Below are 113,787 nucleotides of genomic sequence, written 5' to 3' on the forward strand. Positions count from 1 at the left end.
CTGCGAAGCCTCATGGCTCGCGCGTTGTGGCCAACGCTGGGTGATCGCCTTGCGGCGAGTATAGAAACGCACGCCATCCGGGCCGTAGGCATGCAGGTCACCGAACAGCGAGCGCTTCCAGCCACCGAAGCTGTGGTAAGCCACCGGTACTGGCAGCGGCACGTTGACGCCGACCATGCCCACTTCGATCTCGTCGCAGAACAGACGCGCCGCTTCACCATCGCGGGTGAAGATGCAGGTACCGTTGCCGTACTCATGCTCGTTGATCAGTTGCATCGCCTCTTCCAGGCTGTTCACGCGCACCACGCACAGCACCGGCCCGAAGATCTCTTCCTTATAGATGCGCATCTGGGTGGTGACGCGGTCGAACAGGGTGCCACCGACGAAGTAGCCATCTTCGTTGCCGGCCACGCGATAGCCACGACCGTCCACTACCAGCTCGGCACCGGCAGCGACGCCGTCGTCGATGTAACCCACAACCTTGTCACGGGCCGCCGCGGTAACCAGCGGGCCCATGTCCAAGCCGCAGGAAGTACCGGCACCGATCTTCAAACCCTTGATCTGCGGAACCAGCTTGGCCACCAGCGCATCGGCCACCTGGTCGCCGACGCACACGGCTACGGAGATCGCCATGCAGCGCTCGCCGCAGGAACCGTAGGCAGCGCCCATCAACGCGCTGACCGCGTTGTCCAGGTCGGCATCCGGCATCAGTACCGCGTGGTTCTTCGCACCGCCCAGAGCCTGGACGCGCTTGCCGCGCTTGGTGCCTTCGGCATAGATGTACTCGGCGATCGGGGTCGAGCCGACGAAGCTCAGGGCCTTGACTTCCGGCGCCTCGATCAGCGCATCCACCGCTTCTTTGTCACCGTGCACCACGTTCAGCACGCCCTTCGGCAGGCCGGCCTCGTGCAGCAGTTGGGCAATCAGCAGGGTGGAGCTAGGATCACGCTCGGACGGCTTGAGGATGAAGCAGTTGCCACAGGCGATGGCCAGTGGGTACATCCACAGCGGCACCATGGCCGGGAAATTGAACGGGGTGATACCGGCCACCACGCCCAGCGGCTGGAAGTCCGACCAGGCATCGATGTTCGGGCCGACGTTGCGGCTGTATTCGCCCTTCAGCACTTCCGGAGCCGCGCAGGCGAACTCGACGTTCTCGATGCCGCGCTTCAGTTCACCGGCAGCGTCTTCCAGGGTCTTGCCGTGCTCTTCGCTGATCAGTTGGGAAATACGCGCTTCGTTCTGCTCCAGCAGTTGCTTGAAGCGGAACATCACCTGGGCACGCTTGGCCGGCGGGGTGTTGCGCCAGGCCGGGAACGCCGCCTTGGCCGAGTCGATGGCCTGCTGCACGGTGGCACGGCTGGCCAGGGCGACCTTGTGGATCGCTTGCCCGGTGGATGGGTTGAAGACGTCGGCGCTGCGGTCGTTGCCGGTAACCAGCTCGCCATGGATCAGATGTGCAACGGTGCTCATGCAATAACTCCAGGAATTCAAGTGCGGGCAGGCGCACGGGCCTGCCCGGTGAAAAGGAATCGATCAGTCAGTGGCGTTCAGGGCTTCGCCGACCGCATCGAACAGGCGGTCCAGCTCCTGCGGCTTGGTATTGAAGGTGGGGCCGAACTGCAGGGTGTCGCCGCCGAAGCGTACGTAGAAGCCGGCTTGCCACAGCTTCATCGCGGCCTCGTATGGACGGACGATGGCATCACCATCGCGCGCGGCGATCTGGATGGCACCGGCCAAGCCGTAGTTACGGATGTCGATGACGTTCTTGGTGCCCTTGATGCCGTGCAGCACGTTCTCGAAGTGCGGCGCCAGTTCGGCGGCGGACTGCACCAGGTTTTCCTTCTGCAGCAGGTCGAGGGCGGCGATACCGGCCGCGCACGCCACCGGGTGCGCCGAGTAAGTGTAGCCGTGGGGGAATTCCACCGCGTACTCGGGAGTCGGCTGGTTCATGAAGGTCTGGTAGATCTCGGTGCTGGCGATCACCGCGCCCATCGGGATGGCGCCATTGGTGACCTGCTTGGCGATGCACATCAGGTCCGGGGTCACGCCGAAGGCGTCGGCACCGAACATCGCGCCCATGCGGCCGAAGCCGGTGATGACTTCGTCGAAGATCAGCAGGATGTTGTGCTGATCGCAGATTTCTCGCAGGCGTTTCAGATAACCCTTAGGCGGCGGCAGGACACCGGCGGAACCGGCTAGCGGCTCGACGATCAGCGCGGCGATGTTCGACGCGTCGTGCAGCTCGATCAGCTTGAGCATTTCATCGGCCAGGGCGATGCCGCCCTCTTCCGGCATGCCCTTGGTGAAAGCGTTGCCCGGCAGCACGGTGTGCGGAATGTGGTCCACGTCCATCAACTGGCCGAACAGCTTGCGGTTGCCATTGACGCCACCCAGGCTGGTACCGGCGACGTTAACGCCATGGTAGCCACGGGCACGACCGATCAGCTTGGTCTTGGTGGCCTGGCCCTTCAGGCGCCAGTAGGCACGCACCATCTTCACCGCGGTGTCGCAGCACTCGGAACCGGAGTTGGTATAGAAGACGTGGTTCAGGTTGCCCGGGGTCAGCTCGGTAATCTTTTCGGCCAGCTGGAACGACAGCGGGTGACCGAACTGGAACGCCGGCGAATAGTCCAGCACGCCCAGTTGGCGTGCCGCGGCTTCCTGGATTTCCTTGCGGGTGTGGCCGGCGCCGCAGGTCCACAGGCCGGACAGAGCGTCGAAGATCCTGCGACCCTTGTCGTCGACCAGGTAGTTGCCTTCTGCGGCAACGATCAGACGCGGATCACGCTGGAAATTGCGGTTGGCGGTGTAGGGCATCCAGTGAGCATCCAGCTTCAGCTGGCTGGCCAGACCGACAGGAGCGTTTTCAGGCAGGTTCATCGTCGCGACCTCGCAAGGCAGGTTGAACAGCATTCGGAAGAATGCGGTGTGTTGCCGATAACTTGTCACGGCTATAAAGTCTGGAAAACTCTACTTTTCTAATCCTCAGTTCACCGGACACTAAACTATGAGCCGCCGCCCCGAACCGCTTTCCCAGGTCAGCGATTTCGATATCCGCCTGCTGAAGATTTTCCGCAGCGTGGTCGAATGCGGTGGCTTCTCGGCGGCGGAAAACGTACTGGGCATCGGCCGTTCGGCGATCAGCCAGCAAATGGGCGACCTGGAGCAGCGCCTCGGCCTGCGCCTGTGTCAACGCGGGCGCGCCGGCTTCTCGCTGACCGAGGAAGGTCGCGAGGTCTATCAATCAGCACTGCAACTGCTCAGCGCCCTGGAAAGTTTCCGCACCGAGGTCAACGGCTTGCACCAGCATCTGCGCGGCGAACTGAACATCGGCCTGACCGACAACCTGGTGACCATGCCGCACATGCGCATCACCCATGCGCTGGCGCAGCTCAAGGACCGAGGCCCGGACGTACGCATTCGTATCCGCATGATTCCTCCTAGTCAGGTGGAACAGGGTGTACTCGATGGCAGTCTGCACGTTGGCGTGGTGCCCCAGGCCAGCCCGCTGTCCGGCCTCGAATACCAACCGCTGTACAGCGAGCGCTCGCTGCTCTATTGCGCGGTCGGCCACCCGCTGTTCTACGTCGATGACCGGCAACTGGACGACGACCGCCTCAACGCCCAGGACGCCATCGCCCCAACCTTCCGCCTTCCCGCGGAGATCCAGGCGGCCTACCAGGCACTGAACTGCACCGCCAGCGCCTCCGACCGCGAAGGCATGGCCTTCCTGATCCTCACCGGCCGCTACATCGGCTATCTACCGGATCACTACGCGACCTTCTGGGTCCAGCAGGGCCGACTGCGCGCGCTCAAGCCCGGCGAGCGGTTCTATGACCTGAGCCTGGCCTGGGTCACGCGCAAGGGTCGCCGTCCGCATCTGGTCCTGGAAAGCTTCCTGGAAAGCCTGGCTGCGACACGTTAGGACGCAATTGCGATATTCTCGCGTATCACGCTTGTGTGCCCGCCTTGCCTGGGGTATCAGTGCATGTGCCTCTATTTCCCTGCTCTTGCCGGAATCGCCCATGACCCTCGAAGTGCCCGCCCATCGTACCCTCGCCGCCAAGCCCGCCGGGCGCATCCGCCAGAAGAACGAGCAGGCCATCATCCAGGCCGCCGAGGACGAGTTCGCCCGCCACGGGTTCAAGGGCACCAGCATGAACACCATCGCCCAGAACGCGGGGCTGCCCAAGGCCAACCTGCATTACTACTTCACCAACAAGCTGGGCCTGTACATCGCGGTACTGAGCAACATCATCGAGCTGTGGGACAGCACCTTCAACGCCCTCGATGTCGACGACGACCCGGCCCTGGCCCTGGCCCAGTACATCCGCGCAAAAATGGAATTCTCCCGGCGCAATCCGCAGGCCTCGCGGATCTTCGCCATGGAAATCATCAGCGGCGGCAACTGCCTGACCGATTACTTCAGCCAGGACTACCGCGAGTGGTTCAAGGGCCGTGCCGCGGTATTCCAGAGCTGGATCGACGCCGGCAAAATGGACCCCGTGGAGCCTGTGCACCTGATCTTCCTGCTGTGGAGCAGCACCCAGCACTACGCTGACTTCGCCACGCAGATCTGCCAGGTCACCGGCCGCAGCCGCCTGACCAAGCAGGACATGGAAGAGGCCGGCAACAACCTTATCCACATCATTCTCAAAGGCTGTGGTCTGACCCCGCCGAACTGAACACCCGCTTATGCCTTCTACCCTGCTGGACACCTGCGAATACCGCGAAGAGATTCGTAAAAGCCGTTTCATCACCCTCGCCGCGCCAATCAGCACACCCGCCGACGCCCAGGCATTCCTCGAACGCCATAGCGACCTGACCGCCACCCACAACTGCTGGGCCTGGAAACTCGGCGACCAGTACCGCAGCAGCGACGACGGTGAACCCGGCGGCACGGCTGGACGACCGATCCTAGCGGCCATCGAGGCGCAGGACTGCGACCAGGTCGTGGTGCTGGTGATCCGCTGGTACGGCGGCATTCAACTGGGCACCGGTGGCCTGGCCCGGGCCTATGGCGGCGGTGCCAACAAATGCCTGCAGCAGGCACCGAAACGCCTGCTGGTCAGCCGTATCGAACTGAAATGCAGTTGCTCGTTCAGCGAACTGGCCCTGCTCAAGCTGCGTGTGGCCGAGGCCGACGGGATCATCCTCGATGAGGCCTTCACCGCCAACGGCGTCGATGTACGCCTGGCACTGGGCGACGCACAGATCGACACCGTGCAACGGCAACTGGCCGACCTCAGCCGCGGCCGCATCCTTCTGGAAAAAGACTGAACAGTTGCCCACATCCACTGTGGGCCCGATTGTGGATAACCTCTGGGCAGCCGCCTGGAGGCCTTTGCCAGCAAGGCTTTCAGGCGAAAGATCATATTTTGATCAAAATATGATGACAGCCTTCGTTCCGTCGAAAAATCAGCCGCTTAACCTTGATTATTGCCTTTCGAAGGCTGGCGGGTGGGGCTTATGCCCAGCTCAACGCCTTGCTCACAGATACTGTGGAGCAAGCTGTGGATAAACCGTGCACGCCTGCGCCAATCGCCTGTCTGGCCGTCACGCCAGCGAGCTGATCGTTTTTTGATCAAGTTCACGTACCGGCCATAATTGCAGTACTGCCCAGACCAGCTCCAGCACTAGAGTGCCCCAAAGCAACTGGCTCGCACCGTGCGCCAGCGCATAACCATGCCACGTAGCGAACAGCAAGCGCCCCACTGCGTCATAGCGTCCGAACTGCGCTTGCGGATCACGGATCCGCAACACCGACCAGACACACACGATCGACCCCATGAGATTGGCCATAAAAACATGCAGCGGGGCAAACTCTGGCAGGTCACCCGCCAGCCCCCAGTAAGTGCTCAATTGCCGCAACAGCCCGTGCAACGCCATCAGGCTCCACGGCGTGACGAATACCGCCGAGACCAGCAGATCGTACCAACCGCTGGCCCGCACCAGACTCCGATAACCGCTCTGACTCCACATGTTCCGCTCCTTGTTGGAAAGTGAGAGCGGCAGGCTAAAGCCTGGAGTATGCTCCAAGGTCAACCCCTTCCCCAGGAATTGCCCGTGCGTATCGGCGAACTGGCGCAGACCTGTGGCGTCAGCCGCGACACCCTGCGTTTCTACGAAGAACGTGGCCTGATTCGCGCCCAGCGCAGCGCCAACGGCTATCGTGATTATCCGGCAGAAACTGTGCAGTTGGTCCTGCTGATCAAGACGGCACAGAAGCTCGGTTTCAGCCTCGGCGAAATCAGCCAGAGCGTAGCCGAGCTGTGGCAGGCGCAAGATCCCGAAGCGCTGGTGACGCGCTTCATCGAAGACAAGCTGGCACTGGTCGAGTCGCGCATCGATGCACTCGTCGAGTTGCGCCAGGCGTTGCGTCAGCGCCTGGCCGATCGCTGTCCCCTTACATTGAAAGGAGCTCCCGCATGACTACGAAAACCGCCCTGATCATCGGCGCCTCCCGCGGCTTGGGCCTAGGCCTCGTCGAACGGCTGAGCGAAGACGGCTGGAAGGTCGTCGCCACCGTGCGCGATACCGCCAAGGCTGGCGCCCTCGAGGCCCTGCCGGGCGTTCAGGTGCAATCCCTGGAAATGAACAGCGCCAGCCAGCTCGATGCCCTGCAGACGCAGCTCGAAGGCCAGGTCTTCGACCTGCTGTTCGTCAACGCCGGGGTCAAGGGCCCGGACAACCAGGACGCCGAGGTGGCGCAACTGGCCGATATCGGCGACCTGTTCATGACCAACAGTGTGGCACCGATCCGCGTGGCCCAGCGCTTCGCCGGGCAGTTGCGCGAAGGTAGCGGAGTGATCGCCTTCATGAGTTCGGTACTTGGCAGCGTGGGCATTCCCGATGCGCCGGACCTGGCGCTGTACAAGGCGAGCAAGGCGGCCCTGAACTCGATGATCAACAGCTTCGTGGTGCGCCTGGGCGAGACCCGCCTGAGCGTGCTGGCCATGCACCCGGGCTGGGTCAAGACCGACATGGGCGGCGAAGGTGCCGACATCGACGTGGCCACCAGCACACGCGGCATGGTCGAGCAGGTCAAGGCCCACAGCGGCAAGCCGGGGCTGCACTACATCAACTACAAAGGCGAAAGCCTGATCTGGTGATTTCCCGCGCGGTGGGTGTAGACTCGACGCCTCGCCCACCGCGGCGGACCTGGATCAGCAGACAGGGCAACACTGAGCTGGCTAACCCTGAACCCACTTTCAGAGGAGCCGGCGCCCATGCCAGCGACCCGCATCTGGTTGAAAAACCCACTCGCCATCTTCACCGCCAACGACCTCGACGCCCGTGGTGGCCTGGTCATCGAAGGCGGCGTCATCCGTGAAGTCCTCGGCCTCGGCCAATCCCCTTCCAGCCCCTGCGCGCAGACCTTCGACGCCCGCGAGCACGTGGTCCTGCCGGGCCTGATCAACACCCACCATCACTTCTACCAGACCCTCACCCGCGCCTGGGCGCCGGTGGTCAACCAGCCGCTGTTCCCCTGGCTGAAGACCCTGTATCCGGTGTGGGCGCGTCTGACCCCGGCCAAGCTGGAACTGGCAACCCAGGTGGCCCTGGCCGAGCTGTTGCTGTCCGGTTGCACCACTGCCGCCGACCATCACTATCTGTTCCCCGACGGTCTGGAAAACGCCATCGACGTGCAAGTGGAGACGGTACGCAAGCTGGGCATGCGGGCCATGCTGACCCGTGGCTCGATGAGCCTGGGTGAAGCCGACGGCGGCCTGCCACCGCAGCAGACGGTGCAGCAGGGTGAAGTGATCCTGGCCGACAGCCAGCGACTTATCCACAGCTACCACGAGCGCGATGCCGGCGCCCGCATCCAGATCGCCCTGGCGCCCTGCTCGCCGTTCTCGGTCACCCCGGAAATCATGCGCGCCAGTGCCGAGCTGGCCGAAGAACTGGATGTGCGCCTGCATACCCACCTGGCGGAAACCCTGGATGAAGAGGACTTCTGCCTGCAACGCTTCGGCCTGCGCACCGTCGACTACCTGGACAGCGTCGGCTGGCTCGGCCCGCGCACCTGGCTGGCCCACGGTATTCACTTCAATGCCGATGAAATCGCCCGCCTGGGCGCCGCCGGCACCGGCATCTGCCATTGCCCGAGCTCGAACATGCGCCTGGCCTCGGGTATCTGCCCGACCATCGAACTGACCGACGCCGGCGCCCCGGTCGGCCTCGGCGTGGACGGCTCGGCCTCCAACGACGCCTCCAACATGATCCTCGAAGCGCGCCAGGCCTTGTACCTGCAGCGCCTGCGCTACGGCGCCGAGCTGATCACTCCGGAACGCGCGCTAGGCTGGGCCACCCGTGGTTCGGCACGACTACTGGGCCGCGACGATATTGGCGAACTGGCTGTAGGCAAACAGGCCGACCTGGCGCTGTTCAAACTCGACGAGCTGCGATTCTCCGGCAGCCACGACCCGCTTTCCGCCCTTTTGCTGTGCGGCGCCGATCGCGCCGACCGGGTCATGGTCGGTGGTGAGTGGCGGGTAATCGACGGCCAGGTCGAGGGACTGGATATCCAGGCGCTGATCGCCAACCACCGCCAGGCCGCCGCGCAACTGATCGCCGGCTGACGAGCAACACCGGCCAGATCACCAGCTCCCCCTGACACCTGGCCACCTCGCCGGTCCGGCGCTGCTATCGTTGAACCTGCCGGTCAGGTTTAACCGCGTCGGACCGGCAACCTCTGTAGAATATGCCGATTGCACCTGATGAGAACCCACCATGTACGACTGGCTTAACGCGCTGCCCAAGGCGGAACTGCACCTTCACCTGGAAGGATCGCTGGAGCCCGAATTGCTGTTCGCCCTCGCCGAACGCAACAAGATCGCCCTGCCCTGGAATGATGTCGAAACCCTGCGCGCGGCATATGCCTTCAACAACCTGCAGGAGTTCCTCGACCTGTATTACCAGGGCGCCGATGTCCTGCGCACCGAGCAGGACTTCTACGACCTGACCTGGGCCTACCTGCAACGCTGCAAGGCGCAGAACGTCATCCACACCGAGCCGTTCTTCGACCCACAGACCCACACCGACCGCGGCATCCCCTTCGAGGTGGTGCTGGACGGCATCACCCGTGCGCTCAAGGACGGCCGCGAACAACTGGGCATCGGCAGTGGCCTGATCCTCAGCTTCCTGCGTCACCTCAGCGAGGAAGAAGCGCACAAGACCCTCGACCAGGCCCTGCCCTTCCGTGAGGCGTTCGTCGCCGTCGGCCTCGACAGTTCGGAAATGGGCCACCCGCCGAGCAAGTTCCAGCGCGTCTTCGACCGAGCCCGCAGCGAAGGCTTCCTCACCGTCGCCCATGCTGGCGAGGAAGGCCCGCCCGAGTACATCTGGGAAGCCCTCGACTTGCTGAAGATCCAGCGCATCGACCACGGCGTGCGTGCCATCGAGGATGAACGCCTGATGCAGCGCATCATCGACGAGCAGATCCCGCTGACCGTCTGCCCGCTGTCCAACACCAAGCTGTGCGTGTTCGACCACATGAGTCAGCACAACATCCTCGACATGCTCGAACGTGGCGTGAAGGTCACGGTGAACTCGGATGACCCGGCCTACTTCGGCGGCTATGTCACCGAGAACTTCCATGCCCTGCACACTCACCTGGGCATGACCGAGGACCAGGCCCGCCGTCTGGCCCAGAACAGCCTCGACGCGCGTCTGATCAAGGCCTGATAGCACTTTTGCGCGGTGATCGGCTCACCGCGCAACGCCCCTCATCCAAACGACAGCGGCGCCGGCAACCGCGCAATCTGCTCGATTCCACGCAATCCCGCCGCCGTCACCTGTACCGCCCGCGAATCATCGCTGACCCGGACCCAACCGGACTGCACGAACAACTTGAGCAGGCTGCAGCCGAGCGCGCCGCCCAGGTGCGCGCGACGATCGTGCATTTCACTGCAGCAGTTGCACGGACTGCACAAGCGCCCCTCCCGGGGTGCCAGTGCATCAATGAAGATGCCCTGCTCGGCAAAATGCGTGCGCCCGACCAGTGTGATCTCCAGTTGTTGCTCGCTCTGTTGCAGCCATTGCGCGTCAAGCAGCCGTTGCAGCAGCTCCGCCGCCACTTCCCCGCCAAGATGGTCCCGGCAGAGTCGTGCCTTGCGCATGGCCAGGGACACCGCCATTACCGGTTCCTCGGTACGTGGCTGGCGCTTGGTTTCCCGGATGCCGACACTGGCCAGGGCCTCCACCGCCGTACCGATCTCCGGCGCGGCCAAGCGAAAGTAACGCTTGCGTCCGCGTGCCTCGCGCTTGAGCAGCCCGCCGGCCGACAGCCGGGCCAGATGCGCGCAGGCCGACGAAGGGGTCAGGCCGGCCATCATGGCCAGCTCCTCCGAAGGACGCGCCATTCCATCGATCAGTGCCCAAAGCATGGCACTGCGTTTCGGGTCGGCCATCAAACTGGCGATCTGGCTGATACTGGCTATCGGTTGCATCTGTCCACTCCCTGCGTGATTGTCATTGGCGAGTAAAGTTCCCCATATATCCAGGGCAGGCCCAAGTTGGCCAGTTGCCAAGATGGGGAAGTTTCTCCCCCTGTCATTCATGATGAGTTGATGAGCGAGCAGGGCATCCGGCCCGGCTTCAACCCAGGAAACATTATCCTGATGGCGGCAATTGCCCGGTCCAGTATAAGCCTGCTTACCCCGGCAATCGCGACTGTTTTGCGACAGATCGGCGTAGCTTTGCCAACCCTCGAACGCTTGGCACCTCATCACTCGCGGCGCCTGGCGGCCCCAAACTCCGGCAAATGCCGCTGATTCAACTATCGACCAGCAATGGGAAATATACGCAGTCAACCTATATCCAGTAATACGCCTACATTGAAAGTAATCATGCCTTTCAAGCAAATGCGCCGAGGATGTAAGACCGTACTAACAATCAAACACCTCGCGTTTAAAGTTCATCGAGCAATGTAAGACAACGCGACTTGAGTAATGCACTCAACAGCTGTACCGGTTTGCTCAATTGCGCGCGATGAGTGCACAGCAAGTTGAGCGGAGCCGGCTCGCCGCGATACTGCCCGAGCAGCACCCGCAGGCGTCCGGCGCGTACGTCGGCGGCCACATCCAGCCAGGACTTGTAGGCGACTCCCGTCCCAGCCAGGGCCCAGCGCCGCACCACATCGGCGTCGTCGCAGAAACGGTCGCCACCGACCAGTACGCCTTCTTCCTGCCCGTCCAACTGAAAACGCCAGTGGTCATGCACGCCGCTGCCCAGTTGATACAGCAGGCAATTGTGCTCGCTCAGTTGCGCGACCGTACGCGGCTCGCCATGTCGTGCCAGGTACTCCGGCGCGGCACATAGCACGCGGCGGTTATCCACACACAGCGGCACCGCCACCAGGCTGGAGTCCTCCGGCTTGCCATAGCGCAGGGCGATATCCACAGGCTGGCGGAACAGATCGGCGTTACGGTCGCCCAGCAGCAGGCGCACGTTGAGCAGCGGATGTTCCCGTTGCAGTTCATCCAACCAGGGCAACAGGACGTTACGCCCAAAGTCCGAGGGCGCCGAGAGCTGCAAGACCCCACTGACTTCATCCTGCTCGCGCGCCAGCAAGCGCCGCCCCTCATCAAGGCTGGCCAACGCCGCCCGCGCGTGGGCGAGAAAGCCCTCACCCTCGGCCGTCAGACGCAGACTGCGGGTAGAGCGTGCCAACAGACGCGCGCCGAGTTGCGCTTCCAGGCGCTTCAGAGCGGCACTTGCCACTGCCGGCGACAAATCCAGTAACCGCGCCGCCGCCGACAGACTGCCGTGCTCGGCGGCACGCACGAAGAGTTGCAGGTCATCGAAACGCAGCACGACGGCGCTCTCCATCTTCAATATTTTTTTGAAAGTTTCTGCGGTTTTAGCGGCTTTTAACCAGAAACGAAAGGATCAATCATGGGCACCATCACTTATCTACACGGAATCGCGCCCATGAAAGCCATCGCCTACTACCAGTCGCTGCCGATCGACGATGTCGCCGCCCTGCAGGACATCGAACTGCCCGCCCCAACCCCCGGTCCGCGCGACCTGCTGGTGGAAGTCCGGGCCATCTCGGTCAACCCGGTGGACACCAAAGTGCGGCGCAACGTCCAGCCCGAGAACGGCGCCGCCAAGGTGCTGGGCTGGGACGTGGCCGGGGTAGTCAAGACGGTGGGTAGCGAGGTCAGCCTGTTCCAGCCCGGCGACAAGGTCTGGTACGCCGGCTCCATCGCCCGCGCCGGCGGCAACAGCGAGTTGCATGTGGTCGATGAGCGTATCGTCGGGCGCATGCCCACGTCGCTGGGCTTCGCCGAGGCCGCCGCGCTGCCACTGACCGCCATCACCGCCTGGGAACTGCTGTTCGACCGCCTGCAGATTGCCGAGGGCAAGGAAGACCAGGGCCAGAGCCTGCTGATCGTCGGTGCCGCTGGCGGGGTCGGCTCGATCCTTACCCAACTGGCCAGCCAGCTCACCGGCCTCACGGTCATCGGCACCGCGTCACGCCCCGAGACCCAGCAATGGGTGCGCGAACTGGGCGCCGATCATGTCATCGACCATAGCCAGCCGCTGGCCGAGGCCCTTCGCGCCGCCGGCATCGAGCAGGTGACCCATGTCGCCAGCCTGACCCAGACCGACCAGCACCTTGATCAACTGGTGGAAGCTCTGGCCCCGCAGGGAAAGCTGGCGCTGATCGACGATCCGAAGCAACTCGACGTGACCAAGCTCAAGCGCAAGAGCCTGTCGCTGCATTGGGAGTTCATGTACACCCGCTCGCTGTTCGAGACCCCGGATATGCTCGAACAGCACAAGTTGCTCAACCGCGTCGCCGAACTGATCGACGCCGGTACCCTGAAGACCACCCTTGGCGAGCATTTCGGCACCATCAACGCAGAAAACCTGCGGCGTGCCCACCAGTTGCTGGAGAGCGGCGCGGCGAAGGGGAAAATTGTCTTGGAAGGTTTCTGAAGATCCGACGCATGGCATGACCGCCAGTCCGTCCCTTGCTCCAGGTCATGCCTTGTTGTCGAAAGAGGCGCCTACAATCCAGCGACCTTTGCCAACCGGAGGTAGCCGCGATGAAAGTTGTACTCGATGCGACAGGCAAGAAACCGGACCGCCCTTGGGAAGTCCGGCTTGATCAGCATGTGGTGAGTTTTCGTAGCGAGGCCGAGGCCCGGGCCTTCATGAACACCTTGCAGGCCCGCATCCAGGCGCCCCACTCCTTGCTCAGGCAGGCCGGCTGAGCCGCAGGCGACGGGTCAGCAGCGATGTGCTCACCGCCGCCGCTCCGCACAGCGTGATGACCGTGGCCATGGGCATCGCGCTGCCATCATGCAGTACCCCCACCAGTGCCGCCGCACCCGCGGCGACACTGAATTGCAGGCATCCCAGCAACGCAGAGGCACTGCCCGCCCGCGCGCCCTGACCGTTCATGGCGCAGGCCGAAGCGTTGGGAATGATGCAGCCGAGGCTGGCGATGCAGACAAACAGTGGAATCAGCAGCGGCCATAGCGCTTGGGTGTGCAGCGCGCTGACGCCGAGCAACACCGCTCCCGCCGCCAGATACAGCCAGACCATCCGTGCCAGCAGGAACGCCGGACCACGCTTGGCCAGCAGGCGCGCGTTGACCTGCGCCACCAGGATGAACCCCGCCGCATTGGCGCCGAACAACCAGCCATAGTGCTCGGCCGGCACGCCATAGAGCTTGATGAAAACGAAGGGCGAACCGGCGATGTAGGCGAACATCCCGGCCATCGAGATACCGCCGGTCAAGGCATAGCCGAGGAACAGCGGATCCTTGAGCAGGCGCCAGTACTGGCCCAGTGCACCGGATAGCGGTGGCCGCGGGCGATCGGCGGGCAGGCTTTCCGGCAGACCACGGTAGACGGCCAGGGCACACAGGGCGCTGAACAGCGTCAGGGCGAGGAAGATCGACTGCCAGCCATACAGGTTGACCATCAGGCCGCCCAGCATCGGCGCGAGGATCGGCGCCAGGCCCATCACAAGCATCAGTTGCGAGAACACCTTGGCCGAGCCGACGGCGTCGCACTTGTCGCTGACGATGGCACGGGACAGGACCATGCCCGCGCAGCCGCCGAGGGCCTGGACGAAACGCGCCACGACCAGCGTGTCAAGGGTCGGCGCGTAGGCGCAAGCCAGCGAAGCGAAGGTGAACAGAATGACCCCACCCAGCAGCGGGATACGCCGGCCGAAGCGGTCGGCGATCGGCCCGTAGGCCAGCTGGCCGATGGACAGACCAAGGAAATAGGCGGCCAGGGTGGCCTGGACATGTTTCTCGTCGGTGCCGAAGGCCTGTGCCATGGCGGGGAAGCCAGGCAGATAGAAGTCGATCGCCAACGGCCCGAACGCACTGAGGGCGCCGAGGATCAGGATGGTTCGCAGGTTCATGGGAATCCGTAGCTAGCTAAGCAAGTTGCCTAGTCTACCGGGGCCCTGCCTGGAAGATGTGAAAATTCGAGAGACTATACACAGACCCTGTGGGAGCGGGTTTACCCGCGATTACGGTAGTGGATTCACCGACGCAATCGCGGGTGACCCCGCTCCCACAGGGTCCGCGATCGACTCAGACTCAGATCGCCCGCGCCTCGTAACCCTCGTCACGAATCAGTTGCAGGATCTGCTCCGACCCCAGCTCACTCTTCACCGACACCTGCTTCTGCGCCAGATCCACCTTCACCTCCGCTGCCGCGTCCTGACTCTGCACCGCACTGGTCACAGCCTTGACGCAGTGGCCGCAGGTCATCCCTTCAACGTTGAATACTTGCATCGTCACTGACTCCTGGTTGGATTTGGCCACAGTCTCAAGCTTGCCACCGGGGCAAGGTCAAGTTTGCCGTGACGCTGCCGGGCTGGAAATCCTTGCCCGGGTCGGCCAAGCTGCGTGCTTGTCGATTTATCAGCAGGAGTATTCATCCATGGGCAAGGTAGCAATCGGCCTCTTCGGTCTGCTGGGGCTGTTCAGCAACGTCCCCCTGGCCAGCGCCGAAGGGCAGTCGACGGATGCCGTGCTGATCGTTTCCCGTGAGCGTCTGGAAGTCTCCACCTCCTGCGAAATCGGGATCTACCTCAACGATCAGTTGGCCAACCGGCTGTTCCAGGAACAATCCACGTCCTTCAATCTCCCGGCAGGCAGCGTCGACGTTCGCCTGCGCCTGTTGCCCGGCCAGGCGCCTGGCTGCGAGGATGGCATCCGCGACCAGAGGTCCCAACGCATTTCACTCAGGGCAGGTGAAATCGCCAAATACCGCATTGCCCGGAGCGCTGAAGGTCTCTACCTGAGGAAAGCCGACCTCAACTATTGACCTTGCCCGCATGTCAAGGTTGATGCTGGTGGCCAGTCCACGGAGGAGAGCCCCATGCCCGAGTCAATCACCTTCGACCTGCCGATCGCCGGCATGACCTGCGCCAGTTGCGCGGGTCGGGTGGAACGGGCGCTGCGAAAAGTCGCCGGCGCCGAGCAGGTCAACGTCAACCTCGCCACTGAACAGGCCCGCGTCCAGGCGCCGGCCGATCGCCTGCCAGCCTTGGTCGAGGCGGTCAGCCAGGCCGGCTACAGCGTCCCCAGCCACAGCATCGAACTGAATATCGGTGGCATGACCTGCGCGTCCTGCGCCGGTCGCGTCGAGCGAGCGCTGAGCAAGCTGCCCGGTGTGCAGTCGGTCAGCGTCAACCTCGCCAGCGAACGCGCCCATGTCGAACTGCTCGGCCAGGTCGACAGCGCTACCCTGATCGAGGCGGTCGAACGCGCCGGCTACAACGCCAGCCTGCCGCAAGCCGAGCAGGCCACCGGCGACGACGGCGAACGCCGCCTGCGCCAGGAGCGGTGGGCCGTGGCCCTGGCGGTGCTGCTGGCCTTGCCGCTGGTTCTGCCGATGCTCCTGCAGCCGTTCGGCATTTCCTGGATGCTGCCTGCCTGGGCCCAGTTCGCCTTGGCCACCCCGGTTCAATTCATCCTGGGCGCGCGCTTCTATGTCGCCGCCTGGAAAGCCGTGCGCGCGGGTGCCGGCAACATGGATCTGCTGGTCGCCCTCGGCACCAGCGCCGGCTATGGCCTGAGCCTCTACGAGTGGTCGCAGGCCATGTCGGGCATGATGCCGCACCTGTACTTCGAAGCCTCGGCGGTGGTGATCGCGCTGGTACTGCTGGGCAAGTACCTGGAAAGTCGTGCCAAGCGCCAGACCGCCAGCGCCATCCGTGCCCTCGAAGCGCTGCGCCCGGAGCGGGCCTTGCAGGTGGTGGACGGAGTCGAGCGCGACGTGCCGATCAGCGCCCTGCGCCTCGATGACCTGGTCCTGGTCAAGCCAGGCGAGCGCTTCCCGGTGGATGGCGAGGTGGTCGAAGGCCAGAGCCATGCCGACGAAGCGCTGATCAGCGGTGAAAGCCTGCCCGTGCCGAAACAGCCTGGCGACCGCGTCACCGGCGGTGCCATCAACGGCGAAGGCCGCCTGCTGGTACGCACCCTGGCGCTGGGCACGGAAACCGTGCTGGCGCGCATCATCCGCCTGGTGGAAGACGCCCAGGCGGCCAAGGCGCCGATCCAGAAGCTGGTGGACCGGGTCAGTCAGGTGTTCGTCCCCGCCGTGCTAGTGCTCGCCCTGCTGACCCTGGTCGGCTGGTGGCTGGCCGGTGCCGCGCTGGAAGTGGCGCTGATCAATGCCGTCGCCGTGCTGGTGATCGCCTGTCCCTGCGCCCTCGGCCTGGCCACTCCCACCGCGATCATGGCCGGCACCGGCGTAGCCGCACGCCACGGCATCCTGATCAAGGACGCCGAAGCCCTGGAACGCGCCCATGCGGTGAACCGCGTGGTCTTCGACAAGACCGGCACCCTCACCTCCGGCAGCCCGCGCATTGTCCACCAGCACGCGCTGGACGGGGATGACGCGCAACTCCTGCAACAGGCCGGGGCCCTGCAGCGCGGCAGCGAGCACCCGCTGGCCAAGGCCGTGCTCGATGCCTGCGCGGAGCAAAGCCTGACGGTACCCGATATCCGCGATAGCCAGTCGCTGACCGGACGCGGCATCGCCGGAAGCCTCGACGGCCGCGACCTGGCCCTGGGCAACCGGCGTCTGCTCGATGAAAGCGGCCTGCAACCCGGCGAACTGGCCGACAGCGCCAAGGCCTGGGAGGCCGAAGGCCGCACCCTGTCCTGGCTCATCGAACGCAGCCCGCAGCCCCGTGTGCTGGGCCTGTTCGCCTTCGGCGACAGCCTCAAGCCCGGTGCCGAGCAAGCAGTACGCCAACTGGCCGAACGCAATATCAGCAGCCATCTGCTGACCGGCGACAACCGCGGCAGCGCCACGGTGGTGGCCCAGGCCCTGGGCATCAACGACGTGCATGCCGAAGTGCTGCCAGCGGACAAGGCCGCCGAAGTCGCCTCACTGAAGAAATCCGGCGTGGTGGCGATGGTCGGCGACGGTATCAACGACGCCCCGGCCCTGGCCGCCGCGGATATCGGCATCGCTATGGGCGGCGGCACCGACGTGGCCATGCAGGCCGCCGGCATCACCCTGATGCGCGGCGATCCGCGCCTGGTCCCGGCAGCGCTGGAGATCAGCCGCAAGACCTACGCGAAGATCCGCCAGAACCTGTTCTGGGCTTTCATCTACAACCTGATCGGTATTCCACTGGCAGCCTTCGGCCTGCTCAATCCGGTGCTGGCGGGCGCGGCCATGGCCCTGTCCAGCGTCAGTGTGGTGAGCAACGCCCTGCTGCTGAAGACCTGGAAACCCGAGACGTCCACGGAGGAACACAAGGTATGAACATCGGTCAGGCAGCCCGGCGCACAGGCCTGAGCGCGAAGATGATCCGTTACTACGAGTCTATCGGCCTGCTCAAGCCGGCAACCCGCAGCGAAAGCGGCTACCGACTCTACGGTCAGGACGACCTGCATAGCCTGACCTTCATCAAGCGCTCGCGGGACCTGGGCTTTTCGCTGGAAGAAGTGGCGAAGCTGCTGACCCTGTGGCAGGACCGCCAGCGTGCCAGCGCCGACGTAAAGGCGCTGGCCAGCGAGCATATCGCCGACCTGAACCGGCGTATCGAGGAACTGGTGAGCCTGCGCGACACCCTCAGCGAGCTGGTCGCCCACTGCCACGGCGACGACCGCCCCGACTGCCCGATCCTCAAGGACCTGGCCGCCGGCTGCTGTCACTGAGCGCTTACTGCGCCCACGGCGGCGGCGGCTCCTCGCCCTTCACCGGACCGCGTTCGGCTTCCTCTCGGCCAGCGCGGCGCCGGGCATCTTCGAACTTGGCCGCCTCGATCTCGCGCATCACGCCACCCACGTCGGCGATGTGCTCGTCGTCTTTCCAGGCCCCGCTCAGGACGCTTTCCGGCAGCAACTTGCCCTCCTGGTACAACGCCCACATTTCCTTCGCATAACGGGTCTGCTTCAACTCCGGGGCGAAACGCCCGAAATAGTGGGCCATGTTCGCCACGTCCCGTTCGAGCATGCTGAAGGCGTGGTTGTTGGCCGCCGCGTCCACCGCCTGCGGCAGGTCGATGATCACCGGGCCCTCCGGACCGAGCAGCACGTTGAACTCGGAAAGGTCGCCGTGCACCAGACCGGCGCAGAGCATCAGCACGATCTGGCGAATGATGAACGCGTGATATTCACGGGCCTGATCGGCTTCCAGGTGCACATCGTTGAGGCGCGGCGCGGCCTGGCCGTCTTCATCGGTGACCAGTTCCATCAGCAGCACGCCGTCGAGGAAATCGTAGGGCTTGGGCACCCGTACCCCGGCACCGGCGAGGCGGAACAGCGCCGCCACTTCGGCGTTCTGCCAGGCGTCCTCGGCTTCCTTGCGGCCATACTTCGAGCCCTTGGCCATGGCCCTGGCCTGACGGCTGTTACGGACCTTGCGGCCTTCCTGGTACTCGGCGGCCTGGCGGAAGCTGCGCTTGTCGGCTTCCTTGTAGACCTTGGCACAGCGCAGCTGGCGGCCGCAGCGCACCACGTACACCGCCGCTTCCTTGCCACTCATGAGGGGACGCAGCACTTCGTCGACCAATCCGTCTTCGATCAGCGGTTCAATCCGTTTGGGAGTCTTCATCGGCTTTTGTTCTGGCTCCTGTCTGCCACTGCTGGAAGTGCCTCTTCGGCGAGGCGCACACGATAGCTCAAGCGCCCTGTCCATATCGGACCCGAATCAAAGGCGACTTGGTTTCAATTTACGTCAGTTCAGTCACGGAACAGTTCCCCGGGGGTGGCACCAAACAATCCCTTGAACGCAGCAATGTACGCCGAAGTGGAATCGTAACCGCACCCCAATGCCGCCTGCGTGACACTCTGGCCCTGCTCCAGGGCATCGAGGGACGACAGCAGGCGCATGCGCTGGCGCCAGGCGCGGAAGCTCAGGCCGGTCTCGCGCTGGAACAGGCGTATCAGGGTCTTTTCCGAACGCCCCAAACGCTGCGCCCAATGCTCCAGGGTGTGGCCCTGCTCCGGGTTCGCCAGCAAGGTGTTGCACACCTCCAGCAAACCCGGGTGCTGCGGCAGCGGCAGGGAAAACCCGACCTCCGGCAAGGTCCGCAACTGGTCCAGCAAGACCCGCACCAGATGGGCCTCGTCACTATCGCCTTCGGGATACTCCACCGGGTACTGGCAGAACTGCTTGATCAGCTCCCGCGCCAACGGCGTCACCTCCAGTACCCGGCAATGCCCCGGTGCCCAGTCCGAATCACTGCTGCGCACATAGAGGCTGCGCATTTCCGCGCGGGTCGAGGTGATCACCTCGTGCTCGACCCCGGCCGGCACCCACACGCCCCACTGCGGCGGGGCGAAGTAACTGCCCTCGGCGGTATACACACCAAGCACGCCACTGATGGCATAGGAAAACTGCACCCAGTCATGTCGGTGGGGGGTGGTCCATGAACCGGCACCAAGACTTTCCGCCCGCGCATACAGCGGCCGCGGCAGGGCGCTGAGGTCGGGAATCCGACGAGGCGAGAGGTTTTGTCCGTTAGTCGGCATCGCTTGGCCTTATGTCGCAAGACGGAAACAGACGTGCAGGTTAACGCCACAGGCGATTATTACAAGATGATTCGAAGATCCGCCTATGCAAGGCGTGATCACCGACGGGTTCCTCTGCGGCCTGTTCCTCGCCCCGCTGCTGCTGGGCCAGGCGCTGCGTCCCCGGAGCTGGGCCTGATCCTGCTGCCGATCATGATCTGCCACCCGCGGCAATTGATCGTCTGTTCGATCATGGCCGAGGCCTGGTCAGCGCTCGATAATCGCCGTCACCCCCTGACCGCCTGCGGCGCAGATGGAAATCAGCCCCCGGCCCTGGCCGGCCTGGTCGAGCAGCTTGGCCAGGTTGGCGAGGATGCGCCCGCCGGTGGCGGCGAAGGGGTGACCGGCAGCCAGCGAGCTGCCCTTCACGTTCAGTTTGCTGCGATCGATAGCGCCCAACGGCTGGTCCAGGCCGAGGCGATCGCGGCAGTACTCCGGATCTTCCCAGGCCTTCAAGGTGCACAGCACCTGGGCAGCGAAGGCCTCATGGATTTCGTAGTAATCGAAGTCCTGCAGGTTCAGGCCATGCCGTGCCAGCAGACGCGGTACCGCATAGGCCGGCGCCATCAACAGGCCCTCGTGGCCTTTGACGAAATCCACCGCCGCAGTCTCGCCATCCAGCAGATAGGCCAGCACCGGCAGGCCACGCGCTTTCGCCCACTCCTCGCTCGCCAGCAGCACCACCGACGCGCCATCGGTCAGCGGTGTGGAGTTGCCGGCGGTCAGCGTGCCCTTGTCGCTGCGCTCGAACGCCGTTTTCAGGCTGGCGAGCTTCTCCAGGGTCAGGTCCGGGCGCAGGTTGTTGTCGCGGGTCAGGCCCTGGAACGGTGTGAGCAGGTCGTTGTGCCAGCCTTCCTGGTAGGCCGCAGCCATGTGTTGGTGGCTGAGCAAGGCCAGTTCGTCCTGTTCCTGGCGACCGATTCCCCAATGCTGAGCCATCAGTTCGCAGTGTTGCCCCATCGACAATCCGGTACGCGGCTCGCCGTTGCGCGGGAATTCCGGTTTCAGGTCACCCGGGCGCAACTTGAGCAGGGCCTTGAGCTTGTCGCCGGTAGTCTTGCCACGATTGGCCTCCAGCAGTACCCGGCGCAGCCCCTCGCCGACGGAGATGGGCGCATCGGAAGTGGTGTCGACGCCACCGGCGATACCGCAGTCGATCTGCCCCAGCGCGATCTTGTTCGCTACCAGCAGCGCTGCTTCCAGCCCGGTGCCGCAGGCCTGCTGGATGTCATAGGCCGGGGTCTGCGGCGACAGCCGTGAGCCGAGCACGCATTCGCGGGTCAGGTTGAGGTCGCGGGGGAGCTTGAGCACCGCGCCCGCCGCCACTTCGCCCAGGCGCTGGCCGTGCAGGCCGAAGCGCTCGATCAGCCCCTCCAGCGCGGCGGTCAGCATCATCTGGTTGCTGGCCTTGGCATAAGGCCCATTGGAACGGGCGAAGGGGATTCGATTGCCGCCGATGATCGCGACCCGTCGCAAAACTCGCATCAAGACATTCCTTTTTTCGCGAAATAGACGCCTACAGAGTAGGACTTTTTTCCCGCTTCGAACGACCAACGGCCGATCATGGTCCACACTTTGGAGCTTATTTCACGGAGAAGACCTTATGAGCGACCGCTATATCAACTTCGCCAACTCCGATTTCGGCCGGCGTGTGGTGGGTGCTGTCGGCCTGCCGGCGCCCGCCCGTCTGGAGCGTTGGGAAGCCGGGCGGCTGCGGCCGGTGGAGGGTGCCCTGCTGCTCGGCGGCGGCCCGCTGGCGGCGAAGGTGGCGGGGTTTTCCAGCCGGCTCACCAGCGAGGTCTATAGCTTCGCCGACGAGGCCCTGGGCCTGCCGGCCTGGGTCGCCGGGCTGGGTAGCAAGCTCAAGGCGGTGGTCTTCGATGCCAGCGCGCTGGCCGATATCGACCAGCTCAAGCAACTGCGCGAGTTCTTCCAGCCGTTGCTGCGCAGCCTCGACCGCTGTGCCCATGTGGTAATCCTCGGCCGCGCGCCAGAGCACCTTGACGACATCCTCGCGCGGGTCGCCCAGCGTGCCTTGGAAGGCTTCGCCCGTTCGCTGGCCAAGGAGTTGCGCAGCGGCGGCACCCTGCAACTGCTGTACGTGGCGCCTGAGGCAGAAGACCAGCTGGAAGGAGCACTGCGCTTCTTCCTTTCGCCGAAAAGCGCCTTCATCAGTGGCCAGGCCCTGCGCCTGGAAGCCTGCCCGTCCCAGGTGCAGGACTGGACCCGACCGCTGGCCGGGCGCAAGGCCCTGGTGACCGGTGCCGCCCGCGGCATCGGCGCGGCCATCGCCGAAACCCTGGCCCGTGACGGCGCCGAAATCGTCCTGCTCGACGTGCCGCAAGCCGCCGACGACCTCAAGGCCCTGGCCGAGCGTCTTGGCGGGCGCGCGCTGCCGCTGGACATCTGCGCCAGCGACGCCGCCGCGCAACTGCTGGAAGGCCTGCCGGGCGGTATCGACATCGTCATACACAACGCCGGCATCACCCGCGACAAGACCCTGGCCAACATGACCCCGGAATACTGGGACTCGGTGCTGGCGGTGAACCTCAAGGCCCCGGCAGTGCTGACCCAAGCCCTGATCGACGGCGGCGCCCTGCACGACCACGGACGCATCGTGCTGATGGCCTCCATCAGCGGCATCGCCGGCAATCGTGGCCAGTCCAACTACGCGGCGAGCAAGGCCGGGCTGATTGGCCTGGCGCAGGCCTGGGCGCCGCTGCTGGCCGAGCGTGGCGCCAGCATCAACGCGGTGGCGCCCGGCTTTATCGAAACCCGCATGACTGCGGCCATTCCCTTCACCCTGCGCGAGGCCGGGCGGCGCATGAGTTCGCTGGGGCAGGGTGGCCTGCCCCAGGATGTCGCCGAGGCCGTGGCCTGGCTGGCGCAGCCGGGCAGCGGTGCGGTCAATGGCCAGGTGCTGCGCGTCTGCGGCCAGGCGGTGATGGGAGCCTGACGATGACCCAGACCTGGCACGACCTCGGGACTACCGCCGGCCTTTCCGGGCTGTACCTGAAGGCGGCGAGCAAACGCAGGATCAGCGGCAACAGCCTGCCCGGCTACGGTTTGCGTTGCGGGATCAATGTCGACGAACGCAACCTCGACGCCTACCGCAAGCTCTGCCTGTTCACCCATGACGGGCGCCTGCCGCCGACTTATCCACATGTGATGGCCTTCGCCTTGCAGATGCAGTTGCTTACGGCGAAGGATTTTCCCTTCCCGTTGCTGGGGCTGGTGCATCTGGGCAATCGCATCCGCGTGCTGCGGCCGCTGGGCGGGATTTCGCGGCTGCGCTTCGCGGTGTCTGTGGATAACCTGCAGCCCCATGAGAAAGGCGCGACCTTCGACCTGCGCACCGATGCCGAGGATGGCCTGGGGCTGATCTGGTCGGAGAGCAGCCGCATGTTGTGTCGCGGGATGAAGCTGGAAGGCTCGGTAGCCGAGGTGACGCTGGACGAGCCACTGGCGATGAGCGAGCTGACGCGCTGGTATGCCGACACGGATATTGGCCGGCATTACGCGAAGGTATGCGGCGACTACAACCCGATCCACCTGAGTGCAATGAGCGCGAAGCTGTTCGGTTTCCCCCAGGCCATCGCCCATGGCATGTGGAGCAAGGCCATGGCCATGGCCCATCTGCGCGGGCACCTGCCGCGCAGCGGGTATGAGGTGGCGGTGGAATTCCACAAGCCGGTGCGGTTGCCCAGCGAGGTGATCCTCGATTGCAGCGCCGAGGCGCCGAGCGGGCAGTTCCGCTTGAGTGGGCATGGGGGGTTGGTGCATATGAGTGGTGGATGGCAGCCGGTGTAGTACGGCTCAAAGGGCCTCATCGCTGACTTGCCAGCGATGAGGCCCTGAAACGCTACATCAAGCCCCCTTGCCAGCCCTGCCCTTCCCCCTGAAGCTATACCGCCTCAGGAGACCCCACATGAATCTGCACGAACTCACCCAACGCCTGCACACCATCCGCGACAACAACGACTGGCGCGGTTTCCACAGCCCGAAGAACCTGGCCATGGCCGCCAGCGTGGAAATGGCCGAGCTGGTGGAGATCTTCCAGTGGCTCAGCGAAGACCAGTCACGGCAACTGCCCGCCGATCAGTTGGCACACGCCGGCCAGGAAGTCGGCGATATCGTGCTGTATCTGCTCCTGCTGTGCAGCGAACTGGGCCTGGACATGGAACAGGTTGTGCGGGCCAAACTGGCCGACAGCGAGAGGCGCTTCGCCAAATGAACGACCGTCATTTCGACGCCCTGGCGACCCGTTTCGCCGAGAAAATCTACGGCGGCGCCAAGGGCGCGATACGCCTCGCGGTGCTCCAGGCCGACCTCGCCGAATGCCTGCCGGATCGCCCGCTGCGCATCCTCGATATCGGCGCAGGCCTGGGCCACATGGCCCTGTGGCTGGCTCAACGCGGCCACCAGCTAACCCTCGCCGAACCCGCCGCCCCCATGCTCGACGGCGCCCGCGAGCGCTTCGCCGCTGCCGGCCAGACCGCCACCTTCATCCAGGCGCCCTGGCAGGACCTGCTCGGCGAACTCACCGAACCCTACGACGTGGTGCTGTGCCACGCGGTGCTGGAGTGGCTCGCCGAACCCGAGTCGATCCTGCCGGTGCTGCACCAGTTGACCCGCGCCGACGGCCTGCTCTCCCTGGCCTTCTACAACCGCGACGCACTGGTCTACCGCAACCTGCTCAAGGGCCATTTCCGCAAGCTGCGCCGCGACACCCTCGCCGGCGAAAAGCAGAGCCTGACCCCGCAGAAACCCCTTGATCCGCGCGAACTGAAGGCGCAAGTTGAAGGTCTATGGCTAGTAGAAGCCGAGAGCGGCGTAAGGGTGTTCCACGACTACATGCCGACGGAATTCCAGGCCCGCGCTGAACTGATCGACCTGCTGGAAATGGAACTCGCGCACCGTCGCCACCCGGCCTTCGCCGGACTCGGCCGCTACCTGCACTGGATATGTCGTCCCCGTTAGGGAGAGCTGCATGCCGTACCGCGTCGTTCTTGCCTTCACCTGCCTGACCCTGGCCGCCTGCCAGGGCAGCAATCCCTACGTGGCCAGCTCGCGCCCGCTGCCACCGGCGCCGCCTCAGGCCGCGACCACCTTCGACGCCAGTGCCTACCCGGCACCGGCCCGCGATTATGGGCGCTATCGCAACTGGAGCTGGCGCAACGGCCAGTTGCCCGCCGGCAGCGCCAGTGCCGATCCGGCGCAACTCGCCGAAGCCGTGAGCAACGCCCTCGACCAGCGCGGTCTGCGCCCGGCACGCAATGCCCGCGGCGACCTGCTGGTGAGCGCCGACCTGCGCCTCGAACGCCGCCTGCGCCAGTACCGCGACGATGATTACTCCCCCTATGGCGGCGTGGGCTATGGCCGCGGCTACTACGGCAACAGCTATGGGGCCTATGCCAGCGTGCCGGTCATCCGCACCTACGAAGTCGAGGTGCTGGTGGTGCGCGTCGATCTGTTCGATGCCGGCAGCGGCCAGCCGGTGTGGAGCGCCAGTGCCGAGACCGACAGCCGGGGTTCCCTGGCCGATCGCGCCGACGCCATGCGCGAGGCCGTCGAGAAGGCCATGAGCGGCTATCCTCCCAGCTAGTCCTTGGAACCCGGAGAACACATCATGCTGCGCCGTCTGGTTTTATTTTCCCTGCTGGCCGTGCTCGCCGCCTGCCAGAGCAACAACGTGACCCAGGACTTCGACGCCAGCCGCGACTTCGCCGCCTATCGCAGCTGGACCTGGCAGGAGCCAGCCTTGCAGTACCGCCCGGATGACCCGCGGATCAAGAGCGACCTCACCGAGCAACGTATCCGTCAGGCCGTCAGCGAACAGCTCGATCAGCGCGGCCTGCGCCCGGCCCAGACCGGCACCCGCGGCGACCTCAAGGTGCAGGCCTACCTGATCGTGGAAAATCGTCACCAGCAGATCACTACCCAGTACGGTGGCGGCTGGGGTGGTTACTGGGGCGGCTACTGGGGCGGTCCGTCCATGGCCGAGACGCGTACCATCGAGTACAAGGTGGCGACCATCCAGCTCGACCTGTTCGACGGGCGTGACGGCAAGCTGGTCTGGCGCGGCAGTGCCGAGCAGGTGATGAACCACTACCCGCCGACCCCGGAAGAGCGTAATGCGGCGATCCAGAAAACCGTTGCCCAGGTGCTCTCCAACTACCCGCCTCGCTGATCCGGCAGATCCTGCTGCAGGCAACTGGCCATATCCTTGACTACACTGGATGCACGCACGCGACGTGCACGGCATGTGCCGGCAAAGGAGTGCTCGTGTCTCCACCCTTCGCGAAACGGCAGCGCGGCGCCATTGGCCTGGTGACCGTCCTGACCCTGGCCCTGGCGTTAGTCTTCGGCATCCTGGCGGTCGATAGCGGGCGCCTGTACATGGAACAGCGCAAGTTGCAGCGGGTAGCCGACATGGCGGCTCTCGAAGCCGCCGGACAAAGCGCCACGTGCAACGGCGTCGGCCCCCAGGCAGCCGCACTCGCCGCCGCCGCTGCGGCGCGCAACGGCTTCAGCAGCGGCAGCGGCAAGACCCTGACCACCACCTGCGGCAGCGTTACCACAGGCGCTGCCAGCCGACGCAGCTTCACCGCCGACGCCACCCGCGCCGAGGCAATCAAGGTGGTCGCCAGCAACACCGTGCCCAGCAGCCTGATCGCCGGGGTACGCGACCTGGTGGCCGGCCAGACGCTGTCCAACTCCACCCGGCTCCAGGCCCAGGCCGTCGCCGCCGCGCCCTTGCCGCCCAAGGCCATGCTGCGCCTGCGCTCGACCCTGGCGACCATGGACTCCAGCAAATCAGCACTGCTCAATGCCCTGATCGACCCACTGGGCGGACGTATCACGCTGGATGCGGTCGGCTGGCAAGGCATCGCCAACACCGATATCAAGCTGCTCGATTTTCTCGATCAGTTGGCGATCAACGTCAATGTCGGCGCTGGTCGCTATGACGAGCTACTGAGCAAGAACCTTCATGCCACCGACCTGATCCAGGCTGCCGCCACCGTACTGGCCCGCAGCGGCGCGGCGGCCACGGTGGTAACCAACCTCGGCAAGGTCGTCGTCGGTGCCGACAACAGTACGCTGGTCAAGCTGGGCGATATCCTCGACCTGCAGAACGGCACTGCCGCCGCCGGCCTGGATGCGTCATTGAAAGTCATCGACCTGGTCCAGGCGGCAGTGATGCTGGCGGCAAAGAACAGTGCAGCGGTGGCGCAGATCCCGCTGAACCTGCTCGGACTGGTGACAGGCAACGTTCAACTTAAAGTGATCGAGCCAGAGCAACTGTCTGCCGTCGGCAATCCGGCGAAAGACGTGATCAAGGTCCACACCGCACAGGTACGGCTGCTGGTATCGCTCGACCTGCCCGTGCTCAGCAGCATCACCGGTCTGGTCAACGCAGTACTCAACCTCGCCACGCCATTGACCAACATCATCAACCCCTTGCTCAGCCTGAACCTGCAGGGCACCTTGCAGTCCGTAGGCTGCCTGATCCTGGTGCCGTGCAAGGTCAGCGACATCGAACTGCTGCCGGGCGTGCAGCAAATCAATATCGGCGTTGAAGTGGCCTCCGCGACCAGCCAGGTCACCGGATACAGCTGCACCCCCACCAAGCAGTTGAACACCAGTACCCAATCAGCAGCGGCGAAGGTCGCGGTCGGCAAGTTCAACACACCGAACGACTTCTTCACCTCGGGCAACGCCGTGGTCCAACCCATTCCGCTGATCGATTTCGGCACCAATGTCTGTACCAAGCTGACGATCCTGACCCTCGGCTGCGGAACACGAGTGCCCTTCGTTGGTGGCGGCGTCGGCATCAAGGTCGCCACCACGGTTTTGGGTACGCCACCGGGTGCTCCTACTCCGCTGCTGTTCAGTGGCACCAGCGCACCGCCCAACCTCAACCAGCCCCCGGTGTACCTGCAGGCGACCGGCAGCTCCAGCGATGTGGTCAGCAGTCTTGACAACACCCTCAACGGAGTTCAGTTGCAGGTCTATCAACCCCAGGGCAGCAACCCGCTGGGACAGCTCGTGACCACCGCCGCCAGCTTGCTGAACAACGTGAAGACCCTGCTCCTGCCACCGATCATCACGCTGCTCGGCCGCATCACGGACCCACTGATCAACTCGCTGCTCAAAGTGCTCGGCATCGACCTGATGGTGGTCGATGTCGGGGCCAACCTCGATTGCAGCAGCAACCGCGCTCAGCTGGTGCTCTGAAGCGGCAGCTCGATCAGGAACCGTGCGCCCTGGGCAGTGTTGCCGACGCTCAGCACGCCACCCATGCTCTCGACGATGCGATAGCTCACCGACAGCCCCAGGCCGGTGCCGACACCGGCCGGCTTGGTGGTGAAGAACGGCTCGAAGATGCGTTCCAGCAACCGTGGCTCGATGCCCCCGCCGCTGTCTTCCACCCACAGGCGCACATGCTGTGCGTCGCTTTCGCCATGCAGGGCGATCCAGGCCTGCGCCGGTTTCTTCTCCAGCAGCACGTCGCGGGCATTGACCATCAGATTGATCAGGACCTGCTCCAACTGGTCCTGATGGCCTAACACCGCACCCGTCACCGGATCGCCCAGGCGCACTTCGACACCCTTGGCCGCGAGGCCATCGGCCAGCAGCGACAAGGCGCCTTCCACCGCCATCCACGGCTCGAACAACGCCCGTTCGACCTCGGAGCGACGACCAAACACGCGCATGTGGTCCACCACCTTGGACGCCCGCACCACCTGGGCGTCGATGCGTTTCAGTTTCTCCTGCAGGTAGTCCGTGTCCAGCTCGCCGTTTTCCAGGCGCTTGAGCACGTTGACCATGGCCATGCGCATGACGTTGAGCGGCTGGTTGATCTCATGCGCCAGGCCGGTGGACATCTCGCCGAGGGTGGCCATCTTGGCGCTCTGCAGCAGCAGTTGCTGGCTGCGGCGCACCTCGGTGTTGTCGCGGCCCACCGCCTGGATTTCCAGCAAACGGCCCTGGTCGTCGAACAGGGCGCGATCAGACCAGATCCACCAGGCGTGCTCGCGCCCCGGCAGTTGCAGGCACACTTCGTCGCTGCTGACCGGCGCATCCGGGCTAAGCCGGGCGATACGCTGGCGAAACAGGTCGAGTTGCCCCGCCGACATCCATTCGCCCAGGTTCATCCCCGGCAACTGCGCCGGGGTGCATTCCAGGTAGTCGGCCAGGGGCCGGTTGCCGTACAGCAACTCGAGATCGGGACGGTAGCGGCAAATCATCGCCGGTGAATCCTCCACCAGCACCCGATAGCGTTCCTCGCTCTGGCGCACACGTTCGGCGGCCTGGGTGGCCTCGGTGACATCGAGCCAGAGGCCTACCGCTTCCACGGGAATACCCAGATCGTTGCGCAACAGGCGCGCTTCGTCGAGCACCCAGTGCCAGCCGCCCTCGCGGTCGCGCAGACGGTAACGGCTGCGTACCTGACCTTCACGAAGCAAGGTGCGGGTGCGTTCCAGCCATAACAGCTGGTCTTCGGGATGCACCCAATGGGCCGGTTGCAGGTGCTGACCGGGCTCGGCCTGCCAACCCAGCAGGGGTTGCAGACTGGCACTGAAGAATTCGGCATGCAGCGCGCCGGCGTCGTAGCGCTGGATGTAGATCACCGCCGGCGAACTGGCGATCAGGTTGTCCAGCCGCGCGTGGGCGGCGCTGGCCTGTTGCTCCTGCTGCTTGATGTCGCTGATATCGAGCATGAAGCCGTGCAGGCGGCGGGACTCACCCTGCCCTTCGATTTCGCCGCACAGGCGGTACCAGCGTGGTGCTTCGCCGAACAGGCGCAGGGACAGTTGCAGGCTGTCGCCTTCGCGCTGCAAGGCGGTGAAGGCCAACAGCGCCGCCTCGCGGTCGGCCGGGTGCACCCGGGTCAGCCAGTCACTGAGGCTGACCCGCGGCGGTACGTCGAAACTGCTGGCCAGGCCGGGGGACAGGTGCAGCGAAGCGTCGTGGGGCAACCATTCCCACCAGCCGGCGCCGAGCAGGCCCTGGACATGCTCCAGCCGCTGCTGGCTGGCTTGCAGGCGATCGCCGGCCAGACGCGCCAGCAGCGGCTCGATCAGGGCATCGGCGAGCAGCAGCGCCTCATCGCCCAAGCGTTTCTCGCCGCTGTCTTCGCAGAGCAGCCAGGCCTGCACTTCGTGCTCCTGGGTATGCGGCATCAAGTAGAAGGGCAGCCCCAAGGCATCCAGCTGTGGCTGGCTGGAGCTGTGCACCAGGTGCCCGGGGGGAACGCCGTTTAGCAGCACGCCCAGGCGAACATCGCTCAGCGGCAGGCTGTCGCCGCTGTGGATAAAGGCTTTCCAGGTTCCCGCAGCGGGCAGCAGCAGGACTGCCCAGCCCGCCCGCCAGTGCCCGGCCAGGCGCCGCAGTTGTTCGCCGGCTTCATCTGGCAGCCGTTGCAGGCTGCAAGCGCGCAGCACCGTGGCGATCTCACCGGCAAGCTTCTGGCCCTGGCGCGCGAGAAAGCCCTGGTGCTGCTCGCGGACCAGGTTGCCGATATCGAACAGCTGCAACAACCAGCCTTCGGGCTGGGCCAGCAGCCAGCCACGGGTATGCAAGGTGGTACCGGAGGCGACACGGAAATCCAGGTCGAGCGGGTGTGCCTGCCAGTCCGCCGGCTCGCCTTCCAGGGCCAAAAGGCTCTGCGGCTGCACGTAGTCATGCAAGTGCGCCGGCACCTGCGCCGGCAGCGCCAGTGCGGTGCGCAGCGGGCCGCTCAGGCGCAGTACACGGCCCTGGTTGTCCAGCCAGACCTGCAAACCGACCGCCGGCGGCGCCGACGCCTGCGCCCAATCGCGGGGCTCTCCGGCACGGGTCCGCCAGCGGTCGAACAGCCCCGAACCGCCGTTCAAAGCTGCAGGCTCGTCTGCGTGCCGAGGGTCGTCGGCAACCTGGGCACCTCGCCGATGCCCGGCAATACCAGCACCGGCAAGGTCGAGGTCAGCTTGCTCTTGCTGTAGTGGATGGTCACCGTGAGCAGGTGACCCGAACTCAGGGTCACTGTGGCGTCACTGGCGAACTGAAAGCCCAGCGAACCCGGCAGCCACGACAGTTGCTGTTCCAGGGTCTGCCGGGCCAGGTTGTTGACGTCGGTGGCGTAGGTCGCGCTGCTCGGGTCCAGCGCCACGCAGCGGCGCACCGCTTCGCTGCTGGCCTGGTTGAACGATTGCATCATCAGCATCGGCAGGCTGTAGCTGATCAGCCCGTAGAACACCGCGAAGAACATCAGAAAAACGATGGCGAACTCGATGGCCACCGCACCTTTTTGCCGTCCAGCGAGGCTTGCTTTCATGATCGCGTCTACCCTGACAGTGATCCTCTCAGACAAGCATAGAATCATTCAGACCAAGGGATGGCATTTCGCCAATGCAAAGTCTCGTCCTGCTGTTGTGGCTTGCCCTCTGTGCCGAACAGGATGTCCGTGAACGGCAGATCGCCAACACCCTGACGCTCGGTGCCGCTACCTTCGCCCTCGCCTACCTGTTCCTTACCGGCCACACCTGGATCGGCGCCGAACCGGCCGATGCAGCCGTCGCACTGGCACTGGTGATGGTGCTAACGCTTCCCGGCTATATCCTTGGTCGTCTGGGGGCGGGTGACGTGAAGTTGCTCGGTGCCCTGGCCCTGGCAACCGACCAGTGGTACCTGCTCGGCACTTTCATCGGTGCCGGGGTTGCCCTGCTCGCCTGGTTGGCGGCCCGCCGCTGGATGTGGTCCCTGTTGAATCAAAAGCTTAAGAAGCGTCTGCGCGAATGGCAGGAGCAGATGTCCGACAAACAACCCTTCGCGCCCTTCCTTCTCAGCGGCTTTTTGCTCGCGATCATATGGATCCATTAGTCGCCTGGGGCCTCTAACTCCGGTGTCACTCCTTGTAAATAGTCAAAAGGAGCGACTACTTTTTAGTGAGTGCCCCACCGTGACCCGGGACCGCTCCTTGGCAGCATTCAGGGAGGGCACGTCAGCATGGAGTCGCGATTCAAAATGCCAACCAGCCCAGTGAAAGTCCTGGTCGTCGATGACCAGCCATTGATCGTCGAAGAGCTTTGCGAGTTTCTTGAAAGCAGTGGTTATCGCTGCGTCCCGTGTCATTCCAGTGTCAACGCCATCGACCGCTTCATCGCCGACCCGACGATCGGCCTGGTGGTCTGTGATCTGAACATGCCCGAGTACGACGGCATCGAGCTGGTCAAGGCGCTGAAAAGCATGGCCGGGCCGGAGCGCATCTTCGAAGCCATCATGCTCACCGGTCGCGCCGACAAGCAGGACGTGATCAAAGCCCTGCGCGAAGGCTTCGCCGATTACTACCAGAAGCCGGTGGACCTGGAAGAGCTGCTCGAAGGCCTGAAGCGCCAGGAAAACGTACTGCTGGCGCGGCATAAGGATTTCCAGCAGTTGGGTCATCTGAACCAGAAGCTGAAGTACCTGGCGGAGTCCATCGACGACCTCTACCAGGACCTCGACAAGGCCCGCACCCAGGCGCCGACCAGGCAGGAGGCGAGCGAGGCAGGCGAGTCGCAAAGCGACGCGGTACCAACCATCTTCGCCCCGCTGTCGCCACGTCAGCTGGATGTGGCGCGGCTGGTGGGCCAGGGCAAGACCAACTACCAGATCGCCTGCGAGCTGGGCATCACCGAGAACACGGTGAAGCTGTACGTGTCCCAGGTGCTGCGCCTGACCCACATGCACAACCGAACGCAACTGGCGCTGGCGTTGTCGCCGAGCGGTTCGGCGTTGCGCCAGCGGGTGACGGAGCATTGAGAAAGAGGCGTGAGGAGAATCGCTACAGACGGTACCCTCCTCCTGGCTCACCTTCATGCATTGCGCTTTGGATGACTCCGTACAACTGATTCGCCTCCTCGGTGGTGATGGACCGCGAAGCGTCACGTAACACGATGTGCAGGAGCACGTTTTCCTGACCGGGGATCAAACCCAGACGCTGAATAGCCTGCTCAGGAAGATCACCATAGGCCCAGCGTCCCTTGATCTGCATTTCCTCGATCCAGCAGGCATGCTCTCCAGCTGCATTCAGCATTTTCTCCGTCAGCGCTTCCTCACTTAGGCCTGGCGAAACAGCAAGCGAAATGTCCCTGCTCGTCGACGGCAGGCGCGAAACAGGTCGCCATTGCGACAAGTCGTGCATCTGCGCTTGCACCCGAGGATGTGCATCCCGCAGCAAGCGAATGTCAGGTAGTCCCTTGCGCAACATGGTCAGGCGGTCCAGGCCCATGCCCAGTGCGAGTCCACCGTGTTGCTCTGGATCGATGCCAAGACGTTCGAGGAGGCTGCGAGCGATGCAACCACACTCCAGTACCTCGATGGCTTTCTCGTCAGCCAACAGATTTACCTCGATGCCCTCATCGGTGTAATGATGCGGGCTGTCGCTGAACACCCAGCCCAGGCTGGGAGTTGCTGCCTCCAGAATGTCCCGTACAAGTCTCAGGAGATCTTTTCGATTGGAAAGCGCTGGCTCCCCCAAGACCCAGACATCCATCTGATGTGGTTCGGCGCAGTGCCAGCGGTCACGAGTGTCCCGGCGAAATGTAATCCCGGGAGCAGCGATCAACCTCATCTCACCAGGCTTTCTCGCCGTGGCGGCAGCCTGCAATGCTGCCGGAATCTGACTGGTCGTCTGCGTGCGCAGCAGCCGTTCTTGATCCACCCAGCGAGTGTGTTCGCTACCCAGGGTTACTTCGTCGGGGGAGTACCCCAAGAGTGCATAGTTTTCCCTGGCGTGCACTACCCTTGGGCCAGTAACGACTTCGGCTGTTGGCCAGCCTCGCTCACGCAGCCCCTCCAGGACTTCGCTTGCCATCAGGTGCACCGCGTGTGAATTGGACGACCAGAGCGTCAGGTCTTTCAGCGCTAGAGCATGTTCCAGTTGAGTCGGCGTAATACAGGTTTTTGTAGCCATTTCTTGTAATCCCCATATATGCAATACACATAACCACATGAACAAAAGACCACGACAAAAGCTAATTCTTCAGTATTGGGAAATGCAAGACGCTTTATAACAATCAGAAACCCCTCTCAGAAAAATCTTCAAAACCTTAAACACCTTTACTCAGCAGGCCATATAAATATTTCAAGGATTTAACAAAAAAATTCTTGCCATCCGGCAGCTCATAGTAAAAAAATCCGACGACCCTCAATTTCGAGGGCATATAACAAGGACAAACTCATGAATGATCCTATGGACTTCAAAGATCTTGCACGCACTGCCTCCGGGCCAGGAAACTTTGGTTGGTCTCCACTGGTATGGGCCCACTCTGACGAATAACTGTCGGTAAAACCCCAAGGTGTAGAGGCTCTCTCTACACCTTGCAAGGAGAACTTCATGCCTAATAAAAACCACTCAGTAGGCTGGATAAACGCAGAGCACGCCTTGATCCTTTCTGACAGCGAAGCTTTTCTCGCCGCCTCCGCCCAAAAAGGATTCCGCACTCAGTCGCTGATGCAGACTCACGCCCTACCGCCTCGCAGCCTGGTTTTTTCTTTCAGCCACGACGCTGCAAGACATACCTTTGAAGCTGCAGAGAGAGCAAGCAACAAGCAATCTGTTTTTTGTGCTCTACATGTATTCAAAGCAACGGTAATGCATGCCGAGTACACGCTGGACCTGATCATGAAAAGCGACTTTGACATGGCGCTGCGCACGCAGAGACAAGCCCTTAAAACATTTAATAACTTTCGCAACCTGAGGGTGAGCGGCAATAACTCTCGAGGAGCGGTCAGGGTACTCGAAAAGGCCACACCCTACGCTCTGATCGCGGAAGACCTAGATAACGGCTATATCCACTCGCTGGCAGAGTTCTTCGAGGTGCACTACGCACATATGAACCCGAAACACCATTGTCCTTTCAACTTTACAGGGAGTCTTCACATATCAGGCATCCTGATCGTCCTGAGGAAGAACACTCTCCCTCAAGCGGCTGCACTGAATGCTGACTTGGAGAACCTTGCCAGCCTGCTGGCCAAACATGGAGGAATTCTTCATGTCACCGAAAACATTGTCACTTCCTTCATGTGTAGTGAAGTTGACTACGTTGCCCTTCTCCAAAAAGCTGCAGGCCCACGAGGCCTGGCACTTACCGAGTTCGCCATCGGTGTCAATACCTCGTTAAACGGCATCATCGACTACGCGATCAACTCTCAAATCAACGAAGGCATCGAGGGTTTGCATGTCGCGCTCGGCGATGGCTCAAGCGGTTTTCATATCGATTTCCTGAGCCCACAGACCCGAGTAGATCCCGTCAGCCCAGTTTGAGCCGAGACTACAGGAGGCAGCTCAATTGCCTCCTGCCCCCCCCGAACTCCCCGAACTCATCTTCTCCCACTTGAAGACCTCGGGAATCTTGTAGTCATACACCTTCAGCCAGCGCTCCATGCTCTTGTCGTATTCCCGCGGCGTGCTGTTCTGCACCTTGGCGGAGGCTTTCTGCCCACTGGGCTGAAGTTGCAGCCAGGCTTCGGTAACCGCTTGCGGCGGGGACGAGGGTCCCGGTGGTATGGCCGAGGCGGCCAGCGGCAGGCCGGCGAGCAGCACCAATGCGAAGCGTCGAGTCTTCATGAAGGCCTCCGTGGCGGTTGCTCACCGCCGGGTTTGAGTTGCTCGGCACGGGCCTGGGCTTCACTGAACTGAGCCGCGCTCAGGCCCAGGCGGCTGACCAGGTCGGCGGCCTGCTGCCATTTGTCCTGGTACAGCAACAGGCTCACCAGGTTCACGGCCGCCAGCCGGTCGCTGTCCTTCAATTCGATGGCGGTGAGGAATTCGAAACGGGCCTTTTCCAGCTCACCCAGATTGAGATAGACCACGCCCAGGTCGTTGCGGATCTTCTCGTCGGTGGGCGCCAGGCGCATCGCCCGCATCAGGTGCTGGCGCGCCTGGACATTGTCACCGCGCGCCGATGCCAGCTGGCCGAGGCCATGTTCCGCCTCGGCGCCCATGCAGCCGCCCAGCAAGCTGCGATACAGCGGCTCGGCCTCACTGCTGCCGAGAATGCGCAGTACCTTGGCCTTGCGCACCCGCACCTCGGCTAGATCGCCCGGCATCTCTTCCAGGTGCGCCAGGCTGGCATGGGGACGACCGTCAGCCAGCATCTCGTCGGCGAGGTTCAGCGCCAGTTGTTGTGTCGCATCCACCTTGGTGCATTGCGCCGTACCGCCCTGCAAGGCCAGCCACGGCGCGCCGTTCTGCCCGGCACAACCAGCGAGCAGCAGCGCAGCACACATCATCCCGACGACTCTCATCCACCTCTCCTTTTTCAGGAAGCGAAGGCCCGGGCCAGTGCGGTCAGCCCAGGTCCTGCCAGCACGATCAACAGGGCCGGGAACAGGAAGACCATCATGACGATGGACATCTTCCCGGACATCTTCGAAATCCGTTCCTGCAAGCGCGTCAGGCGCCGCTCGTCGAGCAACTGCTTGAGCGCCAGCAGCGACTTCATCGCGCCACCGCCTTGGGTCAGCAATTGCTGGAGAATCACGCAGGTATCGTTGAACTCATCCACCGACAGCAGCCTGGCCGTCTGCTCCAGTTCCGGGGCAAGGGCCAGGCCGGAATCGACCCGCACCAGGATCAGCCGCAACTCCTCGCTCAACACCGGTAGCAACTGCCGTCCCTCGATGCTGAGGATGCGCAGGCTCTGCTCCACCGCCAGGCCGGAGTCGAAGAGGATGCGCAGCAACGGAATGAAGCTGGAGACCTCCTCGGCGATCTGTCGCTGCCGTCGCGCCGCCGACCAGGCGAGGATGCGCTTGGGCAGCAGGTAGCCGAGGCCGAGGGCGAACATCGGCAGCAACCACGGCGTATCGCTGTCCGGATAGAGCACCTCAACCGTCAGCAAAGCCACACCCAGCGCCAGCAGCGGCACGCCGATCTGCAACGCAGCGAACAGCGTGCGCTGGCGCGAGCGGCGCCAGCCGATGCGGTCCAGAAGCACGCGTGTCTCGCCATCCAGGGTTTGCGCATGCCGGGCGAGCGCGCTGTTGCCCAGACGCTGCAGCCAGCCATCCTCCTCAGGCGCCTGTGTCTCCTGACCTTGCAGACGCAGGGCGACCAGGCGCTCGCGACGATGCTGGCGGGCAAGCAGCCCGACCAGCAGCAGGAAGGTGACGAAGAACAGCACGGCACTGATCAGCAAGGCCATCTCAGATACTCCGCAACATGCGCCAGAGCGCCACGCAGCCCAGGGCCTGCAGGATGAAGGCCGCCAGCAGCATCATCTGCCCGCTTTGGTTGTGCCACATCGACAACAGGTAGCTGGGGTTCGCCACCATGAAGTAGCCGACCATGCACACCGGCAACGAGGCCAGGACTATCGCCGTCATGCGGGTTTCACCGGTCATCGCACGCAGTTGCCGGGCGCCCTGTTCGCGCTCGCGGATCAGCTTGATCAGGTTCTCCAACAGTTCGCTGGCATTGCCACCGTAGCGGTGGTTGATGCGCAGGCCGAGGGCGAAGACGCGGAACTCATCCTGGTCATAGAGTTCCGCCAGGTCGTGCAACGCCTCGTCGAGGCTGGCGCCCATCTGCACGTTGCGCTGCACCCGTTGCATCGCGCTCTTCAACGGATCGGAGGAAATCTCCACCGCGCCCAACACTGCATCACTCAGGGTCCGACCGGCTTTCAGGCTGCGCACGGCGTGGTCAAGCAGCGCCGGCAGTTGTTCGATCATGCGCCGCAAACGCCGGCGGTAACGCCAGCTCATGTAAAGGCGCCAGAGCAGCGGCCCGAGCACCAGCATCATGGCTGCCCCGAACCAGCCGGCAACACTGCCGGCAACCACGATCAGCAGCAGCCACGCCGCACCCCAGAGCATGAAGCGATCGGCGCGACGGTCAAAACCGGCGCGCAGCAGCAACAGGTCCAGGGAACCCCGCGCCGGTGCCTCGATCAACACCGGCTCGGGCAACTGGCCGAGGCGCTGCAACGTACGCTCCTCTGCGGACTTGCGCACGCCGTTGTAGAACAGGCCGACCGAGGCCGCCAGCAGCGCCAGGCCAAACAGTCCCAGCACCATGGCAATCACGGCGCCACCTCCAGCGGGTCGCGGCGCAGCTTGTCACCGGCCGGATTGACCGCTTCGCGCACGAATCCGCCCGTACCGCGCCGATCGAAGCGGAACAGCGTGTTAGTGACATACACGTCGTCACGCAAGCCGACCACCTCCAGCACCTCGCTGATGCAGCGTCGGCCATCGGGCAGGCGGGCCAGCTGGATGACCACGTCGAGGGCCGCGCAGACCATCTGGCGCAAGGTCTTCTCGGCAATCTGCCGACCGGTCAGGCCGACCAGGGTTTCCAGGCGCAGCAAGGCGTCCTGGGCGGTGTTGGCGTGCACGGTGCTCATCGAGCCGTCGTGACCGGTGTTCATCGCGGTGAGCACGTCGATCACTTCGACCCCGCGGATCTCGCCGAGAATGATGCGGTCCGGACGCATGCGCAGGGCATTGCGGATCAACTCGCTGGCCTTGATTTCGCCGTGGCCCTCGGCGTTCGGCGGCCGGGTTTCCAGGCGCACCACGTGGGGATGGTCCAGTTGCAGCTCGGCCACGTCCTCGATGGTTACCAGGCGCTCATGGGGACTGATGAGTTGGCTGAGGATGTTCAGCAGGGTGGTCTTGCCGGTACCGGTACCACCGCTGACCAGGATGTTGCAGCGCTTGCCCACCGCATTCTCGAAAAACTCGAGGATCCCCGGATCGATGGCCCGCGTTGCCAGCAGGTCGGCACTCTTGAGCATGTCCTTGCGGAACTTGCGGATCGACAGACACGGCCCGTCCAGCGCCACCGGCGGGATGATCGCGTTGACCCGGCTGCCATCCGGCATGCGCGCGTCGACCATCGGCGACGACTCGTCCAGGCGCCGTCCCAGCGGCGCAAGGATGCGTTGCATGACCCGCTCGACATGGTGCGAATCGATGAAGCGCAGGTCGGTCTGGTGCAGCACCCCGGCGCGTTCGACGAATACCCGGAACGGCCCGTTGACCAGGATCTCGGTGACGCTGGTGTCACGCAGCAGCACTTCCAGCGGACCGAAACCGGTGAGCTCGTCCACCAGTTCCTCGGCCATGCGCTCCATTTCATAACGGGACAAAGCCAGATGCAGGCGGGCGATGTATTCGCCGACCTGCTCGACGACGAACTGGGTCAGCGCCGGACGCGCGCCCTCCAGCAGGTTGCGCCCGGAGTCCTCGATGGCGTCGATGATGTAGCGGTGCAGCGCACGTTTGAGTGCCTGCGGGTCGGACCCCAGGTTGTGCCGGGGGCCGCCGAACAGGTCGTCACTGCTCATGCTTGCCGCTCCACAGCCGGCTCAGCCAGTTGTCGGCTTTGGGCTTGAGGTTTTCCGAGCGCCGCGCCAGGCGCTCGCCAAGCGCCTTGAGGGCTTGGGTCAGGTTGTCCCGCGGCGCCAGTTCGAACAGGCTCAGGCCCTGGTTGCGCGAATTCAGGCGCACCTCGGCGCTGGCCGGCAGCTCGGTCAGCACCGGCAGGGCAAAGCGCTTGCCGAGCGCTTCGGCGTCGGGAATCACGCTACGCAGATAGCGGTCCACCAAGAGCTTGGCATGCTCCAGGTTCATGCCTTTCTCGCGCCAGGTGTTCAGCACCTCCAGATTGCGCCGGCACTCGATGACGTTCTGGTCGGTGTACCAGATCAGCTTGTCGCAGTGACTGACGAACGTGCGCAGGGCCTCGCAGTCGACCTGCCCGGTGAGGTTGACGATGATGTGCTGGAAATGCTGGCGCAAGGCGCTGAGCAACATGTACAGCTCGGCGGCGCTGGTGCGCTCCAGTGGTTCGTCGCCAGGGGCGTAGACCAACAGGCGCAGGCCGCTGGCCTCGCGGGCGAAAGCGCTATCGATCAAGGTGCTGTCGAGGCGGCGCAGGTGGCGCAGGGCGTCGCCGAAATGAAACGAGGCTTCCAGCCCAAGCAAGGCCAGGCTGTCACCCCGGGGCAGGCCGAGGTCCAGCAGCAGGGTCTGCTGGCCACTCTTCTGCACCACCTGGCCAAGGTGCACACTGAGGAGCGCCCCATCGGAGCCGCACTGGGTGCCATACAGCACGGTGAGGCCGCCCAGGTGCGGGTTGGCAGTCACCGGCGGCAGGCGCTTGCTCAGGCGCCGGACCAATCCGGCCACCTCGCTGGCGCGCGAGCCGTAGGCAACGAAATCCCGCGCGCCAGCACGCATGGCGTTGAGCACCAACTGGTTGTCCATACCATCGCCGAGGGCGACGATCGCCAGCATCGGCTTGGCCTCCAGCACGCCTTCGATCAACGCGCACTGGTTGACCAGGTGCTCGCGATCCAGGCCGATGAACACCAGGTTGGCGAAGGTCACGTCGATCAGCGCCAGCAACTCGTCGAGGCTGCCACTGCCAGCGCCGACGACCTGGCCCAGTGGCGTCAGTGCGGTCTGCAGCCACTGCAGGTCGCCTTCGTTGCGGGTGATGGCGAGGAAGGTCTGGCTCAGGCTTTCACTCATCGGGATAACCCACTGCGACTATCGAAGTCGCCTTTTTCCAGGAAGAACAGACGCCCCCAGCTCGGGTCGTAATTGCGCAGCCCTTCACCCGGCAGTTCGGGCAGTTGCGCATTGGCCGCCAGCGGCCGGACCAGGTGCGGCGTGACCACCATCAGCAGCTCGGTTTCCTCGCGCTGCACCGTCGATTGGCGGAACAACGCGCCGATCACCGGCAGGTTGCCCAGGCCGGGAAACTTGTCGACGCCGGAACGGTTGGAGGTGTTGATCAGGCCGCTGATCACGAAGCTTTCGCCATCGGCGAGGGAAATGCTGGTGTCGGTTCGGCGTACCTTCAAGGCCGGTACCGTCACCCCGGCAATCGCCACACCGTTGGTGTAGTCCAGCTCGCTGACCTCGGGCGCCACCTTGAGGTTGATGCGGTCGCGGCTGACCACCGTGGGCGATAGCGCCAGGCGCACGCCGAACTCCTTGTACTCGATCGACAGGCTGTCACTGCCGCTGCTGGGTACCGGGATGGGGATCTCGCCACCGGCGAGGAAGCTTGCGGTCATGCCGCTGAGCACCGTCAGGCTGGGGCGCGCCAGGGTGTAGGCGAAGCCGGTGGTTTCCAGGGCGTTGATGGCGGCGAGGAAGCGGCTGCTGCCACCGCCCCAGACGATGTTGAACGCACCGTTGTCCAGTGGGATAGACGGTTTTGTCACTGGCACGCTGCCGGGAGTGACCACGGTGTTGGGCACCGTGCCGGGCGAGCCGATCAGAGAATTGTTCGAGCCCTTGAAGAACAACCGGGCGCCAGCTTCCTTGAGCTTGGTCCGGCTGACTTCGACGAAGCGGATGTCGGCCTGGACCTGGCTGGGCAACTCGCCATCCATCGATGGCGGCACGTAGGTCGAGGCCATGTCCGCCGCCGCACGTCCGCGCACGAAAACCATGGTCTGGCGCGGCGTGGTCGAGCAACTGGTCCACAGGCTCAGGCTCGTGGCGCCGGGGCCGATGGCGGTCAGCAGCAAGGCATCGCTGCCGACGGCATGCACGTCGGCGACCCGGGGATCGCCCACTGCCGCGCGGCTGATGCTCACCGGCAGGCGCAGTTCCTGTTGCAGGCCCTGGTCGATCTCAAGGGTTGCCGGGACCCGTGGCAACGCCGCGCAACCGCTGACCGCGCCATGCGCATGGGACAGTGGTAAAAGGCCCGACAAGGCGAGCAACAGCGACAGGGAGGAAATCCGCGAGGAACGAAGGTTCATCGATGGGGCATCCTTGCATGATTCATTGGGTTTGCTCGGCCTGGGAGCCGCGAATGATCTCGATCCCGCGCCTCGCCACCGGGCCGGCGACCCGGACTGGTGCCGCAGGCGTCATGGCCAGCTGGTTGAAGCGGTAGAGCTGGCGATTGGTGTCCTCGACCACACGGGCGCTGGCCTTCGGATCGGCCCAGTAACGGGACAACAGCTTCTCTTCGGCACTGCGCACGGCAAGGCGCAGGCTGCCGGCCTGGGCGGCCAGGGTCAGGCGGCTGGCCAAGGCCTCGGGCACCGCCAGCACCACGGTGCGCACCGGGTTGCGACGGCGCTCCTCGCGCACTTTGGGATCCGGGTCTTCTGGCTCGGCGGGCAGGCCATCACTGGCCAGTCCCATCAACTGGCCGACACTCAGCAGGCGCAATGCAGGGACGATGACCTGGGCGCTGGCGAGAGGGTTGTCCTGTTCACCGCGCAGGTAAACCAGCACGTCGACGTAGTCGCCAGGGCGGATATGACCACCGGCACTGCTCACCTCGTCCACCGCCAGGGTCAGGGCGCGTTCGCCGGGCTGGATCATCCGCGCCAGCGGCCCGCCAGCGGAAAAGCTGCCTTCTTCCAGCCAGGTGCCGGCCTGCAGGTCACGCCAGGGCGTACGCCCGGCGACCTGATCGATGCTCTGGAAACTGCCGGTCGGTGCCACCAGCAGGCGCTCGATGGCGAGGTCTTCGTTCTTCAGCGGCTGGTTGGCGGGCGCATCGCGGCGCAACACCACCACCGCCGTGCGCAATTCGTCCTGGGCATGTTCCACCGCCTGGGCCACCGGCTGGGCCACCGGAGCCGGAGCAGGCGTTTCCGGTTGCTTGCTGAGGACCAGTCCCCAGTAGCCGGCAATGATGGCACCCAACAAAAACAGTCCCGCCAGAATCAACGTGATGCGACTGCTCATGCTCGGCCCCTCCTTGCCTTCATCGTCGCAGCCCGTTGACGTCTTGCTAACAGGCCCACAAATACACACTTGGAAGTAACTATTTCGCTATTTGACGGTAGTCCAGCTAGGACAAAACGCCATTACCCGTTGGTGAAAATTTCCGCGTGACGGCCGTCACAGTTTCAAAACAAGGATTTACCGCTCGCGATGGGGGATTAACACTTTCGGGTTAATGCTTTCTTACATTTGATGAGGGGTTAACTCTTGACGATGCTCTGATGGCGAAGGGGAATCAAAAGGCCCTCGCTAGACCGCGTTCTGCGCAAGGAGCAAGACCATGTCCTTTACCAAAGTGATTTCTTCCATCCGGAAATTCTGCAAGCGCACGGACGGCGCGTCAGGTATTGAATACGCACTGGTCGCGGCCATGGTGGCCGTTGCGCTGGTGGCTTTCGTGACGCCGATCTCCACCGGCGTGAAAAACATCTTCACCACCGTCCAAAGTGCGATGACCACCGGTACCGGCACGGGTAGTGGCACGGGTAGCGGCACTGGCAGCAACTGATGAACCATTAGCGAGGCCCACACGGGCCTCGCGTCATGAGATCAAAGCCACCGCGTCAAAGGAATACCCCATGCCAGCTTCCCACCCACGTCAACAGTTGCTGCTGGTGGATGATGAAGAGGAAGCGTTGCTGGAACTGGCTGAACTGCTGGAAGGTGAAGGCTTTCGTTGCCACACGGCGACGTCGGTGAAAATCGCCCTTCAGCAGCTGACCCGCCATCCGGATATCGCCCTGGTCATTACCGACCTGAACATGCCGGAAGAATCCGGTATCTCCCTGATCAAACGTCTGCGCGAACATACCGCGCGCCAGCACCTGCCGGTGATCGTCACCACCGGGCATGCCGACCTCGAAGCGGTCAGCCAGTTGTTACGCCTGGAAGTGCTGGACCTGTTCCGCAAGCCCATCTACCACATCCGCCTGCTGGAAACCCTCGGTAATCTGTTTCCGCTGGAGGCCTCCCACGGCAGGCAAGCGGCGCGCTGAAGAACAAAATCAGCCGACGTAAAACCAACATAACGCGAACCTTGTGGGAGCGAGCTTGCTCGCTCCCACAAGGTTCAGGTCAATATCCGGCGATATCACAGCTGATAGCTGAAACTCACGGTAAACCGAGGCCGCCGGTTGAAGCTGTCCAGCGCGATGTCAGACATCGGCTTGGCCACCTCCAGGGAGATGTTGTAATAGTGCGCGTCACCGAAGCGCAGACCCAGCGCCGCCGAAGACATCTTCGAGTCCTGGATCGTCAGCTCATTGAACCAGGTCCGCGCCGCATCCAGCACCACATAGGGCTGCAGCAGCTTCACCCAGTCGCCATCGCGCTTGAAGCTGTAGTTGACCTCATAGGCCGCACCCCAGCCCTTGTCACCCGACGCCTGATCCACCGGGTAGCCACGCCCGAAGTTCTGCCCGCCGAACACCGCACGCTCACTGTCGGGCAGGCTGTCGTCGGTCCAGTACAGCGCGGCGGAGACCACGCCTTGCCAGTTCTCGAAGAAACGGTCGCTCTGCAAGCCGGACAGGCGCAAGCGGAAGAAATCGAGGTCGTAGCCAGCGTTGGTGTTGGCACCGAAATGGTCCATGCCCTGATATACACCGGCGCTGACGATGCGCAAGCGGGTGTCGGTCGCCTTGCGCCAGTCGCCCTCGAACGCGAGAGCGCGGATATCGGTACTGGTGCTGACCTTCAGGGGGAACCCGATCACCCGGTAATCCGTGGTGTCATCGACCGCATAGAAACGTGCGGCAAGGCTCAACCATTCGTTGGGCGACGCGATCAATGGATAGCTCAGGCCAATGGAGTAGCGATCATTCTCACGATGCTGCTTGAGGTCGACGTTGTTTTCCAGGCGCACCACGGCGCTTGGGTCGCTGCGATAGCGGGAGGCCGACAGCAACAGCTGGGTGCCCTCTGTGTCGAGGTTCTGCGAGTAGTCGACGCGGAAATAGTGTTCCTTGTCATCCCCGGGGGGAAACAGTGCGCTGACGCTGAGCTGCTCGGCCCAGGCGGTCTGCGCGTTGCTGTTGGCGCCGAACAGCGCCTGGATCTGGTCGCGGCTGCCATCGGTGAGGTTCATGGAGGTGGTGAACGGCTTGCGCGATGCCTGCACCACCATTTTGCTCGCACCGTCGGTGGTGCCTGGCGGCGGTACCTGAGCCTGCAGGGTAATGCCCGGAACCCTGCTCATCAGCGAGGTGTAGCGCTCGAACGTCTTGCGGGTCAGGGGACGCTCGGCCTTGAGCTTGGCCACCAGCTTGTCCAGGTAGCCTGAGACGCGGCCGATATCGCCCTGCAGTTCATAGTCGCGGATATACCCCTCGACCAGCACCACCCGCAGCAGGCCGTTGGCGAAATCCTGCACAGGCATGAACGCGTAGGACAACAGGTAGCCATCCTGCTGGTAGCGCTGGGTGACCTGTCGCGTCGCTTCGATCAGGTCGCCAAGAGTCACTTCCCGATCGATCAGTCCCTGGTAGTTTTCCCGTAACTCGCTCAGCGGATAGATGCTGCCACCCTCGATGCGGACCTTGCGGATCAGCACCCGGGTGCTCATCGTCAGTTGTTCCTGCTGGGTTGCGGCGGGCACCGGCACTTGCAGCTTCGGCGTCACGGGCCGGAAAGCGTCGGTCGGAAGGTTCGGCGCCGGGAGGTTGCGTTCGGTTTCGTTGCTGTTCAGATAACTTGGGAGTGGCTCGGCGGATAGCGCACTGACCCAGGAAAGACTCACTAGCGCGATTGCCATCGATCGCATAGGGCACTCCATGTCCTGAAAAGTACGAGGGAACCAAGGTGGTTCCCTCGTCAGACTCAAGCGTAGGTGTTGCCCGTAAAATCGTCTAACAACCCTGTTGGCTTTTTACTTCTTGGTGCCCAGCAGGCCACCGACACCGTTGAGCAGGCCACCCACTCCCGCATTGGCACCCGCCCCGGCCCCGGCGTTGGCGCTGCCAGTACTGGCCCCGGCACCAGCGCCGACACTGACGGTACCAAGAGCGCCGGTCACAGTGTTGACCACACCACCCACCGCGCCACCGACACCACCGACACCACCGACACCACCGGTCGCGCCGCCCAAGGCGCCCGTCACGGTGTTGACCACGCCGCCTACCGCACCACCGACACCGCTGGCTCCGCCAGTCGCGCCACCCAGGGCACCCGTCACGGTGTTGACCACACCGCCAAGGCCCGCCCCGACACTGCCACCGGCTTGACCATTGACCAGGCCACCCGCCTGGGCCACGGTTGCGCCAACCGAGCTGACAGTCGCGCCCAGTTGACCGGCCACCGGATTGTTCGTGGCACTACCCAGCTGGCCACCCAATCCGCTGACCGCGCCGCCGACCTGGTTGAGCAGACCGCTCACCGGAGCGCCCAGGCCCGTCGTCGCACCCACTTGCTGGGTCACGCTGGCAACGCCATTCACCACTGGGGTAACCGCTGCGCTGACGTTGCCAGCCAGCGCTGCCGCCGGTGCCGCCGCACCGCTGCTGGCGACGCCATTGCCGCCCAGTACGGTACCGAGTGATGCCACGGTGTTGCCCAGGCCGTTGGTGCTGCTGCCTGCGGCGCTGACCACGCCATTGTTGCTACCGGCATCAAGTCCGCTACCCACGCCGGCAACCACGCCACCGACGGTTTCCAGCAGTCCCGTGGAGCCACCGGCAGTCCCGTTGCCCAGCAAGCCGCCTGCGGTGCTGGTGCCGCCGCCGATATTGCTGACCAGACCGCCCACTGCGTTGGTCAGAGGATTGCCATTACCCGCACTGGTGACGGTACTGCCGACCTTGGTCAGCACCCCGCCCACATTCTGTACGGCCGAATCGAGCGGTGCCCCCAGACCGGTCTTGCTACCGAGGTTGTTGGTAGTGTTTTCCACCAGCGAGACCACCGGAACGACCGCGTTGCTCAGTTGCTGACCGACATTGCCAAGGGCACCGGTCGTGCTTTGGGTACTCAGGGTATTGCCGATCATGGTGACCGCCTGGCCAACCTGGCCGACCACACCACCGACCACAGGGATCTGCTCGATGGCCTGGCTGCCGGCAACGGCCTGGACGCCAGTGCCCAGCGAAGCGACACCCTTGCCGACCCCGGACAACGTGATACCGATTGCATTGCCACCGGTACCCAGTTCGCCAAGACCGTCACTCAAGCCAGTACCAACGTTGGTCACGGCCTGACCTGCAGAGTTCACCAGACCGCCGGCGTTGGTAGCCCCGATGACCGGGATCGAATTGACCACGGTACCCAGACTGCTGACCCCCGTACCCAGCCCGGAAACACCGGTACCCAACTGATCGACGACCTGTGCGACCACCAACGGCGTGGTGGTGCCACCGGCGTTGCCGCCGCCAGTGCCGCCAGTACCTCCGCCGGTACCACCCGTTCCGCCACCGGTACCGCCGGTACCGCCGCCAGTGCCACCTGTTCCGCCACCAGTACCGCCGGTGCCGCCGCCAGTACCGCCTGTTCCGCCACCGGTGCCGCCAGTGCCTCCGCCAGTGCCACCTGTTCCGCCATCGGTGCCGCCGGTGCCTCCGCCAGTGCCACCTGTTCCGCCATCAGTGCCGCCGGTGCCTCCGCCAGTACCACCTGTTCCGCCATCGGTACCGCCGGTGCCTCCGCCCGTACCGCCATCAGTACCGCCGCCAGTACCGCCATCGGTCTGGGACGAACCATCCACCGAACTGTGATGACCGCCACCGCCGCTGCTGCATCCCGCCGAAAGGGATACAGCCAGAACCAGTGCCAGTGCCGTACTTGCTTTGATCCACGCTTGAGTTTTCATGGCGACTCCATTGCTTTCGCTGCCGCTGCTTTTATGGATGCGGAGGCTTCGTGGTGAATCCTCCACCTCGGTGCAGCTATCTCAGTCCGGCGTGGGCGGTGTAACAATTCTGAGATTGGTATTAACCCGATCTATACGTTGGTGATGGCAAAAAAAGTCGCGCTTATTCAACGAGTTGTAGGAGTGATACGGCGCTGGTAATGGCACTTCGACTTTCGCGCTATAACCATTTGACGGGTATCTGACGCCAACCCGCCGTATACTCCGCGCCCTTTTTCCAGGAGAAACCTATGACCTCCCCCGCCTGGTGGCTGCTCTGCCTGCCCTTCATCGCTGGTGCGTTCCTGCCCTTGCAGGCCGGTATCAATGGCCAGTTGGCCAAGCAGGTATCCAGCGTGCTGGCTGCCGCGCTGATTTCCTTTGCCGTAGGCACCGTCGCGTTGTTGGCGCTGGTCCTGAGCCAGCGGGAAATGCCTGGCCTGACCGCGCTCAAGGGCCTGACCTGGTGGCACTGGAGTGGTGGCTTGCTGGGTGCCTTTTTCATCACCGTCGCCGCCTTCGCCGGGCCGCGGATCGGCGCGATGCTGTTCATGGCGCTGGTGCTCGCCGGGCAACTGGCGATGGCCATGACCCTCGATCACTTCGGCTGGGCCGGCTTCAAGGAAGCCCCGGCGACCCTGGGCAAGATCGCCGGCCTTCTGCTGATCCTCGCCGGCGTGTGGATGATCCGCCGCTTCTGATCTCAGTCGCTGACCTGGAAGGTGATCCGCGCGGTCTGCCCGCTGGCGTCAAGCACGCTCAACTCGTAGCGGCCGGCCGCGTCGAAGCGCGCCTTTAGCGCCTCCTGGCCGCTGGTCTCGCCCAGCGGCGCACCGTTGAGGAACCACCAGCGCTGCCCACCGCCACCCAGCGCCGAGACGTCCAGTTGCAGCACATCGCGGCTGGTGGCCGGGCGGCGCAGTTGATCACCCTCGCGCACCCCGACGATGGACAACGGCGGCGCGGTGGCCGGGACCTGCGGCGGACAGTCCGCAGCCGGCGCCGGCAAGCGCGCATCACGCCGCTCGGCCCGTGGCAGCCAGGGCTCCAGCGGTGCTGGCCACAGGGCGATGTCCCGCGCCCGGGCGCCAGGGCACGCGGCATCGACCCGCAGCCCTTGCTCATTGACCCAGGCCCGCTCCAGCAAACCGACGCCCAAAGGCTGATCCTGCGCCAGCAGGGTCGGTGGCGTGGTGCCTTCCAGGGTCCAGGCGAAGCGTTGGCGCCGGCAGTTGGGATCGTTGCGCGCCAGCGGCTGGCCCAACGGCCAACAGATCGCCGCGACGCCAACGCTGGCCGGCACCGGCGGTACCGGCGTGCTGATCCCGCGCTGGCTGTCGCGATTGCTCAGCACATCGTGGACCTGCAGCATCAGCGGCGCCGCCGAGGCCAGGCCGAACTGCCCCGGCACCGGCGTGCCGTCGGGGCGACCGATCCACACGCCGATCAGGTAGCGCGGCCCGACACCGATCGACCAGGCATCACGGAAGCCATAGCTGGTGCCGGTCTTCCAGGCCAGTTGCGGGCGCTGCACCAGTTCGGCATGGGGATCGCGATCCGGGCGGGCCTGCCCGCTGAGGATACGGCGGATGATCCAGGCCGCACCGGGCGACAGCATGCGCCGCTCCAGCAGCGGTGCGTCCGGTTGCAGGCGCAGGTGGGCGCTCATGCCGTCGCGGGCGAAGGCGCTGTAGCCGCTGACCAGGTCTTCCAGGCGACTGCCACCGCCGCCGAGGATCAGCGACAGGTTTGGCTCGGCAAGTGCCGGCAGACTCACCGGTATGCCGCCAGCGCGCAACTGCGCAGCGAAGCGCTTCGGCCCGTAGGCTTCCAGCAGTTGTACCGCCGGCAGGTTGAGCGACAGCGACAATGCCGAGCTGGCCGCCACCGGGCCGCTGAAGCCCATGGAGAAGTTGCCGGGACGGTAGTCGCCATAACGCCGCGGTACGTCCTGCAGCAACGATTCGGAGTGGATCAGGCCATCGTCCATGGCCATACCGTAGAGGAACGGCTTGAGGGTCGAGCCTGGCGAACGCAGGGCACTGATCATGTCGACATGGCCGAAGCGGCGCTCATCGTTGAGGTCCACCGAGCCGAGGTAGGCGCGTACCGCCATGCTCTGCGACTCCACCACCAGGATCGCCGCCGAGGTACGTTCGGGCAGGCGCGCGCGCCAGCCGGTCAGCAGGTCTTCGAGGCGGCGTTGCAGGGCGGCGTCGACGGTGGTGCGGATCAGCGGCGGGCTGTCGGCACGGTTCAGGCGCCGGGCCAGCAGCGGCGCCAGCGCCGGTTCCTGGCGCGGGGCCAGGAGCAACGGTTCCTCCATGGCTTCGCGAACCTGCTGTTCGGACCACACCGCGTACTCGCCGAGGCGCTGCAGGACCTTGTCGCGGGCGGCGGTGGCACGTTGTGGATGGCGGTCCGGGCGCAGCCGGCTGGGGGCCTGTGGCAATACCGCGAGCAACGCCGCTTCGGCGGGGGTCAGTTGCGTCGGCGGCTTGCCGAGGTAGGCCCAGCTCGCCGCCGCCACGCCTTGCAGGGTGCCGCCGAAAGGCGCGCGGTTAAGGTAGATCTCGAGGATCTCGCGCTTGGACAGGTGCCATTCCAGTTGCAGGGTGCGCCACAACTGCCGCAGCTTGCCGGGCAGGGTCCGCGAATGCGGATCGAGCAGGCGCGCCACCTGCATCGACAGGGTACTGCCACCGGACAGCACGCGACCGCCACTGAGGTTTTGCCAGGCTGCGCGGCCGAGTGCCAGCGGGTTGACCCCGGGATGGCTGTAGAACCAACGGTCCTCGTAGGTCAGCAGGGCTTGCAGGTACAGCGGCGAGACCTCGTCCACCGACACCGGGTAGCGCCATACGCCGTCGGCATCGGCGAAGCGCCACAGCGGCGTGCCGTCCTCGGCGAGGACCACCCGGGCCAGGTCGTCGGTGGGCATGGGTAGCGGCCAAAGGCGGTCGGCCAGCCACAGCAAGGCGATCACGCCGAGCGCAGCCAGTGCAGTGATCGTCACCAGGCGGGCCCGGCGTCCGCGCGGCAGGGCTACGCTGAACATGGACGGGAACCGAAGCGGCCCAATGATGGCCAAAGTGCAGTAACGATCATCAGGACACGACCATGCGGGTAGAAGGTTTTTTCGAGTGGCTGGGGCAGGCGCTGGGCGCGGCGATAAAGTTCGTGGTGGATGCCCTCAGCGGGCTGTTCGCCCTGCTGGCCAATGCCGGCGGGAATTTCATCGACGGGCTGGCCAGGACGCTGGGGATGGATACGTCGATCGTCAGCATCCTGATCCTGCTCATCGGCCTGTTGCTGCTGTACTCGGCGGTGCGGGCGTTCATGCGGGCTTCGGTGATTGCAGGGATCATCTGGGCACTGCTGGGGTTGTGGGTGTTGAGTTGGGTGGTGCACTGACCAGAGGCTGGCGGGGACCTTGTGGGAGCGGGTTCACCCGCGATAGCGATGGTGGATTCACTACCGTAATCGCGGGTGAAACCGCTCCCATAGGGGACGATGTCGCCCCTACCGGCCCTTGATGACCATCTCTCCAGCGGTGTCACCCACAGCCTGCCATTCCGGCCGGTACATCGACTCCACCTGCGGCGGCGGAATCCGGTAGCTGCCCGGGGTCACCGCCCGCGCCAGGTACAGCAGGTGGGTGGTGCCGTAGCCATCCAGGTTCAACGCCGCCACATAGCGGTCATCACGATATTCCTGATGCACCACGTTGGCGTTCTCCATCGCCTCGCGCCACTGCTTCACCGCGCTGCTGGCGTTCTCCAGGCTGGCGGCGCTCTGGGCGAGGTTCTGGTTTTCCAGCTCCAGGCCCGCCGGCAGCAAATCCACCACCAGCGCATCCGGTACCCGCGACTTGGCCTGGATCGCCAGATGCACCAGCACCAGGTCTCCACTTTCCAGCGATTTCAGGTCCAGCGCCTGGCCATTCATGCCCAGGTACTCGCGACGGATGCTCATGTTGTTGCCACTGGCCGGCGGCGCCTGGCGCGGATAGCCGGACAGGGTCAGGCGCTGGTACAGGGTCTTGTCGCCTTCGTTGCGCACGCTCAGCGGCGAGGCCAGCAACGGCCCCTCCAGATGCAGCCCGGATTGCGCCTGACTCAGCTCGCGGGTGATCCCGGCGCTGTCCAGCTGCGCAGCCCAGTCGCCTTCCGGCTGCTGCATCAGGCCACGACCAGCGAGGAACAGCGCGTTGCGCTCCTGGGTCGACAGCCACGGCTTGGCCGCCAGTTCGTCGGAGAGCTTGAACAGGCGATCCGGTACCGCCTTGCTGGCCAGCTTGTACTCGTCGAGCAAGGCCAGGATCAGCGCCTGGTCACGCAGGGGGCTGCCGTAGTCGGCCATCCATTTGTTGTCGCGGGTGATCGCCAGGCCGGCCTGCAGGGCCTGCTCGGCCTTCGGCTTGTCGCCCATGGCGTCGAGGGCGATCGCCAGTTGCACCAGTGGCAGGCCGGAACGGGCGTCGGCACGGCGTTCGAACAGACTGCGCAGGGCACCGAGTGGCGCCTGCTGGCTGCGCGACAACACCAGCGCGGCGTAGGCCTGCACGGCGAAGCGGCTGTGCTCGGCGTTCTCGCTGTAGTTCACCTCGATCAGGTTGCGTTCCTGCACGTAGCGCAGCAGGCGCTCGCTGGCCTTCTTCAGCGCCTCGGCCGGTACCGCAAAGCCCTGGTCGCGGGCACGCAGGAGGAAGTCGGTGACATAGGCGGTCAGCCAGTACTCCTCCTCGCCGTCGCTGCTCCACAGGCCGAAGCTGCCGTTGTAGCGCTGCATGCCAAGCAGGTGCTCGATGCCCATCTCGATCTTGCGCTGGCGATCGGCAGCCGGCTCGCCGGTGATGCCGAGGCGCTTGAGGGTCGCGGCGTCGGCGTAGAGCGACGGGTACAGGCCGCTGGTGGTCTGCTCCAGGCAGCCATACGGATAGGCCTTAAGCGCACGGATCTGCTCGGCCAGGTTCAGCGGCGGCCGGCTCGACAGCACCAGGGTGCCTTCCAGGCCCTGCGGCTCGAAGGTCGCCAGGTCCTGTTCCGGCAAGGTCCAGGGCTCGCCACTCAAGGCCACGCGGTAGTGCTTGAGCTGCGCCGGATAGGCCGGACGCACGCCCAGGGTCCATTCACGGGAGAAGCCGGTATCAGTCTCGCCCGGCAGCACCAGGCCATCGACCCGCACCGTGACCTTGCCCTGGCCGTAGCCGCCGGTGGCCTGCACCGGGATCTTGAGGGTGACGCGCTGGCCCTGCTTGAGTTTCAGCGACTGATGGGACGAGCCCTGCAGGTCCAGTTGGCCCTCGGTGGCCACAGCCACGGCGAGGGTCTGCTCCTGCCCGGACAGGTTGGAAAGGTCCAGCGCCAGGCTGGTACGGTCGCCGCCGGCGAGGAAACGCGGGGCCGAAAGTTCGGCGATCAGCGGCGCGGCGACCACGGTCTTGCCTTCGGCGACACCAAAGCGATCCTCGCTCCAGGCCTGGGCCATCAGGCGCAGCTCGCCGTTGAAGTCGGGGATGTCCACCGTGGCCTGGCCCTTGCCCTCGGCATCCAGGGTCACCGGCGCGCTCTGCAGGGCGACGATGGTCACGCTGGTGTCCGGACGCTTGCCGCCCTTGGCCATGCCGGCGTCACCACCAAAGGCCAGGCTGGCCAGGCGGCCCTGCCCGGCTTCGATCAGTTGTCCGTAGATATCCAGCTGGTCGGCACCATAGGCCTTGCGGCCGAACATGCCGGTGAACGGGTCGGGGGTGACGTAGCTGGTGATATTGAGGATGCCCACGTCCACCGCGGCCAGCAGCACCTGCGCCTGTTTCGGCACGCTGCCGTCGGCGTTGCGCGCCTGGATATTCACCGTCAGCGGGTGTTTCGGACGCATCTTCTCCGGCGCTTCGAGGGTCACCGCCAGCTTGCGCTGGGCGCGGTCCAGCGGCAGGTGCAGCACGCCCACGGCGCGTTTCGGCGTGACATTGGCCTTGCGCTCGCCCGGACGGATCACCAGGGCACTGATGTACAGGTCATGCCGCGCCCATTTCGGGTCGAGCTTGACGTCGAAGGCCTTGCCCTCGGCGGGCACGTCGATTTCCTGCCACCACAGCGGGCCGTCGCCGCCTTCCACCATCAGGTAGCCCTTGCCGGCAGCCGGCGGGGTGACGGTGACCTTGGCGGTATCGCCATCGTTGTAGGCCGGCTTGTCCAGGGCCAGGCGCACCTGATCCGGGCGCACGGCGCCGCCGTCGGCGTTGTCCTGGGCACGGTAGCCGGCCCAGAAGCGCAGGCTGCTGGTGATGCCGGTGTCCGGGTCTTCCACTTCGACGCGGTACGGACCCCACTCCACCGGGAAGCTCAGCCTGGTGGTGCTGCCCGCCGGAACGCTGACGGTCTGCTCGCTCTCGGTGAGCATCTTTTCGTTGAAGTTGTAGCTCCAGCCGTCGCTCTGCGAGTAGTTCCAGTAGTAGTCGCGACGCTCGCGGACCAGACGCACACGCAGGTTGTCGGCGGCCAGCTTGTTGCCGTCGCGGTCGGCCATCAGCAGCTCGACTTCCACCGGCGCATCGCCGTCGGTTTCCTCGCCATCGAACAGGCCGCGCAGGCCCGGCAGGTGGTCCGCCGGCCAGATCGGCTGTTCCAGGCGCCGGGTGATCGGGCGGCCGCCGGATTCCTGCAAGCTGGCCTGCACGGTGAGTTGCAGCGGCGAGCGGGCCTCGGCCCATTCGCTGGCGATGCTGAGGGTGGCTTCGCCGTTGGCGTCAAGGACCGATTCTTCCAGGTCCATATCGTGGCTCAGATCGCCTTCGGTAACCGAGCCGAACTGGTAGCCGGGCAGTGCCGGCACCGCTTCGCGCAGCGGACGCACGTAGACCTGGCCGCTGAGGCGGTTGCCCGCTGCCGGGGCGCCGTAGAGGTAGCGACCGTTGACGCTGATTTCCGCGGTTTCATCCGGGCTCAGCGGGGTGTCGCTGCCCTTGAGTTCCAGGGCCAGGCGCTCGGGAAGGAAGTCCTCGACGAGGAATTCGTGGACCTGGCGCTTGCCGCCGCCGAGGTCGAAGAGCAACTGCCAGCGGCCGGTGGGTGCCTCGCCAGCCAGTTGCAGCTGGTATTGATAGAAGCCGTTGGCGTCCGCCTCCCAGACAAACTTGCGGCTGACCTGTTCATCCGGCCGGCGCACCTCGACGTTGATCGGCTGGCTGTTCACCGGCTTGCCGTCCTGGTCGCGCAGCAGGCCATTGAGCAGTACGGTTTCACCCGGGCGATAGAGATCACGCGGGCCGAAGACGAAGAACTGCAGCGGATTGGCCTGGGGGCCGGTGACGGTGAATTCGGAGAGGTCGAGGGCCGCGCTGTTCAGGCGCAGCATCGTGGTGTTCGGCCCTTGGCGCGCCAGCAGCACATCGGCTTTCGGTGGCAGCGGCAGTTGCGCGTGGCCGCCGCCATCGGTCTTGCCCTGGGCGAGGACCTTGCCGTCGCCGTCGAGCAGGTCCAGTTCGATATCGCCCAGCGCCTTGCCGCCTTCCAGCGCCTGGGTGAACACGTCCAGGCGATTGCTGTAGCGGTGCACCGAAAGGCCGATGTCGCTGAGGGTGAACAGGGTCGCCGGCTGCGAATAGTTGTAGGTGCCCGCCTCGCGCATCACCGCCAGGTAGACGCCCGCCTCTTGCAGCGGCTTGATCCCGGCCATGGGCAGGAGCAGGGTTTCGCGGGTGTTGGCCGCGGGGTTGAGGTCGAAGCGACCGGCGTAGACCAGATCGGCCATGGGCAGCAGGTCGCGGGCTTCATAGCTCTGCAGGGAACTGTTGCGACCCCAGGCGCCGAGGAAGGTGGGCAGCGACTCGGGCTTGATGCGGAAGAACTCCACGTTGACCTTGGCCACGTTCAGTGCGATTACCGGCAGGCCCTCGGCGAGACGGGTCGGCAGCAGCGAGCCGCGGCTGGCGAAGCCGATGCTCGGCTCCATGTCGCGGGTTTCCAGGCGGCTGACGTACTCGTTGGCCAACTGATTGCCGTTGACGCTGCGCAGGCCGGCGTCGATGGTCAGGACCAGCTTGCGCTTGGGCTCGAGATGACGCAGGCGCAGTTCCATGCGGTTATCGGAGAGTTCCCAGGCGCCGTCCACCTTGCCCTTGGTGGTATCGACCAGGTGCAGGCGCTCGGCGAAGCGCTGGTCGGCCTGCAGCGGTGCGGAGAAAGTCACCGACAGGGCGCTGGCGCCGTCGACCTGGACTTCCGAGACGTCCACCACGTTCAGCTCACGGCCGGCGTAGCGCTGGGCCAGGGTGGCTTCGTCGACCACGGGCCTGGAGGCAGCGGGCGCGGTGGCCGCGGCTTTTTCCGCAGGGGCGGGTTTGTCGACGGAGGACGAATCACACGCACTGAGCAGCGCCAGGGCGCAGGCCAGCCACAATCCTTTGTTCAGCATGGGGAGGGAACTCTTTCGGCAGCAGGGGCAGACGGGAAACTATATATCAACGTCCGCGGTTTCACCGGGAAGCGGTGCCGAGGTGAGACAGGGTTCACCCGGCAAAGTGCCGTAGTGCGGGTAGAATGAGCGGTTTACGTCATGTGGGACCCCAGCATGCCCTCACTCCTCACCGACTGGCGCGACCGCCCCACCCATCACAAGGTATGGGCCCTGGCCGCACCGATGATCCTGTCCAATATCTCGGTGCCTCTGGTGGCCCTGGTGGACAGCACGGTGGTCGGTCACCTGCCCCATGCCCACCAGCTCGGCTCGGTAGCGGTGGGTGCAAGCTTCTACACACTGCTGGTCGGCGTGCTGGGTTTCCTGCGCATGGGCTCCACCGGCTTCGCTGCCCAGGCCGCCGGCCGCGCCGATGGCAACGGGCTGCGCCAGGTGCTGCTTCAGGGCCTGATCCTCGCCCTGCTGTTCGCCCTGCTCGTCGGCCTGCTGGCGATCCCCTTCAGCCATCTGGCGCTGAACCTGATCCAGCCCGGCGCAGCACTGGAACAGGGCACCCACGACTTCTTCACCACCCGCCTGTTCGGATTGCCGGCGGCACTGGCCACCTACGCCCTGGTCGGCTGGTTCCTCGGCACGCAGAACGCCCGGGCGCCGCTGGTGATCCTGCTCACCACCAACCTGCTGAACATCGTCCTCAACCTATGGTTCGTGCTGGGCCTGGAGTGGGGCGTGGTCGGCGCGGCGCGGGGCTCGGTGATCGCCGAATGGGTCGCCGCCCTGCTCGGCCTGGCCTTGACCCGCCCGTCGCTGCGCGCCTATCCCGGCCGGGTGATCTGGTCGCTTCTGGCACGCTGGCAGAGCTGGCGGCCAATGCTCGGGGTCAACCGCGACATCTTCATCCGCAGCCTGGCCTTGCAAGGGGTGTTCTTCCTGATCACCGTACAGGGCGCGCGGATGGGCGAGGCCACGGTGGCGGCCAATGCCCTGCTGCTCAATGGTCTGCTGGTGACCGCCTATGCCCTGGATGGCCTGGCCCACGCCGTGGAAGCGCTGTGCGGACATGCGATTGGTGCGGGGGACCGACCTGCGTTGCGGCGCTCGCTTGTGGTGGCCGGAGGATGGTCGCTGATCGCCAGCCTGGGCTTTGCGGGGCTGTTCCTGCTGGGCGGGCACCTGTTCATCCAGATGCAGACCGATATCGCCAGCGTGCGCGAAACCGCCTTCGAGTACCTGCCGTACCTGGCGGCGCTGCCGCTGATCGCGGTGTGGAGCTACCTGCTCGACGGCCTGTTCATCGGCGCTACCCGAGCGCGGGAAATGCGCGACGGCATGCTGCTCAGCGTACTGATCGCCCTGCCCTTCGCCTGGCTGGCCCGGGATATGGGCAACCATGGGTTATGGACGGCGTTCCTGTTGTTCATGGCGTTGCGCGGGGTGACGCTGGGGGTGATGGGGTGGCGGTTGCAGCGGCAGGGTGGGTGGTTTGGGCATCAGCCTTGAAAGCATTGACTGTGTTTTCAGATCAGGCATGGATATCTACACAACTCTGAACGCCTGACATGAGACTGCAGTTGACCGCCTTGTTTGTTCGACTCGGTATCGAGTCGAACCCAAAAGCCTCCCCGTGATGCATCGTCGAAAAGACAAAGGCGGGCAACTCGAATCCAACAGGCCATGGCACGTTGCAACAAATGTGGGAGCGGGCGTTGCCCGCGATGCGCCGCGCGGGCGGCGCTCGATCTCAAGAACGATGCATCGATCAAGGCAGGCACCTGGTAGCCCTCATACGGTTTCCTGTCAGGCGTTGTCGATCCCCAGGGGCTCATAAGCTGTTGCATTTGCGAAATGAGCTTCATGCATTTCCGGCTTTTTTGTAGGCAAATTCCCAAGCATACTTTCCGGCCGTTCCAGCCGTTGCGCGCTATGGAAATGCTGCCTAGTCTGCGTCGGTCGTTGCACTTTGACGACCGGCTTTGACAGGCCGTTTCATAGGCGCCGGCTGCTATGGCAGCTGTGCGTGGGGCGTCTTCGTGCGCGCCGGGGTGCCTATGACTCGGTCTGTCAACCCACGTACAGTTGCCACCCTTCTGTTTGACAGCAGGCTGGTGGTAATCCATTGACTCATAGGATTACGCCAATGAAGAAAATCGTCCCCGCCCCCCCTCACCACCACCCATACCCACTTCGCCACCACCCATCGCAGCCATGCACCACTGTTCGCCGTGCGTGCCGGCATCGCCGTGGATGACGCCTTGATGCATGTGGCCTCCGCCTTGAAGTCGGCGATCGAGACCAACCTGCAGTTGTGCGATCTGGACGATCGCAAACACGGCGACCTGATGTGGGCGACGCAGCAGTCGCTGGAGATTGCCCAGGCAGTGGTGGGTTCATTGCTGGCTGCGGCCGAGATGCGCCGGGCAGGCACGCTGAAGTAACCGGGCGGCCGCAATCGCGGGCAACGCCCGCTCCCACAAGGATCTCCGCCAGTCACAAGACCCAGGCTCGCCGCGAACCCTGTGGGAGCTGCGCTCGATCTGGAGAGCGCAGCAGTGCTCAAGACAGGCTCCGCCCAAACGAAAACGGCCCGCAAAGCGGGCCGTTTCCATTTACAGCGTCTTACGACGACAGGTACGAAGAGCGCGTCAAACCAAGGCGCAACGCATCGAGGAACTGCGTCCGCTCACGATCGCTGATCCGCGCACTCGCCACCTTGTCGCGGTAGTGAGTCATCAACTCCTCCGGCGACAGGTGCACGTAGCGCAGCATGTCCTCGATGGTGTCGTGGGTCTCGATGCCGGCGTGGTACACGCTGCCGTTCGGGTTCTGGTAGATGTTCACCGAGTCGGTGTCGCCGAACAGGTTGTGCATGTCACCGAGGATCTCCTGGTACGCACCGACCAGGAACACGCCCAGCAGATAATCCTCGCCTTCCTTCACCGCATGCACCGGCATGCTGGTCTCGATGCTCTGCTCGTCGACGTACTGGTTGATCTTGCCGTCGGAGTCGCAGGTCAGGTCCTGCAGCACGGCACGACGCAGCGGTTCTTCGTCGAGGCGATGCAGCGGGATGATCGGCAGCACCTGGCCGATGGCCCAGGTGTCCGGCAGGCTCTGGAACACCGAGAAGTTGCAGATGTACTTGTCGGCCAGCTTGTCGTTGAGCTCGTCGAGCACCTGGCGGTGCGAGCGCTGGCGCGCCTTCAGCGAGTTGTGCAGGCGACGGCACACGGCGAAGTAGCACTGTTCGGCCAGCGCCTTCTCGGCCAGGGTGATCTTGCCGTCAGCGTATTGCGCAGCCACGTCGCCCATGTAGTGGGTGGCGCGCCAGTAGGTCTCGGTGACCATCTCCAGGTCGGTCGGACCGAGCAGGTCGGCCAGCCATTGCACGGTTTCCGGCAGGGCTTCCTTGTTCTCGATGGTCGGCACGTCGTCGTTGTGCTTCTCGACGTCGGTCACCTGGACCACCAGCACCGCGTGGTGCGCAGTCAGCGAGCGGCCGCTTTCCGAGAAGATATGCGGATGCGGCAGGCCTTGGGCGTCGCAGAATTCCTTGAGCATGCCGACCACGACACCGGCGTAATCGTCCATGTCGTAGTTGATCGAGCTGGCATTGCGCGAGTGGGTACCGTCGTAGTCGACGCCCAGGCCGCCACCGACGTCGATGTGGTCCACCGGCAGGCCCAGCGCACGCAGCTCGCCGTAATAACGGATGGCTTCCTTGAAGCCGTGCTGGTAGTCGGCCAGGTTGGCGATCTGCGAGCCCATGTGGAAGTGCAGCAGACGGATGCCCTGGTCCAAACCGGCGTCACGGAAACGCTGGACCACGGAAATCAGCTGCGCCGCCGACAGGCCGAACTTGGACTTCTCGCCACCGGTGTCCGCCCACTTGCTCGACGCCAGCGAGGACAGGCGCACGCGCAGGCCGACCTGCGGCTTGACCTTGAGCTCGGCCGCCTCTTCGATCACCAGGGCCACTTCCGACTCTTTCTCGATGACGATGAACACGTTGTGGCCGAGCTTCTGGCCCATCAGCGCCAGGCGGATGAACTCGCGGTCCTTGTAGCCGTTGCAGACGATGGTGCCGCCCTTCGGCGCCAGCGCCAGCACCGCCAGCAGCTCAGGCTTGGAGCCGGCTTCGAGGCCGATGGAGACGTTCTGCGTGGCGATGATGTTTTCCACCACCGCTTCCTGCTGGTTGACCTTGATCGGGTACAGGGCGGTGTACTGGCTCTGGTATTCCAGGCGCGCGATGTTGGCATCGAAGGCGCCTGTCAGCTGGCGCACGCGGTCTTGCAGGATGTCGGGAAAGCGCACCAGCAGCGGCAGCGACAGGCCGCTCTTGCGCAGTTCGTCGACTTGCTCGTACAGATCGATCGGCGCGCTGCCCGGGCCGTTCGGGCGCACTTCGACACGCCCGGCTTCATTGATCGCGAAATAGCCCGCGCCCCAATGGCGAATCCCATAAACACTGCGGCTGTCGGCCACGGTCCATTGGCTGCCATCGTCTTTGCGTGTGCGTCGTACGGACATCGAAGTCCCCTATAAAGAAAGTCAGATAACACCGGCCATGCGGGAGGGCGCAGTGTAGAAAATGAAAATGACGATTTCCCCTGTTCGGGCTTGGACCCTTCACAAGGCAACGAGTTTAGACGCTGGGCGAAAAGCCCCGGGTGCTGCCACCCCTCACCCGGCCTGTACAGGCGCCGGACGAACGGTGCGCAAGCAGGCGATCAGCCGCCGGATTTCTTCGCTTTGAAGCCCTGTTTGACCAGTTCGCCGAGCAGCAGCTCGACATGGTCGCCCTGGATCTCGATGACGCCGTCTTTCAACGCGCCACCGGTGCCACAACGCCGTTTCAGCGTGCTGGCGAGGTCCTTGAGCTGCTCCAGAGGCAAGGGTACGCCCGTGATGGTGGTCACCGTCTTGCCGCCGCGACCTTTGCTTTCGCGACGGACACGAGCGATGCCATCCCCTTCCGGGATGAGCGTCTGCTTGCAGGTGCAGGCATCGATGGGTTGGCTGCAGTCCGGACAATGCCGTCCTGCATCGGTGGAGAACACCAGGCCGCCAAGGGCGGAAAATGACGAGGCTTTCTTGGCCACTTTTGATCCTCGGGTTTGAGGACAAAAAACTGGTCGTGGACCCGGGCGGGACGACGACCGCGAAGCCCCACTCTGGCAGGGGCAGCGCACCTGCCGCGATTGGCTACGCGGCAGGGTGAAAAGGCCGCGCAGTGTAACGGCAAATGTCTCGCTTGCTAAGTACAGAACTGCGCCATTTCGGGCAATTTTGCGACATCAGGCTTGACGGCCAAATGCCCGGGAAAGTGCCGCCAGGGAGTCGGGGCAATACGGCAGTGTCTGCGACTCTTCCCAGACCACTTCCGGGTTGACGAAACGCGCCTCGCTGACCTCTTCGGGCTGCAGGCGCAGAGGCCCGTCCCAGACCGCCGAGAACACCGCGCACCAGAGGCGGTTGCCGGGCAGGTCGAAGAAGAAGCGGTCGTGGGCGCGCAGCTCGACACCGCCCACGCCCAACTCTTCTTCCAGTTCCCGCGCCGCCGACGCGGCATATGCTTCGCCCGCCGCGACCATGCCGCCGGCAGCCACATCCCAGTAGCCCGGGTACAGCGCCTTGCTCTGGGTGCGCTTGTGGACGCACAACTGGCCGGCGCCGTTGAACAGCAGGATGAAGGTGCAGCGCCCGATCAGGCCGCGCTCACGCAGCTCGGCGCGAGGCAGCGCGCCGAGCAGGTTGTCGTCTTCGTCGACCCAGGCGACCTGCTCACGGTCCGAGGCGGCCCGGTGCGCCGCCTCCGCTTCGCTGATGCTCATCAGCCTTGCGACAGCAACTGGCGCAGGTCGATGACCGCAGCGTTGGCGCGGGAGATGTAGTTGGCCATGACCAGCGAATGGTTGGCCCACATGCCGAAGCCACTGCCGTTCAGTACCATCGGACTCCACAGCGGCTCCTGAGAGGCTTCCAGCTCACGGATGATCTGGCGCACGCTGACCGTGGCGTTCTTCTTCGCCAGCACATCGGCGAAGTCGACCTCGATGGCGCGCAGCAGGTGCGACAGGGCCCAGGCCTGGCCACGGGCTTCATAGAAGACGTTGTCGATCTGCATCCACGGGGTTTCCACCAGTTCCTCGTCAACCTGCGGTGCCTGGCCCGGGACCACGGTCTCGGTCTTCAGGGTGCTGTTCAGCTTGACCCGGCCGACGCTGGCCGACAGACGCTGGGACAGCGAACCCAGGCGGGTGGCGACGTCACCCAGCCAGTTGTTCAGGTTGTCTGCACGGGTATAGAAGATGGCGCCGGAATCACCCGAGGCCAGGCGCGCCTGGTAGCGGCTGAGGGACTTGATGCCTTCCTCGAACTCGGACTCGCTCGACGGCAGGATCCAGCTCTTGTTGTCGAAGTTGAAGCGCGGCTCGGCCTTGGCCAGATCGGCGTCTTCGGTGGACTGCGACTGGGAACGGGCGAAGTCCTTGCGCAGGGCGCGGGACAGGTCGCGGACCTGGACCAGCACGCCGTACTCCCAGCTCGGCATGTTGTCCATCCACAGGCCCGGCGGGAAGCGGTCGTTGGAGATGTAGCCGCCCGGCTTGTTGAGCAGCGTGCCGGCGACGGTCTTGAGGGTTTCGATGGTGGTGTAGCCGACCACCATCTGCTGGCCGTTGCGCTCGGCGGCGGCCTGGGCGTTCTGTTGCACCGGGAACAGGGCCGGCTCTTCGCTCCAGTACCAGCCGAGGGCGATGGTCACCACCAGGTACAGGCCGATCACCGCGCCCAGCGAGCGGCTGAGCAGGCCGCGCAAGTAACTGCCGCTCGCGGTGACGCGGCCGGCCTTGCGCTCCTCGCGCGGCTCGGTGCCGCCTGTACGGTTTTTCCAGTCCAGCATGGCAGGGTCCTTTTTCAGTCAGTGCATGTGCAGGGTTCGACCGCAGCGGCCGGGCATTGGTGCCGAGCCTTGATAAATGTCGGCGGATGCTGGCGGCGGGGCGACCGGGGTGCTCGCAACTATAAAGCAAGGGCAGCCTATCGCCCAACCGACCCGAGGGTCACGAACTGAATGATTCTCCGGCGTCAATAAATTGATGCAGGGCACTCGTATGCGCCAAAAGTGGTGCTAGCATAGAGCCATCACTCGAACTGCCTCATTTCTAATAAGTAGTCAGGACATGACCGAGCCAGAAGACCCCAATCGCGAGCGACTGAAGCAACACTTTGCCCAGCGGGTCATTCACCAGGCCCGGCAGATCCTGGAAATCTGGCAGCGCCTGCAGCGCAGTGAATGGTCCCTGGGCGACCTTGGCGAGCTGAGCGAGGCCAACCTGCGCCTACAACGCTACGCCGAGCGCTTCGAGCAACCGGAGCATACCCAACTGGCCGAAGCCATCGGCCAGACCCTGGCCGCTGTCGAAGCCAACAGCGCGCGCCTGAGCAGCAGCCTGATCAGCGAACTCAACCGCCTGATGCAGCGTCTTTCACGCACCGGCCTGCGCCAGGGCGACCGCCTCGAACAGACTACCTTGCCGCCGTTGCGCAAGCCGGTCTACGTGATGCTGCAGGACCATGAGCGTGCCGAGCGTCTGGCCAAGCAACTGGAGTTCTTCGGTCTCGGCGTGGAAGCGCTGCAGTCCGCGGACGCTTTCCGCGCCTCGATGAACGAACGCCTGCCTGCCGCCATCGTCATGGATGTGGACTTCGGCGGCACCGGCCTTGGCCTGGGTCTGGCGGAGCAAGCCCAGCAGGGCCTGGAGCAGCGCGTGCCGCTGCTGTTCTTCAGCCTCCACGAAACCGACACCCCGACTCGCCTGGCCGCCGTGCGCGCCGGCGGCCAGGAGTTCCTCACCGGTACTCTGGAAGCATCGAGCCTGCTGGAAAAGGTCGAACTGCTGACCAGCGTCACCCAGTACGAACCGTTCCGCGTGCTGATCATCGACGATTCGCGAGCCCAGGCCCTGCACACCGAGCGCCTGCTGAACAACGCCGGGATCGTCACCCGCACCCTCACCGACCCGATCCAGACCATGGCCGAGCTGGCCGATTTCCAGCCCGACCTGATCATCCTCGACATGTACATGCCGGCCTGCACCGGCACCGAGCTGGCCAAGGTGATCCGCCACAACGACCGCTATGTCAGCGTGCCGATCATCTACCTGTCCGCCGAGGACGACCTGGACAAGCAACTGGACGCCATGAGCGAGGGCGGCGACGACTTCCTGACCAAGCCTATCCGCGCACGCCATCTGATCACCACGGTGCGCAACCGCGCCGCCCGCGCGCGCAACCTCAAGGCGCGAATGGTCCGCGACAGCCTGACCGGCCTGTACAACCACACCCATATCCTGCAACTGCTGGAGGACTGCAGCTTCCGCGCCCGCCGCGAGAGCCGGCCGCTGAGCTTCGCCATGCTGGATATCGATCACTTCAAGCGGGTCAACGACAGCCACGGCCACCCCATGGGCGACCGGGTGATCAAGAGCCTGGCGCTGTTCCTCAAGCAGCGCCTGCGCAAGACCGACTTCATCGGCCGCTATGGCGGCGAGGAATTCGCCATCGTCATGCCCAACACCGGCCTCGACGCCGCGCACAAGGTGCTCGACGAGATCCGCCAGCGCTTCGCCGAGATCCATTACCCGGCCCAACCCCAGGACTTGTTCTGCACGTTCAGCGCCGGCGTGGTGGAACTGAACGACGACCTCGACGCCCTGAGCATGGCCACCGCCGCCGACGAAGCGCTGTACCGGGCCAAGGGTGCCGGACGCAATCGGGTGCAGCGCGTCGGCCAGTGAAGTCAAATGGCCACTTTTTTTGACCGAAGCGCCGGGTTCGTCATAACCATGTAATAAAAACGCAATAGTTTCAGTGCCTTGCCTCCAGCCGTCGGTAGTCAAGCACATGCGCCTGAAGCTGCTCACCAACCTCAATACCCTGTTACTGGTCCTGGTCTGCCTCGCCCTTGGCGCCACCCTGTGGTGGTCGCAAAAGGCCCTGGAGCGCCCGTATCTGCTGATGGAACGCTACCTGGGCCTGTCCCAGCAGTTCCAGAACCAGGTCGCGCGCAACATCCAGACCTACCTCGGCAGCGGCGATGCCCTGCAACACGCCACCGCGCTGCAGGCCACCCAGAGTCTCCAGGAAGAGCTCAAGCAACTGCCGCAAGACCTGGCGCAGAGCGTGCGTCCTAGCCTGGACAGCCTGGCCACCTTCACCAGCAACGAACTGCTGGCCGCCGGCAAGCTGGCCGGCGATCCCCAGGCCCTGCTGCTGCAGGCCGAGCGCGAACTGGGCGCCAACCTGGAACAGTGGCTGCGCTATGCCCAGGACAGCAACAACCCGGAAGGCAACCGCTATTCCCCGGCGCTGATGCAGGCCAGCCTGCACCTGGGCCGCCTGTCCCTGGCCCGCGACAAGCTGGTCAGCAGCGGCCGCAGCGAACTGGCCGAGGAAGTCGAGCGGGAACTCAACCTGATGGCCGAGCAGGCCAAGGTTCTCGATGGCCTGCCGCTGCTCGGGGTCAAGGCCGCCAGCGCCTCCGGCTCCGACGATTTCGCCGCCATGATGGGCCTGGCCAGCGAGAGCAAGAGCGAGGCCGAAGACACCGCCATCGGCCTGCGCCGTGAGTTGAACAGCCTGATCAGCCGCTACCCGGCCGAACTCAAGCGCACCCGCGAGCAGATCGAACGGCGCAGCGAGCTGGCGGCCACCACCCAGTCGCGGATCGCCGCCGTGCAGCAGGCGATCGCCGACCTGGAACCGAGCGTGCGTAGCCAGCATGGGCAGATCCAGAGCGAAGTGCGCCTGATGCAGGGTGTGATGATCGCCCTGATTCTGCTGATCGCGCTGGTCATCGACCGCCTGCAACGGCGTCTTGCGCGGGTCCTTACCGCCCTCGACCCGGCCTTGTCGGAGTGGGCTGGTGGCGACTTCAGCAAGCCGATCGACCTGCCGCCGAGCAACCGCGAAATGCACGATATCCAGGACTCGCTGAACCGCTTGCGGGATTACCTGGTGGAACTGGTCGGGACTATTCGCAACAACGCCGAACAGGTCGCCGGCAGCAGCCACGCGTTGGCCGGCATGAGCAGCGCGCTGCACGACGGTGCCGAGCGCCAGGCCGGCGATACCGCGCAGATTCGCGATGCTCTGGGTGAACTGGAAGCCACCATCGTCCAGGTCGCCGGCGACGCCAGCCAGGCCGCCGATGCCAGCCGCCAGGCAGGCCTGGCGGTGGAACAGGGCCAGGCGGTGATTGGCCAGAGCCTCACCGGGCTGCGCAAGCTGGTCGACGAAGTGCAGGGCAATGCCCAGGTCATCGAGGAGCTGGCCCAGGAGTCCGCGACCATCGGTGGCGTGCTTACGGTGATCCGCGCCATTGCCGAGCAGACCAACCTGCTGGCGCTCAACGCAGCCATTGAAGCGGCGCGGGCCGGCGAGATGGGTCGGGGCTTCGCCGTGGTCGCCGAGGAAGTGCGTTCGCTGGCGCAGCGCACCACCGGCGCGACCGGCGAGATCCAGACCCTGATCACCCGTCTGCAACAGGCGGCGCGGGAGTCGGTAGACGGCATGCGACTGCAACTGGAACACGCCGAAGCCACCGCCGATCAGGCCCAGGCGGCAGATGGTGCACTGGACGAGATTGTCACGGCGATCCAGACCATTTCCGATACCGCGGTGCGGATTGCCGACGTCACGGCGCAGCAGAGTGGTGCGGTGAGCGAAATTCGCGATCACAGCGAGCGGATTCATGACCTGGGCGAGGACAACCTGCAGCGGATTGGTGAAGGGCGTAACCAGGGCGAGCAGCTGTTGCGCCTGGGTGGGGAGTTGAATACGGCGGTGCGGGCTTTCCGCCTGTAGTCGCTCTCTCGGGCCGCATCGCGGGCAGCGCCCGCTCCCACAGGGTCTTGTGCCTGCCTTCGATATCGAGGGCAACCCAGAACCTTGCGGGAGCGGGCGTTGCCCGCGATGCGGCCCCTGCATCACCGCCGAGACTCCGCTATCATGCGGACAACTCCGCCCCCCGCGAGACCATCATGCGTCGTCTGCTTTGCCTCCTGCTGCTGGCCCTGGCCCTGCCCGCCCTGGGTGCCGGCCTGTTCGACAGCCGTCCCAGCGCCACCCTCGGCGCGCCGTCCCTGAACAACAGCGCCGATTTCCTCCCGGTACGCGAAGCCTTCAAGCTCAACCTGATGCAGGGCGACGCCCAGGGCATCAAGCTGCGCTTCGTCCCCGCCGAGGGCTATTACCTCTACCGCCACCGCTTCCAGTTCCGCACCGAGCCTGCCGATATCGCATTGGGCACGCCACAGCTGCCACCCGGCGAGGCCAAGCATGACGAGTTCTTCGGCGACGTCGAGGTCTACCACGGCATCCTCGATATCGACCTGCCGCGCACCGACGACAAACGCCCGTTCACCCTGGTGGTGACCTACCAGGGCTGCGCCGACAAGGGCCTGTGCTACCCACCGGAAACCGAACGCCTGACCATCGACGGCAGCAGCGCCGTCCCCGCCACAGGCGCCCCCGTCGTCCGCGAGCAATGGACCTGGAAAAGCCTGGCGCTGTTCTTCCTCGCCGGCATTGGCCTGACCTTCACACCCTGCGTGCTGCCGATGTTGCCGATCCTCTCCGGCGTGGTCCTGCGTGGCCAGGTCGGCGGTTGGCGCGGCCTGGCGCTGTCGCTGGCCTACGTGCTGCCGATGGCCGCCTGCTTCGCCCTGCTCGGCGCCCTGATGGGCCTGTTCGGCGCCGGCCTGAACCTGCAGGCACGCCTGCAGTCGGCCTGGGTGCTGGTGCCGTTCTCGCTGTTCTTCGTGCTGTTCGCCTTGGCCATGTTCGGCCTGTTCGAACTGAAGCTGCCACGGGCCCTGAACGAGCGCCTCGACCGCGTCGCCGGGCAGACCAAGGGCGGCTCGCTGCTCGGCGCGGCGGTGCTCGGCGTGGTCTCCAGCCTGCTGGTCTCACCCTGTGTCTCGGCACCCCTGGCCGGTGCCCTGCTGTACATCAGCGCCAGCGGTGATGCTCTCGGCGGTGCACTGAAACTCTTTGCCCTCGGCCTGGGCATGGGTGCCCCGCTGCTGCTGGTTGCGACCGGCGGCGCGGCCTGGCTGCCGAAAAGCGGCCCCTGGCTGGTCACGGTAAAGAACGCCATCGGCGTGCTCCTGCTCGGCCTGGCCATCGGCCTGCTCAGCCGCGTCCTGCCTGGCCAGGTCACCTTGCTCCTGGTGGGCTTGCTGGCCGCCGGCGTGGCGCTGTTCCTCGGTGCCCTGGAATTCGTGGTGAAAACCCCGCGCCAGCGCCTGGCGCAACTGCTCGGCCTGTTCCTGCTGGTCTACGCCCTGGCCTGCTGGTACGGCGCCCTCGCCGGCCAAGGCGATCCGCTGCGGCCACTGCCAGTCGCCGGCAGCAGCGCCACGGTCGCCCAGGCCAACAGTGAACACTGGGAAACCATCGACAGCCCCGCCCAGCTCGACCGCGTGCTGGCCGAAGCCAAGGCCGGCGGCCAGCCCCTGGTGCTGGACTGGTACGCCGACTGGTGCATCAGTTGCAAGGTCATCGAGCGTGAAGTGCTGAATGCGCCAAACGTGCTGCCATTGCTCGCGGATTACCGGCGGGTGCGCTTCGATATCACCCAAAGCAGCGCCGAACAGCGCGCCCTGCTCGACCGCTACCAGCTGTTCGGCCCGCCCGCCCTGCTGTTCTTCGCGGCGAACGGCAGCGAAAACACGGCCGCCCGGGTGGTGGGCGAGACGAACGCCGGCGAATTCGCCGAGCATCTGCAGCGCATCCGCGCCGATCTGCGTCTATAACTTCCGGGGCCGTGGGAAAACCGCGGCCAATGACCGGGATTAATAAAATAGTCACATATTTTGCGCGAATCTCGGTCAACGTGCTGGCTATTGCAGTTAACTGGACAGTGCGAATGTCTTGCGGCATAGTCGCCGCGCTTGTATTCATGTCCTACAAAATCAAAGGATGCGCAGATGGCGACCCTACTGGTGCTGCATGGCCCCAACCTGAACCTGCTCGGAACGCGCGAACCCGGTGTCTACGGTGCCGTGACCCTGGCGCAGATCAACCAGGACCTGGAACAGCGCGCCCGCGCCGCCGGCCATCATCTGCAATACCTGCAAAGCAACGCCGAGTACGAACTGATCGACCGTATCCACGCCGCGCGCAACGAAGGCGTGGACTTCATCCTGATCAATCCGGCGGCTTTCACCCACACCAGCGTCGCATTACGTGACGCATTGCTGGCGGTGAGCATCCCATTCATCGAAGTGCACCTGTCCAACGTGCACAAGCGCGAGCCGTTCCGTCACCACTCCTACTTCTCGGATGTCGCCGTGGGAGTGATTTGCGGCCTGGGCGCCAGCGGTTACCGCCTGGCCCTGGAGTCCGCCCTGGAACAACTGGCAGCCGCCAAATCCTGAATAACGCGGGCCTGGCCGTCGCCGGGCCTACAAGAACGTTTGAATCACGTTCATACGACCCTGACCAAATCTTGGGAGTTGATGATTAATGGATATTCGTAAAGTCAAGAAACTGATCGAACTGCTGGAAGAGTCCGGCATCGACGAGCTGGAGATCAAGGAAGGCGAAGAGTCCGTGCGCATCAGCCGCCACAGCAAGACTCCAGCCCAGCAGTACTACGCGCCGGCCCCGGTTGCCGCCGCCGTCGCTCCAGCCGCCGCGCCTGCCGCTGCCGCCGCTCCGGTTGCCGAAGCCGCTGCTGCCGCACCACAGCTGAAAGGCACCGTGGTTCGTTCGCCAATGGTCGGTACCTTCTACCGCAAGGCTTCGCCAACCTCGCCAGCCTTCGTTGAAGTCGGCCAGACCGTGAAGAAAGGCGACACCCTGTGCATCGTCGAAGCCATGAAGATGATGAACCACATCGAAGCCGATATCGGCGGCGTCATCGACGCCATCCTGGTGGAAGACGGTCAGCCGGTTGAGTTCGACCAGCCGCTGTTCACCATCGTTTGAACCGCGGAGAGCCAGCGATGTTGGAAAAAGTTCTGATCGCCAACCGCGGCGAAATTGCCCTGCGTATCCTGCGTGCCTGCAAGGAACTGGGCATCAAGACCGTCGCCGTACACTCCACGGCCGACCGCGAGCTGATGCACCTGGGCCTGGCTGACGAGTCCGTGTGCATCGGCCCGGCGTCGTCCAAGGAATCCTACCTGCACATCCCGGCGATCATCGCCGCCGCCGAAGTCACCGGTGCCACTGCCATTCACCCTGGCTATGGCTTCCTGGCTGAAAACGCCGACTTCGCCGAACAGGTAGAGAAATCCGGCTTCGCCTTCATCGGCCCGAAAGCCGACACCATTCGCCTGATGGGCGACAAGGTTTCGGCCAAGCACGCCATGATCCAGGCCGGCGTACCGACCGTTCCAGGTTCCGACGGCCCGCTGCCGGAAGACGAAGAAACCGCGCTGGCCATCGCCCGCGAGGTCGGCTACCCGGTGATCATCAAGGCCGCCGGTGGCGGTGGTGGTCGCGGCATGCGCGTGGTGCACAAGGAAGAGGACCTGATTGCCTCGGCCAAGCTGACCCGTACCGAAGCCGGTGCTGCCTTCGGCAACCCGATGGTGTACCTGGAGAAGTTCCTGACCAACCCGCGTCACGTGGAAGTCCAGGTTCTTTCCGATGGCCAGGGCAACGCTGTGCACCTGGGCGACCGTGACTGCTCGCTGCAGCGCCGTCACCAGAAGGTGCTGGAAGAAGCCCCGGCCCCGGGCATCGACGAGAAGGCCCGCCAGGAAGTCTTCGCCCGCTGCGTCCAGGCGTGCATCGAGATCGGCTACCGTGGCGCCGGCACCTTCGAGTTCCTCTACGAGAACGGCCGCTTCTACTTCATCGAGATGAACACTCGCGTGCAGGTAGAGCATCCGGTTTCGGAAATGGTCACCGGTATCGACATCGTCAAGGAGATGCTCAGCATCGCCGCTGGCAACAAGCTGTCGTTCAGCCAGGACGACGTGGTGATCCGCGGTCACTCCCTGGAGTGCCGGATCAACGCCGAGGACCCGAAGAAGTTCATCCCGAGCCCAGGCACGGTGAAGCACTTCCACGCGCCGGGCGGCAACGGCGTTCGCGTCGATTCGCACCTGTACAGCGGCTACAGCGTTCCGCCGAACTACGATTCGCTGATCGGCAAGCTGATCACCTACGGCAAGGACCGCGACGAGGCCATGGCCCGCATGCGTAACGCGCTGGACGAAATCGTCGTCGACGGGATCAAGACCAACATCCCGCTGCACCGCGAGCTGGTCCGTGACGAAGCCTTCTGCAAGGGCGGCGTCAACATTCACTACCTGGAGCACAAGCTGGCGTCGGAGTAATCCCGTCGGTTTCGCCCCATGGTGAATGCGAAAGCCCCGAACCCAGGTTCGGGGCTTTTTTTTTGGTTCTTCACGGGGTTCGGGGTTGCAGGGGCGGGACTTATCCTCAGCCTCCCAATGTGGTCAGCTGAAACGCCTGGGCCTCGATCTCCGCAGCGCTCGCGGGCTTGCCGCCCAAGGTGAAGACCTCTCCGCCATGTCGCTGCACCAGTGGCTCATGACGAAAGCGCTTCATGAAACGCAGGGCACGCCTGGCCATGTCGCTGCTGCCACCGCGCGAGGCATCGAGCAAGATCGGATCGATCAGTCGCTGCACGCTGGAGCGGGTCGTGGTGAAGACGCTGGTCACCCCGTCCTCCAGGTCGAGGCGAACACCATAGATATTGCCCATGCAGGATGAGTACGACCAATGATCCCAGGTCGCATGGATGCCTCGTCGAGCCAGCAGCGCGCGCAACGGTCCACCGATATCGGCCCCGGACAAAAGCCAGTCGCCGCCGACCAGGACCGCCGCGACTCGCCCCTGACCGCCCGCCTCGCGAATACCAGCCAGAGCGGAATCCACGGCGTCGTCGACCAGCCGCTGGATATTGTGGTCGATATGGATTACCGCACCACGTCGCGTCGCCGGGTTGTACAGGCAAGCCACCACGCAGGATTCAACGTTCAACGAATACAGGTAGTTGTCGCTGGCACCTCGCGAGTAGCCGGCGACCAGCCCCTCCCCCTGCAACGCGCCCCGTTCCGGCATCGGGTTGATCCGTGCCGGGAAAGCATCGGCTACGTCGCTCACCTGCCCGAGATAGAAGGTCGGTGAGCCGCCACGCAAGCCAACCTGCTCGTTGAACTGCCAGCGATTGCCCGGCCCGAGGCGAATCGGTACGCGATACTGCGCCCGCGGATGCCGGGGGTCGAACAGGCGCAGCGTCTGCTGCTCACGGTCATGCACCACCTGGAAATAGCGACCTCGATCCTTGACGTAGTAAGCGTCCTGCTCGCCCGCTTCGCCGCGGCGATAGACCCCACGCCAGATCCCGCCCTTTTCCATGCTGCGCAGATTGTCCGGCACAGTCTTCAAGGCCCGTTGCTCATCCATGATCGTCATCATCGCGCGCTCGCCCTGACGCATGCCGGGCCGCCCCTGCTGGGCGATCTGGTTCCAGCGACTGACCTCGCTGGCCTTGCGCAAGCCGGCCTTCGAGGCGTGCGCCAAGGCACCCCACGCCCCCGGCAAGGCGATACCCCAAAGGCCCACGGCCACGCCCAGCCAGTGATCGAGCGCGGCGGAATCGTCATCAGCGATGTGGCTACTGATCGCCTTGGCGCTCCCGATGGCAAGGAACACCGCATCAAGGAGGAAACCCAGTGGCGGAAACGCCAGGCTCAGCGGAAAGGCGGCATACAGCAAGCCTTTGGTCACCTGTTCGACGATCACCTCGTGGCGACTCTTGGTCACCGCCTCGATATCGCTGATGTGGCTGTTCAACTGCTCATCGTACTCGCCCATGAAATTGCGGAGGCGATTACCCTCGCGCAGCGTGTCGCGATTACCCTCGCCCCTGGCCAGCCGCATCAGCCACTCCGACGCCACAGCACGATCGACAAAACGCAGATGCTGCAGCAACCAGTCATGCATCGCACCCCGCCCGGCACCGACGAAGCTCTGGTACTTGCGCAAGGTCAAATCATCCGGAGCCTGCGGGGTATACAGCCAATCCTGCGCCACACCATCGACAATGCGGCGAAACAGATACAGGCCGGTGCTTTTGCGCCCGTTGAGAGTGAAGCGGAACACGCCGTCACTGGCAATGTTGTCCGGCGATTCATCCTGCGCGGGGCGGACTTCGGCCAGCCGCTCGATTTCACCAAGCAGCCAGTCACGCGTAGGCGTATCGATCATCCGCTTGCCATGGGTGGCATGCACGTCGCGCAGCAGGGTAGTACGCGTCATGGCGAAATGCAGGGCCCGACGCTCGGCGTAGAGGGGATCCCGTGCATCGAGGAACTCGCTGCGGATCGCGTGCGCATAGCGCTCGCCGATGTAAGCGCTGCGCAGGTAGTTTGCCAGTCCGGAGGCCCGCACCCCGCTCAGGTCCTGCCCGACGGAAGAGCGCACAGGCATCCGCGGGTTGTCCAGGCCCCAGTTGTCATCGTGGCCATACATGGCCAGATCGAGCAGGGTGCGGTTAATCTTTGCTGACGAGTCCAGTCCGGGCACGAAGTCGAACAGGATGGTTTCCGGATCGACCTCGCCTTCCACACCGCATTCGTTCAAGTAGCTGGCAATGTCCGCCTTCACCGTGCGCCGGGAGAACTCCAGGAAGCTCTCCTGGCCGCCAACCTTCTGTTGCAGCGCCTCGTTCAACAGCAGCAATTCCTCGTTGAGGCCGGCAATGACCTCGCGCTTTCCTGGCGGCAGTTCAAGGAACCAGCGCGGCGCCTCATGCCAGGCTACCTGGGCCAGGTGCTGGTCACGTCCAAGCTCGATGAGGTAGCGACAGCATTCGGCATAACCATGCAGCGTGCCTCGATGGTCGCGGCTCAGGTCCCAGCTGTCCGGGCGCTCGCGCACGTCGCTGAAGAACTGTTCGGCCTTGCGCCGACCTTCGACGTCGATCCGGTCCAGCAGATAGCGACTACCCGCCTCGTCACCCAGCCAACTACCCAGCTCCACCGCAAGGGCGCGCAGCGATGACAGCTCGACCCACTCCTGGCCATCGGGTTTGCCGGGCGCATAGAGAATCAGTCCGGACAGCTCGTGCCGCTCGTCTTCGGTGTAGAACAGCATCAGTTGGGCCAACGGCGAGTCCGGGAACTGCGAAACACCGGTGACCTTGTCGCCGGGCTCATCACGCTGGACACCGTTGTCCTCGCGAACCCGCATCACCCGCGCGTGCCCCTCGGCGCTCAAATGCCCTTTGCAACGCGCAATATAGGCACTCTGCTCCAGGCACAGGTCGTTGAAGTCATGCAGGGCAGCGAGTACATCCGGCCTGGCATAGCGCTCTGCCAAGTGCTGATGGTAGGTCGCGCGAGGGTCCACGTCCCGCAGCAACGCGTCGAGAAAATCATCCGGCAGCGCCTGGACAGGCACCTCGGGATCATGCAGCAGGGTACGGGTCTTTTCCGGATTGGGTGCGAACGGGCCTTCCGCCACCAGCTCGGCAAGGCGAGTGATGCGCCCCACCGGGAATTGTGCATTCAGGAAGGTCTGCACCCGGATGTGATCCGGCTCGATCTCCAATCCGTAGGTCACACGTACATGCTCGATGATCGCAACGCGCGTATAGGCCGGCAGCGTCTGCACATCCTCCATCAACAGCCGCAGTTGCTCGCGCAACAGGGCATTGCGGCGCTCGAACGTGCGCAGGGTATCGAGATCGTTACGGTCCAGCCCGAGGAACCAGTCACCCAGGGCACTGCGTACCAGGCTGTCGATCTGCTGGCGATCGTGGTCCGGCAGGCCGCCACCGTCCTCGAAGGCACGGCGCCAGCTCTCCTCCATGCCGATGATGTATTGCCTGAGAGTCTCGCCGTCGAAGCGCTTCAGGGTCTCCACGCAGAACAGCTCTTTCAGCGCCGTGAAATGTGCCTCCATGCGCTCGAGGAAACGAGCACCGACCGCACTCCGGGCGTCGAGCCCCGCCGGACGCTCCCCCCAGCGCCGCAGCAGGGACTCGCAATAGTCGTCGAGCAGCCCGGACACCGCACCTTCGATGATTTGCCGCAGCGTCTCCTGCCGCTCGTTGAGCGTATCGCCTTCTTCTCCGGGCAATGCCTCGCCCAACCAGCGCAGCGGGCCGTGCCGGTCGGCATCGAAGTCCGGCAACTGGCCGTCGATCATGCGTTGCAACACGGCGTGCAGCAGCGCATCCACGTATGAGGGCGCCACGTCGCCCTTGCGGTAGTAGGTGCGCAGATGCACCATCACCCGCTGGCGAGCGAAGACGTCGAAGAACGGCCTGGCCTCGAAAAACCTGCCGATCCACAGCTCCCAGCGTGTCAATTGCAGCAGCGACAAGCGTGCCGCGCCATCCTCTATCCTGATGCTCATGTTCCCGCTCCTTGCTGAATAAGGCAGCTCAGAGTGCGTGAGGCGTCGAAGAGGCGGGTGATAGATAGTTAAGTGGTCCGGCAGGCGTTGGTTATCCACATTGCCGCCCGCCTGGCGTACACTGGCGGGCTTTCGCGACACCCCGCTGAATCCCTTGCTGAAGGTACCCCCATGCCCTGGTTACAAGTTCGTCTGGCCATCACTCCGGAACAGGCCGAAACCTATGAAGACGCCCTGCTGGAAGTGGGCGCGGTTTCCGTGACCTTCATGGATGCCGAAGACCAGCCGATCTTCGAGCCGGACCTGAACACCACGCCGCTATGGTCCAACACCCATTTGCTGGCGCTGTTCGAAGCGGATGCAGAGCCCGAGGCGGTGTTCGCCCACCTGCAACTGCTGACGGGTGCCGAACTGCCGGAGCACCACGCCGAAGTGATCGCCGACCAGGACTGGGAACGCAGCTGGATGGACAACTTCCAGCCGATGCGCTTCGGCCAACGCCTGTGGATCGTGCCGAGCTGGCACGCAGCGCCCGAGCCTGACGCGGTCAACCTGCTGCTGGATCCGGGCCTGGCCTTCGGCACCGGCACCCATCCGACCACCGCGCTATGCCTGGAATGGCTCGACGGCCAGGACCTGAAAGACGTCAACCTGCTCGACTTTGGCTGCGGCTCGGGCATTCTCGCCATCGCCGCGCTGCTGCTGGGCGCGCGCCGTGCCACCGGTACCGACATCGACGTACAGGCCTTGGAAGCCTCCCGCGACAACGCCGGTCGCAATGGTATCGCCGAAAGCACTTTCGACCTGTACCTGCCCGAGCAGATGCCGGCCATGCAGGCCGACGTGCTGGTTGCCAACATCCTCGCCGGTCCGCTGGTCTCCCTGGCTCCGCAACTCAGCGGCCTGGTGCGTCCGGGCGGCCTGCTGGCGCTGTCCGGAATCCTTGCCGAACAGGGCGAGGAAGTGGCCGCGGCGTATGCGGCGGACTTCGATCTGGACCCGATCGTCGTGCGCGATGGTTGGGTGCGGATCAGTGGGCGTCGTCGTTAGTTTGTTTGGGGACCGCTTTGCGGTCCTTCGCAGTGGTTCGGCATACCGACAAGCCAGCTCCTACTAGACTGTTTTTAGTTCACCCCCGGATCGCCGCATGACCGACAGTTTCGTCACCCAGTGCCCGCATTGCCAGACCAGCTTTCGCGTCAGCCACAACCAGTTGAGTGTGGCCCGCGGTGTCGTCCGCTGCGGCAACTGCCTGCAGGTGTTCAACGCCGCCCGTCAGTTGCTGGAGCAGAACGCCATCCTGCAACCGGCGCCTGAACCCGAGTCTCCAGCTCAACCAGCGCCGGAAGCACTGGTCCCATCGCCAGTGGCCGAACCTGAACCGGAGCCGGTCACCCCGGATGCCGAGGTCGCTGCACCGAAGCACTGGAAGGAAGTCGACCTGGACGAACTGGACCTCGACAAACTCGATCTCGACCGTGAGCTGGCACGCCTGGAACAACGGGAAATCCAGCCCACAGTCGACTTCCACGCCGCCCCGCGGCGCGAGGACAGCCTCAGCGCCAAGCGCGACGACCTGCACGCCGACGAATTGATCGAAGATGGCCTGTTCGGCGCCGCCAACAGCGAGCGCGAAGTGGACGAGCCGGTGGTGGTCCACGAACCGCCGCTGCAACTGGAAAAGACCGAGCCGGACCTGCTCGACGAACCGCTGCCGGATGAACGCACCGAGCCGTCGCTGTCGCTCGACCTGCCGGAACCGCAGGACGAGGATGTTGCACCGCCCCGCGTCCAGCCCCTGAAGATCGACGACGAGGACGAGCCGACGGACGGCGTATCCCGCCTGTCGGCTCGCGATGACGATGAACAGGACGACCTCGAAAGCGACCAGCGCCGCGACCCGGAACTCGGCGCGATTCCCGACGCCCCCCACCCTTCGCGCAAGGACACCCTGGTCGACCTGGTGGACGACCCGCTGCAACTGGACTGGCAAAAGCCGCGCAGCAATGTCGGCAAGCGCCTGTTGTGGCTGTTGCTCATCGTCCTGGCTGCGGCCGCCCTGGCCGGCCAGTACATCTGGTATCACTTCGACGAATTGGCTCGCCAGGACCAATATCGTCCGTGGTTCCAGGAGCTCTGCCCGACCCTCGGCTGCGAAGTGCCGTCCAAGGTCGATATCGCCCGGATCAAGAGCAGCAACCTGGTGGTGCGCAGCCATCCGGACTTCAAGGGCGCACTGGTGGTGGACGCGATCATCTACAACCGCGCGCCGTTCTCGCAGCCTTTCCCTCTGCTCGAACTGCGCTTTGCCGACCTCAACGGTCAGCTCATCGCCAGCCGTCGCTTCAAGCCCGCCGAATACCTCAGTGGTGAGCTGGCGGGCAAGGCCGAGATGCCCAGCCAGACCCCAATCCACATCGCCCTGGACATCCTCGACCCGGGTCCGAAAGCAGTGAACTACAGCCTGAGTTTCCGCTCTCCCGAGTGACAGCAGCGACAAGCCGCAAGCTTCAACCCACAAGAAAAAGCAGCTCCCGTGCGCCGTTGCTCTTTCTTGAAGCTTGAAGCTTGAGGCTTGTAGCTGGTCGCCCAGGCGACCCAACTGTTCAGATTTTATCCAGATTCATCTTTATCCGGTCATCGAGAGCGGGTATCATGCCCACCCTTTTTCGAACTCTAATGATCCGGCCCCACAACAGGGTACACCTATGTCGGCGGTACGCATCGGCCCATACGAACTGCAGAACAACCTGATCCTTGCCCCGATGGCCGGGGTCACGGACCAGCCTTTCCGCCAGCTTTGCCGACGGATGGGCGCGGGTCTGGTGGTATCGGAAATGGTCAGCAGCGACATGAGCCTGTGGAACAGCCGCAAGTCGCGCCTGCGCATGATCCACGAAGGCGATCCCGAGCCGCGCTCAGTGCAGATCGCCGGTGGCGACGCGCAGATGCTCGCCGCGGCGGCTCGCGCCAACGTCGAGCTGGGTGCGCAGATCATCGATATCAACATGGGTTGTCCGGCAAAAAAAGTCTGCAACAAGGCTGCAGGCTCTGCTTTATTGAAAGATGAAGCGCTGGTCAGTGAAATCCTCCATGCGGTGGTCGCTGCGGTGGAGGTACCGGTGACCCTGAAGATCCGCACCGGCTGGGACCGCGACAACAAGAACGGCCTGACCGTGGCGAAAATCGCCGAGCAGGCCGGGATCCAGGCGCTGGCCGTGCATGGCCGGACCCGCGCCGACCTGTACACCGGCGAGGCCGAGTACGACACCATCGCGGCGATCAAGCAGGCAGTGTCGATCCCGGTGTTCGCCAACGGCGACATCACCTCGCCACACAAGGCCCGCGAGGTGCTCGACAGCACCGGCGCAGATGGGCTGCTGATCGGTCGTGCCGCCCAGGGCCGACCCTGGATCTTTCGCGAGATCGAGCATTACCTGCGCACCGGCGATACGCTGCCGGCGCCGCAACTGGGCGAAGTGGAAGGGATTCTGCTGGAGCACCTGGCAGCGTTGCATGCCTTCTACGGCGATGTGATGGGCGTGCGAATCGCCCGCAAGCACGTTGGCTGGTACCTGGCAACGTTGCCGGGTGCCAAGGAATTTCGCGCCCGGTTCAATCGTTTGGAAGACACACACGCGCAATGCGCCGACGTTCGCCTGTTCTTCAGCGAACGGCAACAGAGCCTTGAGACAGAGGACGGACAAGGGGTGGCCGCATGACGATGATGACCGAGACTTTAGTGAGTGGAACAACGCCCGTGAGCGACAACGTCAACCTGAAACAGCACCTCAATACCCCCAGCGAAGAGGGTCAGACCCTTCGCGGAAGCGTGGAGAAGGCGCTGCACAATTATTTCGCCCACCTCGAAGGCGCTGCTGTCACGGACGTGTACAACCTGGTGCTCTCGGAAGTCGAGGCCCCCTTGCTCGAAAGCGTGATGAACTACGTCAAGGGCAACCAGACCAAGGCCAGTGAGCTGCTGGGGCTGAACCGGGGCACCTTGCGCAAGAAACTCAAGCAGTACGACCTGTTGTAAGCACGAATCCCAACCAGAAAAGGCGACTCCCCCGTGAGGTCGCCTTTTTTGCTGACTCCACCGCGTTATGGAATCTGAAATGACCGACCAGACTACCCGCCTGCCGATCCGCCGTGCCTTGATCAGCGTTTCCGACAAGACCGGGATCCTCGAATTCGCCCGTGAGCTCGAAGCGCTCGGCGTCGAGATCCTGTCTACCGGCGGCACCTTCAAGCTGCTCCAGGACAACGGCGTCGCCGCGGTCGAAGTCGCCGACTACACCGGCTTCGCGGAAATGATGGACGGCCGGGTCAAGACCCTGCACCCGAAAATCCACGGTGGCATCCTCGGCCGTCGCGGCACCGACGACGCCATCATGCAGGAGCACGGGATCAAACCGATCGACCTGGTCGCGGTCAACCTGTACCCGTTCGAAGCCACCATCTCCAAGCCGGGCTGCGACCTGCCGACCGCCATCGAGAACATCGATATCGGCGGCCCGACCATGGTCCGTTCCGCGGCCAAGAACCACAAGGACGTGGCCATCGTGGTCAACGCCAGCGACTACGCCAGCGTCCTCGAAAACCTCAAGGCCGGTGGCCTGACCTACGCCCAGCGCTTCGACCTGATGCTCAAGGCGTTCGAGCACACCGCTGCCTACGACGGCATGATCGCCAACTACATGGGCACCGTGAACCAGGCCGCCGAGACCCTGTCCACCGAAGGCCGCAGCGAGTTCCCGCGCACCTTCAACAGCCAGTTCATCAAGGCCCAGGAAATGCGCTACGGCGAGAACCCGCACCAGAGCGCGGCGTTCTATGTCGAGGCCAAGCCGTCCGAAACCGGCATCGCCACCGCGGTACAGCTGCAAGGCAAGGAACTGTCGTACAACAACGTGGCCGACACCGACGCCGCGCTGGAATGCGTGAAGAGCTTCGTCAAGCCGGCCTGCGTCATCGTCAAGCACGCCAACCCGTGCGGCGTCGCGGTCAGCCCTGAAGGCGGCATCCGCCAGGCCTACGAGCTGGCCTACGCCACCGACACCGAGTCGGCCTTCGGTGGCATCATCGCCTTCAACCGCGAGCTGGACGCCGAGACTGCACGCGCCATCGTCGAGCGCCAGTTCGTCGAAGTGATCATCGCCCCGAGCGTCAGCGAGGAAGCCCGCGCCGTGGTTGCGGCCAAGGCCAACGTGCGCCTGCTGGCTTGCGGCGAATGGTCGGCCGAGCGTGCCGCTGCCTGGGACTATAAGCGCGTCACCGGCGGCCTGCTGGTACAGAGCCGCGACATCGGCATGATCACCGAGGGCGACCTCAAGGTCGTGACCCAGCGCGCCCCGAGCGAGCAGGAAATCCACGACCTGATCTTCGCCTGGAAAGTGGCCAAGTTCGTCAAGTCCAACGCCATCGTCTACGCCAAGAACCGCCAGACCATCGGCGTCGGCGCCGGCCAGATGAGCCGCGTCAACTCCGCACGTATCGCTGCAATCAAGGCCGAGCATGCTGGCCTGCAGGTACAGGGTGCGGTCATGGCCTCGGACGCGTTCTTCCCGTTCCGTGATGGCATCGACAACGCTGCGAAAGTGGGCATCACCGCCGTTATCCAGCCAGGTGGCTCGATGCGCGATGCTGAAGTGATCGCCGCTGCCGACGAAGCCGGCATCGCGATGGTCTTCACCGGAATGCGCCACTTCCGCCACTGATTTACGGCAATCGGCCGCACTGAAGCAGGCATCTGCTGCGTTGGGGCCGGTTCCGCTGATGCTCATTGCCAGACGGCAACTCCGCTCATCGGAACCGGCCCCGCCTTGCATCTACCTACTTCATTGCGACCTCGTACAGCGAATACAAAGCGAAGGGCAGCCCTTCGGAAACCTTGAGGTTTTGACATGAACGTTTTGATCATTGGCAGTGGCGGCCGCGAGCACGCCCTGGCCTGGAAAGTCGCCCAGGACCCGCGCATCGAGAAAGTCTTCGTCGCCCCGGGCAACGCCGGCACCGCCACCGAAGCCAAGTGCGAGAACGTCGCCATCGACGTGCTCGCCCTGGAGCAACTGGCCGACTTCGCCGAGAAGAACGTCGCCCTGACCATCGTCGGCCCGGAAGCGCCGCTGGTCGCCGGTGTCGTCGACCTGTTCCGCAAGCGCGGCCTGGACTGCTTCGGCCCGACCGCCGGCGCCGCCCAGCTGGAAGGCTCCAAAGCCTTCACCAAGGACTTCCTGGCCCGCCACAAGATCCCTACTGCCGACTACCAGAACTTCACCGAGATCGAGCCGGCCCTGGCCTACCTCCAGGAAAAAGGCGCGCCGATCGTGATCAAGGCCGACGGCCTGGCCGCGGGCAAAGGCGTGATCGTCGCCATGACCCTGGCCGAAGCCGAAGACGCGGTGCGTGACATGCTCGCGGGCAACGCCTTCGGCGACGCCGGTTCGCGGGTGGTCATCGAGGAGTTCCTCGACGGCGAGGAAGCCAGCTTCATCGTCATGGTCGACGGTGCCAACGTGCTGCCAATGGCCACCAGCCAGGACCACAAGCGCGTCGGCGATGCCGACACCGGCCCGAATACCGGCGGCATGGGTGCCTACTCGCCAGCACCGGTGGTCACCGCCGACGTGCACCAGCGCGTTATGGACCAGGTGATCTACCCGACCGTGCGCGGCATGGCTGCCGAAGGCAACGTATACACCGGCTTCCTCTATGCTGGTCTGATGATCGACAAGGCGGGCAACCCGAAGGTCATCGAGTTCAACTGCCGCTTCGGCGACCCGGAAACCCAGCCGGTCATGCTGCGCCTGGAGTCGAGCCTGGTCCTGCTGGTCGAGGCCGCACTGGCCAAGGCTCTGGACAAGATCGAAGCGGTCTGGGATCCCCGTCCGAGCCTGGGCGTGGTGCTGGCTGCCGGCGGCTATCCTGGCGACTACGCCAAGGGCGCGCCGATCAAGGGCCTGCAAGCCGCTGCCGCGCTGCAGGGCAAGGTGTTCCACGCCGGTACCGCACTGAAGGAAGGTCAGGTCGTCACCAGCGGCGGCCGCGTGCTCTGCGCCACCGCCTTGGGTGACACCGTCGAGGCCGCACAGCAGCAGGCGTACCGTCTGGCTGCGGAACTCGACTGGGAAGGCGCTTTCTACCGCAAGGACATCGGCTATCGCGCCATTGCCCGCGAGCGTGGCGAGCATCAGGAGTAATACGCCCGTCCGCAAGCCTGGCGCCCGTGTGGCGCGGCTTGCGGGCTGTCGACAGGGCCCCGCCGGGGCCTTGCCTTCGACTTGGGGCGCCGCGCATAGTGGTGCACCGGCATAAAGCTAGGAAGGGATATGGTCGTGAGTTGGCTCAGGATTGCCATTGGAACCATGGTCAGCTTACTGACCTTGCTCTGCCTGCCCCCGGCATTCGCCGACTCCGGCAGCGGCTGGGCGGTACTGCTCGACAACCAGGCCAACCTGCAGCTTGGCGACATCCGCTCCGAACGCTACCGCAACCAGTTCAGCCCCATCGAACTCAACCAGCTCAACGCCGCCGCGCCCAACCAGGCACTGTGGCTGCACTACCGCTTGCCGCCCGGCCAGCAAGAGCAAGTGATCCGCGTCTTCGCCCCCGACCTGTCGCGCCTGGACCTGTATGTCCTCGACGGCAGCAACCTGCTGCAGCAGTTCCATAATGGTCGTCGCGGCGACAACGGCCTGCTGACCCTGAGCAACAGCGACCAATTGCTGTCACTGCCCGCCAGCCCCGTGGCGCTGGACGTCTACCTGCGGTTGGTCTCGGAACATCAATTGCGCCCCGGCATCAGCCTGCTGCCGGCGGTCGACGCCGCCGCCGACCAGCGCCGTCCGCTGCTCTTCGGCCTGCTGTTCGGCTGTCTGGGCATGCTGGTCCTGCACAACCTGACCCGCTTCGCCTATTCCCGCTCCGCCAGCAGCCTGTGGCTGGCCGGCTACCACGTATTGATGCTGCTCAGTGCACTGATCCTGCTCAACCTCAGCGGACCGTGGAACCTCTGGCACACCGCGCAGACCCCGGCAGCCTACCTCACGGTGATGCTCGCCACCCTCTGCGGGTTGGCCTTCACCCAGCGCTTCTTCGCCCCGCTCGGCCCGTCGCGGGTCAACCGCCTGATTCACGGGCAGATGCTTCTGGTGGTGTTCTGCGGCCTGTTGCTGCTGTTCGTCGATACCTTGCCGCTGAACCTGATGACCTACGCCCTGGTCGCCCTCGGCTGCCTGACCATGCTCGGCATTTCCACCTGGCACTGGTACAAGGGCTTTGCTCCGGCGCGGCTGTTCGCCTTGGGCATGCTGATCTTCAACCTTGGCTGCCTGGTAGTGCTGCCAGCCCTGCTCGGCCTGACCCGCACACCGACCCAATGGCTGCTGTTCATCCTCCTCGGCCTCACCGTGTTCTGTGGCCTGCTGCTCAACCTGGCGGTCAGCGAGCGCCTGCACAGCATCAGCGAGGCGCGCTTCAGCGCCAGCCGCGAACAGGCGGCGAGCAACGCCGAAATCAATGCCAAAGCCGAGTTCCTGGCCAAGATCAGCCACGAGATCCGTACCCCGATGAACGGGGTACTGGGCATGACCGAACTGCTCCTCGGCACACCATTGTCGGTCAAACAGCGCGACTACGTGCAGACCATCCACAGCGCCGGCAACGAACTGCTGACCCTGATCAACGAGATCCTCGACATCTCCAAGCTGGAGTCCGGGCAGATCGAGCTGGACGACGTGCAGTTCGACCTCAACGCGCTGATCGAGGATTGCCTGGGGATCTTCCGGGCCAAGGCCGAACAGCAGAACATCGAACTGATCAGCTTCACCCAGCCGCAAGTACCACGGGTGATCAGCGGCGACCCGACGCGCCTGCGCCAGGCCATGCTAAGCCTGCTGGACAACGCCCTGAAAAAGACCGACCACGGCGAAATCCTCCTGGTGGTGGCCCTCGACCAGCGTGGCGAAAGCCCGCGTCTGCGCATCGCCGTGCAGGACTGCGGCGAAGCCATGCAGGCCGGCGAGCGCGATGCGCTGCTACAGGCCGAGTTGCACAGCAAGCACTTCCTTTCCAGCAACAAGCTGGGCGGGCACCTGGGCCTGGTCATCGCCAAGCAACTGATCAACCTGATGCAGGGCGAATTCGGCATCAAGACCAGCCACAACCAGGGCAATACCTTGTGGCTGACCTTGCCCCTCGACGCCCAGCGCCTGGAGCAGCCGGCCACCGACCTGGACGCCTCCCTGCGTGGAGCGCGGGTGCTGGTGGTGGACGACAACGACACCTGCCGCAAGGTCCTGGTGCAACAGTGCGGCGCCTGGGGCATGAACGTCAGCGCCGTGCCGTCAGGCAAGGAAGCGCTGGCCCTGCTGCGGACCAAGGCACACCTGCGCGACTATTTCGACGCAGTCCTGCTCGACCAGAACATGCCAGGCATGACCGGCATGCAACTGGCCGCCAAGATCAAGGAAGACCCGAGCCTCAACCACGACATCCTGCTGGTGATGCTCACCGGCATCAGCAATGCGCCGAGCAAGATCATCGCGCGCAATGCCGGGGTCAAGCGTATCCTCGCCAAGCCGGTGGCCGGCTACACCCTGAAGACCACCCTGGCCGAGGAGCTGGCACAGCGCAGCAAGGCCCCGCCACCGAGTCTGGCGCCGCCGCCCAAACCTGTGCCGATCGACCTGCCGGCAGACTTCCGCATCCTCGTCGCAGAGGACAACAGCATCTCCACCAAGGTCATCCGCGGCATGCTCGGCAAGCTCAGCATCGAGCCGGACACCGCCAGCAACGGCGAGGAAGCGCTCAAGGCGATGAAAGCCAAGCAGTACGATCTGGTGCTGATGGACTGCGAGATGCCGATACTCGACGGCTTCTCCGCGACCCAGCAACTGCGGGCCTGGGAAACCGCCATGGGTCGCCCACGCACGCCGGTGGTGGCGCTGACCGCGCATATCCTCGCTGAACACAAGGAGCGCGCGCGCATCGCCGGCATGGACGGGCACATGTCCAAGCCGGTAGAACTGTCGCAACTGCGCGAACAGGTGGAGTATTGGGTGGCACGCCGTGAACAGTCGCGCCCGGCCGCCGATGCACCGCTGTCGCGCTGATACAATCGCACCGCCTCCCTCTTTCGCGAGCCCAGACCATGCTCCATGAGTTGTTCAGCGTTTACCTGAAGATGCTCGTGCTCTACAGCCCGTTCTTCGTCCTCTCCTGCTTCATCAGCCTGACCCGCGGTTATTCCAGCAAGGAGCGCAAGCACCTGGCCTGGAAGGTGGCGATGGGCGTGCTGGTGGCCAGCGTACTGCTCTATCTGTTCGGGCGGGTGATCTTCGGCGTCTTCGGCATCACGCCGGATGCATTTCGCATCGGCGCCGGCAGCGTACTGTTCATCTCGGCGCTGGGCATGGCCCAAGGCAAGTCGGCGGTGCAGACCGACAACGTGCAGCAGGACGTGACCATCGTCCCGCTGACCATCCCCCTCACCGTCGGCCCGGGGACCATTGGCGCCCTGCTGGTCATGGGGGTCAGCCAGCCGCACTGGGACGACAAGCTGCTGGCCATCGTCAGTATCGCCCTGGCGAGCGTCACCGTCGGCCTGGTGCTCTACCTGTCGAACCGGATCGAGCGGATCCTCGGCGACCAGGGCCTGCAGATCGTCAGCCGGCTGATGGGGCTGTTCGTCTGTGCCCTGGCGGCGCAGATCATTTTCACCGGGATCAAGGGCTACCTGTTGCCCTGATCAGAGCTCGCAAACCTCTTCCAGCAAGGCCTGGTACAGGCGCTGTCGCACTCGTTCGCCGAACTGCTGTTCGAACAGCCGCGCATTGAATCGCACCAGTTCGGCACGCACGCCGGTGACCACCCGCTCACGGAACAGAAACCCGTTCAAGCGCTCCTCGCGTTCCAGGGTTTCGTGATAGAGCACCATGTCCAGGTAGCCGGGACGGCTGACCTGGCATGGCAGCAACTGGAACGATGCCTGTTGCAGCGAACGCTCCTCGAAGCGCAGCAACGCGGGCTGATTGAGTTCCAGCGCGTCCAGGGACCAGCGTGTCACTTCCGAGAACTCGTCTCCGGCTGTGGCGCCGATGCGCGCGAGCAACTCGTCCAGCACCTTGCGCCGTTGCGGATCAGGGTCGAAGGGCTCGCGCGGCGAGGTCGCGTCCCAGCCAAGGAATTTCAGCTGCTGCAGGTAGTAATCGTAGCCGTCGTCCACCTGGCCGCTGGCGACCACATCCCGGGTCGCGCGCTGGGCGAAGAGCATGGCCGTCTGCACACGCTCGCGCATGGCCGGATCGACCCCCGGAAAGAAAGACATCAGGGCGTTGCCCACCACCGATGCACGAAGTTGTTCTGTCATGACTGTTGCCTCAATGTAGGGTTTGACCGCGTCGTGGCAGGCAGTTGAAGCCTTCGTCCGCGACGTCCAGCAGTTCCGGTGCGGGCTCGGCCATCAGGCTCTGGAAATACAGGTCGCCGCGCAGGCTCTCGCCCGGCAGTGGCGTCGTCAGCCAGTCCGCACCGAGTGCCGAGCTGGTTTCCAGGGCGATGCTGCACAGGCTGAGTTGCGAGCCGGGGCTCAGCACACCCAGTTCCAGAACCATCTGCGTAGTGTCACCAACGACCTTCAGCGCCCCCCGCGACAGCTGTTCGAGCCCGCGGCAATGACAGGCCAGGCTATCGATGCCCTGCTCCAGCACCTCACCAAGCTCCCTGTGCTGGCTGCCCAGCCACAGCAGCAACGGCTGGGTAGGCGCCAGCAGGCTGCGCCCACCGGTGCTCTCCACGCTCTGACAACTGTGGGTCACCCGCCAGCCGCGTCGGCCAAGGGCACGGCGATAGGCCCGGTACCAGCGCCGGTGATGCTCGAAACGCGAGTCCATCAACCCGTCAGCCAACGACTGCGCGGTGCGCAGGGAAGCCAGCGCGTTGTGGCACTCCAGTTCGCTGACTCGCGGTGCGACCAGCACCAGGCTGCCCCCGGTGATCCATATCGTGTAGCCGTCGACGTCCATGTCCGTTCACTCCAGAAAATCGCCAGGGGCGCCGCTCGCTCAGATCTCGTAGTCCATGATTCGCGACACCGCGCGATCTCCGAGGCGCTGCTCGACGATATCCCGGGTGCGGGCGTAGATCTGGCTGTTGAAGGAGAGTGCCGCCGTGCTGCGGTAAGTGGCCGAAGTGTTGCTGTCCCAGTCGAAGACCAGCATGTCGAGGTCTTCGCGACGGACTGTGCGCTGTATCGCACCAAGGGCCATGACCACCTCGCCATCCTTGGTTTCGATGCATGAGGCCACGCCCACCACGACGTTGGACTGCTGATAAATGTTGCGCTTGAACACGGTCAGGGCCTGGTCGTCCTTGCCCAGGCCTTCGATGGCCTTTTCCGCGAGCAGACCCAGGGCCTGGACCACCGGGCCGCCCTGGAGCACGCTGGTCGCCGCCATCTGCACGGCCTTGACCGCGACGTTGGCGAGTGTGAGCGACTGCCCGGTACTGCTTTCCTTCTCGTGGGTGCGGCGGGCCACGGTCCAGCCGCAATCGCTCATGGCTTCGAGGAAAGAATCGAACCAGGCTTCGCTGAGGATCAGCTGGTCGTGGCGCTTGTTGGCGACCAGGGTGGCGAACAGGTAGCTGTTCTTCGCATCCTGGCGGTTCTGCGCGGACATGCCGGCGCCGAAGGCCAGCAGGGAGCTTTCCACCACGGCGGCGGAATTGAGGTTCAGGGGTTCCTGGGTGTTGTTGGTCATTGCAAAGTCCTTCTTGGCTGGTCCCTCCGGATGGAGGAAAGGCCAAGGTACGTTGCAAAAGGCGGAGGGTCAGGAACGAAGCATTTCCCTAAACCCGAACACAGCGTACGCGATCGAATTGTCTACCTGATCGGGACAGTCATACCGTTTTAAGACGATTTATCCTTTCCCGAGAGCTGAGTAATCTGGCCTCACTCAGCGACAACAACCCAACTCTCTCTCGAACAAAAGGATTTCCACCATGACCAACGCCACCTACAACCGCCTGAACAAAGACGACGCCGTAGTCCTCCTGGTCGACCACCAGACCGGCCTGATTTCCCTGGTGCAGGACTTCTCGCCGAACGAGTTCAAGAACAACGTGCTGGCGCTGGCCGACCTGGCGAAATTCTTCGAACTGCCGACCATCCTGACCACCAGCTTCGAGCAAGGCCCGAACGGTCCGCTGGTGCCAGAGCTGAAAGAGATGTTCCCGGACGCGCCGTACATCCCACGTCCTGGCCAGATCAATGCCTGGGACAACGAGGACTTCGTCAAGGCGATCAAGGCGACTGGCCGCAAGCAGTTGATCATTGCCGGTGTGGTGACGGATGTGTGCGTAGCCTTCCCGACCCTGTCGGCGCTGGCCGAAGGCTTCGATGTGTTCGTGGTGACCGATGCTTCCGGTACCTTCAACGAGACCGTGCAACAGGCCGCGTGGAACCGCATGACCCAGGCCGGCGCGCAGATGATGAACTGGTTCTCGGTGGCCTGTGAGCTGCACCGCGACTGGCGCAACGATATCGAAGGGTTGGGTAACCTGCTGTCGCAGCGGATTCCCAACTATCGGAACCTGATGAATAGCTACTCGGCGTTTACCGCCAAGTAAGGGATGGTGCTGCTACTGGCCTCATCGCTGGCAAGCCAGCTCCCACAGTGATCGCGTGCACCGCCGGACCTGTGGGAGCTGGCTTGCCAGCGATGCGGCCAGAACAGGCAACATCAATCCTGCGGATACCACCGCGGCGTATAAACCCACTCCCCACCCTCAGCCCGGGCAAAGGTCCGGGTCGTCGAAGACCCCACCAACACCATCGTCCGCATGTCCACCATCTCCGGCACCAGCTCGCCAAGGGTCACCACCTTCAGCGACTGCCCCGGCCGGGCGATATCACGCCCCAGCACCACCGGCGTATCCGCAGCACGATGACGACGGACGATATCCAGCGCCTGCCCCAGTTGCCACGGCCGGGAGCGCGAGATCGGGTTGTAGAAGGCCATCGCCAGGTCCGCCTGGCCAGCCAGGTCCAGACGCTTCTCGATGATCGACCACGGCTTGAGGTTGTCCGATAGAGAGATCACGCAGAAGTCATGCCCCAGCGGTGCCCCCGCCTGGGCCGCCGTGGCCAGCGATGCCGAGATCCCCGGCAACATCTCCAGCTCGACCCGGTGCCAGGCCGGATCATCCGACGCCTCCAGCGCTTCCAGCACCGCCGCCGACATGGCGAACACACCCGGATCACCAGACGACACCACGATAACCGAACGCCCCTGCGCCGCCAGTTCGAAGGCGTGACGGGCGCGCAGCAGTTCTTCACGATTGTCGGTGCAGTGCAGCACCTGGTCAGCACGGAACGGTCCGGCCATGCGCACGTAGGTTTCATACCCCAGCACATCGTTGGCCCGGGCCAGCTCGGCCTTGACCGCCGGGGCCATCAGTTCGGCAGCGCCAGGGCCGAGACCGATCACCGCAACCCGGCCGCGGGCACGACCAATCTGCGCCGGATCGATGGGCTCGGCAGCAACGGCGATCGCCAGGCCTTCGCCCACGACTTGCGGAGCAAGCAGTTGCGGCAGGGCATGGGCAGCAAGGTCACTGACCGAAGCACCGGCCGCGAAACGCAGCGGCACACCCAGGTCAGCCGCCGCGGCATGCAACGATGCCTCGGCCATCTCCTCCTCGCTGGCCAGAAGGCACGCCAGCGAAGCCTCGGCGATCTTCGCCTGATGCAGCGCGGCACGCACCGACGACGCCAGCTCCGGCACACCCGCCGACACCGCCAGCAGCACGCAGCGCGGATGAATCAGCAGCTCGTTGGCCGCCGCCTCGCGCTCGCCACAGCCGACACGGATGGTCAGCTGCGCGTCGTCACGCTGCGGCAGATGGGCTTCGTCCAGCCACGGCGCCGCGCCTTCGATACGCACGCTTTCACCGGCCAGCAGATCGGAAACGAAGCGCTTGCCCAGCTCCAGGTCGGCCAGCGCATAGCCGCTGGGGGGGTTGAGCAGGCAGGTGCCGAAACGCAGCTCGCCGCTGGTGGTGATCGCCGCGGCAACCCCCAGCCCGGCGGCGATTTCCCGCGCCATGACATTCACCCCGCCAAGCCCGCCCAGCAACGGCACCACCGCGCTGCCGTCCTCGGCCACCGCCAGCACCGGCGGCTCGGCGCCCTTCTCCAGCAACACGCTGGCGAGGCTGCGAATGACGATGCCGGCGGCGCACAGGGCGATGATCGGCGTGTCCTGCTGGTAGAGCTCGCGCAGCGTGGCGCCGAACTCGGCATAACTGCGATCGACGCCCTCGACCCGGCCAGCCAGGCCATGGATCAGGGCATCGGGATAGAACCGCTGGATCTTGCGGGCGGTGTCCAGGCTGCCCTTGCCGAGCACGACAATGGCGGGTGCGCGTCGGGTCATCAGCCTTGCCACCTTTCGCCGGGAACGATGATCAGCGAGAAGTACGGCGACGACTGCGGGTCGACCTCATCCAGCGCGACGATCTTCTGGTTGGCCATGGTCGCCCGCTCGACATACAGCGCGCGGCCGTCCATGCCCAGCTCGGCCAGCACCTGGCGGACCTTGGGGAAGTTGCGCCCGAGCTTCATGATCACCGCCGCGTCGGCATCGGCCAGGCGACGCTTGAGCTCGTCATGGGGCAGCACGCCGGAGAGCACCGACAGGCTCTGGTTGCGGTACACCAGCGGCGCGCCGAGCACCGAGGCGCCACCGAGCATCGAGCATACGCCGGGAATCACTTCGGCGTCATAGCGCTCGGCGAGGCGGTCGTGCAGGTACATATAGGAGCCGTAGAAGAACGGATCGCCCTCGCAGATCACCGCCACGTCGCGGCCGGCATCCAGGTGCCCGGCGACGCTGACGGCGGCCTCGTCGTAGAAGTCGCTGATCACCTGTTCGTAGGACAGCGGCGCCGGCAGCACTTCGGTGGTCACCGGGTAGACCAGCGGCAGCAGGGTCTGCTCGGTCTGCAGGTGCTGCTCGATGATGCCGAAGGCATTGCCGCGCTTGCCCTTGGCGACGAAGTACGCCACCACCGGCGCTTCGCGCAGCAGGCGCAGGGCCTTGAGGGTGATCAGCTCGGGATCGCCGGGGCCGACGCCCAGGCCAAGCAAACGTCCGCGTGGCTGCATCATTCCACCTCCGTGGCGAGGGCGTTGACCGCCGCGGCGGCCATGGCGCTACCGCCCAGGCGCCCTTCGACGATGACGAAAGGCACGCCACGGCTGTCTGCCGCGAGCATCGCCTTGGATTCGGCGGCGCCGACGAAGCCCACCGGGAAACCGAGGATCAGTGCCGGTTTCGGCGCGCCGGCGTCGATCATCTCCAGCAGGTAGAACAGTGCGGTCGGCGCGTTGCCGATCACCACCACGCTGCCTTCCAGGTACGGACGCCACAGTTCCAGGGCCACGGCCGAGCGGGTGTTGCCCAGTTCCTTGGCCAGGTCCGGCACGCTCTCGTCGCGCAGGGTGCAGATCACTTCGTTATTGGCCGGCAGGCGGGCACGAGTGATGCCTTCGGCGACCATCCGCGCATCGCAGAGAATCGGCGCGCCGGCGGCCAGGGCTTCGCGCCCGGCCTTGCCGGCGCCTTCGGAGAATTGCAGCCGGTCCACCACCTCGACCATGCCGCAGGCATGGATCACCCGCACCGCGAGCTTTTCCAGGTCGGGCGGAATCCGCTCCAGGCGGGCCTCCTGGCGGATGATGGCAAAGGAGTTGCGATAGATCTCCTGGCCGTCGCGGATGTAATCAATCATCGAGGGGGCTCCGTGGCGGGCGTCCAGTGTGGCGCCCGCTTCTTCCAATGTCAGGTTGCGCCCGGCGAGGGCGCCGGGGCCCGGCTGGGCCGGGTCGTGAAAATACAGGTCATAGCGTCCGGGACCGACCGCCAGCAAGGTGCTCGGCGCGGTGTGGGCCATGGCGCAGGAACGGTTGCAGCCGCTCAGGTGGATGCCCGCCACCGGGCCGCGACGACGCAGGCGCGCGGCCAGTTGCACGGCATCGGCCTTGGTGTCGGCCTGGGCCTTGGCGCAGCCGGCGGAACCGGTGCAGGCGACCACGCCGGCCAGCGGCGCGGCGGCATCGACGATCAGGCCGAGGCAGGCCAGTCCGGCCAGCACACGCTCGGCCTGGGCAACTGCGACGTTGGGCAGCAGCACGCTCTGCCAGGGGGTCATGCGCAGGCTGCCGTCGCCCAGCTCACGGGCCAGCGCGGCGACGCCACGCAATTGCCGGGCGCTGAGGCGACCGAGTGGAGCCATGGCGCCTACCGCGACACGTCCTGCTTGCAGTTGGGGATAGACACCCAGGTGCTGCGCCAGGTCACGTCCGTGGCGGCGCCAGCCGAGTACTGCGGCGTCACGGCGCACGCTCAGCGGCAGACCGGCGAGGAAGCTGTCGACACCAACGGCAGCCAGCAACTGACGCATGCGCGACTGCCCGGCATCGGCCAGGTCGAGGAAACGCGCCAGCACCGCGTGCACCAGCGCCAGGCCCTGCTCCAGCGGCACCGCGCCCAATGGCGCGTCGTGTCCGGGGCAGCCGGCCAGGCCGAAGGCCAGCCACAACTGGTCGTCCAGGTGCAGTGGCGAAAGCCACAGATCATGGGGATGCCAGAGCATCGCCAGGTCTTCGCCGCCGTCCAGTTGCACGGCGAACTTGGCCGAGAGCTCGTGGAAGCGCGGCGTGGTCTGCAACAGGTCGAGAATCCGCGCACCCAGCGCCCTTGTATCGAAGAGCATCGCCGGATCGAAGCCGGCGGCGGGGCTGAGCATCAGGTTGCGCACATCGTCGCCGGCCGCCTCCCGCGGGCCCAAACCGGCGCCGAGCAACTGCGCGATCAGACCCTGGTGATCATCACCGACGCCACGGATCTGCAGGTTGCTGCGATTGGTCACCTCGATCACCCCGCCGGCGAAACGCTCGGCGGCAGTGGCCAGCGCTTCGGCCTGGTCGGCTTCGAGATGGCCGGCGTCGAGCTTGATCCGCGAGATGCCGCCATCCAGCGCCTGGACGATGCGCCACAGCCCCGGGCAGGCCGAGGGGCGAATGGCAGGAACAGGCCGGGACTGGTTCAAAGGGTCACCCGTCGATCATGAAAGGGGCTGGGGGCCGGAAGGCGCGGTATTATGCCTGCTTTGCCCGGCGGCGGGCCAAGCCTGCCGGTCGGATTGACCTGGAAAAGAGGAACGGCATGGCGCCCTGGTTGACCCTGGTTGGAATTGGCGAAGACGGCTTCAGCGGCCTCGGCAAGCAGGCCCGCCGCGCCTTGCTCGGTGCCGACAAGGTATTCGGCAGCCCGCGGCAGCTGGATCTGCTGCCGCACTGCCTGAAGGCCGAGCGCCTGGCCTGGCCCAGCCCGTTCTCCGTGGCCGGCGTGCTGGCCCTGCGCGGCGAGCCGGTGTGCGTGCTGGCCAGCGGCGACCCGATGTTCTACGGCGTCGGCGCCAGCCTGGCGCGGCAGGTGCCGGCCGAAGAGTTGAACGTGCTGTCCGCCCCCTCGTCCTGTTCCCTGGCCGCAGCCCGCCTGGGCTGGCCGTTGCAGGAGGTGGTGATGCTCTCCGTGGTCGCCCGTCCCCTGGCGCAACTGAACGCCCACCTGTACAGCGGCCAGCGCCTGCTGGTGCTGTGCAACGACGGCAGCAGCCCGGCGGCGATCGCCGCCCTGCTGCGCGAGCGCGGGTTCGGCCCGAGCCGCCTGCATGTGCTCGAACACCTGGGCGGCCCGGCGGAGCGTCATGTGCACGGCACGGCCAGCGACTGGAACGTCGAGGGCATCGCCGACCTCAACCTGCTCGCCATCGAATGCCTGGCCGACGCCAGCGCACCGCGCCTGTCGCCGCTGGCCGGGTTGCCGGACAGCGCCTTCCAGCATGACGGCCAGATCACCAAGCGCGATGTCCGCGCCATCACCCTCGCCCACCTCGCCCCGCGTCCGGGCGAGCTGCTCTGGGACGTCGGCGCCGGCAGCGGCTCCATCGGCATCGAATGGATGCGCGCCCATCCGTCCTGCCGCGCCCTGGCGATCGAGGCCGACGAGGGTCGCCAGCAGCTTGTCGAGTTCAACCGTGATGCCCTCGGCGTACCGGGCCTGCAACTGATCCGCGGTCGCGCCCCGGAGGCCCTGCACGGACTGGAGCAGCCGGATGCGATCTTCATCGGTGGTGGCGTCACCGTCCCCGGCGTGCTGGAGCACTGCTGGGAACAATTGCGCCCGGGCGGACGCCTGGTCGCCAACGCCGTGACCCTGCAAAGCGAAGTACGCCTGATGGACTGGCGCGAACGCCACGGCGGCGAGCTGACCCGTATCCATGTGGCCCAGGCCCAGCCGCTGGGCGCTTTCGACACCTGGCGCCAGGCCCTGCCGATCACCCTGCTGGAAGTGTTCAAGGACGCCGAGGCATGAGCCGGCGCGTCCTTCTGCTCGGCGGCGTTGCCGAGGCCCTGCGTATCGCCCGCCAGCTTGGTCCGGAGCATGTGTACAGCCTGGCCGGCATCGGTCGGGTCCCGGACGACCTGGCCTGCCAGGTGCGGGTTGGCGGTTTCGGTGGCGCCGAAGGGCTGGCCGCCTATATCCGCGCTGAAAACATCGACCTGCTGGTCGACGCCACCCATCCCTATGCGGCGCAAATCAGCGCTAATGCGGCCCGCGCCGCCAGCCTGGCGGGCATTCCCTGCTGGGCCCTGCGCCGCCCCGCCTGGACACCACAACCCGGCGACGATTGGCGCGAAGTGCACGACTGGGCCGGACTGATCGAAGCCCTGCGCCCGTTCCGCCGCCCGCTATTCACCCTCGGACGCGAACCACTGCAGCATCTCGACGAGATTCCCCCGGAGCAGTTCTGGACCCTGCGCGCCCTCGAAACGTACCCCGGCAACGCGCGCTGCGAGGTGATCGGCGCCCGCGGGCCGTTCCTGCTGGAGGACGAGCACGTCTTGTTCGAGCGCCGCCAGATCGATGTGCTGGTCAGCAAGAACAGCGGCAGCGGCGCCACCGAACCCAAGTTGCAGGTGGCCCGCGAGCGCGGCATCCCGGTGCTGATCCTCGCCCGCCCCGAGCTGCCCGAGGTCGACCGCCATTTCACCGACACCGCCAGCCTGCTGGCAGCGCTGACCGGCGGAAACGCCCTGTAATCCGCTCGGCTATTGCCAATACCCGGGCAAGCGTTTCCAATGCGTCATCCCCTCCCACGCAAGGCTGCGACTATGGAACTGCAATGGTGGATCTGGCTGGTGCTGGGCTTCGGCCTGATCCTGCTGGAACTGGTGCTGTCGACCTTCTTCATCATCTGGTTCGGCATCGGCGCCGTGGCCGTCGGGGTAATCGCCGGGCTATGGCCGGGGCTGAGCCTGGCCAGCGAGCTGATCATCTGGGTGGTGCTGTCGTCGCTGACCGTCGCCCTGTGGTTCAAGGTGTTCAAGCCGCGCCAGGGCGACAACCGCTGGACTGCGGACGAGGTGATCGGCGAGGTCGGCCTGCTGGTGGCGCCGGTCTCGGAATTCCAGAAGGGCCGCGTGCGTTTCCAGAAGCCCATCCTGGGCAACGAGGAATGGATCTGCATCGCCAGCGTCGACATTGCGGCCGGCGAGCGGGTGCGCATCCTTGCCATCGAAGGCAACACCGTACGGGTCGGCAAGGCCTGACCTGCATCCCCGGGACATCAACAAAGGAACTGTCATGACCAGTCTGATCATTACCGCAACCATCGCCCTGTTCGTCCTCGTCACGGTGTTCAAGGGCGTGCGCATCGTGCCCCAGGGCGAGGAATGGATCGTCGAACGTCTGGGGCGCTACCACACCACCCTCAAGCCGGGCCTGAACATCCTCATCCCCTACATGGACGTGGTGGCCTACCGCCTGCCCACCAAGGACATCATCCTCGACGTGCAGCAGCAGGAAATCATCACCCGCGACAACGCGGTGATCGTCGCCAACGCCCTGTGCTTCGCCAAGGTGGTCGACCCGCAGAAGGCCGCCTACGGCGTGGAGAACTACACCTACGCGGTGACCAGCCTGACCATGACCGCACTGCGCGCCATCGTCGGCGCCATGGACCTGGACGAAGCGCTGTCCAGCCGCGAGCAGATCAAGGCCCGACTGCGCGAGGCGATGTCGGAGCAGACCGAGGACTGGGGGATCACCGTGCGCTCGGTGGAGATCCAGGACATCAAGCCATCGCCGAACATGCAGGCGGCCATGGAGCGCCAGGCAGCGGCGGAGCGTGAGCGCAAAGCCGATGTGACCCGCGCCGAGGGTGCCAAGCAGGCGGCGATCCTCGAAGCCCAGGCACGGCAGGAGTCGGCGAAGCTGGATGCGGCGGCCCAGGTGAACCTGGCGGAAGCCTCGGCGCAGGCGATCACCCTGGTGAAGAATGCCGTCGGTAACGACGTGACGCCGGCCATGTACCTGCTGGGCGAGCGCTATATCAATGCCATGGAGAACCTGGCGGGTAGCGACAACGCCAAGATGGTGGTGTTGCCGGCGGACCTGCAGGAGGCTGTAAGAGGGATGCTGGGCCGAACCAAATCCTGAAGCGGGTCACCGAACCTGTGGGAGCGGGTTCACCCGCGATTGCGATGGTGAATCCACCGAGGTAATCGCGGGTAAACCCGCTCCCACAGGGTCATGTGCCAGCCGCACCATTTCCACCCGCCTGCGGCACTTCATCGCACCCCCATTTTTTACATCTCCCACTGCTTCTGGCTAAATAGCCAGCATTCGAATCCCATACGGATCACCCCATGTCCTCCAACCGGCTCGCCTACGCCTGGATCGCCTGCTTCGCAGTGCTGTTCAACCTGCTGGCGATGCCGATGTCCGCGTCCGCCGCGAGGGCGCCCGCCGACCAGTTGCTCTGGGGCGCCTTCTGCTCCACTGGCGGTACCAAGCTGATCGCCGTGTCCCTCGGACAGCTCGACCCTGGCCAAAGCAATGACGATCATGCCGTCATGCAGCACTGCTGGTGCTGCTCCGGCGCCGCCCCGGCCCTGGCCCTGCCCGGTACTCCCGCGCAACTGACGCTGCCCGAACATGCCCTGGCCAGCCCCCTCGACGCGCAACACCCAACACCGCCCACCCCCCGCGAGCGCTGGCCGGCACTCAATCCTCGCGCCTCCCCTTCGGTCTGATTCACCTACGCTCTTACTCGCGCACAATCTGAATCGACCGGAGATCCTTCATGCTCAAGAACGTCATGCTGCTGGCCGCCCTGCTGCTGCCTGCCACCTTTGCCAATGCCCACGAATACAACGCCGGCAACCTGCACATCGCCCATCCATGGTCGCTGGAGCTGCCGCCGAACGCGCCCAACGTCGCCGCCTACTTCGTCATCGACAACAAGGGCGCCGAGGCCGACCGCCTGCTCAGCGTCGACACCCCGATCAGCGACCGCTCCGAGCTGCACGAACACGTGATGAACGGCGACGTGATGCGCATGCAGCAGGTGCCGAACGTGGTAGTGCCGGCTCACGGCCAGGTCACTTTCAGCCCTAGCGCGTACCACGTGATGATCATGCAACCCAAGGACCGCAGCCTGCTCTCCGACGGCAAGCGCTTCCCGCTGACCCTGCACTTCGAGAAGGCCGGCGACGTCACCGTCGAAGTGGCCGTACAGAAGCAGCCACCGGAAGGCAGCGCCGCCCACCAGCACTGATCTGCTGACCACCGCGCGCCATGCGCTTCGCCCGCCCCGCCCGGCACCGGCCACCGCGTCCTGATTCCAAGAGTCGACGCGCGGGCTGGCTGAGCCTGTTCGCCATGCTGATGATCTTCATCGGGCCGCTGGTATCCCAGTCGATGCCGATGGATCACAGCGGCTCCATGCCGATGGGCATGGAAATGGACATGGACCGCAGCCATCACGGCGACAGCCACCATGGCGGCGGCGATTCGATGCATGTGATGTGGGAGAAATGCGGCTATTGCAGCCTGTTCTTCCACTGCCCGGCCCTGCCGCAACAGTTGAGCCTGCTCAACAGCGAAGCCATTCCGACCAGCACCCAGTTCATCGCCCACCCGCGCCAAGGCCCGCCGCGCACGGCGTTCTTCCCCGGTGCCCGCAGCCGCGCGCCACCTTCCGCCTCGATCGCCTGACCTACTGACGCCCCGTGCTCCGCGAACGGCCCCTTGCCGTGCTCGCGTGCACCTTCATGATCGATCGATGTTGGAAAACCTATGTCCAGTTCCACCCCTGTCCATCGTTTGTCTCTGCGCGGAACCATCGCGCTGCTCTGCGGCAGCCTGCTCACCCCGATCGCCCTGGCCGCGGAAACCGGCCACGAAGGCCATGACAACGACAATGCCGAGCTCAGCCCGACGGTGATCACTGCCGTGGCGCCCAGCTCGCCACTGACCATCGTCACCAACCCCAAGGATCCGCGCCAGCCAGTCCCGGCCAGCGACGGCGCCGACTACCTGAAGACCATCCCAGGCTTCTCGGCGATCCGCTCCGGCGGCACCAACGGCGACCCGGTGCTGCGCGGCATGTTCGGCTCGCGCCTGAACATCCTCACCAACGGCGGCGTGATGCTCGGCGCCTGCCCGAACCGCATGGACGCCCCCACCTCCTACATCTCGCCGGAAACCTACGACCGCCTCACCGTGATCAAGGGCCCGCAAACCGTACAGTGGGGCCCGGGCGCCTCCGCCGGAACCATCCTCTTCGAGCGTGAACCGGAAAAATTCGGCGAGCTCGGTACTCGGGTCAACGCCAGCCTGCTGGCCGGCTCCAATGGCCGCTTCGACAAGCTGCTGGACGCTGCCGCCGGTGGTCGCGAGGGCTATGTGCGCTTCGTCGGCAACCAGTCGCGCTCCGACGACTACAAGGACGGCCACGGCGACACGGTGCCGTCGAAGTGGGACAAGTGGAACGGCGATGTCGCCGTCGGCTGGACCCCGGACAGCGACACCCTGCTGGAACTCACCGCCGGCCGCGGCGACGGTGAGGCCCGCTACGCCGGGCGCGGGATGGACGGCTCGCAGTTCAAACGCGAAAGCCTCGGCCTGCGTTTCGAGAAGTCGAATATCGGCGAGGTCTTCGACAAGATCGAGGCGCAGGTCTACTACAACTACGCCGACCACGTGATGGACAACTACAGCCTGCGCACGACCTCAGGTACCGGAATGATGGCCGGCCCGATGGCCAGCAATGTCGACCGCCGTACCCTGGGCGCACGGATCAAGGGCACCTGGCGCTGGGAAGACGTGACCCTGGTCAGCGGCATCGACGCACAGACCAACGAACACCGCGCGCGCATGGGCATGGGCGTCAACACCTACGGCAACCAGCCGTGGACCAAGGACGCCGACTTCCACAACTACGGCGTGTTCGGGGAGGTGACCTGGGAGCTGGACAGCCAGGATCGCCTGGTCGGCGGCGCCCGGGTGGATCGTGCTTCGGCCAAGGACTTCCGCAACACGCTGCGCGTCCCCGGGATGATGGGCATGACCATGACCGTCGCCAACCCCACCGCCGGCGACACCCGCGCCGACACCCTGCCAAGCGGTTTCCTGCGCTACGAGCACGACCTGGTCGATATCCCGGCCACCACCTACGTCGGCCTGGGCCACGCCCAGCGCTTCCCCGACTACTGGGAGCTGTTCTCGCCGACCTACGGCCCGGTGGGCTCGCGCAACGCCTTCGACGCGATCAAGCCGGAGAAGACCACCCAGCTCGACTTCGGCATCCAGTACAAGACCGAGACCCTGGAAGCCTGGGCGTCCGGCTACATCGGCCAGGTGCGCGACTACATCCTCTACGACTACACCGGCGGCGCCAATGTGTCCCGCGCCGACAACGTCGACGCGCGGATCATGGGCGGCGAGATGGGCGTGGCCTACCAGCTGACCTCCAACTGGAAGGCCGACGCCACCCTCGCCTACGCCTGGGGCAAGAACAGCAGCGACGGCTCGGCCCTGCCGCAGATGCCGCCGCTGGAAAGCCGCCTCGGCCTGACCTACAGCGAAAGCGACTGGAGCGCCGGCGCCCTGTGGCGCCTGGTCTCGGCGCAGAATCGGGTCTCGCAGAACTACGGCAACATCGTCGGCAAGGACTTCGACAAGTCCGGCGGCTTCGGCGTGTTCTCGCTCAACGGTGCCTACCGCGTGAGCAAGAACCTGAAGCTCAGCGCCGGCGTCGACAACCTGTTCGACAAGAACTACGCCGAGCACCTGAACCTGGCGGGCAACGCCGGCTTCGGCTATTCCGGCACGGAAACGGTGAACGAGCCGGGACGCACCTTGTGGACCAAGGTCGACCTGAGTTTCTGATCCAGCCCGGGCGCGGCCAGTGGCCGCGCCCCTCACTCGGGAGCGTTGCATGAGCAAGCCATCGTTTTCCTTCTACAACCTGGCCTGGCGCTGGCACTTCTATGCCGGGCTGTTCGTCGCCCCGATCATGATCGTGCTGGCGATCACCGGGATCATCTACCTGTTCAAGCCGCAGCTGGACCCGCTGATGTACCGCTCGCTGATGGTGGTCGAGGCCGGGCATCACAAGCATCCGGCCGATCACCTGCTGGGCCAGGTGCAGGCGGCGTATCCGGGTGGCGCGGTGACCCAGTACCTGCCCGCGCCGGCTGCGGACCGTAGCGCGCAGTTCGTGGTCAAGCGCGACGGGCAGGAACTGAACGTGTTCGTCGATCCCTACAGCGGCACAGTGCTGGGCGAGCAGGATGCCAAGGGCAACCTGCAGGCCGTGGCCAGGGCGCTGCACGGTGAACTGATGGTTGGCACCATCGGCGACCGTATCGTCGAGCTGGCAGCGGGCTGGGGCATCGTCCTGGTGGTCTCCGGCCTTTACCTCTGGTGGCCACGTGGTGGGCGTTTTGCCGGGGTGTTCTGGCCGCGCATGAATGCCCGCGGGCGCCTGTTGTGGCGCGACCTGCATGCGGTCAGCGGCTTCTGGGGGTCGCTGGTCCTGCTGCTGATGTTGCTCAGCGGCATGACCTGGACCGGCTTCTGGGGCAAGCAGTATGCCGACCTGTGGAACCGTTTTCCGGCAGCGATGTGGAACGACGTGCCGACCTCGGACCAGGAAGCCCGTACCTTGAACAATGCCGCGCGGCAGACCGTGCCCTGGGCCGTGGAAAACACGCCGATGCCCGAATCCAGCGGCGCCCATGCCGAGCACCAGGGCCATATGCACATGGACAGCGGCCCGGCGGCGCCGCAGGTGAGCCTGCAGCAGGTCGAGGACATCGCCAGCGCTCGCGGTGTCGAGCCCGGCTACAGCATTACCCTGCCGAAGACCGGCAGCGGCGTGTTCACCATCGCCGTGTTTGCCGACGACCCACGCAACGACGCCACCCTGCATGTCGACCAGTACACCGGCAAGGTCCTGGTGGACGTGCGCTGGAAGGACTACAGCCCGGTGGCCCGCGCCACAGAGCTGGGGGTGATGCTGCATGAGGGCAAGATGTTCGGCGTGGTCAACCAGTTGCTGATCCTGCTGATCTGCCTGATGGTCCTGCTCGGCTCGGTGAGCGGCCTGGTGATGTGGTGGAAACGCCGGCCGGAACGTGGCCTGGGTGTGCCGCCGCTGCGCCACGACCTGCCGCGCTGGAAGACCGCGACGGTGGTAATGATCGTGCTGGGCGTGGCCTTCCCGTTGGTGGGGATTTCGATGCTGGTGGTGTGGGGGCTGGACCGTGTGCTCGGCAAGCGGATGCTGGTGACGAGGGCCTGATCCGGGTTTTGCATTGCCTGTTCTGGCCTCATCGCTGGCCAGCCAGCTCCCACAGGCTCACCACTGCCCTTGAGATCGGTGGGGTCCCTGTGGGAGCCGGCTGGCCGGCGATGAGGCCATCAGCCACACCAGGGAATCGTGCGAAATCTCTGATAATCCAGGCAGCATTCCCCTAAAGTCGAGTCATCTTGTCGCGTCTACCTCGCGGATTCCCGTGATAGCCTAGCCGCCGCTTCACGTACAAGAAGACTGCAATTTATGGAATGCATGCAATGAATCAAGACATGACCAAGGACCCGCAGGAACACCACCTGCAACGCAATCTCACCAACCGCCACATCCAACTGATCGCCATCGGCGGAGCCATCGGCACCGGCCTGTTCATGGGCTCGGGCAAGACCATCAGCCTCGCCGGCCCTTCGATCATCTTCGTCTACATGATCATCGGCTTCATGCTGTTCTTCGTCATGCGCGCCATGGGCGAACTGCTGCTGTCGAACCTCAACTACAAGTCCTTCATCGACTTTTCCGCCGACCTGCTCGGTCCCTGGGCCGGCTATTTCACCGGCTGGACCTACTGGTTCTGCTGGATCATCACCGGCATCGCCGATGTGATCGCCATCGCCGCCTACTCGCAGTTCTGGTTCCCCGACCTGCCGCAGTGGATACCGGCGATCATGTGCGTCGGCGTGCTGCTGTCGCTGAACCTGATCACCGTGAAGCTATTCGGCGAGATCGAGTTCTGGTTCGCCATGATCAAGATCATCGCCATCGTCGGCCTGATCGGCACCGGCCTGTACATGATCGTCAGCGGCTTCCAGTCGCCCTCCGGCAGCACTGCCAGCCTGGGCAACCTGTGGAATGACGACGGCATGTTCCCCCACGGGCTGATGGGTTTCTTCGCCGGTTTCCAGATCGCCGTGTTCGCCTTCGTCGGCATCGAACTGGTGGGCACCACCGCCGCCGAAGCCAAGGACCCCGAGCGCACCCTGCCACGGGCGATCAACTCGATCCCGCTGCGCATCATCATGTTCTACGTCTTCGCCCTGATCGCCATCATGGCGGTCACCCCATGGCGTGACGTGGTACCGAACAAGAGCCCGTTCGTCGAACTGTTCATCCTCGCCGGCCTGCCCGCAGCAGCCGCAGTGATCAACTTCGTGGTGCTGACCTCCGCCGCCTCGTCGGCCAACAGCGGCGTGTTCTCCACCAGCCGCATGCTCTTCGGCCTGGCCCAGGAAGGCGATGCGCCGAAGGCCTTCGAGAAGCTGTCGAACCGCGACGTCCCGGCCAACGGCCTGTACTTCTCCTGCACCTGCCTGCTGCTCGGCGCGGCGCTCATGTATGTGATCCCGGACCTGGTGGAAGCCTTCACCCTGGTGACCACCGTCTCGGCGATCCTGTTCATGTTCGTCTGGTCGCTGATCCTGCTGTCCTGGCTGACCTACCGCAAACAGCGCAGCGCCCTGCACGAAGCCTCGAAATACAAGATGCCGGGCGGGCGCTTCATGTGCTGGGCGTGCCTGGTGTTCTTCGCCGGGATCCTGGTCCTGCTGAGCTTCGAGGCCGACACCCGCCAGGCGCTGATGGTCACGCCGATCTGGTTCGTGATTCTCACCGTGACCTACCAGTTCGTGCGCAGCCGTCGCCAGCCGCGCAGCCAGATCACCTCGTCCCAGCGCTGATCCCCACCCCGCCAGACCGTTGCGCACCATCAGCGCGCAACGGCCTGCACCGTGCCTCCGTCCTGGGCTCCAGGGCGGTGCACACATCGCTCACAATCCGCCGAAACCCCTGTGCCAGAGCCTGTACACAATTCGGCACAGGCCTTGCTATCTCCCCGTACGTAGTCGCCATTCGGCTTACCGCCAATACGAACTCAACGGAGAGAGCACCCATGAAGCGTCGCAGTCTGATCAAGGCCTTTACCCTCAGTGCATCCATCGCCGCGATGGGCCTGAGCTGGACAATCCAGGCCGCCGAGACCATCAAGGTCGGCATCCTGCATTCCCTGTCCGGGACCATGGCGATTTCCGAGACCTCGCTCAAAGACATGGCGCTGATGACCATCGAGCAGATCAACGCCAAGGGCGGCGTTAACGGCAAGCTGCTGGAGCCGGTGGTGGTGGATCCAGCGTCGAACTGGCCGCTGTTCGCCGAGAAGAGCCGCCAGTTGCTGACCCAGGACAAGGTCGCGGTGGTGTTCGGCTGCTGGACCTCGGTGTCGCGCAAGTCGGTGCTGCCGGTGTTCGAGGAGCTCAACGGGCTGCTGTTCTACCCGGTGCAGTACGAGGGTGAGGAGATGTCGCCGAACGTGTTCTACACCGGCGCGGCCCCCAACCAGCAGGCGATCCCGGCGGTGGAATACCTGATGAGCGAGGACGGCGGTGCGGCCAAGCGCTACTTCCTGCTGGGCACCGACTACGTCTACCCGCGCACTACCAACAAGATCCTGCGCGCCTTCCTGCATTCCAAGGGCGTGGCCGACAAGGACATCGAGGAGGTCTACACGCCGTTCGGCCACAGCGATTACCAGACCATCGTCGCCAACATCAAGAAGTTCTCCGCCGGCGGCAAGACCGCGGTCATCTCCACGGTCAACGGCGACTCCAACGTGCCCTTCTACAAGGAACTGGCCAATCAGGGCCTGAAGGCCACCGACGTGCCGGTGGTGGCCTTCTCGGTAGGCGAGGAAGAACTGCGCGGCATCGACACCAAGCCGCTGGTGGGCCACCTGGCGGCGTGGAACTACTTCGAGTCGGTGGACAACCCGGTCAACAGCCAGTTCGTCAGCGACTGGAAGGCCTACGCCAAGGCCAAGAACCTGCCGGGGGCGGACAAGGCGGTGACCAACGATCCGATGGAAGCCACCTACGTGGGCATCCACATGTGGGCGCAGGCGGTGGAGAAAGCCGGCAGCACCGATGTCGACAAGGTCCGCGAAGCCCTCGCCGGCCAGAGCTTCAAGGCGCCGTCGGGCTTCACCCTGACCATGGACAAGACCAACCACCACCTGCACAAGCCGGTGATGATCGGCGAGATCCAGGATGACGGGCAGTTCAACGTGGTCTGGGAGACCGAGCAGCCGCTGCGGGCACAGCCTTGGAGTCCGTTCATTCCGGGCAATGACAAGCGGCCGGATTATGCGGTGAAGGGTAACTGATCCCCTGAGGCCCGATCGCTGGCAAGCCAGCTCCCACAGGGTCCTGCATGCACCGGACCTGTGGGAGCTGGCTTGCCAGCGATGAGGCCCTGAAGAACACCGCACCACTCCACTATCAGAAAGGGACCCCCGCGCCATGCCCAAGGCCCTCTACCACCTCCTGCTCTGCCTGTGCCTGCTGCTGCCCCTCGCCGCACACGCCAGCGAGGCCGAATACTTCGCCACCGCCAAGCCCAACGACCAGGCCCGCCTGCTCCAGGACTGGGCGGCGCAACCCGATCCCGGCCGCCTGCCGCTGCTGACTGCACTGCAGCAAGGCCGCCTGCCCGACAGCGAGCGCAAGCTGCGCCTGAACAACCGCCTGCGCGGGCTGGTGGATAACGCCCTCGCCAGCCACCAACTGCTCGACGCCGACGCCACGGTACGCCTGCAGGCCGCGCAACAACTGCAAAAGAGCGCGCAACCCGCCCAGGTCGCCTTCCTCGATCGTCAGTACGCCCAGGAAAAAGACGACAGCGTCCACGCCGCCCTCGGCCTGGCCCTGGCCAACCTGCAACTGGCCGCCAGCGAACCTTCGGTCCGCCTCGCCGCCGTGCGCCTGCTCGGCGAGACTGGCGATCCCATGGCCCGTACCCGCCTCGAAGCCCTGCTCGACCCCGCCGTGGAAAGCGACGCCGGCGTGCGCACCGCCGCAGAAACCAGCCTGGCCCAGGTCAAGCGCAAGCTGCTCGTAGGCGAACTGCTCGGCCAGGCCTTCAGTGGTCTTTCCCTCGGCTCGATCCTGCTCCTGGCCGCACTGGGGCTGGCGATCACCTTCGGCCTGCTCGGGGTGATCAACATGGCCCATGGCGAGATGCTCATGCTCGGCGCCTACAGCACCTACGTGGTACAGATCCTGATCCAGCGCTACGCCCCCGGCGCCATCGAGTTCTATCCGCTGCTTGCACTGCCCGTGGCCTTCGCCGTCAGCGCCGGGGTCGGCATGCTCCTGGAGCGCACGGTGATCCGCCACCTGTACGGCCGGCCGCTGGAAACCCTGCTGGCGACCTGGGGCATCAGCCTGATCCTGATCCAGGCCATCCGCCTGATCTTCGGCGCGCAGAACGTCGAAGTGGCCAACCCGGCCTGGCTGTCCGGCGGTGTGCAAGTCTTGCCGAACCTGGTGCTGCCGTGGAGCCGCATCGTGATCATCGGCTTCGCCCTGTTCGTGGTTCTGCTGACCTGGCTGCTGCTGAACAAGACCCGCCTTGGCCTCAACGTGCGTGCCGTCACCCAGAACCGCAACATGGCCGCCTGCTGCGGCGTTCCGACAGGTCGCGTGGACATGCTCGCCTTCGGCCTCGGCTCGGGTATCGCCGGCCTCGGCGGCGTGGCCCTGAGCCAGATCGGCAACGTCGGCCCCGACCTGGGCCAGAGCTACATCATCGACTCCTTCCTGGTGGTGGTGCTCGGCGGCGTCGGCCAGCTCGCCGGCAGCCTGTGGGCCGCCTTCGGCCTGGGCATCGCCAACAAGCTGCTGGAACCGCAGATCGGTGCGGTGCTCGGCAAGATCCTCATCCTTGCGCTGATCATTCTGTTCATCCAGAAGCGTCCGCAAGGCCTGTTCGCCCTCAAGGGACGGGTAATCGACTGATGAACCAGCCACTGCTTGTCACCGCCACGCAAAAAGCCGGGCCGCGCCTGTCCGTGGCCATCGGCGCCGTCGTCCTCGGCGTACTGCTCGTCCTGCCGCTGCTGTCGCTGCTGCCGGACGGGCATGCCCTGCAGGTCTCGGCCTACACCCTGACCCTGGTCGGCAAGATCCTCTGCTACGCCATTGTCGCCCTGGCCCTGGACCTGGTCTGGGGCTACGCCGGCCTGCTGTCCCTCGGTCATGGCCTGTTCTTCGCCCTCGGCGGCTACGCCATGGGCATGTACCTGATGCGCGAAGCCGCCGGCGACGGCCTGCCGGCGTTCATGAGCTTCCTGTCGTGGAGCGAGCTGCCCTGGTACTGGGCCGGCACCCAGCATTTCGCCTGGGCGATGTGCCTGGTAGTCCTGGCCCCGGGACTGCTGGCCCTGGTCTTCGGCTACTTCGCCTTCCGCTCGCGGATCAAGGGCGTGTACTTCTCGATCATGACCCAGGCCCTGACCTTCGCCGGCATGCTCCTGTTCTTCCGCAACGAGACCGGCTTCGGCGGCAACAACGGCTTCACCAACTTCCGCACCCTGCTCGGCTTCGACATCACCGCCCAGGGCACCCGCGCGGTGCTGTTCCTGCTGACCGTAGCGCTGCTGGTGGGCAGCCTGTACATCGGTTGGCGCCTGGCGCGGAGCAAGTTCGGCCGGGTACTCACCGCCCTGCGTGACGCCGAGAACCGCCTGATGTTCTGCGGCTACGATCCGCGTGGCTTCAAGTTGTTCGTCTGGGTGTTGAGCGCCGTCTTGTGCGGCCTGGCCGGGGCGCTGTACGTGCCGCAGGTGGGCATCATCAACCCCAGCGAGATGTCGCCGACCAACTCCATCGAAGCGGCCGTGTGGGTCGCCCTCGGCGGGCGCGGCACCTTGATCGGCCCGCTGCTCGGCGCCGGCCTGGTCAATGGCATGAAGAGTTGGTTCACCGTGGCGTTTCCGGAGTTCTGGCTGTTCTTCCTCGGCGCGCTGTTCATCCTCGTCACCCTGTACCTGCCCAAGGGCGTGGTCGGCCTGCTGAAGAAAAGGGGCGAACAATGAGACTGCCGTCGATCCATCCCGAGTTCATGCTCGAACCCATTCTTGACGCCGGCAGCGGCCGCGATGCCATCGGCCTCGGCCAGGTGGTCGGGCCCGGTCTCGACGCCCGCCACGGCACGGTGCTGACCCTGGAAGACATCCACGTCAGCTTCGACGGCTTCAAGGCCCTGACCGCACTGAACCTGTACATCGGCGTCGGCGAGCTGCGCTGCATCATCGGCCCCAACGGCGCCGGCAAGACCACCATGATGGACGTCATCACCGGCAAGACCCGCCCCACCAGCGGCAAGGCCTGGTTCGGCGACACCCTCGACCTGACCCGCATGAGCGAGGTCGAGATCGCCCAGGCCGGGATCGGGCGCAAGTTCCAGAAGCCCACGGTATTCGAGGCCCTGACGGTGTTCGAGAACCTGGAGCTGGCACAGAAGACCGACAAGTCGGTGTGGGCCTGTCTCGGTGCGCGGCTGAGTGGCGAGCAGCGCGACCGTATCGATGAAGTACTGGCCACCATCCGCCTGGACGCCTCGCGCCAGCGCCCGGCGGGACTGCTGTCCCACGGGCAGAAGCAGTTTCTCGAAATCGGCATGCTGCTGATGCAGGACCCGCAGTTGCTGCTGCTCGACGAGCCGGTGGCGGGCATGACCGACGCCGAGACCGAATTCACCGCCGAGCTGTTCAAGAGCCTGGCCGGCAAGCATTCGCTGATGGTGGTGGAGCACGATATGGGCTTTGTCGGCAGCATTGCCGACCATGTGACCGTGCTGCACCAGGGCAGTGTGCTGGCGGAGGGGTCGCTGGAGCAGGTGCAGGCGGATGATCGGGTGATCGAGGTTTATCTCGGGCGGTGACCGGCTTTGGACCGGGTTGCCCCCAATCGCTGGCAAGCCAGCGATGGGTTCCACACAGTTCCCAAGGAATGACACATGCTGAAAATCGATTCCCTGCACCAGTATTACGGCGGCAGCCACATCCTGCGTGGCCTGTCCTTCGAGGCGAAGATCGGCGAGGTCACCTGCCTGCTCGGCCGCAACGGCGTCGGCAAGACCACCCTGCTGCGCTGCCTGATGGGCCTGGTCCCGGCCAAGGAAGGCAGCGTCAACTGGGAAGGCAAGGCCATCACCGCCCTCAAGCCGCACCAGCGGGTCCACGCCGGCATCGCCTACGTTCCCCAGGGCCGCGAGATCTTCCCGCGCCTGACCGTGGAGGAAAACCTGCTGATGGGCCTGTCGCGCTTCGGCGCCAGCGAAGCGAAGAAGGTTCCGGAATTCATCTACGAACTCTTCCCGGTGCTGTTGCAGATGAAGCAGCGCCGCGGCGGCGACCTCTCTGGCGGCCAGCAGCAACAGCTGGCCATCGGCCGCGCCCTGGCCAGCCGCCCGCGCCTGCTGATCCTCGACGAGCCCACCGAAGGCATCCAGCCTTCGGTGATCAAGGAGATCGGCGCGGTGATCGGCAAGCTCGCGGCGCGCGGCGACATGGCGATCCTGCTGGTGGAGCAGTTCTACGACTTCGCCGCCGAACTGGCCGACCAGTACCTGGTGATGTCCCGTGGCGAGATCGTCCAGCAGGGCCGGGGTGAAAACATGGAAACGGAAGGTGTGCGCGGGCTGGTAACCATTTAATCTGGCGACCTGCCCTGATTTTCCGGACCGACCATCATGACCTTCAGCCTCCGCGACGCCGTGCCTGCCGACCTGCCGGGCATCCGCGACATCTACAACGACGCGGTGCTCAACACCACAGCGATCTGGAACGAACAACCGGTGGACCTGGCTAACCGCCAGGCCTGGTTCGACGGGCGGGCGGCCCAGGGTTATCCGATCATCGTCGCAATGGATGATGGCGGTGAAGTGCTGGGATACGCGTCATTCGGCGACTGGCGGGCCTTCGAGGGCTTCCGGCATACCGTGGAGCATTCGGTGTATATCCGTGCCGACCAGCGGGGCAACGGGCTGGGGCCGAAGTTGATGGCGGCCCTGGTCGTGCGGGCTCGCCAGTGCGGCAAGCATGTGATGGTGGCGGCGATCGAGAGCGGCAACACCGCGTCGATCCGCCTGCATGAGCGGCTGGGATTCAAGGTGACCGGGGAGATGCCGCAGGTGGGGGTGAAGTTCGGGCGGTGGCTGGATCTGACCTTCATGCAGCTGATGCTGAATCCGGGGGCTTTGCCGCCGAATTGATGGTGATCTTCAGGGCCTCATCGCTGGCAAGCCAGCGATGAGGCCCTGAAGATCACTGCACAAACCGCCCCAACCGCTGCCGCAACATGTCGTTCTCGCTACGCAACTGCCGCACTTCCTCCAGCAGCTCCAGCGCCAGCGCCACCCCTTCCCATTCCAGCTCCAGCTCCGCGTGCAGCCGCGCCGCACGCTTGGCCAGCACCGGGGCCTGGACGTCGAACAACCAGTCCTCCGGTGTTCGCCCCGATGGTTCGACGATGCCGTGTTCGACGATCTCGATCACGCAATCGGCCGGCAGATCGGCCTCCTGGCAGAAGGTACGCATGTCCAGCTGAACGATCAGGGTGCTACTCATGGTCACTTACTCCATTGAGTTCGCGGGTTGAACCCGGCCTTCTCCGACAGTTTGCTCCACAGTTCACGGGTGGCGGCGTCCGACTGGGTCGGCATCACCACTTTCAGTTGCGCATACAGGTCGCCGCGCTGGCCCTGCTTGTTGGCCAGGCCCATACCCTTGATCCGCAGGCGCTGGCCGCTCTGGCTGTCCGGACGGATGGTCAGGTTGACCTTGCCGGTCAGGGTCGGCATTTCCACCTTGGTGCCCAGCGCTGCTTCCCACGGGGCCAGGGGCACGGTGATGATCAGGTCATGACCTTCGACATCGAACAGCGGGTGAGGTGCGAAGCGAATCACCAGGTACAGGTCGCCGTTCGCCCCACCGCCCACACCCGGCGCGCCCTGGCCCTTGAGGCGGATGCGCTCGCCGTCGGTCACCCCGGCGGGAATCTTGACGTTGAGGGTCTTGGTGGTGTCGCCGGTGCGCTGGCCCATGGCGTTGTGCTGGGGCACCTGGAAGCTGATCTTCTTCGACTCGTTGGCCAGGGTTTCCTCGAGGAACACCGCCAGTTCCATTTCCACGTCCTGACCTCGTCGACCGGCACTGCGCTGCTGTTGAGCGCGACCGAACGGATTGCCGTTGCCGCGACCGGCCGACCCGAAGATCGAACTGAAGAAATCCGAGAAGTCACCGCCACCACCGAAGCCACCCGCCCCGCCACCGCCACGGCTTTCCCAGCCCGGCGGCGCCTGGAACGGCCGGCCGTGCTGGCCGCCGTACTTGCGGATCTCGTCGTACTCGGCGCGCTTGGCCGCGTCGCCCAGCACTTCGTAGGCCTCGTTGGCCTCCTTGAACTTGTCTTCGGCGTCACGCTCTTTGCTGACGTCCGGATGATACTTGCGCGCGAGCTTGCGGTAGGCGGTCTTGATCGCCTTCTCGTCCGCCGTCGGCTCTACGCCAAGGATCTTGTAATAGTCTTTGAAATCCATCTAAGGAATCACCATCGGTTGAAATGCACTGCCTGTGAAGATTGGGGTAGAGCATAGCCTTTCAAGGCAGTCAGGGGTTTGTCGCCAGACAGATAATCGGTCTTGATTCTGTCCACGGCTGGCATAAACTGCGCGGCCGTTTTTCCCCGGAACCGCTTCCATGACTCATGCATCCCCGGCCCGTGCCTGTGGTATCGACTTCGGCACGTCAAACTCTACCGTCGGCTGGCATCGCCCCGGCGAGGAGACCTTGATCGTACTTGAAGACGGCAAGATCACCCTGCCTTCGGTGGTGTTCTTCAACATCGAGGAACGCCGCCCGGTGTACGGTCGCCTGGCCCTGAGCGAGTACCTGGAAGGCTACGAGGGTCGTCTCATGCGATCCCTGAAAAGCCTGCTCGGTTCCAAGCTGATCAAGCATGACACCAGCGTGCTCGGCACCGCCCTGCCGTTCAAGGACCTGCTGGGGATGTTCATCGGCGAGCTGAAGAAGCGCGCCGAAGCCAATGCCGGCCGCGATTTCGAGCAGGTGGTGCTGGGTCGTCCGGTGCATTTCGTCGACGACGACCAGGCCGCCGACCAGGAAGCCGAGGACACCCTGGCCGAGGTAGCACGCAAGATCGGCTTCAAGGACGTGTCCTTCCAGTACGAACCGATCGCCGCAGCCTATGACTACGAGTCGGGGATCGAGCGCGAAGAACTGGTACTGATCGTCGACATCGGCGGTGGTACCTCGGACTTCACCCTGATCCGCCTGGCCCCGGAGCGGCACATGCTCGATGATCGCCAGGACGACATCCTCGCCACCGGCGGCGTGCACATCGGCGGTACCGACTTCGACAAGCAACTGAGCCTGCAGGGCGTGATGCCGCTGTTCGGATACGGCAGCCGGATGAAGAGCCAGGCGCTGATGCCGACCAGCTACCACCTCAACCTGGCCACCTGGCACACCATCAACTCGGTGTACTCGCAGAAATCCCAGCTGGCGCTGGGCAGCATGCGCTACGACATCGAGGACACCCTGGGCATCGACCGCCTGTTCAAGCTGATCGAACAGCGCGCCGGGCACTGGCTGGCGATGGAAGTGGAGGCCACCAAGATCGAGCTGACCCATGCGCAGAATCGCCTGGTGGACCTGGGGCGGATCGAGAAGGAACTGAGCGTCGACCTGACCCGGGCGCTGTTCGAGCAATCCATCGACAACCTGCTGGAGCGGGTGCGTGGCAGTGTCGACGAACTGCTGCTCAAGGCTGGCGTGGGTGTAGAGCAGGTGGACACGGTGTTCTTCACCGGCGGTTCCAGCGGTATCCCGGCCCTGCGCCAGAGCGTGGCGGCGATGCTGCCGAAGGCGCGGCATGTGGAAGGCAATATCTTCGGCAGTATCGGCAGCGGGCTGGCGATCGAGGCGCGCAAGCGCTACGGGACAGCCTGAGCAACGGAGCAAACAGCCGCACATTTCGTCGCCGGTAACGATTTCAACCTTGCACAGTAGGCACAACGTGCCTACTCTTCGCGGCAACACACCCGCCATGCCTAGGGCTGCTTCGGTAGTCACGCACAAATTGAGCGGGTTTTTTTTACTTGGGATTTGACCTGCCCAGGCATGAAGCCATTTCAAAAACCTGCGATCGACGTTCATGAGCAGCTGTTGCTGCTCAAGCAACGGGGACTGCAGATCCGTGACGAAGATCGGGCGAAATGCTTTCTCGAAGTAGTGAGCTTCTTCCGCCTCACCCCTTACATGCGGCCATTCCAGCGTCCGAACGACAGCGAACACAGTTTTCGAAACAACGCAACGCTGAAAGATCTGACTCGTCTGTACGACTTTGACCGACGCCTTCGACTGCTGGTCATCGATGCCCTGGAACGTGTTGAAGTCGCGGTGCGTGCCTGTCTAAGCAACCACATGGCCTCGACTCATGGCGCGCACTGGTACCTTGATCGCACGCTATTCCAAAAGGCCTTCCGCCACGACGCCTTGCTCGAACTCATTCGCACCAAGCAACTGAAAGCGCTGAAAGACCACGAAAGAGAATGCCAACGCATCGATGCGGCCAATACCTCGTCAGCGCGCAAGCAGTCGTTGAAGACACTGCGTTCCAGGGAAAGCTATGCCCGTCATTACGCGTTGACCTACAACGACCCCGACCTGATGCCCGCATGGGCCATCATGGAAGAAATCACCTTGGGCGATCTTTCGCATCTGTTCAAAGGATTGGCACGGGACGCCGATCGCAAAGCGATCTCCCGGCGC

Annotated in this window: 100 protein-coding genes and 2 pseudogenes (2 of these 102 only partly in view); 62 read left to right on the top strand and 40 right to left on the bottom strand. The window is 64.7% G+C overall.

Features of this window, described 5'->3' with window-relative positions; genetic code table 11:
• Both AC5QPF_RS28380 and aptA read right to left on the bottom strand, forming a co-directional pair.
• Positions 1–1,473, bottom strand: the 5' portion of a protein-coding gene (locus tag AC5QPF_RS28380) for a CoA-acylating methylmalonate-semialdehyde dehydrogenase (RefSeq protein WP_494960913.1). It extends 21 nt beyond the left edge of the window; the window shows 1,473 of its 1,494 coding nt (coding positions 1–1,473); its start codon is at positions 1,471–1,473; the stop codon falls past the left edge of the window.
• Between the two features lie 63 nt (positions 1,474–1,536).
• Positions 1,537–2,883: an omega-aminotransferase AptA gene (gene aptA, locus AC5QPF_RS28385; protein WP_494960914.1), complete on the bottom strand. Its 1,347-nt coding sequence runs from the start codon at positions 2,881–2,883 to the stop codon at positions 1,537–1,539.
• Positions 2,884–3,010: 127 nt separating this feature from the next.
• Here aptA and AC5QPF_RS28390 point away from each other — a divergent pair, with 127 nt between their 5' ends.
• The 3 genes from AC5QPF_RS28390 (at position 3,011) to AC5QPF_RS28400 (ending at position 5,283) form a co-directional block, all read left to right on the top strand.
• The gene (locus AC5QPF_RS28390) at positions 3,011–3,928 is read left to right on the top strand and encodes a LysR substrate-binding domain-containing protein (protein WP_494960915.1); all 918 of its coding nucleotides are present in this window, start codon (positions 3,011–3,013) and stop codon (positions 3,926–3,928) included.
• Positions 3,929–4,028: 100 nt separating this feature from the next.
• Positions 4,029–4,688, top strand: coding sequence for a TetR family transcriptional regulator C-terminal domain-containing protein (locus AC5QPF_RS28395; protein WP_494960916.1), 660 nt, complete (start codon positions 4,029–4,031; stop codon positions 4,686–4,688).
• 10 nt (positions 4,689–4,698) lie between these two features.
• Complete coding sequence (locus AC5QPF_RS28400; RefSeq protein ID WP_494960917.1) at positions 4,699–5,283, top strand: YigZ family protein; 585 nt, start codon at positions 4,699–4,701, stop codon at positions 5,281–5,283.
• 276 nt (positions 5,284–5,559) lie between these two features.
• Here AC5QPF_RS28400 and AC5QPF_RS28405 read toward each other — a convergent pair whose 3' ends face one another.
• Entirely contained in the window at positions 5,560–5,985 is a 426-nt protein-coding gene (locus AC5QPF_RS28405; protein WP_494960918.1) for a hypothetical protein, read from the bottom strand.
• 84 nt (positions 5,986–6,069) lie between these two features.
• Between AC5QPF_RS28405 and AC5QPF_RS28410 the strand changes: the two genes are divergently transcribed.
• The 4 genes from AC5QPF_RS28410 to AC5QPF_RS28425 all read left to right on the top strand — a co-directional run bounded on the left by AC5QPF_RS28410 (position 6,070) and on the right by AC5QPF_RS28425 (position 9,693).
• Positions 6,070–6,435, top strand: a complete 366-nt coding sequence (locus tag AC5QPF_RS28410) for a MerR family transcriptional regulator (protein ID WP_494960919.1) — start codon at positions 6,070–6,072, stop codon at positions 6,433–6,435.
• Positions 6,432–7,115, top strand: a complete 684-nt coding sequence (locus tag AC5QPF_RS28415; RefSeq protein ID WP_494960920.1) for an SDR family oxidoreductase — start codon at positions 6,432–6,434, stop codon at positions 7,113–7,115. Before AC5QPF_RS28410 ends, AC5QPF_RS28415 begins: the two co-directional genes overlap by 4 nt.
• A 117-nt stretch (positions 7,116–7,232) precedes the next feature.
• Positions 7,233–8,588 carry an 8-oxoguanine deaminase gene (locus AC5QPF_RS28420; RefSeq protein WP_494960921.1) on the top strand — a complete coding sequence of 452 codons (1,356 nt, stop codon included), beginning with the start codon at positions 7,233–7,235 and terminating at the stop codon, positions 8,586–8,588.
• Positions 8,589–8,739: 151 nt separating this feature from the next.
• Positions 8,740–9,693 carry an adenosine deaminase gene (locus AC5QPF_RS28425; protein ID WP_494960922.1) on the top strand — a complete coding sequence of 318 codons (954 nt, stop codon included), beginning with the start codon at positions 8,740–8,742 and terminating at the stop codon, positions 9,691–9,693.
• A 41-nt stretch (positions 9,694–9,734) separates the two neighbouring features.
• On the opposite strand, the gene AC5QPF_RS28430 is transcribed toward AC5QPF_RS28425, so the two are convergent.
• Positions 9,735–10,457, bottom strand: a complete 723-nt coding sequence (locus tag AC5QPF_RS28430; protein ID WP_494960923.1) for an ArsR/SmtB family transcription factor — start codon at positions 10,455–10,457, stop codon at positions 9,735–9,737.
• A 460-nt stretch (positions 10,458–10,917) separates the two neighbouring features.
• On the bottom strand, positions 10,918–11,823 hold the full coding sequence (gene vimR / locus AC5QPF_RS28435; protein ID WP_494960924.1) for a transcription regulator VimR: 906 nt from the start codon (positions 11,821–11,823) through the stop codon (positions 10,918–10,920).
• Positions 11,824–11,940: 117 nt separating this feature from the next.
• On the opposite strand from vimR, the gene AC5QPF_RS28440 reads away from it, so the two are divergent.
• Positions 11,941–12,954 carry a zinc-binding alcohol dehydrogenase family protein gene (locus AC5QPF_RS28440; RefSeq protein WP_494960925.1) on the top strand — a complete coding sequence of 338 codons (1,014 nt, stop codon included), beginning with the start codon at positions 11,941–11,943 and terminating at the stop codon, positions 12,952–12,954.
• 110 nt (positions 12,955–13,064) lie between these two features.
• Positions 13,065–13,232 (top strand): hypothetical protein, encoded by a 168-nt coding sequence (locus AC5QPF_RS28445; RefSeq protein WP_494960926.1) that lies wholly within the window; start codon positions 13,065–13,067, stop codon positions 13,230–13,232.
• Here the strand turns inward: AC5QPF_RS28445 and AC5QPF_RS28450 are convergent.
• Entirely contained in the window at positions 13,216–14,397 is a 1,182-nt protein-coding gene (locus tag AC5QPF_RS28450) for a Bcr/CflA family efflux MFS transporter (RefSeq protein ID WP_494960927.1), read from the bottom strand. The two genes, AC5QPF_RS28445 and AC5QPF_RS28450, sit on opposite strands and share 17 nt — an antisense overlap.
• 181 nt (positions 14,398–14,578) lie before the next feature.
• Positions 14,579–14,776 carry a cation transporter gene (locus tag AC5QPF_RS28455; RefSeq protein ID WP_494960928.1) on the bottom strand — a complete coding sequence of 66 codons (198 nt, stop codon included), beginning with the start codon at positions 14,774–14,776 and terminating at the stop codon, positions 14,579–14,581.
• Positions 14,777–14,924: 148 nt separating this feature from the next.
• Between AC5QPF_RS28455 and AC5QPF_RS28460 the strand changes: the two genes are divergently transcribed.
• Genes AC5QPF_RS28460 through cueR form a run of 3 tightly spaced genes read left to right on the top strand, consistent with a single transcriptional unit; the run spans position 14,925 to position 18,163 of the window.
• A complete protein-coding gene (locus AC5QPF_RS28460) occupies positions 14,925–15,311 on the top strand; it encodes a hypothetical protein (protein WP_494960929.1) in 387 nt (128 codons plus the stop codon).
• Positions 15,312–15,365: 54 nt separating this feature from the next.
• Positions 15,366–17,768, top strand: a complete 2,403-nt coding sequence (locus AC5QPF_RS28465) for a heavy metal translocating P-type ATPase (RefSeq protein ID WP_494960930.1) — start codon at positions 15,366–15,368, stop codon at positions 17,766–17,768.
• A complete protein-coding gene (gene cueR, locus AC5QPF_RS28470; RefSeq protein WP_494960931.1) occupies positions 17,765–18,163 on the top strand; it encodes a Cu(I)-responsive transcriptional regulator in 399 nt (132 codons plus the stop codon). The genes AC5QPF_RS28465 and cueR overlap by 4 nt, the downstream gene beginning before the upstream one ends.
• Before the next feature lie 4 nt (positions 18,164–18,167).
• On the opposite strand, the gene AC5QPF_RS28475 is transcribed toward cueR, so the two are convergent.
• Together AC5QPF_RS28475 and AC5QPF_RS28480 are read right to left on the bottom strand one after the other, a co-directional pair.
• On the bottom strand, positions 18,168–19,061 hold the full coding sequence (locus tag AC5QPF_RS28475) for a PA4780 family RIO1-like protein kinase (RefSeq protein ID WP_494960932.1): 894 nt from the start codon (positions 19,059–19,061) through the stop codon (positions 18,168–18,170).
• Positions 19,062–19,189: 128 nt separating this feature from the next.
• Positions 19,190–19,981 carry a helix-turn-helix domain-containing protein gene (locus AC5QPF_RS28480; RefSeq protein ID WP_494960933.1) on the bottom strand — a complete coding sequence of 264 codons (792 nt, stop codon included), beginning with the start codon at positions 19,979–19,981 and terminating at the stop codon, positions 19,190–19,192.
• 132 nt (positions 19,982–20,113) lie between these two features.
• Between AC5QPF_RS28480 and AC5QPF_RS28485 the strand changes: the two are divergent.
• Positions 20,114–20,263: pseudogene (locus AC5QPF_RS28485) on the top strand (bile acid:sodium symporter); the annotation flags it as partial.
• On the opposite strand, the gene AC5QPF_RS28490 reads toward AC5QPF_RS28485, so the two are convergent.
• A complete protein-coding gene (locus AC5QPF_RS28490) occupies positions 20,228–21,505 on the bottom strand; it encodes an acetyl-CoA C-acetyltransferase (RefSeq protein WP_494960934.1) in 1,278 nt (425 codons plus the stop codon). The pseudogene AC5QPF_RS28485 and the gene AC5QPF_RS28490 overlap by 36 nt on opposite strands.
• Positions 21,506–21,623: 118 nt before the next feature.
• Between AC5QPF_RS28490 and AC5QPF_RS28495 the strand changes: the two genes are divergently transcribed.
• From AC5QPF_RS28495 to AC5QPF_RS28525, 7 genes are all read left to right on the top strand, one after another.
• On the top strand, positions 21,624–22,976 hold the full coding sequence (locus AC5QPF_RS28495; protein ID WP_494960935.1) for a 3-oxoacyl-ACP reductase: 1,353 nt from the start codon (positions 21,624–21,626) through the stop codon (positions 22,974–22,976).
• Positions 22,977–22,978: 2 nt separating this feature from the next.
• Entirely contained in the window at positions 22,979–23,830 is an 852-nt protein-coding gene (locus AC5QPF_RS28500) for a MaoC/PaaZ C-terminal domain-containing protein (protein ID WP_494960936.1), read from the top strand.
• A 118-nt stretch (positions 23,831–23,948) separates the two neighbouring features.
• The gene (locus AC5QPF_RS28505) at positions 23,949–24,254 is read left to right on the top strand and encodes a MazG-like family protein (RefSeq protein WP_042130553.1); all 306 of its coding nucleotides are present in this window, start codon (positions 23,949–23,951) and stop codon (positions 24,252–24,254) included.
• The gene (locus AC5QPF_RS28510) at positions 24,251–25,000 is read left to right on the top strand and encodes a methyltransferase (protein WP_494960937.1); all 750 of its coding nucleotides are present in this window, start codon (positions 24,251–24,253) and stop codon (positions 24,998–25,000) included. The genes AC5QPF_RS28505 and AC5QPF_RS28510 overlap by 4 nt, the downstream gene beginning before the upstream one ends.
• A gap of 10 nt (positions 25,001–25,010) precedes the next feature.
• A complete protein-coding gene (locus tag AC5QPF_RS28515; protein ID WP_494960938.1) occupies positions 25,011–25,625 on the top strand; it encodes a DUF4136 domain-containing protein in 615 nt (204 codons plus the stop codon).
• A gap of 24 nt (positions 25,626–25,649) precedes the next feature.
• A complete protein-coding gene (locus tag AC5QPF_RS28520; RefSeq protein WP_494960939.1) occupies positions 25,650–26,210 on the top strand; it encodes a DUF4136 domain-containing protein in 561 nt (186 codons plus the stop codon).
• A gap of 95 nt (positions 26,211–26,305) precedes the next feature.
• On the top strand, positions 26,306–28,258 hold the full coding sequence (locus AC5QPF_RS28525) for a TadG family pilus assembly protein (protein WP_494960940.1): 1,953 nt from the start codon (positions 26,306–26,308) through the stop codon (positions 28,256–28,258).
• On the opposite strand, the gene AC5QPF_RS28530 is transcribed toward AC5QPF_RS28525, so the two are convergent.
• Both AC5QPF_RS28530 and AC5QPF_RS28535 read right to left on the bottom strand, forming a co-directional pair.
• Positions 28,243–30,900: an ATP-binding protein gene (locus AC5QPF_RS28530; RefSeq protein ID WP_494960941.1), complete on the bottom strand. Its 2,658-nt coding sequence runs from the start codon at positions 30,898–30,900 to the stop codon at positions 28,243–28,245. The two genes, AC5QPF_RS28525 and AC5QPF_RS28530, sit on opposite strands and share 16 nt — an antisense overlap.
• Positions 30,897–31,340, bottom strand: a complete 444-nt coding sequence (locus AC5QPF_RS28535) for a TadE/TadG family type IV pilus assembly protein (RefSeq protein ID WP_494960942.1) — start codon at positions 31,338–31,340, stop codon at positions 30,897–30,899. The genes AC5QPF_RS28530 and AC5QPF_RS28535 overlap by 4 nt, the downstream gene beginning before the upstream one ends.
• 74 nt (positions 31,341–31,414) lie before the next feature.
• Here AC5QPF_RS28535 and AC5QPF_RS28540 point away from each other — a divergent pair, with 74 nt between their 5' ends.
• A complete protein-coding gene (locus AC5QPF_RS28540; RefSeq protein ID WP_494960943.1) occupies positions 31,415–31,885 on the top strand; it encodes a prepilin peptidase in 471 nt (156 codons plus the stop codon).
• A 144-nt stretch (positions 31,886–32,029) separates the two neighbouring features.
• Complete coding sequence (locus AC5QPF_RS28545; protein ID WP_494960944.1) at positions 32,030–32,806, top strand: response regulator; 777 nt, start codon at positions 32,030–32,032, stop codon at positions 32,804–32,806.
• Between the two features lie 22 nt (positions 32,807–32,828).
• Here the strand turns inward: AC5QPF_RS28545 and srmL are convergent, their stop codons facing one another.
• Positions 32,829–33,959, bottom strand: a complete 1,131-nt coding sequence (gene srmL, locus AC5QPF_RS28550) for a PheS-related mystery ligase SrmL (RefSeq protein WP_494960945.1) — start codon at positions 33,957–33,959, stop codon at positions 32,829–32,831.
• Between the two features lie 423 nt (positions 33,960–34,382).
• Between srmL and AC5QPF_RS28555 the strand changes: the two genes are divergently transcribed.
• Positions 34,383–35,312 carry a CgnE/CgnB domain-containing protein gene (locus AC5QPF_RS28555; protein ID WP_494960946.1) on the top strand — a complete coding sequence of 310 codons (930 nt, stop codon included), beginning with the start codon at positions 34,383–34,385 and terminating at the stop codon, positions 35,310–35,312.
• A gap of 21 nt (positions 35,313–35,333) precedes the next feature.
• Here AC5QPF_RS28555 and AC5QPF_RS28560 read toward each other — a convergent pair whose 3' ends face one another.
• Genes AC5QPF_RS28560 through cpaB form a run of 8 tightly spaced genes read right to left on the bottom strand, consistent with a single transcriptional unit; the run spans position 35,334 to position 42,721 of the window.
• Positions 35,334–35,615, bottom strand: coding sequence for a DUF3613 domain-containing protein (locus AC5QPF_RS28560; RefSeq protein WP_494960947.1), 282 nt, complete (start codon positions 35,613–35,615; stop codon positions 35,334–35,336).
• Positions 35,612–36,295 (bottom strand): tetratricopeptide repeat protein, encoded by a 684-nt coding sequence (locus AC5QPF_RS28565; protein ID WP_494960948.1) that lies wholly within the window; start codon positions 36,293–36,295, stop codon positions 35,612–35,614. The genes AC5QPF_RS28560 and AC5QPF_RS28565 overlap by 4 nt, the downstream gene beginning before the upstream one ends.
• 14 nt (positions 36,296–36,309) lie before the next feature.
• On the bottom strand, positions 36,310–37,194 hold the full coding sequence (locus AC5QPF_RS28570) for a type II secretion system F family protein (protein WP_494960949.1): 885 nt from the start codon (positions 37,192–37,194) through the stop codon (positions 36,310–36,312).
• A gap of 1 nt (position 37,195) precedes the next feature.
• Positions 37,196–38,077 carry a type II secretion system F family protein gene (locus AC5QPF_RS28575; RefSeq protein ID WP_494960950.1) on the bottom strand — a complete coding sequence of 294 codons (882 nt, stop codon included), beginning with the start codon at positions 38,075–38,077 and terminating at the stop codon, positions 37,196–37,198.
• Positions 38,074–39,342, bottom strand: coding sequence for an ATPase, T2SS/T4P/T4SS family (locus AC5QPF_RS28580; protein ID WP_494960951.1), 1,269 nt, complete (start codon positions 39,340–39,342; stop codon positions 38,074–38,076). Before AC5QPF_RS28580 ends, AC5QPF_RS28575 begins: the two co-directional genes overlap by 4 nt.
• On the bottom strand, positions 39,332–40,531 hold the full coding sequence (locus AC5QPF_RS28585; protein ID WP_494960952.1) for a CpaE/TadZ family protein: 1,200 nt from the start codon (positions 40,529–40,531) through the stop codon (positions 39,332–39,334). Before AC5QPF_RS28585 ends, AC5QPF_RS28580 begins: the two co-directional genes overlap by 11 nt.
• Complete coding sequence (locus tag AC5QPF_RS28590; protein WP_494960953.1) at positions 40,528–41,778, bottom strand: secretin GspD/PilQ domain-containing protein; 1,251 nt, start codon at positions 41,776–41,778, stop codon at positions 40,528–40,530. Before AC5QPF_RS28590 ends, AC5QPF_RS28585 begins: the two co-directional genes overlap by 4 nt.
• A 22-nt stretch (positions 41,779–41,800) precedes the next feature.
• The gene (cpaB, locus tag AC5QPF_RS28595; RefSeq protein ID WP_494960954.1) at positions 41,801–42,721 is read right to left on the bottom strand and encodes a Flp pilus assembly protein CpaB; all 921 of its coding nucleotides are present in this window, start codon (positions 42,719–42,721) and stop codon (positions 41,801–41,803) included.
• A 319-nt stretch (positions 42,722–43,040) separates the two neighbouring features.
• Between cpaB and AC5QPF_RS28600 the strand changes: the two genes are divergently transcribed.
• Positions 43,041–43,268: a Flp family type IVb pilin gene (locus AC5QPF_RS28600; RefSeq protein WP_494960955.1), complete on the top strand. Its 228-nt coding sequence runs from the start codon at positions 43,041–43,043 to the stop codon at positions 43,266–43,268.
• Positions 43,269–43,338: 70 nt separating this feature from the next.
• Complete coding sequence (locus AC5QPF_RS28605; protein WP_494960956.1) at positions 43,339–43,755, top strand: response regulator; 417 nt, start codon at positions 43,339–43,341, stop codon at positions 43,753–43,755.
• A gap of 95 nt (positions 43,756–43,850) precedes the next feature.
• On the opposite strand, the gene AC5QPF_RS28610 is transcribed toward AC5QPF_RS28605, so the two are convergent.
• The 3 genes from AC5QPF_RS28610 to AC5QPF_RS28620 form a co-directional block, all read right to left on the bottom strand.
• Complete coding sequence (locus AC5QPF_RS28610) at positions 43,851–45,521, bottom strand: POTRA domain-containing protein (protein WP_494960957.1); 1,671 nt, start codon at positions 45,519–45,521, stop codon at positions 43,851–43,853.
• A 105-nt stretch (positions 45,522–45,626) separates the two neighbouring features.
• Entirely contained in the window at positions 45,627–47,012 is a 1,386-nt protein-coding gene (locus AC5QPF_RS28615; protein ID WP_494960958.1) for a collagen-like triple helix repeat-containing protein, read from the bottom strand.
• A complete protein-coding gene (locus AC5QPF_RS28620; protein WP_494960959.1) occupies positions 46,961–47,449 on the bottom strand; it encodes a hypothetical protein in 489 nt (162 codons plus the stop codon). Before AC5QPF_RS28620 ends, AC5QPF_RS28615 begins: the two co-directional genes overlap by 52 nt.
• Before the next feature lie 399 nt (positions 47,450–47,848).
• Here AC5QPF_RS28620 and AC5QPF_RS28625 point away from each other — a divergent pair, with 399 nt between their 5' ends.
• Positions 47,849–48,298 carry a DMT family transporter gene (locus tag AC5QPF_RS28625; RefSeq protein ID WP_494960960.1) on the top strand — a complete coding sequence of 150 codons (450 nt, stop codon included), beginning with the start codon at positions 47,849–47,851 and terminating at the stop codon, positions 48,296–48,298.
• 2 nt (positions 48,299–48,300) lie between these two features.
• Here the strand turns inward: AC5QPF_RS28625 and pbpC are convergent, their stop codons facing one another.
• The gene (pbpC, locus tag AC5QPF_RS28630; RefSeq protein ID WP_494960961.1) at positions 48,301–50,655 is read right to left on the bottom strand and encodes a peptidoglycan glycosyltransferase PbpC; all 2,355 of its coding nucleotides are present in this window, start codon (positions 50,653–50,655) and stop codon (positions 48,301–48,303) included.
• A gap of 62 nt (positions 50,656–50,717) precedes the next feature.
• On the opposite strand from pbpC, the gene AC5QPF_RS28635 reads away from it, so the two are divergent.
• Complete coding sequence (locus AC5QPF_RS28635) at positions 50,718–51,011, top strand: hypothetical protein (RefSeq protein WP_494960962.1); 294 nt, start codon at positions 50,718–50,720, stop codon at positions 51,009–51,011.
• A gap of 108 nt (positions 51,012–51,119) precedes the next feature.
• Here AC5QPF_RS28635 and AC5QPF_RS28640 read toward each other — a convergent pair whose 3' ends face one another.
• Positions 51,120–56,015, bottom strand: coding sequence for an alpha-2-macroglobulin family protein (locus AC5QPF_RS28640; RefSeq protein WP_494960963.1), 4,896 nt, complete (start codon positions 56,013–56,015; stop codon positions 51,120–51,122).
• A 156-nt stretch (positions 56,016–56,171) separates the two neighbouring features.
• Between AC5QPF_RS28640 and AC5QPF_RS28645 the strand changes: the two genes are divergently transcribed.
• Both AC5QPF_RS28645 and AC5QPF_RS28650 read left to right on the top strand, forming a co-directional pair.
• Entirely contained in the window at positions 56,172–57,518 is a 1,347-nt protein-coding gene (locus tag AC5QPF_RS28645; protein WP_494960964.1) for an MATE family efflux transporter, read from the top strand.
• Positions 57,519–58,240: 722 nt separating this feature from the next.
• Entirely contained in the window at positions 58,241–58,453 is a 213-nt protein-coding gene (locus AC5QPF_RS28650; protein WP_494960965.1) for a hypothetical protein, read from the top strand.
• A 181-nt stretch (positions 58,454–58,634) separates the two neighbouring features.
• On the opposite strand, the gene speA is transcribed toward AC5QPF_RS28650, so the two are convergent.
• The 4 genes from speA to AC5QPF_RS28670 form a co-directional block, all read right to left on the bottom strand.
• Positions 58,635–60,548, bottom strand: coding sequence for an arginine decarboxylase (gene speA / locus AC5QPF_RS28655; RefSeq protein WP_494960966.1), 1,914 nt, complete (start codon positions 60,546–60,548; stop codon positions 58,635–58,637).
• Positions 60,549–60,748: 200 nt separating this feature from the next.
• On the bottom strand, positions 60,749–61,120 hold the full coding sequence (locus AC5QPF_RS28660; RefSeq protein WP_494960967.1) for a translation initiation factor Sui1: 372 nt from the start codon (positions 61,118–61,120) through the stop codon (positions 60,749–60,751).
• Positions 61,121–61,315: 195 nt separating this feature from the next.
• Positions 61,316–61,852: an NUDIX domain-containing protein gene (locus tag AC5QPF_RS28665; protein WP_494960968.1), complete on the bottom strand. Its 537-nt coding sequence runs from the start codon at positions 61,850–61,852 to the stop codon at positions 61,316–61,318.
• Positions 61,852–62,922 carry a DUF2333 family protein gene (locus AC5QPF_RS28670; protein ID WP_494960969.1) on the bottom strand — a complete coding sequence of 357 codons (1,071 nt, stop codon included), beginning with the start codon at positions 62,920–62,922 and terminating at the stop codon, positions 61,852–61,854. Before AC5QPF_RS28670 ends, AC5QPF_RS28665 begins: the two co-directional genes overlap by 1 nt.
• Positions 62,923–63,202: 280 nt before the next feature.
• Between AC5QPF_RS28670 and AC5QPF_RS28675 the strand changes: the two genes are divergently transcribed.
• From AC5QPF_RS28675 to accC, 6 genes are all read left to right on the top strand, one after another.
• Positions 63,203–64,819 carry a diguanylate cyclase gene (locus AC5QPF_RS28675; RefSeq protein WP_494960970.1) on the top strand — a complete coding sequence of 539 codons (1,617 nt, stop codon included), beginning with the start codon at positions 63,203–63,205 and terminating at the stop codon, positions 64,817–64,819.
• A 1,288-nt stretch (positions 64,820–66,107) separates the two neighbouring features.
• The gene (locus AC5QPF_RS28680; RefSeq protein ID WP_458980401.1) at positions 66,108–66,887 is read left to right on the top strand and encodes a methyl-accepting chemotaxis protein; all 780 of its coding nucleotides are present in this window, start codon (positions 66,108–66,110) and stop codon (positions 66,885–66,887) included.
• Positions 66,888–67,063: 176 nt separating this feature from the next.
• Positions 67,064–68,839 carry a protein-disulfide reductase DsbD gene (locus AC5QPF_RS28685; protein ID WP_494960971.1) on the top strand — a complete coding sequence of 592 codons (1,776 nt, stop codon included), beginning with the start codon at positions 67,064–67,066 and terminating at the stop codon, positions 68,837–68,839.
• A 174-nt stretch (positions 68,840–69,013) separates the two neighbouring features.
• A complete protein-coding gene (aroQ, locus tag AC5QPF_RS28690) occupies positions 69,014–69,463 on the top strand; it encodes a type II 3-dehydroquinate dehydratase (protein ID WP_330075760.1) in 450 nt (149 codons plus the stop codon).
• An 88-nt stretch (positions 69,464–69,551) separates the two neighbouring features.
• A complete protein-coding gene (gene accB / locus AC5QPF_RS28695; protein ID WP_330075759.1) occupies positions 69,552–70,016 on the top strand; it encodes an acetyl-CoA carboxylase biotin carboxyl carrier protein in 465 nt (154 codons plus the stop codon).
• Positions 70,017–70,033: 17 nt separating this feature from the next.
• A complete protein-coding gene (accC, locus tag AC5QPF_RS28700; RefSeq protein ID WP_494960972.1) occupies positions 70,034–71,377 on the top strand; it encodes an acetyl-CoA carboxylase biotin carboxylase subunit in 1,344 nt (447 codons plus the stop codon).
• A gap of 106 nt (positions 71,378–71,483) precedes the next feature.
• On the opposite strand, the gene AC5QPF_RS28705 is transcribed toward accC, so the two are convergent.
• On the bottom strand, positions 71,484–75,431 hold the full coding sequence (locus AC5QPF_RS28705) for a dermonecrotic toxin domain-containing protein (RefSeq protein WP_494960973.1): 3,948 nt from the start codon (positions 75,429–75,431) through the stop codon (positions 71,484–71,486).
• 171 nt (positions 75,432–75,602) lie between these two features.
• Here AC5QPF_RS28705 and prmA point away from each other — a divergent pair, with 171 nt between their 5' ends.
• The 8 genes from prmA (at position 75,603) to AC5QPF_RS28745 (ending at position 86,181) form a co-directional block, all read left to right on the top strand.
• A complete protein-coding gene (gene prmA / locus AC5QPF_RS28710) occupies positions 75,603–76,481 on the top strand; it encodes a 50S ribosomal protein L11 methyltransferase (protein ID WP_494960974.1) in 879 nt (292 codons plus the stop codon).
• A 97-nt stretch (positions 76,482–76,578) separates the two neighbouring features.
• Positions 76,579–77,919 carry a DUF3426 domain-containing protein gene (locus tag AC5QPF_RS28715; RefSeq protein ID WP_494960975.1) on the top strand — a complete coding sequence of 447 codons (1,341 nt, stop codon included), beginning with the start codon at positions 76,579–76,581 and terminating at the stop codon, positions 77,917–77,919.
• Positions 77,920–78,139: 220 nt separating this feature from the next.
• Positions 78,140–79,153, top strand: a complete 1,014-nt coding sequence (gene dusB / locus AC5QPF_RS28720; protein ID WP_494960976.1) for a tRNA dihydrouridine synthase DusB — start codon at positions 78,140–78,142, stop codon at positions 79,151–79,153.
• Positions 79,150–79,470 (top strand): DNA-binding transcriptional regulator Fis, encoded by a 321-nt coding sequence (fis, locus tag AC5QPF_RS28725; protein ID WP_003186237.1) that lies wholly within the window; start codon positions 79,150–79,152, stop codon positions 79,468–79,470. Before dusB ends, fis begins: the two co-directional genes overlap by 4 nt.
• A gap of 79 nt (positions 79,471–79,549) precedes the next feature.
• Positions 79,550–81,151: a bifunctional phosphoribosylaminoimidazolecarboxamide formyltransferase/IMP cyclohydrolase gene (purH, locus tag AC5QPF_RS28730; protein WP_494960977.1), complete on the top strand. Its 1,602-nt coding sequence runs from the start codon at positions 79,550–79,552 to the stop codon at positions 81,149–81,151.
• A 186-nt stretch (positions 81,152–81,337) separates the two neighbouring features.
• The gene (gene purD, locus AC5QPF_RS28735) at positions 81,338–82,633 is read left to right on the top strand and encodes a phosphoribosylamine--glycine ligase (RefSeq protein WP_494960978.1); all 1,296 of its coding nucleotides are present in this window, start codon (positions 81,338–81,340) and stop codon (positions 82,631–82,633) included.
• 129 nt (positions 82,634–82,762) lie between these two features.
• Positions 82,763–85,546: a response regulator gene (locus tag AC5QPF_RS28740; RefSeq protein ID WP_494960979.1), complete on the top strand. Its 2,784-nt coding sequence runs from the start codon at positions 82,763–82,765 to the stop codon at positions 85,544–85,546.
• Positions 85,547–85,584: 38 nt separating this feature from the next.
• Positions 85,585–86,181 (top strand): MarC family protein, encoded by a 597-nt coding sequence (locus AC5QPF_RS28745; protein ID WP_494960980.1) that lies wholly within the window; start codon positions 85,585–85,587, stop codon positions 86,179–86,181.
• Here the strand turns inward: AC5QPF_RS28745 and AC5QPF_RS28750 are convergent, their stop codons facing one another.
• The 3 genes from AC5QPF_RS28750 to AC5QPF_RS28760 are packed head-to-tail and all read right to left on the bottom strand — an operon-like array spanning position 86,182 to position 88,192.
• A complete protein-coding gene (locus tag AC5QPF_RS28750) occupies positions 86,182–86,802 on the bottom strand; it encodes a hypothetical protein (RefSeq protein WP_494960981.1) in 621 nt (206 codons plus the stop codon). It abuts the gene before it with no gap.
• A gap of 10 nt (positions 86,803–86,812) precedes the next feature.
• Positions 86,813–87,457 (bottom strand): hypothetical protein, encoded by a 645-nt coding sequence (locus AC5QPF_RS28755; protein WP_494960982.1) that lies wholly within the window; start codon positions 87,455–87,457, stop codon positions 86,813–86,815.
• A 39-nt stretch (positions 87,458–87,496) separates the two neighbouring features.
• On the bottom strand, positions 87,497–88,192 hold the full coding sequence (locus AC5QPF_RS28760) for a hypothetical protein (RefSeq protein WP_494960983.1): 696 nt from the start codon (positions 88,190–88,192) through the stop codon (positions 87,497–87,499).
• Between the two features lie 241 nt (positions 88,193–88,433).
• Between AC5QPF_RS28760 and ycaC the strand changes: the two genes are divergently transcribed.
• Entirely contained in the window at positions 88,434–89,060 is a 627-nt protein-coding gene (ycaC, locus tag AC5QPF_RS28765; protein WP_494960984.1) for an isochorismate family cysteine hydrolase YcaC, read from the top strand.
• Between the two features lie 113 nt (positions 89,061–89,173).
• Here the strand turns inward: ycaC and cobJ are convergent, their stop codons facing one another.
• The 4 genes and pseudogenes from cobJ to cobG all read right to left on the bottom strand — a co-directional run bounded on the left by cobJ (position 89,174) and on the right by cobG (position 93,545).
• A complete protein-coding gene (cobJ, locus tag AC5QPF_RS28770) occupies positions 89,174–90,868 on the bottom strand; it encodes a precorrin-3B C(17)-methyltransferase (RefSeq protein WP_494960985.1) in 1,695 nt (564 codons plus the stop codon).
• A complete protein-coding gene (locus AC5QPF_RS28775; RefSeq protein ID WP_494960986.1) occupies positions 90,868–91,602 on the bottom strand; it encodes a precorrin-2 C(20)-methyltransferase in 735 nt (244 codons plus the stop codon). Before AC5QPF_RS28775 ends, cobJ begins: the two co-directional genes overlap by 1 nt.
• Entirely contained in the window at positions 91,599–92,225 is a 627-nt protein-coding gene (locus AC5QPF_RS28780) for a precorrin-8X methylmutase (RefSeq protein ID WP_458979293.1), read from the bottom strand. The genes AC5QPF_RS28775 and AC5QPF_RS28780 overlap by 4 nt, the downstream gene beginning before the upstream one ends.
• A pseudogene (gene cobG, locus AC5QPF_RS28785) lies at positions 92,218–93,545 on the bottom strand (precorrin-3B synthase). Before cobG ends, AC5QPF_RS28780 begins: the two are co-directional and overlap by 8 nt.
• A gap of 116 nt (positions 93,546–93,661) precedes the next feature.
• Here cobG and cbiE point away from each other — a divergent pair.
• From cbiE to AC5QPF_RS28865, 16 genes are all read left to right on the top strand, one after another.
• Positions 93,662–94,873, top strand: a complete 1,212-nt coding sequence (cbiE, locus tag AC5QPF_RS28790) for a precorrin-6y C5,15-methyltransferase (decarboxylating) subunit CbiE (protein WP_494960987.1) — start codon at positions 93,662–93,664, stop codon at positions 94,871–94,873.
• Positions 94,870–95,601 carry a cobalt-precorrin-6A reductase gene (locus AC5QPF_RS28795; protein ID WP_494960988.1) on the top strand — a complete coding sequence of 244 codons (732 nt, stop codon included), beginning with the start codon at positions 94,870–94,872 and terminating at the stop codon, positions 95,599–95,601. The genes cbiE and AC5QPF_RS28795 overlap by 4 nt, the downstream gene beginning before the upstream one ends.
• A 72-nt stretch (positions 95,602–95,673) precedes the next feature.
• Positions 95,674–96,111 (top strand): NfeD family protein, encoded by a 438-nt coding sequence (locus tag AC5QPF_RS28800; protein WP_494960989.1) that lies wholly within the window; start codon positions 95,674–95,676, stop codon positions 96,109–96,111.
• Positions 96,112–96,145: 34 nt separating this feature from the next.
• Complete coding sequence (locus tag AC5QPF_RS28805; RefSeq protein ID WP_494960990.1) at positions 96,146–97,000, top strand: SPFH domain-containing protein; 855 nt, start codon at positions 96,146–96,148, stop codon at positions 96,998–97,000.
• A 209-nt stretch (positions 97,001–97,209) separates the two neighbouring features.
• Positions 97,210–97,596: a DUF2946 family protein gene (locus AC5QPF_RS28810; protein WP_494960991.1), complete on the top strand. Its 387-nt coding sequence runs from the start codon at positions 97,210–97,212 to the stop codon at positions 97,594–97,596.
• A 50-nt stretch (positions 97,597–97,646) separates the two neighbouring features.
• The gene (locus AC5QPF_RS28815) at positions 97,647–98,120 is read left to right on the top strand and encodes a copper chaperone PCu(A)C domain-containing protein (RefSeq protein ID WP_494960992.1); all 474 of its coding nucleotides are present in this window, start codon (positions 97,647–97,649) and stop codon (positions 98,118–98,120) included.
• Positions 98,121–98,140: 20 nt separating this feature from the next.
• Positions 98,141–98,560, top strand: coding sequence for a DUF2946 family protein (locus AC5QPF_RS28820; protein WP_494960993.1), 420 nt, complete (start codon positions 98,141–98,143; stop codon positions 98,558–98,560).
• Positions 98,561–98,641: 81 nt separating this feature from the next.
• Positions 98,642–100,735: a TonB-dependent copper receptor gene (locus AC5QPF_RS28825; RefSeq protein WP_494960994.1), complete on the top strand. Its 2,094-nt coding sequence runs from the start codon at positions 98,642–98,644 to the stop codon at positions 100,733–100,735.
• Between the two features lie 49 nt (positions 100,736–100,784).
• On the top strand, positions 100,785–102,152 hold the full coding sequence (locus AC5QPF_RS28830; protein ID WP_494960995.1) for a PepSY domain-containing protein: 1,368 nt from the start codon (positions 100,785–100,787) through the stop codon (positions 102,150–102,152).
• Between the two features lie 272 nt (positions 102,153–102,424).
• The gene (gene cycA, locus AC5QPF_RS28835; protein ID WP_494960996.1) at positions 102,425–103,837 is read left to right on the top strand and encodes a D-serine/D-alanine/glycine transporter; all 1,413 of its coding nucleotides are present in this window, start codon (positions 102,425–102,427) and stop codon (positions 103,835–103,837) included.
• 212 nt (positions 103,838–104,049) lie between these two features.
• Positions 104,050–105,315: an urea ABC transporter substrate-binding protein gene (gene urtA / locus AC5QPF_RS28840; protein WP_494960997.1), complete on the top strand. Its 1,266-nt coding sequence runs from the start codon at positions 104,050–104,052 to the stop codon at positions 105,313–105,315.
• 136 nt (positions 105,316–105,451) lie between these two features.
• Positions 105,452–106,948 (top strand): urea ABC transporter permease subunit UrtB, encoded by a 1,497-nt coding sequence (gene urtB, locus AC5QPF_RS28845; protein WP_494960998.1) that lies wholly within the window; start codon positions 105,452–105,454, stop codon positions 106,946–106,948.
• Positions 106,948–108,027, top strand: coding sequence for an urea ABC transporter permease subunit UrtC (gene urtC, locus AC5QPF_RS28850; protein WP_494960999.1), 1,080 nt, complete (start codon positions 106,948–106,950; stop codon positions 108,025–108,027). The genes urtB and urtC overlap by 1 nt, the downstream gene beginning before the upstream one ends.
• Positions 108,024–108,875: an urea ABC transporter ATP-binding protein UrtD gene (gene urtD / locus AC5QPF_RS28855; protein WP_458979320.1), complete on the top strand. Its 852-nt coding sequence runs from the start codon at positions 108,024–108,026 to the stop codon at positions 108,873–108,875. Before urtC ends, urtD begins: the two co-directional genes overlap by 4 nt.
• A 75-nt stretch (positions 108,876–108,950) precedes the next feature.
• On the top strand, positions 108,951–109,649 hold the full coding sequence (gene urtE / locus AC5QPF_RS28860; protein WP_494961000.1) for an urea ABC transporter ATP-binding subunit UrtE: 699 nt from the start codon (positions 108,951–108,953) through the stop codon (positions 109,647–109,649).
• Positions 109,650–109,685: 36 nt separating this feature from the next.
• Positions 109,686–110,207 carry a GNAT family N-acetyltransferase gene (locus AC5QPF_RS28865; RefSeq protein ID WP_494961001.1) on the top strand — a complete coding sequence of 174 codons (522 nt, stop codon included), beginning with the start codon at positions 109,686–109,688 and terminating at the stop codon, positions 110,205–110,207.
• 52 nt (positions 110,208–110,259) lie between these two features.
• On the opposite strand, the gene AC5QPF_RS28870 is transcribed toward AC5QPF_RS28865, so the two are convergent.
• Together AC5QPF_RS28870 and cbpA are read right to left on the bottom strand one after the other, a co-directional pair.
• Positions 110,260–110,562: a chaperone modulator CbpM gene (locus AC5QPF_RS28870; protein ID WP_494961002.1), complete on the bottom strand. Its 303-nt coding sequence runs from the start codon at positions 110,560–110,562 to the stop codon at positions 110,260–110,262.
• Between the two features lie 2 nt (positions 110,563–110,564).
• A complete protein-coding gene (gene cbpA / locus AC5QPF_RS28875) occupies positions 110,565–111,533 on the bottom strand; it encodes a curved DNA-binding protein (protein WP_494961003.1) in 969 nt (322 codons plus the stop codon).
• 160 nt (positions 111,534–111,693) lie between these two features.
• Here cbpA and AC5QPF_RS28880 point away from each other — a divergent pair, with 160 nt between their 5' ends.
• Positions 111,694–112,965, top strand: a complete 1,272-nt coding sequence (locus AC5QPF_RS28880) for an Hsp70 family protein (protein WP_494961004.1) — start codon at positions 111,694–111,696, stop codon at positions 112,963–112,965.
• 171 nt (positions 112,966–113,136) lie between these two features.
• Positions 113,137–113,787, top strand: the 5' portion of a protein-coding gene (locus tag AC5QPF_RS28885) for an Abi family protein (protein ID WP_494961005.1). Its footprint extends 87 nt past the window's final position; 651 of the gene's 738 nt are visible here — the first part of the coding sequence; the start codon lies at positions 113,137–113,139; its stop codon lies off the right edge, out of view.

This window comes from Pseudomonas sp. Con_6 (assembly GCF_059379395.1).

Coding starts and splice junctions, on each gene's coding strand:
- AC5QPF_RS28740 (WP_494960979.1), top strand. CDS start 82,763: ATGGTCGTGAGTTGGCTCAGGATTGCCATTGGAACCATGGTCAGCTTA.
- AC5QPF_RS28505 (WP_042130553.1), top strand. CDS start 23,949: ATGAATCTGCACGAACTCACCCAACGCCTGCACACCATCCGCGACAAC.
- speA (WP_494960966.1), bottom strand. CDS start 60,548: ATGTCCGTACGACGCACACGCAAAGACGATGGCAGCCAATGGACCGTG.
- fis (WP_003186237.1), top strand. CDS start 79,150: ATGACGATGATGACCGAGACTTTAGTGAGTGGAACAACGCCCGTGAGC.
- AC5QPF_RS28445 (WP_494960926.1), top strand. CDS start 13,065: ATGAAAGTTGTACTCGATGCGACAGGCAAGAAACCGGACCGCCCTTGG.
- AC5QPF_RS28820 (WP_494960993.1), top strand. CDS start 98,141: ATGCGCTTCGCCCGCCCCGCCCGGCACCGGCCACCGCGTCCTGATTCC.
- aroQ (WP_330075760.1), top strand. CDS start 69,014: ATGGCGACCCTACTGGTGCTGCATGGCCCCAACCTGAACCTGCTCGGA.
- AC5QPF_RS28830 (WP_494960995.1), top strand. CDS start 100,785: ATGAGCAAGCCATCGTTTTCCTTCTACAACCTGGCCTGGCGCTGGCAC.
- purH (WP_494960977.1), top strand. CDS start 79,550: ATGACCGACCAGACTACCCGCCTGCCGATCCGCCGTGCCTTGATCAGC.
- AC5QPF_RS28450 (WP_494960927.1), bottom strand. CDS start 14,397: ATGAACCTGCGAACCATCCTGATCCTCGGCGCCCTCAGTGCGTTCGGG.
- AC5QPF_RS28605 (WP_494960956.1), top strand. CDS start 43,339: ATGCCAGCTTCCCACCCACGTCAACAGTTGCTGCTGGTGGATGATGAA.
- AC5QPF_RS28800 (WP_494960989.1), top strand. CDS start 95,674: ATGGAACTGCAATGGTGGATCTGGCTGGTGCTGGGCTTCGGCCTGATC.
- AC5QPF_RS28625 (WP_494960960.1), top strand. CDS start 47,849: ATGACCTCCCCCGCCTGGTGGCTGCTCTGCCTGCCCTTCATCGCTGGT.
- AC5QPF_RS28675 (WP_494960970.1), top strand. CDS start 63,203: ATGACCGAGCCAGAAGACCCCAATCGCGAGCGACTGAAGCAACACTTT.
- AC5QPF_RS28635 (WP_494960962.1), top strand. CDS start 50,718: ATGCGGGTAGAAGGTTTTTTCGAGTGGCTGGGGCAGGCGCTGGGCGCG.
- AC5QPF_RS28460 (WP_494960929.1), top strand. CDS start 14,925: ATGGGCAAGGTAGCAATCGGCCTCTTCGGTCTGCTGGGGCTGTTCAGC.
- AC5QPF_RS28555 (WP_494960946.1), top strand. CDS start 34,383: ATGCCTAATAAAAACCACTCAGTAGGCTGGATAAACGCAGAGCACGCC.
- AC5QPF_RS28715 (WP_494960975.1), top strand. CDS start 76,579: ATGACCGACAGTTTCGTCACCCAGTGCCCGCATTGCCAGACCAGCTTT.
- AC5QPF_RS28495 (WP_494960935.1), top strand. CDS start 21,624: ATGAGCGACCGCTATATCAACTTCGCCAACTCCGATTTCGGCCGGCGT.
- AC5QPF_RS28795 (WP_494960988.1), top strand. CDS start 94,870: ATGAGCCGGCGCGTCCTTCTGCTCGGCGGCGTTGCCGAGGCCCTGCGT.
- AC5QPF_RS28430 (WP_494960923.1), bottom strand. CDS start 10,457: ATGCAACCGATAGCCAGTATCAGCCAGATCGCCAGTTTGATGGCCGAC.
- AC5QPF_RS28425 (WP_494960922.1), top strand. CDS start 8,740: ATGTACGACTGGCTTAACGCGCTGCCCAAGGCGGAACTGCACCTTCAC.
- AC5QPF_RS28590 (WP_494960953.1), bottom strand. CDS start 41,778: ATGAACCTTCGTTCCTCGCGGATTTCCTCCCTGTCGCTGTTGCTCGCC.
- AC5QPF_RS28610 (WP_494960957.1), bottom strand. CDS start 45,521: ATGCGATCGATGGCAATCGCGCTAGTGAGTCTTTCCTGGGTCAGTGCG.
- AC5QPF_RS28750 (WP_494960981.1), bottom strand. CDS start 86,802: ATGACAGAACAACTTCGTGCATCGGTGGTGGGCAACGCCCTGATGTCT.
- AC5QPF_RS28870 (WP_494961002.1), bottom strand. CDS start 110,562: ATGAGTAGCACCCTGATCGTTCAGCTGGACATGCGTACCTTCTGCCAG.
- AC5QPF_RS28455 (WP_494960928.1), bottom strand. CDS start 14,776: ATGCAAGTATTCAACGTTGAAGGGATGACCTGCGGCCACTGCGTCAAG.
- AC5QPF_RS28645 (WP_494960964.1), top strand. CDS start 56,172: ATGCCCTCACTCCTCACCGACTGGCGCGACCGCCCCACCCATCACAAG.
- AC5QPF_RS28780 (WP_458979293.1), bottom strand. CDS start 92,225: ATGATTGATTACATCCGCGACGGCCAGGAGATCTATCGCAACTCCTTT.
- prmA (WP_494960974.1), top strand. CDS start 75,603: ATGCCCTGGTTACAAGTTCGTCTGGCCATCACTCCGGAACAGGCCGAA.
- cbiE (WP_494960987.1), top strand. CDS start 93,662: ATGGCGCCCTGGTTGACCCTGGTTGGAATTGGCGAAGACGGCTTCAGC.
- urtC (WP_494960999.1), top strand. CDS start 106,948: ATGAACCAGCCACTGCTTGTCACCGCCACGCAAAAAGCCGGGCCGCGC.
- AC5QPF_RS28510 (WP_494960937.1), top strand. CDS start 24,251: ATGAACGACCGTCATTTCGACGCCCTGGCGACCCGTTTCGCCGAGAAA.
- AC5QPF_RS28565 (WP_494960948.1), bottom strand. CDS start 36,295: ATGAGAGTCGTCGGGATGATGTGTGCTGCGCTGCTGCTCGCTGGTTGT.
- AC5QPF_RS28685 (WP_494960971.1), top strand. CDS start 67,064: ATGCGTCGTCTGCTTTGCCTCCTGCTGCTGGCCCTGGCCCTGCCCGCC.
- AC5QPF_RS28640 (WP_494960963.1), bottom strand. CDS start 56,015: ATGCTGAACAAAGGATTGTGGCTGGCCTGCGCCCTGGCGCTGCTCAGT.
- AC5QPF_RS28620 (WP_494960959.1), bottom strand. CDS start 47,449: ATGGTTCGTCCCAGACCGATGGCGGTACTGGCGGCGGTACTGATGGCG.
- AC5QPF_RS28440 (WP_494960925.1), top strand. CDS start 11,941: ATGAAAGCCATCGCCTACTACCAGTCGCTGCCGATCGACGATGTCGCC.
- urtE (WP_494961000.1), top strand. CDS start 108,951: ATGCTGAAAATCGATTCCCTGCACCAGTATTACGGCGGCAGCCACATC.
- AC5QPF_RS28415 (WP_494960920.1), top strand. CDS start 6,432: ATGACTACGAAAACCGCCCTGATCATCGGCGCCTCCCGCGGCTTGGGC.
- accC (WP_494960972.1), top strand. CDS start 70,034: ATGTTGGAAAAAGTTCTGATCGCCAACCGCGGCGAAATTGCCCTGCGT.
- cbpA (WP_494961003.1), bottom strand. CDS start 111,533: ATGGATTTCAAAGACTATTACAAGATCCTTGGCGTAGAGCCGACGGCG.
- cycA (WP_494960996.1), top strand. CDS start 102,425: ATGAATCAAGACATGACCAAGGACCCGCAGGAACACCACCTGCAACGC.
- AC5QPF_RS28775 (WP_494960986.1), bottom strand. CDS start 91,602: ATGATGCAGCCACGCGGACGTTTGCTTGGCCTGGGCGTCGGCCCCGGC.
- urtB (WP_494960998.1), top strand. CDS start 105,452: ATGCCCAAGGCCCTCTACCACCTCCTGCTCTGCCTGTGCCTGCTGCTG.
- AC5QPF_RS28390 (WP_494960915.1), top strand. CDS start 3,011: ATGAGCCGCCGCCCCGAACCGCTTTCCCAGGTCAGCGATTTCGATATC.
- dusB (WP_494960976.1), top strand. CDS start 78,140: ATGTCGGCGGTACGCATCGGCCCATACGAACTGCAGAACAACCTGATC.
- AC5QPF_RS28705 (WP_494960973.1), bottom strand. CDS start 75,431: ATGAGCATCAGGATAGAGGATGGCGCGGCACGCTTGTCGCTGCTGCAA.
- AC5QPF_RS28395 (WP_494960916.1), top strand. CDS start 4,029: ATGACCCTCGAAGTGCCCGCCCATCGTACCCTCGCCGCCAAGCCCGCC.
- AC5QPF_RS28810 (WP_494960991.1), top strand. CDS start 97,210: ATGTCCTCCAACCGGCTCGCCTACGCCTGGATCGCCTGCTTCGCAGTG.
- AC5QPF_RS28585 (WP_494960952.1), bottom strand. CDS start 40,531: ATGAGTGAAAGCCTGAGCCAGACCTTCCTCGCCATCACCCGCAACGAA.
- cueR (WP_494960931.1), top strand. CDS start 17,765: ATGAACATCGGTCAGGCAGCCCGGCGCACAGGCCTGAGCGCGAAGATG.
- ycaC (WP_494960984.1), top strand. CDS start 88,434: ATGACCAACGCCACCTACAACCGCCTGAACAAAGACGACGCCGTAGTC.
- AC5QPF_RS28580 (WP_494960951.1), bottom strand. CDS start 39,342: ATGAGCAGTGACGACCTGTTCGGCGGCCCCCGGCACAACCTGGGGTCC.
- AC5QPF_RS28755 (WP_494960982.1), bottom strand. CDS start 87,457: ATGGACGTCGACGGCTACACGATATGGATCACCGGGGGCAGCCTGGTG.
- AC5QPF_RS28400 (WP_494960917.1), top strand. CDS start 4,699: ATGCCTTCTACCCTGCTGGACACCTGCGAATACCGCGAAGAGATTCGT.
- AC5QPF_RS28670 (WP_494960969.1), bottom strand. CDS start 62,922: ATGCTGGACTGGAAAAACCGTACAGGCGGCACCGAGCCGCGCGAGGAG.
- pbpC (WP_494960961.1), bottom strand. CDS start 50,655: ATGTTCAGCGTAGCCCTGCCGCGCGGACGCCGGGCCCGCCTGGTGACG.
- AC5QPF_RS28680 (WP_458980401.1), top strand. CDS start 66,108: ATGAGCAGCGCGCTGCACGACGGTGCCGAGCGCCAGGCCGGCGATACC.
- urtD (WP_458979320.1), top strand. CDS start 108,024: ATGAGACTGCCGTCGATCCATCCCGAGTTCATGCTCGAACCCATTCTT.
- AC5QPF_RS28745 (WP_494960980.1), top strand. CDS start 85,585: ATGCTCCATGAGTTGTTCAGCGTTTACCTGAAGATGCTCGTGCTCTAC.
- AC5QPF_RS28475 (WP_494960932.1), bottom strand. CDS start 19,061: ATGAAGACTCCCAAACGGATTGAACCGCTGATCGAAGACGGATTGGTC.
- accB (WP_330075759.1), top strand. CDS start 69,552: ATGGATATTCGTAAAGTCAAGAAACTGATCGAACTGCTGGAAGAGTCC.
- AC5QPF_RS28665 (WP_494960968.1), bottom strand. CDS start 61,852: ATGAGCATCAGCGAAGCGGAGGCGGCGCACCGGGCCGCCTCGGACCGT.
- AC5QPF_RS28865 (WP_494961001.1), top strand. CDS start 109,686: ATGACCTTCAGCCTCCGCGACGCCGTGCCTGCCGACCTGCCGGGCATC.
- cpaB (WP_494960954.1), bottom strand. CDS start 42,721: ATGAGCAGTCGCATCACGTTGATTCTGGCGGGACTGTTTTTGTTGGGT.
- cobJ (WP_494960985.1), bottom strand. CDS start 90,868: ATGACCCGACGCGCACCCGCCATTGTCGTGCTCGGCAAGGGCAGCCTG.
- AC5QPF_RS28520 (WP_494960939.1), top strand. CDS start 25,650: ATGCTGCGCCGTCTGGTTTTATTTTCCCTGCTGGCCGTGCTCGCCGCC.
- AC5QPF_RS28570 (WP_494960949.1), bottom strand. CDS start 37,194: ATGGCCTTGCTGATCAGTGCCGTGCTGTTCTTCGTCACCTTCCTGCTG.
- AC5QPF_RS28405 (WP_494960918.1), bottom strand. CDS start 5,985: ATGTGGAGTCAGAGCGGTTATCGGAGTCTGGTGCGGGCCAGCGGTTGG.
- AC5QPF_RS28465 (WP_494960930.1), top strand. CDS start 15,366: ATGCCCGAGTCAATCACCTTCGACCTGCCGATCGCCGGCATGACCTGC.
- aptA (WP_494960914.1), bottom strand. CDS start 2,883: ATGAACCTGCCTGAAAACGCTCCTGTCGGTCTGGCCAGCCAGCTGAAG.
- AC5QPF_RS28540 (WP_494960943.1), top strand. CDS start 31,415: ATGCAAAGTCTCGTCCTGCTGTTGTGGCTTGCCCTCTGTGCCGAACAG.
- AC5QPF_RS28480 (WP_494960933.1), bottom strand. CDS start 19,981: ATGCCGACTAACGGACAAAACCTCTCGCCTCGTCGGATTCCCGACCTC.
- AC5QPF_RS28490 (WP_494960934.1), bottom strand. CDS start 21,505: ATGCGAGTTTTGCGACGGGTCGCGATCATCGGCGGCAATCGAATCCCC.
- AC5QPF_RS28515 (WP_494960938.1), top strand. CDS start 25,011: ATGCCGTACCGCGTCGTTCTTGCCTTCACCTGCCTGACCCTGGCCGCC.
- AC5QPF_RS28600 (WP_494960955.1), top strand. CDS start 43,041: ATGTCCTTTACCAAAGTGATTTCTTCCATCCGGAAATTCTGCAAGCGC.
- purD (WP_494960978.1), top strand. CDS start 81,338: ATGAACGTTTTGATCATTGGCAGTGGCGGCCGCGAGCACGCCCTGGCC.
- AC5QPF_RS28500 (WP_494960936.1), top strand. CDS start 22,979: ATGACCCAGACCTGGCACGACCTCGGGACTACCGCCGGCCTTTCCGGG.
- srmL (WP_494960945.1), bottom strand. CDS start 33,959: ATGGCTACAAAAACCTGTATTACGCCGACTCAACTGGAACATGCTCTA.
- AC5QPF_RS28825 (WP_494960994.1), top strand. CDS start 98,642: ATGTCCAGTTCCACCCCTGTCCATCGTTTGTCTCTGCGCGGAACCATC.
- AC5QPF_RS28880 (WP_494961004.1), top strand. CDS start 111,694: ATGACTCATGCATCCCCGGCCCGTGCCTGTGGTATCGACTTCGGCACG.
- AC5QPF_RS28560 (WP_494960947.1), bottom strand. CDS start 35,615: ATGAAGACTCGACGCTTCGCATTGGTGCTGCTCGCCGGCCTGCCGCTG.
- AC5QPF_RS28535 (WP_494960942.1), bottom strand. CDS start 31,340: ATGAAAGCAAGCCTCGCTGGACGGCAAAAAGGTGCGGTGGCCATCGAG.
- urtA (WP_494960997.1), top strand. CDS start 104,050: ATGAAGCGTCGCAGTCTGATCAAGGCCTTTACCCTCAGTGCATCCATC.
- AC5QPF_RS28805 (WP_494960990.1), top strand. CDS start 96,146: ATGACCAGTCTGATCATTACCGCAACCATCGCCCTGTTCGTCCTCGTC.
- AC5QPF_RS28545 (WP_494960944.1), top strand. CDS start 32,030: ATGCCAACCAGCCCAGTGAAAGTCCTGGTCGTCGATGACCAGCCATTG.
- AC5QPF_RS28760 (WP_494960983.1), bottom strand. CDS start 88,192: ATGACCAACAACACCCAGGAACCCCTGAACCTCAATTCCGCCGCCGTG.
- AC5QPF_RS28815 (WP_494960992.1), top strand. CDS start 97,647: ATGCTCAAGAACGTCATGCTGCTGGCCGCCCTGCTGCTGCCTGCCACC.
- AC5QPF_RS28420 (WP_494960921.1), top strand. CDS start 7,233: ATGCCAGCGACCCGCATCTGGTTGAAAAACCCACTCGCCATCTTCACC.